The following is a 115343-nucleotide window of genomic DNA, read 5'->3' as shown; positions in this document are numbered from 1 at the left end:
GCATCTGCCTCGGTATGCAGATGGCCGTGATTGAATACGCCCGCAACGTGGCCGGTATCAAAGATGCCTCTTCTACAGAGCTGGAACCGGAAACGCCCAGCCCGGTTATCGACCTGATGGAAGAGCAGAAGAAAATCAAATCCAAAGGCGGTACCATGCGTCTCGGCGCCTGGCCGTGTGACCTGCAGAAGGAAACCCTCGCGCACCGGATTTATGGCAAGAAGCGGATTTCGGAGCGTCACCGCCACCGGTACGAGTTCAACAACGCCTACCTGAAGCGCCTCAACGAAGCAGGACTTGTTACATCCGGTATCAACCCGGAGAGCAAGCTGGTGGAAATCATCGAGCTGAAACAAGATGTACACCCGTTCTTCATCGGCGTGCAATTCCACCCCGAATACAAGAGTACGGTACTCAATCCGGCCCCGCTTTTCGTGCAGTTCGTCAAGGCAGCTCTGAAACATTCGCTGGAAAAGAAGGCCGTCACAGCCTGAGCGGATCAGCAGCCTTTCGGGTTGCCGCTTATCCCATTTTCCTGAAAAAATGAATCGGCACGCAAGGCTTTCGGGAATGTTTCCGAACTTTGCGTGCTTATTTTTTTAACATACGTTCTATCATTTCCGGTGGAAGGTCGGTGACCTTCTCGTTTGAACATCCTTTTTATGGATCGTAATACCATTATCGGGTTGCTGCTGATCGTGGCGATGTTGCTTGGGTACCAGTTCCTGATGCCCGAGGAAAAGCCTGCTCCCCCGAAAGCGCAGCCCACTGAGATCGCGAAAAAAAATCCGGCAGAAGCGCCGGTAGACACCCTGGCGCTCGGTCAGTTTGCCGGTGCGGCGAGCGGAACCGCTCAGGATATTGTGCTGGAAAACAAGGACATCCGCGTTACGTTGAGTACGCAGGGCGGACGGATCAAAAACGTCCTGCTCAAAAACTACAAGACGTTTGACCAAAAGCCGCTCTACCTGTTTGAGGAAAAAGGTTCGCGGCTGAACCTCGAGCTGCCGAATGGAGCGACGCCGGTGAATACCAGCAAACTCTTTTTCGCAGCCAACGGCGGCAATCAGCAGGTAGCGGAAGGACAAACCGGTTCGGTGACTTTCGCCCTGACGCTTCCCGGCGGCCAGACACTGCAGCAGCAGTATACCCTGGCTGGCAGCGGATTCTCCCTTCTGTATGACGTGGTGGCGAAGAACTTCGGCGGCAACGCCCGCCTGCTCTGGTCGCACGAGGTCAACCGTACCGAAAAAGACCTCAGCAAGCTCCGGAATGAAAGTACTGTCAACTACTACACGGCTGACGACTCGTTTGATCACCTGAGCCAGAACGCTTCCGGCACCGAGGAAAAGACCCTCGAGCAGCCTGCCCGCTGGATCTCCTTCAAGCAGATGTACTTTATTTCGGGTCTGGTTGGTGAAAGTACCAACCTGTCAGGTGTGAAGCTGAAGTCAACGGCCTATCCGGATAACAACGAGCAGAATCTCAAGACATTACAGGCAGAAGTTTCCATTCCGTCGGCCGACCTGGCTGCCGGTCGCGGAAAGTTCAAACTCTTCTTCGGACCGAATGATTATAAGCTCACGAAGCAGGTTGCCGAGAATTTCGACGAAAACGTGTACCTCGGTTACGCGTTCCTGAAGCCCCTGAACAAGTACGTATTTGTGCCGCTGTTCTACCTTCTGGGTGGCTTCATCTCGAATTACGGAATTCTGATTGTGTTGCTGGTACTCGTCATCAAGCTGGTGCTGACGCCGCTGACCTACCGCAGCTATATTTCGATGGCCAAGATGCGCGTCCTTCAGCCGGAGATCAACGCCATCAAGGAAAAGCTTGGCGAAGATGACGCGCAGAAACTGCAGCAGGAGCAGATGAAACTGTATCAGCAGGTGGGTGTCAACCCGCTCTCCGGCTGTGTACCGCAGTTGCTGACGCTTCCGATCCTCATGTCGGTATTCTTCCTGTTCCCGAACCTCTTTGAGCTTCGCCAGCAGCCGTTCCTGTGGTCGAACGACCTTTCTTCGTATGACGACCTGATTCACTTCGGCTTCTCCCTGCCGGTACTGGGCAACCACCTCAGCCTCTTTACGCTGATGATGACGGCTTCCAGTATTCTCTTCGCCTGGTACAACAACCAGACGACGCCGGCTTCGGGCGGTCCGGTGGACTACAAGACCCTCGGATACATCATGCCGGTAGTCTTCTTCTTTATCATGAACTCCTTCCCGGCCGGTTTGGCATGGTACTACCTGGTGTCCAACCTGATTACGATCGGGCAGCAGCAGGTGATCAAGCGGTTTGTGGACGAAGACAAGATCCGGGCTGTTCTCAACGAAAACCGGAAGAAGATTGCTTCCGGCGAAAAGAAGAAATCCAAGTTCTCTGAAATGCTCGAAAAACAGCTGAAAGCAGCAGAAGAGGCTAAAAAACAAGCCGAATCGCAGCAGCAGAAGAAAAAGAAATAAGTAACGTATACCTCGCAAAAGCCCCTTTCCGCCCGGAACAGGGGCTTTTGTCTTTTTCGGCACAAACCTGAAAAAACTGACCCGGCAACGGGAGACAAGTCCTATTTTTGCACAAATACCCTGATATGCTTAAACATACCTTCCTTTTTCTTCTGACGATTGGCGGCGCTTTTGCCCAGACGGCCCCTGAGACCTACCGGAAAAGCTACGACGCAGGCCTGAAGGCCATCCAGGAGAAACGGTACGAAGAAGCACGCCAGCAATTTACCCCCTTGACTCTTTCCTCGTATCAGAACGACCTGGTTCCGTACAGTCATTACTTCCTGGCGTTGGCAGACCTCCGGACCAACAAGCTGGCCGACAGCCGGGCCGTGCTCCGGCAACTCGAAGCCCGCTACCCATCGTGGAATAAGTTGTCTGACGCCCGCCTGCTCTATGCCAACATCCTGCTGGAGGAAGAGCAGTACCAGACGGGTATCGACGCGCTCAAACGCCTGACGGAAAGCCGCCTGGGAGGCGAAATCCGGGAAATGGAGGCCTACTACCTCGGAAGATGCACCAGCCTGCCGGTACTGCGGCAGTTACAGGTAAAGTACCCGGCCGACGAGATCGTTGCCCAAAGCCTTGTAAACCTGATTTACCGGACATCCACCAATAAAACCGACCTCGATCTCGCAGCGAGGCTGACGGAGAAATTCAAGCTGAAGCCGCAGGCCGTAGTGACCGTTCCTGTTGCCAATACACCCCGCAGGAATCCATCGCCGGGTGTGAAAAAGACTTCATACAACGTCGGCGTATTGTTTCCGTTCAAGTGGAACGACGCCTCGGGCGTTACGGGCGCTTCCTATACGACCAGTCTGTACGAGGGTATGCGGATGGCCGTCAAGAAGTTACAGACGGAAAATACCACTGTCAACCTGGTTGCATATGACGTGGACAATACCGCCGAAAGCATGACCCGCCTCGTGAATAACGGGCCGTTTCAGCAGCTCGATCTCCTCATTGGCCCGCTGTACCCGCAGAGCTATGAGGTAGCGGCAGCCTGGGCGGCGGAAAAAGGTATTCCGATTGTGAATCCGCTGTCGACGAACAGTACGCTCGGTCAGAACAATACCTACCTGGCACAGCCGTCGGTCGAAACACAGGCGAAAACATTGCTGAAATTCGCAGGACGCTTCATCCCGAAGACTGTCGCCATTGCCTACGGCACCTCCCGGCAGGACTCGCTGCTCGCCACTACCTATGCACAGCTGGCGAAAGATCAGGGGTACCAGGTAGTCAGTCTCCGGCGGAGCCTGACCGACAACGGCATGAGCGACCTCAACCTCAAAAAACCCGGGCATTTCCTGGCGGTATTTTCGACGCCCGGCGCGGCCTCCGCAGCCATGAGCTGGTTCAGTAAGTCGACTGCCGGCTGCCCTATCCTGCTGCCGTATGAGTCGTTCAACATGGTGACGACATCTCCTTCGGTTTTTGCGGGACAAAAGGTATACCTCTTCGATTCGCTGTATCCGGATGACAAGCAGGCCACCGCAGTCGATTTCCGGCAGAAGTACATGAATCGGACGAAGCAGTTTCCGTCAACCTACGCCTATCTCGGCTACGATACTGTCCTGTTTTTCGGACGATTGCTCGGCAAGTACGGCACCGATATTTCAAAAGGGCTGACGGCACAGGCTTACCGCGACGGATATACCCTCGGCGGATTTGACTACCGCCAGTCGCACGATAACCAGAATTTCACGGTTCTTCAGTATTCCAATTACCAATTTACCCCGGTCCGTTGACCGGTCATTTCCGTCATGACACAATCCGAACAGCTCTTTCAACAAGCCAGACAAGTCATTCCCGGCGGCGTTAACTCCCCCGTGCGTGCTTTCCGGGCCGTCGGTGGAAACCCCGTTTTTATCAAATCAGCGAAAGGCGCCTACCTCCACGACGAGGACGGCAACCGGTATATCGAACTCATCAATTCCTGGGGACCGATGATCCTCGGGCATGCGCATGAACTGGTCGAGAAGGCCGTTTCTGACGCCATACAGCATTCCTTTTCCTTTGGCGCCCCGACGCGCCGGGAAGTGGAGATGGCTGAACTGATCGTCTCGATGGTCCCCTCTATTGAGAAAGTACGGATGGTCAATTCCGGAACGGAGGCAACGATGTCTGCCATCCGCGTAGCACGGGGCTTCACCGGTCGCGACAAAATCATCAAGTTTGAAGGCTGCTACCACGGCCACGGCGACAGCTTTCTGATCGCCGCCGGCAGCGGCGCCGTGACGATGGGCGTACCGGACAGTCCCGGCGTAACAAAAGGTGTTGCGCAGGATACGCTGACAGCGCCCTACAATGACCTCGAAGCGGTTCGTCGGCTGGCAGAAGCCAACAAAGGACAGATCGCCGCGATTATTCTGGAGGCAGTCGCCGGAAATATGGGTCTGGTTCTTCCTGCCGAAGGATTCATTGAAGGCTTGCGCGCCCTTTGCGATGCCGAAGGTATTGTCCTCATTTTCGACGAGGTTATGACCGGCTTCCGCCTGTCTGCCTCCGGTTTCCAGGGCATTACGAATGTTAAACCCGACCTGACTACCCTCGGCAAGATCATTGGCGGCGGCATGCCTGTCGGTGCTTACGGCGGTCGTGACGACATCATGAACTGCGTATCCCCTGCCGGTCCGGTATACCAGGCCGGTACGCTTTCGGGCAACCCGATTGCGATGGCGGCCGGCTACGCCATGCTGAGCCACCTGAAGGACCACCCCGAAGTATACACGACGCTGGAAGCGACCGGAACCCGGCTCGAAGCCGGTTTGCGCGCGGCAAACGCCAAAGCAGGCAAGCATTACACCATCAACCGGATTGGTTCGATGTACACCCTGTTTTTCAACGAAGGACCGGTCACGGACTTCGAAACGGCGAAAGCCTCCGATCTCAAACTCTTCGGTGCGTATTTCCAGGCCATGCTCAAACGGGGCATTTACCTGGCGCCGTCGCAATTTGAGAGCCTTTTCCTGTCGACCGCGCTCACACCTGAGCATGTCGACGCGATTCTCGCCGCGCACGAACAGAGCCTGGCGGAAATTCTAGCTTAAAAAGCAGTTTTCGGTTTTCAGTTTTTGGTTTTCAGTTGGCTGGCGAACGGATTTGTCAGCCAACTGAAAACAGAAAACCGAAAATTGAAAACCAACAACAGATCTCCGAGCCGGCTTCCCCCTCTCCCCATGCGTCGCTTTTCGATTATTATTCCGGTCTATAACCGGCCCGACGAACTGGCTGAACTCCTCGATTGCCTCACCCGGCAGACGTACACGGCGTTTGACGTGGTTGTGGTAGAGGATGGTTCTTCCGTCCGGGCCGAAGATGTAGCCCGGGGGTATGCTACTTCCCTGTCGCTTCACTATTACGAAAAACCGAACAGCGGACAGGGCTTCGCCCGGAATTATGGCATGGAGCGGGCGTCTGGCGACTGGTTTATCATCCTGGATTCCGATGCGCTCGTCGAGCCGGATTACCTGGCTATCGTGAATCGGGAAATTGACCGGCAGCAACTGGATTTATTCGGCGGACCTGACCGGGATCACCCTTCCTTCACCCCTGTTCAGAAAGCCATCAGCTACTCCATGACTTCCCTGTTTACGACCGGAGGTATCCGCGGAAAGGCCAAAAACGCAGGAGGTACGTTTCACCCCCGGAGCTTCAACATGGGCCTCAGCCGGCAGGTATGGGAGAAAACAGGAGGGTTCCGGATTACGCGGATGGGAGAAGATATTATTTTCAGCATCCAGGCCCTGAAAATGGGTTTCCGAAGCGCGTTGATACCCGAAGCATTCATTTACCACAAACGGCGGACGGCGTTTGATGCCTTTTACCGTCAGCTCCGGTTTTTCGGCCGTGCCCGGATCAACATTACCCGGTATTTTCCGGATACGCTGAAGCTGGTTCATTTTTTTCCGGCGGCTTTTACCGTCTGGCTGTTCAGCTTTCCGGTGCAGGCGTTTGTTTGTCCCCTGCTGTTCCGTTTGTCGGTAGGAGCCTTGCTGCTTTATTGCATCCTGATTTTTGTTGATTCCTGGAAACAGAATAAGAGTATCACCGTGGCCAGCCTGAGCATACAGGCCGTTTTTGTGCAGATGACCGGGTATGGCACCGGCTTTTTGTCGGAAGGATGGAAATACCTTCGCGAACCCAAAGGTACCCGGCAAACGGGTGAACAGATTGAATATCCCTCGTAACATGGACCTTTCTTCCGTTGAGGTCGTCGACAACACGACCGACCGCCAGTTTGAGCTGGCACTCGAAGGCGACATCGCCCTCATCGCCTACCGGCTCGTTGCCGATAACGTGTATGCGCTTGACCATACAGAAGTACCCGAATCCTTTGAAGGCAAGGGAGTTGGGTCTACTTTGGTCGAGAAAACCTTGAAGTTGATCGAAAGCCGAGGCGGGAAGATTATCCCGTACTGCCCCTTTGTCCGTGCCTACCTGCAGCGGCACCCGGACTGGAACCGGCTAGTCCAGTAACCGCGTCGCTTTGATAAATCCGCGCTGCCAGTAGTCGGCAAAGAGGTTATCCTCAATGACACCCCGGCTGCTGGACGCGTGGATGAAGAGTACGTCGGCATCGCCCCGGACTGTCGTCACGATGCCCGTATGGTTGATGCGTGACGCGCCGCCCTTGAAGTCGGTATTGAAGAAGACGAGGTCTCCCGGGCGCAGGTCCCGAACATTGATCACCTCTCCTACTCCGGCCTGTTCTGCCGCCGTCCGCGGCAACTTAAGGCCAATCTGCTTGAAACTTACCTGTACCAGGCCGGAGCAATCCAGGCCTACGCTGGTGCCGCCGCCGGTGCGGTAGTTGGTACCTCCGTAACTCCGCGCGGTATTGATGAGATCGCTCACGGTCTGATTGCCATATCGGACCGCTTTCGGGTTATACTCCGCTTTTTTGGTCATCGGATGATAGGCCTTCGAACCGCCGGCTGCGGCCGTCCGGGCCGGAGGCTTCGTCGTTTTGGCGGGCGTCCGGAATATCTCACACGAGGTCAGCAAAAAGGTCAGTACAACAAGGGTAATCCGAAAGTTCATACGGCGAATGTAAGGGATGGAATCCGAAGGGGTAACGGGAAAAACCGGCGTCCTATTTCACCGGACGCCGGTTTCCCTCAAAATTTCATCGTCAGGGAGATGCGCTTGCGGGCCATGTCTACTTCCAGCACTTTCACCTGTACCTGCTGGTGAAGCTTCACGACTTCGTTCGGATCTTTCACGAATTTACTGGCCAGCTGGGATACGTGTACCAGCCCGTCCTGCTTCACACCCACGTCTACAAACGCGCCGAAAGCGGTGATATTCGTGACGATACCCGGCAGGATCATGCCCTCGCGCAGGTCTTCAGGCTTACGGACGGTTTCCTCGAACCGGAACTCGGAAAGCGGCTCGCGGGGGTCGCGACCGGGTTTTTCCAGTTCGGCGACGATATCCCTCAGCGTTGGCAAACCTGCTGCTTCGGTGACGTAGCGCTGCAATTGTATTTGTTTCCGGGATTCAGGACTACTGATCAGGTCTTTCACTTTGATACCCAGATCTTTAGCCATCTGTTCGACGATACCGTAGCTTTCGGGGTGTACCGCAGAATTGTCCAGCGGATCGCCGGCACCGGGAATCCGGAGAAAACCGGCACACTGTTCGTATGCCTTGGCGCCCAGACGGGGTACTTTCAGCAGTTCCTTCCGGGAGCGAAAAGCGCCTTTTTCCCTGCGGTAGGTGACGATATTCTGCGCCAGCGCCGGCCCCAGGCCCGATACGTAGCTCAGCAGGTGCTTGCTTGCGGTATTCAGGTTGACGCCAACGGCGTTTACACAGCTTTCCACGACTACATCCAGGCTCTTTTTGAGCGATCCCTGGTCGACATCGTGCTGGTACTGCCCCACCCCAATCGATTTCGGGTCGATCTTGACCAGCTCAGCCAGCGGGTCCATCAGCCGGCGGCCAATCGAAACGGCGCCGCGCACGGTGACATCCTTGTCCGGAAACTCCTCCCGCGCAACGTCAGACGCCGAATAAATCGACGCACCCTGCTCCGAAACCATGAAAACAGGTACGGGCAGCGATAATCCCCGGAGAAAATCTTCCGTTTCCCGGCCGGCGGTTCCGTTACCGATGGCGATTGCTTCGACCTTGAACCGGGTCAGCCAGTCGCGCACGACGCGCTCCGCTTCTGCTTTTTTGTCAAACGGGTACAGGACCGTTTCCTGCAACAGGTTCCCCTGTGCGTCGAGGCATACCGTCTTGCAGCCCGTCCGGTAGCCCGGATCCACAGCCAGCACGACTTTCTGCCCGAGGGGAGACGACAGCAACAGTTGCCGCAGGTTTCCCACGAAAACAGTAATCGCCTCTGAATCAGCCTTTTCTTTTGACAGCTTGGCAAATTCATTTTCGATACTCGGTCGAATGAGGCGCTTGTAACTGTCCGTAATGGCGTCTTCAATGAAGGGCTTCGCTTCACTCTGTCCGCGGAGCACCAGCCGATCGATGCGCTCAAGGGCATGGTCTTCGTCCGGCGCTATACCGACCGACAAAAAGCCTTCTTCTTCTCCACGGCGAAGCGCCAGCAGCCGGTGCGAAGGGATCTTGCGGAGTTCCTCCGAAAAGTCGAAGTAGTCCCGGTACTTGGCGCCTTCTGTTTCCTTATTCTTCTTGACTTTGGAGACGACAACCGCCTCTTTTTCAAATACTTTCCGGATCGCGTTCCGGACGTCGGCATTCTCTGAAATCCATTCGGCCATGATATCGCCGGCGCCCTGCAATGCCTCTTCCACGGAAGCAACATCGTCCGAAAGGTACTTCGCCGCTTTGGCTTCGATATCCCGCTCACGCTGCTCGAAAATGAGTTTGGCGAGGGGTTCCAGGCCTTTTTCGGCGGCAATAGTGGCGCGGGTTTTCCGCTTGGGTTTATACGGAAGATAAATGTCTTCGAGCTGCGTCAGTGTGGTCGCTTCCTCAAGCGCCTTTTGAAGGGCCGGCGTAAGCTTACCCTGCTCGCGAATGGATTGGAGGATACTCTCCCGGCGCTTTTCGGTTTCCCGAAACTTCTCGTAGTGGTCTTTTACCGCCTGAATCTGGACTTCGTCAAGGCTTCCGGTGGCTTCCTTCCGGTACCGGGAAATAAAGGGAACTGTAGCGCCTTCGTCGAGCAACTGAATCGTCGCCTGTACCGAGCGTGGCGCCAGGGATAACTGACTGGCAATAAAGGAAGAAGCGGTATTCATGGCATGTATTGGTAACAATGAATCGGTCAAATATAAGGCGGCGGCAGTCAATCTACCCGGATTACCTCGCCGGATTCGAGGTAAACGAGCCAGCATTCGACGGTTCCGTAGCCCATTTGCCGGTACCGCCGTGCATAGGATTTTACCTGATCGCGGTGGCTTTCCCGGGGTTTTCCGGTTTTGTAGTCGAGAATGGCGACGGTTTTGTCGGGACGGATGACGACGCGGTCAGGACGCAGGATCTGCCCGTCCGGCATCAGGATTTCCTGTTCCGACAAAAACTCCGCGGGCAGCTCGAAATAGGGTTTCATTTCGGGATGGCTAAGAATGGTATGGATCGATTCCGTCAGCCGCGATACCTGCTGCTCGTCCAGTAATCCCCGCTTCTTCATCCGGTCGATGACGTCCGGCACATCCGCCGGAACGCGGATTTCCCGCATCGCGGCGTGTGCCTTGTTCCCCCATTCCTTCTGCAAATGAAAGGAATCCAGTTCGGTCAGGCGGTCGGTCTGCCGGCGGAGGCGCATGGAATCGCTGCGGTCGACGGATACCACCTCCGGTACTATCCATTTCGAACCTGAGGTATCCTCCGTTTTCCGCGGCGCGGGCGGCTCTCCCTGGTAAATAATATGCGTACCTTCCCGCGATCCGAGGTATCCCGCAAAAAACTGCCCGACGGTATCTTTCAGGCTGTCGCCCCGCTTGGTCATCCGCGCCTCCATCGATATGTACAGACGTTCGACGGGCCTCGTCAGAGCAACGTACAGCAGGTTCAGATTATCGAGAAACGTCTGTTCGCGTTCGCGCTCATATGCGGGGCCGAGGAAGGTATCGCGGAGTTTGGTTGTCAGCGAAAACGGCGCGGTGCGTAGCCTCCGGGAAGTATCTCCCTCATTCACAGCCAGTTCAGCATATGCTGTCTCTTCCAGATCGCCCCATATTTCGTCCCGGAAACCCGGCGTAAAGCTCCAGTTGGCATACGGCAGCAGTACCACGGGATACTCGAGTCCTTTCGATTTATGGATGGATTGAATGGTAACGGCGTCCTCGCCTTCGGGAGTACTGACGCAGAGGCGGTGCTTCTGCTGCTCCCAGTCGGCGAGCCAGTCGATCAGGCTGCCGCTTTTCCGTCCGACAAAATCCTGCACATAATCCAGAAAGCGGAACAGGTAGGGTAGTTCGGCTTCGTCGTCAAAGAGTCCGAACTGTTCCATCAGCTGCTCGCAGAGGGAATAAAGGTCGAGGCGACGGAGGCGCCCCGGTTGCAGGTCGTGCCCGTGTTTCCGCAGCCAGTCCCAGAATGCCTGCGGCTCATCCGATTCGATCACCCGCCGGATCTCGGCGTTCACCGTTTCATCAGGTACCTGGGCGAGCAGGTTTTTGAGGAAGAGGTAAGCGGCCTCGTACTGCGTCAGGGCCTGGCGCGGAGATTCGAGCAGCCTTAGTAAGGCGACCACGAGGTTGACAGCGCCCGAAGCGCTCACAAGCAGGGAATCGGCCGAGACAATCCGGATTTTATGCCGGAGGGCGTCGGCCAGCTCGCGCGCGTGCCGGTTTTTCCGCGTCAGAATCGCGATATCCCGTGCCTGATACCCCAGGGCGAGGCATTCTTCGATCTGTTGCCAGACGAAGTCAGGCGTAGGCCGGTCTTCCGCCAGAAAATCCACCTGCACATGCCCTCCCGAGCGGGGGTTGTCAGGCGTACGCTGGAAAAAGGTTTCGTAAATCCGTGGCGTGACGGTCCATCCTGCATCCACTTCCTGCGCGAGGATATGGGCGAGAAAGGCGTTGTTGAATTCAACTACTTCCTTTGTACTTCTCCGGTTGAAATCGAGTACACGGGGTTCGAGATGGCCTTTGAGGTGAAGCAGGCGGTCGCCGACGTTCCAGTTGATCTCGTTACCCGCCGGCAGCATCGGCGTCAGGTCTTCCCGGCGGAAAAGGTACACCAGCTGCTCCATTTCCCCGCCGCGAAACCGGTAGATACTTTGCTTCGCGTCACCGACCAGGAGGTTGTAGTATCCGCCGGCTAAACTATTGTCTATCAACGGCATAAAGTTCAGCCATTGAAGCTGCGAAGTATCCTGAAACTCATCGATCAGGATATGGTGGTATTTTTCACCGAGACGTTCGTAGAGAAACGGCACCGGCTCTTCCAGCACAATCCGGAGGATTGACTGGTTGAAACGCGAAATATGGATCTGCCCGGATTGCTCCTCGATGCCGCGTACCTCGTCGGATAATTGCTTGAGCAGCGCCAGTTTGTGCAGGTGGCGGTCGAGTTCGAGGCAAAGAATGTACTTCTCGCGCTCTCCTTCCTGGTGTGTCAGGACACGAAGCGCCGCTTCCCGCAGGGCGTCTTCTATTTCCCGGAAACGCGCCTGAACGGCGGCCGGAGCTTTGGCGCCGATCCAGCCTTTGCCTTCTTCCACGGCTTTGGTAAGGCGTGAAGAAGGCGCGTCTGTCAGCTTTTTCTCCCCATCGGCGATTTTCCGGAGAAAACCTGCCGCGCCGGATGCGCCGTAGGAAAAGTCTTCCACAACCAGCCCGGCGGATTCGAAAATCACGGCAGCCGATTCTCCCAACTCCTTATACGCTTCATCCTGCGTGCGCACATACCCGCGAAGCTGCCGGCGGATGGTCCAGAAGTCGTCTGAAGTAAGCTCGGCCAGTTTATCGAGGGCATCCCGGTGTTTGTCTTCCAGGATCTTGCGCCCTACCTGGCTCAACTCATTTTCGAGGGACTTCCAGCTTTTTCCCTGGTCGGCGAGGTCGCCAACCAGGTCTTCGAGTACGCTGGTCAACTGGCTGAACTCTTCCCTTCCGACCCGCGCCAGCGTATTTTCGACGGCGGCGGCGATGAGTAGGTCTGAATCCAGGTTGACTTCAAAGTTGTAGGGAATGCCCAATTCTTCGGTAAAAGCCGCCACAACACGCTGCGTGAAACTGTCAATCGTCGAAACCGACAGGTTTCCATAATTGTGCAACAGGCGCTGGAAGGTCGCATGAGCGCGGCTTTTCAGTTCCTCTGCCGTCACCGGGACGCCGGGGGTGTCTCCGGCGACTTCCTTCAGCAGGAGCGCCCGGAGGGCTTCCGTCTTTTTCTTTCTTTCGGGGGAAAGGTCGTCAAACCGGCTCAGCGCTTCCAGCGTATCCATGATGCGCTTTTTCATTTCGTGCGCCGCGTCGTTCGTAAACGTGACGGCGAGGATATGCTGGAAATAAAACGGGCTGAAGCGGTAGTTTCCGGCGTCGTCGGGGTAGCTCGACAGTGCCAGGCGTAAAAACTCCTTGGTGAGTGTGAAGGTCTTTCCCGAACCCGCGGAAGCGGCGTAAATCGTAAACATAACAAAGCCTCACGGCCGGTATAGTTGTCCGAAAATACGGATTCCGGCAACGAAACCCGCCCTTTTCGGGCACAAAAAAGGGACGGAAGCCATAGCCTCCGTCCCTTTCCATTATAGCAATACGATGACTGTCAGAAGTTAAACCGCGCGCCTACCCCGCCATGCACGTGGAGAAAGAGCGGTACCGGTATCAGCTCGACATAGAGACCTGCGTCGGCAAAAAGAGACAGCGGAGAATCCGGAACGAAGTACTCGACGCCGGCAACGCCCGTCGCCCCGATACCTGTTTTCTTTTCATAGAGGCCGGCCAGGCGATCCGGGTAGCTGCGCCGGCCGGTGATCATCCCCCCGAAGCCATAGTAGGCCTGTACTTTCTTGCCTTCGGCGTTGGTCCGGAAGAGGTAGTTGACGTTAAGCTCCCAGCCGGTATTCTTGAAGCGGCCCTTTGAACCATACTTCCGGTTTGTTCCCCAGAGCAGGCCATAGGATCCGAAGTTGGCGTCGAGTGCCCTGTTATTAGGCAGGTACATCCGCACGTTGGCGCCGAGAGGCTCTCCGATGCGGAAGCCTACGGCAAATTTCTTGTCGTCCTGGGCAGACGCCTTTCCGGCAGTCAAGATCAGGATGCATACGGCAAACGCGCCGGCAACGGTAGTCATTTTCATGGCAATGGTGATCAGGTGAGAAATATGAGCGAATTAATGACAGTTCGGCGGAAATTACAAGGGCATGGGGCACAGGGTCTATGCCCTCTGCCCCATGCCCTCTGCTCCAAGCCTTATGCCTTCGCAGCAAACGCCGCGAGCAGGTCCGTCAACCGACGGTCTTCTTCCTCCGTACCAATGGAAATCCGAAGGCAGTTTTCGCAATGCATAACCTTCGAACGATCCCGCACAATGACCTTATTTTCAAGCAGGTAGTGAAATACCGCGGCAGAATCCGTGAACTTCACCAGCAGCTGGTTGGAGTCCGACGGGAAAATCGTCTCCACATTCGGCAGCGTCAGCAGCGTCTCGCGAAGGCGTTCGCGGTTCCGGAGTATATCCCGGACCATTTCATTCTTCTTTTCTACGCCGTTCAGCGCCTCGGCAAGAATTGCCTGGGTACTGCTGCTGAGGTTATAGGGCGATTTGATCTTGTTCAGCAGGGCAATGATCTCCTCGCTTGCAAAGCACATTCCTACCCGAAGGCCGGCCAGCCCCCACGCCTTGGAAAACGTCTGAAGTACGACAAGGTTAGGATACCGGTCGAGTTCGCTCAACAGGGTACTTTCCGGCGCGAAGTCGATGTAGGCTTCGTCCACTACCACGATACACGAGGTGGCCTCAACGATGCGGATGATATCTGCCCGGTTGAGTACATTTCCCGACGGGTTATTCGGCGAGCACAACCAGATGATTTTGGTATGGTTGTCGACCGAGTTGAGCACAGCCGGCACATCCAGCTGAAAATCAGCCGTCAGCGGCACTTTTTTGATACCTACATTCTGAATATTGGCCGACACTTCGTACATGCCGTACGTCGGCGGGAGGATCAGGATATGGTCTTCCTTCGGTTCACAGAAAAGGCGGACGAGCAGGTCGATCGGCTCATCGGAGCCGTTACCCAGCAAAATCTGCTGCGGACGAACGCCCTTCAGCGGCGCCAGTTTTTCCTTGATGGCCCATTGATACGGGTCCGGATACCGGTTGTACCTGCCAGCCGATGCCGACCCGAGCGGGTTTTCATTGGCATCGAGAAATACGCCTTCCTTTCCGCTGTATTCGTCCCGCGCCGAAGAATACGGCGTCAGCGACAGCAGGTGAGGCCGGACGAGGGTATTGAGAGAGAACATAGTGTTTTCGGTTTGCGGTTTGCAGTTTACGGTTCCCGTCTCTTTACCAACTGAAAACGGAAAACTGAAAACCGGTATCATCCTTCCAGACTTGCCAGCCTGACCTCCACCGCCCGCTTGTGCGCGGTCAGGGATTCGGCTTCGGCCATGGCCATGATGGCGGGGCCGAGGTTTTTGAGGCCTTCTTCAGAAATGGACTGGACGGTGATCTTTTTCACAAAGCTGTCGAGCGAGACACCGGAGTATGCCCGGGCATAGCCGTTTGTCGGCAGGGTGTGGTTGGTACCGGAGGCGTAGTCGCCCGCCGATTCCGGTGTATAATGACCGAGGAAAATCGAGCCGGCATTGGTGATCTCGTCGACCAGCGCTTCCGCGTCCCGGACAGAGAGAATAAGGTGTTCGGCCGCGTAGGCATTCAGCAGGTCTACGGCCTCTTCCCGGCTGTCGACCAGAATGGCGCGGGAATGCTGAAGCGCCCCGTTGGCGTGCTCTTCACGGGGGAGCTCCCGTACCTGCTTTTCTACTTCTGCGATGGTTTCGGTGAGGATGCGTTCGTCTGTCGATACCAACACTACCTGACTGTCGCGGCCGTGTTCGGCCTGGGAAAGGAGGTCGGCGGCGACAAACGCCGGATGTGCCGTATCATCGGCAAAGACCGCCACTTCGCTGGGACCGGCGGGCATGTCGATTGCAATACCTTCTTTCGCAACCAGCATTTTCGCAGCGGTAACATACTGGTTACCAGGACCAAATATCTTATATACTTGCGGAATACTTTCGGTGCCGTATGCCATCGCCGCAATCGCCTGAGCGCCGCCTACGCGGTATACTTTCGTGACGCCCACCAGTTTGGCTGCGTACAAAATAGCGGGGTGCTGGCTGGGAGAACACAGGACGATTTCGCGGCAGCCGGCGAGCTTCGCCGGAATCCCCAGCATCAGCACCGTGCTGAACAACGGAGCCGTGCCGCCGGGAATGTAGATACCGACCTTCTCGATACCTACCGACTTTCGCCAGCAGGTTACTCCCGGCGTCGTTTCGATCTTTTCGACCGGCTGGCGCTGTGCGGCGTGGAAGGCGGCAATATTGGAATAGGCCTGCTGAATGGCAGCCTTGAGATCGTCAGACAACTGGCGCTCAGCTACTTCGACAAGTTCCATCGGTACGTCGAGCCGGTCCAGCAGGATGTTGTCAAACTGAAGGGCATACTCCCGCAGGGCAGCGTCTCCGCGACTACGCACCTGCTCCAGAATCGGAGCGACCCGTTGCTCTATCTCAGCCATTTGCTGTACTGGCCGCGCCAGCAGCGTATCCCAGGCTGAGGGATCGGGGTATCGGATGAGTTGCATGGGGAAAGTGGTTTTCGGTTTTCGGTTTTCGGTTTTCAGTTTTCGGTTGGGGTTCGGCCTCAACCGAAAACTGAAAACCCTAAACTGAAAACCCTAATAAATCATCTTCTCAATCGGCACCACCAATATCCCTTCCGCGCCGGCGGAGCGGAGGGCGTCGATCTTGTCCCAGAAATCTTCTTCGCTGAGGACAGAATGAACGGCCGACCAGCCCTCCGTTCCGAGGGGAACGATGGTCGGCGACTTCATCCCCGGCAGCAGGCCGATGATTTCGGGCAGGCTGGCGTTCGGGGCGTTGAGGACGATGTATTTGTTATTTTTCGCCGTCTGAACCGCCTGAATGCGGAACAGCAGTTTTGATAGAATCGAGCGCTTGGCGTCTGACAGCTTCTCGCTGCCGATCATAACCGCTTCCGAACGGAAAATCACCTCGACTTCCTTCAGGCCGTTGGCCAGAAGGGTACTGCCGGACGATACGATATCGCACACGGCATGGGCCAGCCCGATGCTCGGGGCAATTTCCACCGAACCGGAGATTTCGTGGATGTCGGCGGTGATGCCGTTTTCTTTCAGGAAGTTACCGAGGATGGTCGGGTAGCTGGTCGCAATGGCTTTGCCCTGCAACTCCTGCACGCCGCCGTAGGATTCTCCGCGGGGAATGGCAATCGAGAGGCGGCATTTCGAGAAGCCGAGCTTCTTGACTACCTCCACATGCCGGCCGGTTTCCACATGGACGTTCTCTCCGACAATACCGATGTCGGCGACACCGTCTTCGACATATCCGGGGATATCATCGTCCCGCAAAAACAGGAACTCGGCCGGAAAATTGTTGGAGGTAGTCTTCAGGCGACCCGTTCCCGAATCAAACTTGATACCACATTCCTTGAACAGATTGAGAGAGTCTTCGCTGAGGCGACCTGACTTTTGAATGGCAATGCGGAGTAAATCCATGAGCAGAGGGTCTCCCCGGAATCGGGTACCGGAGAGTAAAACGATTTGGCGCGCAAAATTAGCCATTCCCTTCGAAAATATCCCGGATAGTCTATTACTTTCAGAGAGTTTTTCGGTTTTCAGTTGTCAGTCTTCGGTTTTCAGTTTTTTATCCCCGGCGCCTCCGCCTGATTTTGTTGCAAACCAGGTAATCTCCCCAACTGAAAACTGTAAACCGAAAACCCAAGGCAAACTCTTCATCTCCCCTGCATGAAACGACTTCTCTCACTCCTCCTGACGGGAATCTGTACCGTCGCCGCCCATGCCCAGGTCGCCTGGGTCAAGGAAAATTTCCAGAAATATGAATACAAAATACCCATGCGAGACGGCGTCAAACTCCACACCGCTGTGTATGTACCGAAAGATGCTTCCGCCCAGCACGCTTATCCCTTCCTGATGCAGCGGACCTGCTATGCGGTTGAACCCTACGGCGAGGACCGATACCCCTCCCGCCTCGGCCCGAATACCTTCCTCATGAAAGACAAGTATATCTTTGTGTATCAGGACGTTCGGGGAAGATACATGAGCGAAGGCACATGGACGAACATGACGCCGCATATCGATAACAAGACCAAACCAACCGATGTCGACGAAGCTTCCGATACCTATGACACCATCGAGTGGCTCGTCAAGAACGTCGCGGGAAACAACGGGCGCGTCGGCCAATGGGGTATCTCCTACCCCGGCTTTTATACGACTGCCAGCTCGCTGAGCAAGCACCCGGCCCTGAAAGCGTCGTCGCCGCAGGCCCCGATTGCGGATTTCTTTTTTGACGACTTCCACCACAACGGTGCGTTTGTCCAGCACTATTTCGGAACGTTTCCGCTGTTTGGGATCCAGACCGGCGGACCGACTGACAAGCACTGGTGGTCGTCCAAAATGCTTTACTATCCGACGCCCGACGGCTTTGAGTTTCACCAGAACCTCGGTCCCCTGAAAAATGGCGACAAGTACTATGCTGATAATTTTTACTGGAAAGAGACCGTTGATCACCCCAACTACGATCCCTTCTGGCAGAAACGGAATATCCTGCCCCACCTGAAAGGCGTCACGTCCAACTACCTGTTTGTAGGCGGCTGGTTCGATGCGGAAGACCTCTATGGTCCGCTGAATTCTTACAAGACGATCGAAAAAAACAACCCGGGAGCGTATAATACCCTGGTAATGGGCCCCTTCGGGCACGGGCGCTGGTCGCAGGAAACCGGCCATACCCTTCACTCCAATATCTATTTCGGAGACAGCATCGCGACCTTTTACCAGAAAAATATCGAGACCGTATTCTTTCAGCATTTTCTGAAAGGAGCGGGCGACGGCAAAACCGGACTGCCGGAGGCCTATCTCTTCGATACCGGCCGGAAAGAATGGAAGAAATTCGATAAGTGGCCGGCTGCCGAAGCGACTAAACTTCGCTTCTACCTCGCGACTGACGGTAAGCTGGCAACAGACAAACCCGCGAAGCCCGGTTCCACTCAATATGTCTCCGATCCGAATAAACCCGTTCCGCACTCGGAAGACTACAAAAGCATGACCGGCTTCACGCCATTCGCCTATATGTCAGAAGATCAGCGGTTTGCAGGCCGACGAACGGATGTACTGACTTTTCAGACCGACGTTCTGACCGAGGACCTCACGCTCGGTGGTGAAATTCTCGCTAAACTTCAGATTGCCACCACGGGCAGCGATGCAGACTTCTTTGTCAAACTCATCGATGTTTATCCCGACAACGAACGCGACCATCCTTACATGCCGAATAAGAACGTATCTCTCGGCGCTTATCAGCAGATGGTCCGCAGTGAAATCATGCGGGCGCGCTTCCGCAAGTCCTTCGAAAAACCCGAAGCACTGAAACCCGGCCAAAAAACGGAAATCGACTTCCGCCTGCAGGACGTGCTGCATACCTTTAAAAAAGGGCATCGGGTGATGATCCAGGTACAGAGTACGGCGTTCCCGCTGTTTGACCGGAACCCGCAGAAATTCGTGCCGAATATTTATAAAGCCGACGCGTCAGACTTCATCAAAGCTACGCAGACGATCTACAACGACTCCGTCATCGAAATCGACCGCCTTCCCTGACACACCGGCCGGCAGTATTCCTGCCGGCCTTTTTCCTTTTCAGCCATGCGACTTTTGTGGATTTGCCTGCTGCCGCTCGCCGCGATAGCACAACCGACTCCGAATCCTTTTATCAAGGACAACTATTCCAAAACCGAAGTGCAGATTCCGATGCGCGACGGAGCGAAGCTCTTTACCGCCGTCTACACGCCAAAGGATGCAGGGCCGGGAAAAACCTATCCGATTCTGATGCAGCGTACGCCGTATTCCTGCCAACCTTACGGGACGGATAACTATCCCCGCCGGTTGGGACCATCGGAATTCATCATGCAGGACAAGTATATTGTTGTCTATCAGGATGTTCGGGGACGATGGATGAGCGAGGGCGTTTTCACCGAAATGACCCCGCATATCGACCAGAAAACAAGCCCGACCCAGACCGACGAAAGCACGGATACGTACGATACGGTCGACTGGCTCGTCAAAAACATCCCGAACAACAACGGTAAAGTCGGGCAGTGGGGCATTTCCTATCCGGGATTCTATGCCTCGGCAGGTACGGTTTCCGGGCACCCGGCGCTGGTAGCCTCCTCTCCGCAGGCGCCGATGGCGGACCTCTGGCGGGACGACAGCTACCACAACGGCGCGTTTATGCTCCCGCATAACTTTCTTTTTTATCCTTTCTTCACGAACCGCACGGACGGTACGCCAACGCAAAAAGGTTCCGGCCGACAGTTTCCCTACAGCACGCAGGATGGATATGATTTCTTCCTGAAACTGGGGCCGTTGAAAAACTCCCAGAAGCCCGAGTTTTATGGCGGAAAAGACCCCTACTGGACCGGTAACCTGGAACATCCGAACTACGATGAGTTCTGGAAATCCCGGAATATCCTCCCGCACCTGAAAGGTATCAGGCATGCCGTGATGATCGTCGGCGGCTGGTACGATGCCGAAGACCTGCACGGTATCTTCAAGACCTATCAGGCCATCGAACAGCAAAATCCGGGTATCTACAATATCCTCGTTGCCGGCCCGTGGACGCATGGCGGCTGGAACGGAGACGGCGACGTACTCGGTAACGTATCGTTTGGCGCCAAAACCGGCCCCTACTACCGGGAGAACATCGAGCGGAAATTCTTTGCATATTTCCTGAAGGGCGAAGGAGATGCCGGTTTTCCGGAGGCGCAGGTATTTGAAACAGGTACCAATCGCTGGCGTTCGTTCGATGCCTGGCCGCCCAAAGAGGCCGTTTCGAAGAACCTGTACCTCACTCCAGGCGGGAAACTGGGTTTTGAAAAACCGGCCGCGGCGGTCGGTTTCGATCAGTACGTTTCCGATCCGAAGAAGCCGGTACCGTTTACACAGACCGTCGCGCTGGGTATGAATTCCGATTACATGGTGGAAGATCAGCGGTTTGCGGCCCGGCGGGAAGATGTACTGACGTTTGTCACGGAGCCGTTGGATACTAACGTAACGCTGACGGGCAGTATCGACGTTCGCTTACGGGTATCCACCAGCGGAACCGATTCCGACTTCATCGTCAAGCTTATTGATGTGTATCCAGGGGATGCGTCAGATAATCCCAACACCGTCAAAAGCACGAAGATGAGCAACTTCTATCAGCTTGTCCGCCATGACGCGATGCGGGGAAAGTTCCGGAAAGACCGTTCGAAACCCGCTCCATTTGTGCCGGATAAGGTTGAAGAGGTACCGTTTGAGCTGATTGACGTCTGCCATACCTTCCAGAAAGGCCACCGGATCGCGGTACAGGTACAGAGTACCATGTTTCCGCTGTTTGATATCAATCCGCAGACGTTCGTGCCTAATATTCACTTTGCGTCGGACACAGATTTCCGGAAAGCTACGCAGCGGGTGTATGCGGGGAGTTATTTGAGTGTGAAGGTATTGCCGTGACAAACAGCTTTTCGAAATATTATCGGCCTGCTTCATGCAGGCTTTTTTGATGACTTATATTTATAAGTATATTTGAGATAAAAGTAAAATCTATAACTAAAAATACTCAATTATGGAGCTTTTGAATAAATTTCTATCGATCGCCGCAGATAATTTAGATTTTCTGTTGAAGGCTGCTGGTTCCATTGGAATACTGAAGATCGTCCTGGACACATTAAATGATGTAAGCAAAACGAGACGAAACGAAGCCGGCAGCTGGTTGGATACAATTACAAAAAACATCAACGAAACTACACTGAACAAGGAAATAGAAATACTGATAAACAGCATAATCATTAAAGGAGACAAATGGGAACAGGATGCTGCAAGTGAGGTCATTGAAAAATGGGAACAGGAGGAAATAATCGACCTTACCCCATTACTACTCCCCCTTCGAAATCGTTACAATTTGAAATTCGGCCCCCGGGAAAAGGAGCTTCATAAACTTTCAGCGAAGAAACAATATATGAAAATGCCTGCGTCTGACGACACTACCTCCCCCGCTTCAGCTCCTCCAGCAGATGCGACAGCCCGTTTGACTTGATCACATACGCCGTGCTCAGCAACATACCCAGCTTCCCCGCCGGAAAGCCGTTCATCGAAAACCATTCGAGGTATGACACCGGCAAGTCGCAGATAAGTACATCCTTGTGCTTTCCGAACGGCATTTTGGTCCTGACAAGGTCTTTGAGTACTTCGGTATCGGGACGGGGTATTTCGTTTGACATAGCAGGTTTCAGCCGGATGATGGAAAGAATGGAGGCAAAATAAACCAAAATACTTTCTGTGAAGTCCGTGTATTCTGTGAGAAAAAAATAGCTCACAGAATACACGGACTTCACAGAAATAAAAAAGAGGTTGCCCTTTCGGAACAACCTCTTCTTCTTTATCCAAAAGCCTTACTCAGCAATTGCTTCCGGCTTCTTTACCGTAATAGTAAGCGTTTCGCTCGTACCGTCGTGGTCCGCCAGGAGAATATCTCCTTCAGCCAGTTCGCCTTTGAGGATTTCCTCTGCGACAGGGTCTTCGAGGTACCGCTGGATGGCCCGGTTGAGGGGGCGTGCTCCGTATTGCGGGTCGTAGCCCTTCTTGGCGAGGAAGTCTTTTGCGGCTTCCGTCAGCTCGATGCGGTAACCCAGGGTCGTGATGCGGGCGAAAAGTTTGCCAAGCATCAGTTCGATAATCCGGTGCAGGTGTTCGCGTTCGAGCGAGTTGAAGACGATCACGTCATCCAGGCGGTTCAGGAATTCCGGCGAGAACGCCTTCCGCAGGGCATTTTGGATCGTGGTCTTCACGGCATCGTCCTGTCCGTCTACACGCGCCTTGGTCGCAAAACCGATTCCGGTACCGAAATCTTTCAGGTCACGGGCGCCGATGTTTGACGTCATGATGATGATCGTATTCCGGAAATCCACCCGGCGGCCGAGTCCGTCCGTCAGAATACCGTCGTCAAGCACCTGCAACAGGATATTGAACACATCCGGGTGCGCTTTCTCGATTTCGTCGAGGAGTACGACCGAATACGGCTTGCGGCGGATTTTCTCCGTCAGCTGACCGCCTTCTTCGTATCCGACGTAACCAGGAGGCGCTCCGACCAGGCGGCTGACGCTGAATTTCTCCATGTATTCCGACATGTCGATCCGCACGAGCGCATCTTCCTTGTCGAACAGATGAGAAGCCAGCACCTTTGCCAGTTCCGTCTTACCTACCCCGGTCGGGCCGAGGAAGATGAATGAACCAATCGGTTTTTTCGGGTCTTTGAGTCCGACGCGCGTCCGCTGGATGGCTTTCGCGAGCTTTTCAATCGCCGATTCCTGCCCGATTACCTTGCCTTTGAGGTCTTCGGCGAGGGTAAGCAGTTTCTTGCCTTCGTCCTGCGAAACACTCCGCACAGGGATACCGGTCATCATGGCTACTACCTCGGCGACATTGTCTTCCGTGACGGTGTAGCGACGGGTCTTGGTATCTTCTTCCCAGCGTTGCTTGGCGCGGTCGAGCTGTTCGAGAAGCTTCTTCTCACGATCACGGAGCTGAGCTGCTTCTTCGTACTTCTGCGACTTGACGACCTGATTTTTCTGTTTCTTGACTTCTTCCACAGCCTCTTCCAGCTTCACGATGTCTTCGGGAACAGAAATGTTGTTGATATGCACGCGGGCGCCTACTTCGTCGAGTACGTCGATGGCCTTATCCGGGAGGAAGCGGTCGGAAATATAACGTTCCGACAGTTTTACTGCCGCATCAATGGCTTCGGGCGTATAGTTGACGTGGTGGTGATCCTCGTATTTATCCTTGATGTTGTTCAGGATTTCAACGGTTTCTTCGATGCTCGTGGCGTCTACCATGACCATCTGGAAACGACGGGCAAGGGCGCCGTCTTTCTCGATGTATTGACGGTATTCGTCGAGCGTCGTCGCCCCGATGCATTGGATGTCACCCCGGGCGAGAGCCGGCTTGAACATGTTGGAGGCATCCAGGGAACCGGAGGCACCGCCTGCACCGACAATCGTATGGATTTCATCGATGAAGAGGATGACTTCGGGAGATTTCTCCAGTTCGTTCATTACGGCCTTCATGCGTTCTTCGAACTGACCACGGTACTTGGTACCGGCCACGAGGGACGCCAGGTCAAGGGTAACCACCCGCTTGCCGAACAGTACCCGGCTGACCTTCTTCTGCACGATACGGAGAGCAAGGCCTTCGGCAATGGCCGTCTTACCTACCCCCGGTTCGCCGATGAGGATCGGGTTGTTTTTCTTCCGGCGGGAAAGGATCTGCGCGACGCGCTCGATTTCCTTTTCCCGGCCTACGATCGGGTCGAGTTTGCTCAGTTCGGCCAGCTTGGTGAGGTCCCGCCCGAAATTATCCAGTACCGGAGTACGGGACTTTTCGCTGCCGGGTTTGCCTGATTCACTACGGGAGCTGGAACCGAACATGCGGCTGTCTTCGTCGCTGTCGTCCGTATCCGGGCCGGCATTGACATTGGGGTTCGATTGATATTCCAGCATTTCCTTGACGATTTCGTAGTTCACATTGAACTTGTGGAGGATTTGGGTGGCAATATTGTCCTCGTCGCGGAGAATCGCCAGGAGGACGTGCTCCGTGCCGATGAGTTGCGTTTTGAATACCTTGGCTTCGAGGTGGGTCATTTTCAGAACCTTCTCCGATTGCCGGGTGAGCGGAATATTAGCCATGTTCCGAACGCTGTGCGTCGCCGTTCCTTTCGTTGCCTGCTCGATCGTCATCCGGAGCTCGTCCAGGTTAACGCCCAGCTTCTTCAGCAACGCAACAGCTACGCCTTCGCCTTCCCGGATCATGCCCAACAGCAAATGCTCCGTCCCTATATAATCGTGTCCCAATCGCAGGGCTTCCTCTCTGCTCAGGGCGATCACCTCTTTTACGCGGTTTGAGAATTTCGCTTCCATAAATAGGGTTTAGCGTGAATTAACCGACTAACGTCGGATGAACAGCGTTTGTTCAATTTGTTATGAGAATCTCGAACTGCCTTTCGGTTTACTCGTTCAACGATAATTTCTCTGCTGTATTTTTCACCGAAGCTTTCAGAATTGTTTTCGCTTCCCGGCCGTGGCAGAAAAGCAGATCGAGGATACTCAGGTTTGGAAAAAACTGTTCCCCGAAATTCTGCCGGTAGGGAGCGGGCACATAAAATGGCCTCGTTTCATAGCCGGTCTTGGGTGAAATCAGCCCCCTTGCATCTAAAAGGGGCTTTTCATAGCTCTTTTCGTAGGTTTCGGTTGAAACGAACCGCTGTTCAGTACCGAGCAACTCCCGACAGACTGTCAGGAATTCCCAGTTGAGATCGTACAAAAAGTCAGGTTTTGACTCGTATACCCGGTGAAACCGGTCTTCGAAGTAATCAAAGAAAGGGGCCTTGCGGTAAGCCGATTCGATCGCTCCCCAATGCCGCTTGAGCCAGGGCTGCCCGTAGTCGATCCGTATGTCCCGGATTTCCGTTTTGACACGGCTCCGGCCTTCCAGCACCGGCACGATCAACGTATCTACTCCGCCTGCCGTCAGAATCCGGCACCGGTTCCGGTACGTTTGTTTTTGAAAAGTTTCCCGGCTTTCCAGCCAGACTTCTTCCACACTTCCGCAACAGGTCCAGAACTCGAGGCTAGGCAGGTAAGGCAACTCCAAAACGACTCCCTGATATTCCCGCATTTTCAACTGAATCAATTCTAAAGAAAATGAAAAAATATCAAGTCTCAAATTATTTTCAAATTTTTGTAGTTATAAAACACCGGATTCGGGTTATTTGAATTTTTGAAGAGACGTAAATGGTATTTTTCCGAGTTTTATCCTTATTGCCCCTGTCCGTTTTACATGGTATTTCCGACTTTGTTTTTTTCCTGATTTATTACGTCGCCCGTTATCGGAAGAAAGTCGTTCTCGACAACCTCCGACAGGCTTTTCCGGAAAAAACAGAGACTGAACGCCGTAAAATTGCCCGTTCCTTCTACCGGAACCTGACGGACCTCATGGTGGAAACCCTCAAGGCGCTGACCATGCCGGAAGAGGAAATGCGCCGTCGTGTCAAATTGAAGAATTACGATATTCTCGAAAAACACATCCGCAACGGGAAGGTGGTTTTTGTCATGCTCGGTCACCAGATCAACTGGGAATGGGTTTCGCATATTATCCGGCTTCAGGGTATCCCGGTGGACGTGATTTACAAGCCCCTGTCCAACGACTTCTTCGAACGGTTCATGCTGGCCATCCGCTCCCGGTTCGGGATTCATCCGGTTTCCATGTATACCATTTTCCGGGATATGGTCAGCCGCCGGAACGAGGCCCGCGTCATCGGTACCCTCGCCGATCAGGCGCCACACCACCCGGATTCGGCCTACTGGACGACCTTCTTCCACCAGGAAACCGACTTTTTCAACGGTACCGAGAAAATGGCGCGGAAATTCCAGACACCCCTCCTCCTCGGCCGTATCCGGAAAGTGCGCCGCGGCTATTACGAATTTGAACTATCCCCTGTCGCCGAACCTCCGTACGCGGGCATTCCTGTAGGCGAACTGACCGAACGCTATGTGCGCTGGCTCGAAGATACCCTGCGCGAACAGCCCGATACCTGGCTGTGGTCGCACAAACGCTGGAAACACAAACGGGAAGAATTTCCGACGCCGGAACTGGCGTAGTTTATGCCCGGGACGCGGGCGGAAAGCGAATCGTAAAATCAGTCTGCCCCGGCGCAGTGGTTTCCAGCGAAAAGCCGAAACCATGTGCGTGTAAGATCTCCCGGACGAGTGTCAGTCCTATCCCCTGACCATTCGGCTTATTGGTAAAGAAAGGTGTAAAGACCTGGCCCGCTTCTTCCGGAGTCAGGTCTTTTCCGTTGTTGCGGATAATCAGGCGGGAAGGCTCCAGCAGAAACCGTACCTCGCCTTCCTCCCCGATGGCTTCGAAGGCGTTTTTGGTGATATTGAGCAATACCTGTTCCAGTTGAAGACGGTCGGCATACAGGCGGCACCCCGCGCCCGCATCCAGCGTAAGGGTGATCTTCCTTCCGGCAGCGGAGGCTTCCATCAACCGGCGGCATTGGTCCACCAGTTCGCCGAGGTCTACCAGCGTTTTCTGCGGGGCCGGGAGACGGACAACCTCCGCCAGTCGCCGCGTGAAGCGTCCCAGATTTTCGTTTCGTTCAATAGCTACCTGCAATGCCGCCGCCAGCGGCGCATCTTCCAGCCAGTGAACCGTGGTATCCAGTAAGGAATTGACGGCACCGAGGGTATTGTTAACCTCATGCGACATCATTCGGATGACTTTCCCATAGGCATTTCGCTCAGCAGCAAGCACTTCACTCGTCAACTCTTCAATCGTAAGAAAATAGCGGGGAAAACCGCGGTCGACGAAGCTCGCCTTCTCACACTTGAAAATATGACCATGTGTAACCGTCGCCGACTCTCCCGCCTGCACCTTCGCCAGGCGAATGAGTAGCGGATGACCGGTTTCGGCAAACGTCTTTCCAAGCAGTTCCTCCGAAGGCCTGTTCAGGTACGACAACGCCCTGGGATTCAGCTGTTCGATGCGCTCGTCCAGGTTCAGGATGAGAATACCCGTTGGAGAGGTCTGTACCAGTTTTTCCAGAAAATAATGCTGCTGCTGCTGAAGGGTACGTTCCTCGCGGAGGCGGTCGATCATGGTATTGTATACGTCGACAAGCTGGTCCATCTCCGGGCGGCCGGTATGCACAAACCGAACGTGGAAGTCGCCGTCGCGGATCGCCTCCGTACCGGTTGCGAGCAGTTGAAGCGGCGCGATCAGGCCACGGTATACCCCAAACGCCAGGTATCCCGAAAACAGCAGAACAACCTCCACCGCCAGAAACCAGAGCCGGTTTTCGCGCAGGGCATAAAACGCCAGACCGGCCAGGATCAGGTGAACCAGGACGACCATGACGAGGTATTTCGTGCGGATGCTTTTCATCCGTTACTGTTCTTCATAGGGTATGCCGAATTTTTCGAGGCGGCGGTACAGGGAACTGCGGGTCAGGCCCAGCGCCCGGGCAACCCGTGCAATTTTCCCCTGGTGGAAAGCCATCGCCTTCCGGATCATTTCGGACTCCATTTCGTCGAGTGTCATCGCACCTACTGCGGGCAGGTGATCACGCCCGGCTGGTCGTGAAGCCTGGGAATGCACCTGAAAATCAGCGACATCCAGTACGTCGTGATCCGCCACCAGTACGGTTCGCTCCACCAGGTTTTTCAGCTGGCGGATATTTCCGGGCAACGGCTGGGTCTTGAGCCAGCGCAGGGCCTCACGCGCGAGGGCAAGGTTGGGCCGGCCGTAAATTTCCCGGAGGTTTCCGAGAAAGAACTCCACGAGTTTCGGAATATCGTCAACCCGCTCGCGCAAAGGCGGCAGGCGCAGGGTAATCAGGTTGATGCGGTAAAGCAGGTCTTCGCGGAAAGATCCGGCGCGGACCATGTCGTCGAGGTTGCGGTTTGTCGCGGAAATCACCCGTACATCGGCGTTCTTGGTTTTGCTGCTGCCGAGTACTTCGAAGGTACGGTCCTGCAGCACGCGAAGCAGCTTTACCTGGCTCGACGGATCGAGGTCGCCGATTTCATCCAGAAAAATGGTTCCCTTGTTGGCCACGTCAAAGCGGCCTACCCGGTCGAAACGGGCATCTGTAAACGCACCGCGCACGTGCCCGAACAATTCGCTTTCGAACAGGCTGGCGGAAATACCGCCCAGGTTTACTTTCACGAACGGCCGGCGAGCCCGCTGGCTGTTCTGATGAATAGCCTCGGCAATGAGTTCCTTACCTGTACCGCTTTCCCCGAGAATAAGGACGGAGGCGTCGGTTCCGGCAACGCGGCCGACCGTCTCCAGAATACGGAGCATAGGATCAGATTCTCCGACAATCGCCTGAAAATCAAAAGACCGGTCGAGGGTACGACGAGTGGACAGCTCCTCCGCCGGACGTGCCAGGTCCAGCACCGTCCGGATAGACTGCACCAGGTGTGCATTTTGCCAGGGCTTGTGCAGGAAATCAGACGCGCCGAGTTTCATGCCTCTGACGGCCAGGTCGATCGTCGCCCAGCCGGTAATCAGGATTACAGGGATTGTCGCATCCCGCCGACGTACCCATTCCAGAAAACGGAGACCTTCCTCGCCCGACGTATCGACCGAAAAATTCATGTCGAGCAAAATCAGATCCGGCCGGTTTTCCTGCAAGAATGCCTGTGCCTCCGCCGGCGACTCCAGCGCCATCGCTGCCAACCTCTCCTTTTGCAGCAGGAGAAGAAGGGAGGTACGTACGGCGGGGTCGTCGTCGAGAATGAGAATCATAAGGCTGGGAATGGGGTTTAATTGTTTTCAGTTTTCAGTTTTCAGTTTTCAGTTGGCGTGGCAAATAAGGCTGCCGTAAACGGAAAACCGCCAACTGAAAACTGAAAACTGTAGACCGCTCCTAATTTTCATGCAACGCCGTCGCCGGCAAAATCTCCGCCGCCTGCCGGCTGGGGTACCAGGCGCAGGCGGTTACGAGGGCGAAAATACTGACGACGGCCGTGACAATCGCAAGAATATAGATTTGCGCGTCGAGATCGAAGAGCCGCAGGATCGGGAACTGCACGGCCAGGAAGATACCCAGCAGGATCGAAAAGGCGGTCAGCACCCAGGCTTCCCCCAGAAACTGCATCACAATACCTGACGCGGATGCGCCGATGGCCCGCCGGATACCGATTTCCTCCCGCCGCTGCTGAATAGCCTGCCAGAGTACGCCCATCAGCCCCAACGCGACGTTGAAGACCAGAAACCCGCCGACAATCAGGCCGATAAGAACGGGCACAAAAACGGTCCGGTTGCGGCTCTGCTTCATCTTGTCGAGGTGGCGGATTTCAAACGGCCATTCCTTCGCCGCGCCGGCGATGGTCCTGGCCAGGCGCGTTTCGAGCAGGCCGGGTTGATTGGTTCTGACTTTGACGAGAATCTGCCAGTCGCCGCTTCGCTGCTGGAAAAACGCGGGCTGATCCGCGAGGTAGTCGCTCTGGAATTTATAGTCGTTGACGACGCCGATAACCTTCCTGTTGTCCGACACTATCTCTCCTACCGCGTTTCCTGTACCGAAAAGCTTCTCGCGGACAGACCCTGTAATCACAATAGGCATATACTTTCCCGGGACCCGGTCGGCGGAATTGAACCACCGCCCTTCATTGACCGTCAGGCCCATGACAGCCGGGTAATACTCGTCTACCAATATATGCTCGGCCTGCACGCGCCGGTCCTGATACTCCATACCGTTTGTCATGGAGCTGTACTCGTAGGGTACGTTGAAGGACATAACCGTGGCCGATTCGATTTCTGAAACGGGTCGGATGACGTCCACGATCTGTTTTGCGTAGATCGTCCGGAGGCTGTCGCTATCGGTTTTGAAATCGCAGGAAATTACCCAGACATCTTCGGCTTTGATACCGGAATCGCGGGAGTAGTTCCGGGCATAGTAGATCAGCGCGCTGAAAATCCCGAAGAGGATCAGAAAGGAAAAAAAGATCTCGACCATCAGCAGAAAATGGGTCTTTTTCTTTTTCCAGATCAGTTTGAACAAATGACGGAGCATAGCGATGTTGGATTGACAGGTTACTCGCCGCCTTTCAGGGCTGACGCGATTTGCAGACGGGACATGCGCCAGGCCGGGTATACGCCCGACAACAGGCCGAAAAAGAGTATCAGGCCGAACGCGTACAGGACTATGCGCCAGTTGACGGCCAGGTCCGACCCCGGAATCCATCCCTGGCCGTTAATCAGCGCCAGGATACCGGAGGATACCAGAATCGCCAGGATTCCGCCCAGAATCGTCAGAATGACATTTTCGGTGACAAACTGCCAGACCAGCGTTCCGGATGACGCACCGAAAGCTTTCCGGATACCGATTTCAGAAGCCCGCTCCATCATCCGGCTGATGTTGAGATTGACCAGGTTCACAGCCGGCAGCAGCATGAAGCTCAGCGCGACAGTCGCCAAAATGAGGTAGAAGGTTTGCAGGGTCGATTCGCTGCCGGAGTTCTGAATCCGGGTGATGGTCTCGAAGTAGCCATCGGCCCGGATCGTCAGCGTTTTCATGTCTTTGGGAACGGGCATACGGCCCACCATATCCTGTAACTCCCGGTGCATCGCCGGGACCTTTTCGGCTGACGGCGCCCGCAGAATCACCGTAAACGGCCCCATGAGGTTCTGATCCGTCGGGTTGATATGGGCAAATGTGTAGGGAATGTACACCTCTCCATACAGCAGAAAATGAACAATGGAACATTCCTGAATCACGCCGATGACCCGGAAGGTATTGTTGAGGAGATCGATCGTTTTGCCAACGGCCGACTGGTTTTTGCCAAATAGCTCATCCCGTGCGGAGTTGGTAATGACGATTACTTTCTCGTTCCGGCGGAGGTCTTCATTGGTATACAGTCTGCCTTCCAGAACCTTAAACCGGGTAACATCCCAGAAATTGGCATCGGAGTATTTGTAATACAGGCGGACTTTGCGGTCGTCGAGGTAGGTATCCGCCGTATTCATCAGCCCTGAAAAGCCGATTTTATCCGGCGTTTTCAGCTGATCGAGGTAATGCCGGATCAGGTACAGGCTGGCGTTGGACATCATCTGGCTCTGATCGCTGGAGAGCTTAACGCGGTTGACATACAGGTTCCTGTCCCGCTCGGGCTGCGGGTATCCGCTGCTGGCGAGGTCGTCAACGAAAGCCGTCACGACGATCAGTACCGTCATCGTAAAGCAGATCCCGAACAAACTCACGAACGTGAAGAAAGGGTGCCGCTTCAATACGGCGAAGGTGATTTTCAGGTAGTTGAGTAGCATGAGCGTGCGCGTTGATCAGGAAACCTGGGAGCCGTCGAACATCCGGACGAGCCGGTGGGTCTGCTGGGCCATATTGGGGTCGTGGGTAACCATGACGATGGTACTGCCATCCCGGTTAAGGGCCTGGAGGATGTCCATTACCTCCTGCCCCATGGCGCTGTCGAGGTTACCGGTGGGTTCGTCGGCGAGGATGACTTCCGGCCGGCCGACAATCGCGCGGGCGATCGCCACCCGCTGCTTCTGCCCGCCGGACAGCTGGCTCGGATAATGCCGGAGGCGGTTGCTCAGCCCTACTTTTTCCAGCGCTTCTTTGGCCAGCTCCCGGCGCTCTTTGGCCGAAACAGACCGGTACAGCAGCGGTAGTTCGACGTTATCTACCACCGGCAGGTCCGGGATGAGGTGATAGCTCTGGAAGATGAAGCCGATGTTGTGGTTCCGGAACGACGCCAATTCCTTGTCTTTCAGCCGTTCCAGGCGTTTTCCTGCGATGGTCACTTGTCCTTCCGAAGGCATATCGAGCAGACCCATGATGTTCAGCAGCGTACTTTTTCCGCAGCCGGAGGGCCCCATTACAGAGACGAACTCGCCCTTCCGGATGGAGAGGTTTACCTGTTGCAGGGCGAGGGTTTCGATGGTATCGGTCCGGTATACCTTCCCAATGTTTTTCAGTTCGATCATGGTATTTTGCGTTGATTTTCAAAGTCATACAAAGTCAGGGCGCGCAATTGGTAATGGGCGCCCCAAAGGTCACGGAGGGCATACACGTAGTCCCGCTTGGCCTGGTCTTTTTCGGCGAAGGCAATACTCAGCTCCGTGATTGTCAGTTTTCCGAGGATATACCGCTCCTGGGCAATCTGGTACTTTTCACTGGCGATGGTATCGGCCTGGCTTGTGAGCGACAGCTGATCCCGCAACATCTCAAACAACGTCACCTGTGTGTGCACTTCCTGCCGGAAGGTCTGCCGGTCCTGCTCAACGGTATACTCGGCCAGTTGCCGGTTAACCTGCGCCGTTTTCAGCCGGGATTTGGACCGGCCCCAGTCGAGTACCGGTATCCCGAATTCAATCTGAAGCGTCTGCTGATCCTGCGGCCGACGGTAGAGATCGGGAACCGTTGCTCCCCGGTTCGAAAAGCCCAGCGTAGCCGTCATCAGCGCATTCAGGCTGTTATCGCCGCGCGCCTTGGCCACTGCGCGTTCGGCTTCCTCCATTCGCCGGCGGAAACCGATGGCGTCGGAGCGGTTCTCGAAGGACTCCCGGATGGCGACAGCGCTGTCGATTGCTATCCGGCTGATTGCCGGAGGCAGTAGCAGTTCGATGCGGTCGGCCGCCGGCAAACCGGTATAGGCCTTCAGGCTGAGCGACGACACCTCCACGTCCCGCCGGGCAGTACCTACGGCCTTGCGGGCTTTCAGTTGCTCCAGTTGGATCTGGAGAATCTCGTTGCGCGTCGTCTTGCCAAGCGTATACTTCTCCTCGGCAATCCGGAGAATATTTCCCGTGTTTTTCAGGTTGGTTTCGGCGATTTGCAAGTTCACCTGGGCCAGCAGCAGCTCAAAATACAGGGTATTCGCGCGGACCGCAATCTGTTCCAGCGATTCCTTGTAGGCCTGCTGACTCTCCCGGTACTTGAGGGGTTCAATGCGCCGGTCCCACCGAAGGGCGTTAAACTGAAACAGCGGCTGGGTATAGCCAATCGCCACCGGCGTTCCGCTATAGAGGGTATTCTTCCGGTCGAAATCGTCGAAGCGTTGCAGCGCGCTCGTCGCATACAGGGTACCGCCCGTTCCCGGAATACTCTGGCTCAGAGAGAGCGAGAGTGACGAGTTATTGTTTCGTACCGGTTGAAAGAGAATGGTTCCGTCGGGTTGCTGTACCTGGGTAAACGAGCGGGTAAAGGCCGGCAGATTCCCGTTCAGCATCAGCTGCGGCTTGTAGTTCGACAGGTACGTGCGGTACTCCCAATACCGGGTTTCGCGGGTGGTAGTCGCCTGGCGGGCGGCGATCGACTGGCTGCGCGCACGCTCCACTACTTCCGGTAAAGAGAGCCGGACCGGGTCCTGGGCGACTGCCATTTTTCCCAAAAACATCAAAAACAGGCAGAATAGTCGTGTTTTCATGGTCATTCGGTCAGGTGGAGTTCGCGCAGGTTTTTGAATTCGGATAGGTCGTTGAGAATGACCTTTTCACCGGGCCGCAGACCGCGCCGGATCTCGACGAAATCAAAGTTGGCAGCGCCGGTTTCAACGGTGCGGCGCTCGGCTTTGTCTCCGCTGACGACAAATACATCCAGTACTTTCGGGCCTTTGAACGCCGCGCCGTTTGGGACGCGCGTCACACCCGCAACGGCAGAAGTCGTCAGAAACAGCTCCACCTTCTGCTTGGGCCGTAAAAGCGGACTGGACGGGTTGAGCAGGCGGACGTCGAACGTCATCACGCCATTCTGAATCGTCGGGTGTACATGCGTGACGACGCCCTTCAACTGGCTGGTTCCGACGCGTATTGTCGCGTCCATTCCCGCCCGTACCTGCTCGGCATAGCTGTCGGAGATACTGCCGGTGATGCGGTAGCCTTTCAGATCGGCCAGCCGGGCGAGAGCTTCACCCTCGCGGACCGTCGTCCCCACCGCCTTGTTGAGCCAGGTCAGGACGCCGGGACGGTTTGCGACCAGGTCCGCCAGCCGGAGCCGTGATTCCTGCAAAGACAGTTCTTTTTCCTGAATACTGGCCTGTAGTTCAGACTCCCGGAGCTCGGTGCGCATGGTTTGCTGCTTGACCTTGATGTCGTTCTCAAGCTGCCGCTTTTCCAGTTCGGCAATGCGCAGGTCGAGCTCGGCTTTTTCAATGTCTTCCCGGGTGCCGCCGCCGGCTTTGTGCAGACGGCGGGCGTCTTCCACCCCCGCCCGCAGGTGGCCGATGCGGAGTACTTTGATGGAATCGTTCAGCCGCAGATCGAAGTAACTTTTTGCCAGCTCCATGCGCAACCTGGCAATGGCATTCCGCTTCAATTCGAGCTGGTCTTTTTGTTTTTCGAAGGAAAGACGCGCTTCTCCCTTGTCGAGCTCCAGGATGCGGTCTCCCGGCTTCACAGGCGTACCTTCCGAGAGAAACACCTCTTTGATGATGGCTGTGATCGGGCTGGTGAATACCTGCTCCAGTTCAGGGAGGGCTTCGCCGGAAGCTGCAAGGGTATTTTCGACGGAACCCGTTTCGGCGGTAACAATGCGGAGATCTGCCCGCGATACCCGCGAGGCGAATACATACCGGGTACCGAGCCAACCCGCCCCCAGCAAGAGGAGTACAGCGACAGCCCCTATCCATTTTTTGCGGCTGCGTCGCTTCAATTCCTGTACAGATAAATCCCGATCCATATAACGTGTCCGATCCGGTACGGTTTTAGTGAACGATACCGAATAGGATGCAAGCACAATGCCACGAGCTATCTATCTGTCAATCAATTACTTTCATCCAAATACAAACAAAAAAAGTGCCCGATACCGGACACTTTGCGCGATTTCGGACAAAGGCTTTGCTACTCCTCCCACTCACCCAGTCCCTGCCGGATCAGCTCAAGGGAATCGGTCGTCGCATCGATGATGGTCGACGGGATCAGTCCGCCCGGTCCGCCATCCACGACCATGTCTACTTTGTGTTGAAAGAGATGGAAAATTTCTTCGGGATCGGTCGGGTATTCGATGAAGTCGTCATCGGTTTTGATGGACGTTGTGATAATAGGATACTCCAGTTCCCGGACAATTTCCTGCGTAATCGGGTGATCCGGAATACGGATGCCGATGGTTTTTTTCCGCGGATTGAGGGTTTTCGGCAGGCGGCTGCTCGCCGTCAGGACGAAGGTATATGGCCCGGGAAGGAGTCGTTTCATCTCCTTGAACGCCTGATTGGAGACCTTGGCGTAGTCGGCAATGTGGCTGAGGTCGCTGCAGATAATGGAGAAATCGCTCTTATCCGGGCGTATTCCCTTCAGTTGGGCAATGCGCTCGATGGCCCGGGCATTGCGGATATCACAGCCCATGCCGTAGACCGTATCGGTGGGGTAAATGACAATTCCTCCCTGCCGGAGTACTTCCACGACCTGCGCAATCTTTCGGGGTTCCGGGTTTTGGGGGTGTATGTTGAGAAATTCAGCAGGCATAGTTTTACGATTTTCCTTTCAGGTACAGGCGGTACAACCAGTTTCCGGGTATCCGGAGTTTGCACGCGGCGAGAATCAGTGCTGAAACGGTATTCAGCGGCCGGAACTCCCGGTGCAGGGTGGCGAATGGCTCCGCCAGTTCAAAATAATCGAGCAGGAAACATTGCTTCAGGCAATTCCGCAACCGGGCGACCAACGCCGCCTTTTCCTCCTCTGTCCGGACCAGCGCGGCGGCTTTCCGGCAGACTTTCCAGGTAGATTCCAGGTGCGCGGTGCGTTTCTTCAGCTGCTGTTTGGAATCGGACCCCGCTACCTGCCTATAAATCATCCACGGCTGGTCCACGAAAAGGTAATGCCAGTTTCGCGTTGCCCGTACAAGAAAATCAAAATCTTCGTAAACAAGCTCCTCGTCATAGCCATCCAGTTCGTCAAAAACGGCCTTGCGCGTCATGCTTGTTCCCATCAGAATTGGCGTTTCAGCCAGCACGTTCCTGAAAACATCGCCGGAAGGTACCTGTTGCAGAAGCCGCCCTTCGTCGTCCCGTTCGTACCAGGTACCGATGGGCCTGCCGTTTTCTTCGATCAGAATCGCGTCGCCAAAAACGGCGCCTGTCTGCAGGCTGCTTTGTTCGAGTATGGCGACCTGGCTGGCAATGGAATGCTGCGGGAGTATGTCGTCGCAGGCGAGGTCGACAATGTATTTCCCCCGCGCCCGCGCCAGGCCGAGGTTGAAACTCCGGCAGATACCCAGGTTTTCGCAGTTTTGAATGAAGTAGTCACCGGAGCGCATCAGGGCATGGATGCGGCTGGCGCTGTCGTCTTTGCTGGCGTCGTCGACAATAATCAGCTCAATATTCGGGTACGACTGCGTATAGACCGACTCCAGGCAGTCTGCCACAAACCGGCCATGGTTATAGCACAGGCAGATAACCGAAACGAGTGGTGTAGTATGTCTCATGACCGGCAAAAACGAAGTTCCAGCGAAAGACGCGTGGTATCGGGATTCTCATTGATTGCGGCGCCGTGTATCAAAAAAGGCGTAAAAAGCAGGGCTTCGCCGTAAGCCGGGTCAGGGCGGATCAGGTGGAGGCCGCTGGCCGCGCCGACAATTCCGGGTACATGATACGTCAGTCCGTTGATGCGGGCGCCTTTCGCGGCTGTCCGCCGGATGGTATTTTCCCGCCAGAGGTGGCTGCCCGGAATCACGGGGAGGGACGAATGGGCATCACACCCCGCAATCGGAATCCAGAGGTTCAGGACGCCTGCCCAGATATCGAGGTAGCCGTCCCGGTGCAGGGGATTGATATCCAGGGAGTTCGGACGACTGATCCGGAGAATGACGATCTCTTCCGGCAGCAGGGGATTTTCGAGTTGCAGCGGATGCCCCACGAAGGTCGCCACGCGGCTGCACCATTCCCGGAAATCCAGGTCAAAATCCCGGAACGTCAGAAAGCGCGTTTGCTGAATAACCTGCTGGTGCAGTTCTTCCGTCAGAAAATAGCGATGGTACTCTTCCGGCCGGAAATCGTCGGGTAATACGACTCCGAGTCCGGCCCCGATACGCGACAGAATCCGGCGGATACTGCCGAGCAGCCGGGCGTATTCATCCCCCTGCATGAGTGGAAAGCAGGTATATCCCTGGTTCTGCCAGCCGGTACCGGCAATAGGACTGGATGCTTCCGAAAAAAGCTGTTCGTCCTTCCCCCAGAAAAATTCTCCCTCCAGTGCGAAGGCATGGGGCTGACCGTCAATAGTCAGCTGACATCGTTCTGCCTCCATGAATCAGTTCTTTTTGGATGCCTTTTTGGTGGCATCGTCCATGCTCTGGTTGACTTCGAAGCCCAGAATCAGCAACAGGGCGACAAGGTAGAGCCACACCATCAGGGCAATCAGCGTGCCGACAGCCCCGTAAAGCCGGTTGTAACTCGCGAAGTTGGAAAGATAATACGAAAACCCGTGTGTGATGAGAATAATCAACAAAGAGGCCGTTACCGAACCCGGGTTGAAAAATCGCCACCGTTTGTGCAGAGCCGGGGCGAAGTAATATATAATCGACACTGCAACAAAAAGAACGACAAAGACAGTCAGGTAACTGATCCATTCGATATACCGGTACGTCGAGTCCATACTCAAAATTCCCTGATACGTCAGCTCGTCGACTACCAGGCGGCCGACGATCAGAACGGCTACCGCAACAATCAGTACCAGCGACAGAAGCACGGTCAGCAGGAGCGCAATCAGCCGGGTACGGACAAATCCGCGGTTATCGTCCGTCCGCTGGGCGACGTTAAACGCCCGCATCAGCGCCAGCATACCGCTCATCGCCGAATAAATGGTGAGGATAAAACCGAACGAGAGTACCCCGCCGCGCTTGCGGCTGACAATATCCCGGATCGTCGATTCGGCTTCCTTGTAAATACCTCTCGGCATCACTTCCGACAGGAAGGTCATGATCTGGGTATCCAGGTGTTCAACCGGAATATAGGGAATGAGGGTAAAGAGAAAGATAATCGCCGGAAACAGTGCCAGGGTGAAGCTGTAGGCCACGGCCGTCGCCCGCTGATCAATATCAAACTTCAGCACATTGCCGATCAGTACTTCGAGCAGGTGGTACAGTGTAAACCCCCGCTTGCTGAAGTGAATGCTGTGGAGCCAGTTCCGGATTTTCTGTATGTAAGGGTGATTTTCGATAGATTCCGGGATTAGGGTTGAAGAAAAAATTGAGCGCGCGGCTTCGCCGCGCGCTCAATTACTCACGCCGGTACCCCGGCAAAATGCGGACGCAGGATATCCTGCAGGCCGGCAGGCGCCACAACCGGGCGGCCAGAGGTCATATTGACGAACACCAGGGTTACTTCACCGGTGTTGATCAGGGTATTTTCTTCGTTAAACAGCTCAAACTGAAATGCAATACGGACCGACGGCAGCTTCGTGATCATCGTCCGGACGGTGATCAGCTCGTCGTACTTCGCCGGCTGGAGATACCGGGTTTTCATTTCATACACCGGCATCATGATACCCGATTCTTCCAGTTCTCGGTACCGGAAACCCAGGCTGCGCAGCGCCTCCACCCGACCGATTTCATACAGCCGGGCATAGTTGCCGTAATACATATAGCCCATTTGGTCGGTATCGGCGTAGCAAACCCGGTAGGTCGTGTCGTGCGTGTACATATTACTTCTTGATTCCCAGCTTGTTAAGCGCCTCCTGGTACTGCCGGGCATTTTCCAGGTGCTGCTGATAGGTTTCCGCGAAGATGTGGTACCCGTTGAGCTGAGGGCTCGCGCAGAAGTACATATACTTGTGCACTTCCCGGTTCAGCACGGCATCGATTGAGGACGTCTCCGGTAAATTAATCGGCCCCGGAGGCAGCCCGGTGTTGATATAGGTATTGTACGGAGACTTGTACGTCAACTGATTGTGCAACAGGCGCTTGATACCGAAATCACCGATAGCAAAAATCACGGTGGGATCGGCGCGGAGCGGCTCGTTTACCGCCAGGTGATTCAGGTATACGCCCGCGACGCGCGGCTTTTCGTCGGCTTTTTTGGTTTCCGCTTCAACGATACTCGCCAGGATTGTCACCTGCACCGGCGTCAGGTTGAGGGCTTTTGCCTTGGCCTGCCGCTCACTGGTCCAGAAGGCGTCGTATTCGCTCTTCATCCGGCCGAGAAGTTTCTGGGGCGTCGTGTTCCAGTATACTTCATACGTATTGGGGATGAACATACAGAGGATCGTCTCCGGCGTGAACCCATAAAAACGGGTGGCCGAGTCGCTCCGCAGCAGGTTTCCGAATTCCGTTGAATCAAACTCAAACCGCGTGCCTATTTTCCCGATCAGGTCTTTTTTCAGGCGGATATTATTGAACGTCAGCTTCACCGGCGTCTGATTACCCGACCGGAGGCTTTTGATCACCTCATAGTTGCCGGCGTCGGGGCGGATCTTATAGCGCCCCGGACGCACATGATCCGGATACTTCAGGAGCTTCGACAAAAACCGGAATGACATTTCGTCCTGAAGAATCTTATTGTGCTTCAGGCTGTCGAGGACGGTATCAAACGTCGCCGACCGGGTTGGAATCAACAGGTAATAGTCCTTGTCGCTCTTCGTATTCAGATTGGGCGTCCGGAAGATCTGCCACAGGTAGAACGATACGACCGGGGCGATGATCGACAGGATGATAATGGCGTATTTGGCGAACTTGTTGCGGATCATGGGGAAGTGAGTTAGTTTTCTTCGGGGAAAGGAACGCCAAACCGGTCGCCCAGCTGCCGCAGGTCGTTTTCGACCGGCCCGAGCAGCGGAATACCCTCCTGTTTGCGGATCTGCTCCATTTCCCGCTCCGGATCTCCCGGAATCAGGACCGACTGACCGTCGATACCTTCGGCCGACCGAAATCGCCGGATCCAGGTATCCATGTTTTGTTTGAATTCACTCGCCGGGCGGAAAGCGTCCACGCGCATCGCGCCCAGAAAATGCCCCGTTCCTTTGCCAACGCCTTCTTCAGCGGACATGAAACCGGCCGTCGCGAAGGGAGGCACCCAGGGGCCGTAATTGGCGCCGGACAATACCCCGCAAAAAAGATCGACCATCGCGCCAAGCCCGTATCCTTTGTGACTGCCATGCGCGCGGTCGCCGCCCAGGGGCAGCAACGCGCCGCCTTTGCGGACTGCATTCGCATCGGTCGACGGCTTTCCTTCTGCATCCTGTACCCAGCCGGTCGGCGTATCCAGGTTCTTTCGCTGCAGGATTTCGAGCTTGCCATAGGCTGCCGTGGTGGTGGCCATGTCGAGTACAAAGGGCGGTTCCTGATCAGCGGGCATCACCACGCAGATCGGGTTTGTTCCGAGGAGCCGTTCTTTGGAAAACGTCGGCGTCACGAGCGGGCCGGCGTGCGTCATCGCCCAACCTACCATATCATGCGGCAGCGCCAGGGAGGCGTGGTATCCCGCAATACCGAAGTGATTGGAATTGCGGACGGCCACCCAGCCGGTTCCGGCTTTTTCCGCCTTTTCGATGGCTACCTGCATGGCTTTCGGGGCAACGACCAGCCCGAGGCCGGCGTCTCCGTCAATCACTGCGGTAGAGGGGGTTTCATGCACTACCCGGATATCGGGGCGCGGATTCAGTCGGCCGTGGTCCATGAGCCTGACGTATCCCGACAAGCGGGCGACGCCGTGCGAGTCGATCCCCCGTAAATCCGCCGAAACCAGCACATTTGCAGCCAGTTCGGCATCGGATTCGGGACAACCCATGGCGATAAACACACGACGGACGAAGTCAAAGAGATGCTGGTAATCGATCATTCCTGCCGGTACTTTTCGACGCAAAACTACACGATTTGCGGGTCGATTCTAACCAGTTGATCCCTTTTCCTCATTTCAACCGTTCCAGAAGCGCTTTCACCAGCGCAGCGGAATTCCGGGCGGCGATCGGGCCGTAGGTACTCATGTCGACGGATGCGGAATGATTGGCGTTGTCGGACAAGCTCCGGATGATCAGAAAAGGTACCTTTTGCTGGTAGCAAACCTGGCCTACAGCAGCTCCTTCCATCTCCACGGCATCTGCTCCCAGTTTCGCCCGTACTTCCTTCGCCGCCGAATCGGACGACATAAAGACGTCTCCCGTCGCAATCGTACCCGTCCGGATAACCGGCTGATACGCCCCTACTTTTTCGAGAGCAATGCGCGGCGCGACCATACCTGCCAGCAGCAGCAGCGATGAATCGACCGGAAAGTACTGCGGGTTTTCAGTCAGCGTATACGGATTCCGGGTCGGGCGTACGACCATACCGGTATGATCGCGCCGGCCGAAGTCGTGATGCACAATGCGCGTCGCGACTATGATATCTCCCGGCTGTGCCGCCGGGTCGAGGCCGCCGGCGATACCGGTAAACAATACTTCCCGCGGGCGGTAATGCTCCAGCAGAATAGCCGTCGTCACCGCTGCATTCACCTTTCCGATGCCGGAAAGTACCGCTACGATCTTCCGGCCTTTGAGTTTTCCTTCGAAGAAGGTCAACCCTTCGAGGCGCTCCTCGTGCCGGTCCTCCATTTCGTTTTTGATGACGTCGATTTCGTCGGCGAAAGCGCCGATTATCGCCGTCATGTTTTTGGGTTTCCGGGGAAAGGAGTCATCCTGCGCCTGAGCGGTCAGGCAGCAAAGTACCAACAAAAAGGGAAGTAGTTTCATGGTTTTCATTCAAAGACCAGGGCTGCGACGCACAGCGCCGTAATCACCCAAAAGGCAGCGGACATTCGCCGGCCGGCAGCCGTTTTCATGCCTGCATAGCTCAAAAATCCCCAGATAATACCCTGGGTGATGCTGTAGCTGTACGGAATCAGAACCATCGCCAGAAAAGCAGGTACGGCTTCTTCCCATTCGTTCCAGGGAATTTTGGTTACCGTCTGAATCATAAATACGCCTACCAGAACCAGCGCAGGCGCCGTAGCCACCGCCGGAACCATACTCAGCAGCGGCGACAGAAACAGACACGGCAAAAAGCAACAGGCGGCGACAACGGCCGTCAGTCCCGTACGTCCGCCGCTTTCAATGCCAACCGCGGATTCGATATAGGCAGTACCCGGACTGCTCCCGACAAGCCCCGCCAGCGTCGTCGCAACCGCATCCGTCAGCAGGCTTTCCTTCATGCGCAGGGGCTCGCCGTTTTCGTCGAGCCGGCCGGTAGCTTCCGCCAGGCCGACAAACGTGCTCAGGCTGTCAAATAAATCGGTAAAAACAAAGGCAAAGATGACGGGAGCAAGCGACCATTTCAGAGACCCCATCAGATCAAGACAAAACAGCAGACTGAAATCCGGGGCAGCTACCAGACCTTTCCATACCACAATCTGCTCTCCGGAGAAAAGGCGTCCGGGCAGCGTGGCCAGCAGTGTCGTCGCCAATATTCCCCACAGCAACGCTCCCCTGCTTTTCTTCAGGATCAGGATTGCTGTCAGCAATAATCCGACGAGGAAAAGCAGCGTTGGCGTGGTCAGTTTTCCGAGCGAAATCATCGTAGCCGGATGCGGTACGACAAACTTCGCATTGGCAAATCCGATCAGGGTAATAAACAGGCCTATCCCCGCCGCAATGCCGTAGCGCAGCGTTTTCGGAATGGCACGGATCACCAGCTCACGCACGTTGAATACGGAAATCAGCAGGAAAAAGACTCCCGACCAGAAAACCGCCCCGAGCGCGACGGGATACGGGACGTGCATCCCCTGCACGACTGAAAAGGTAAAAAAAGCATTCAGGCCCATTCCGGGCGCCACTACATATGGACTCCGGGCATAAAGCCCCATCATCAGACTGCTGAAGAAACAGACCAGAACCGTGGCGGTCAGCACGCCCGAAAACGGCATCCCGGCCTGAGACAAAACCAGCGGGTTGACAACCACGATGTACGCAGTTGCCAGAAAAGAGGAAATGCCGGCGATCAGTTCGGTAGAAAGAGAAACAGGGACAGGAAGAGCTGTCTTCATGTCCCTAATCTCCATTAAAACCGTGGAATGTCAAAAGAAGCGAATCAAATCCTACAGATATTTCCGCAGGCGGCTGAGCGATTCCGGCGTCACGCCGAGGTACGAAGCCAGGTGGTATTGCGGCACGCGCTGAATCAGCGACGGGTGGTCCTGCAGCAACTTGAGATAGCGTCTGGCGGCGTTGTCAGCTATCTGTGAATCGATGCGGACTTCCATGTCCTGAACCGTGCGCTCGAGCACCATCATCGAAAACCGCTGGTAAGCAACGGACTGCTCAAACAGGGCCTGACGTTGCTCGCTCGACATCACCAGTAAAGTAGCGTCTTCCAGGGCCTGCACCGAATAGGGACTCAGGTGATAGCCGGAATACCCGGTGATGCTCGTTACAAATGAATTTTCGTCTCTCAGAAAGAGCGTAATTTCCTTTCCCTTGCTCTCCCGGTACACACGCATCACTCCTTCTACCACAAATGCTATTTCATCGATCCGGTCGCCCTGTTTGATGAAATAATCTCCCTTTTTGTAAGTCCGGATTTGATACGCATCAGAAATTGCCTCAACATCCTGTTTCGACAATTCGACGTACCGACGTATGTACGTCAGAAGTGGCTGTGCAATGGTTTCCAAAAGCATATGTTTCAGGTGAAAAAAATTGGCGGTTACTATCAAATGCAAATTAATGGTATTCTATCTATTCATCAACAGAATAAACGTTCAATTGGGCCACATTTTTTTACCTAATACCAAGGGAGTAGACAAACCAACTTAGTTATTTCCATTTTTTACCTAAATGGAGACAATTAAACAAAGTAGTTGTTCCTGAGAAGGTTACGTGTGCTTTTTGGTATCCGTACACCGCTGCCAGCGACTGGGTTTTGTTGTTGTCTCCAGCCGATACATCGACATCCTCCATCGTAACCTGGCAAGGATGTTCATATCCGCAGGCATGCGTGATGTCGAGTATTTCCTTAGACAGGGTTTTGACGTATTGGTAAAAACGAACGCTTTTCAGCGCCGGGTCAAGGCCTCCCTGCAGCCATTTGTTCTGAGTAGCAACGCCCGTTGGACACCGATTCGTATGGCAGAGTTGTGTTTGTACACATCCGATCGACAGCATCGACTCCCGTCCGATGTTGACCATGTCACAGCCCAGCGCAAACGCCATCAATGCCGTATCCGGTAATCCGAGCTTCCCCGAACCGATGAAAACAATCCGGTCCGTCAGCCCGGCCTCACGGAAAATCTGGTACACTTTCGTGAATGCGAAGACAAACGGCAGCGATACGTGATCAGCAAAGGCTGGAGGCGCAGCGCCGGTGCCGCCCTCTCCCCCGTCAATCGTAATAAAATCCGGACCATTACCCGTTGCTTTCATATATGCCGCGAGTTCGTGCCACATATCCAGCTTGCCTACGGCCGACTTAATTCCCACCGGCAGGCCTGTCTCGGCAGCCATCCGTTCGATGAAATCCACCATGCTCGGTACATCGTGAAAGACGGAATGGTACGACGGCGAGATGACGTCCTGCCCCATCGGCACGCCCCGCGTGGCGGCGATTTCGTGTGTGATCTTCGAGGCTGGCAACACACCTCCCTTGCCCGGCTTCGCGCCCTGAGACAGCTTTAACTCCAACATACGGAGTTGAGGGAGGGTACGGCTCAGTTCGGTAAGCTTTTCCATCGAAAAATTTCCGGCCTCGTCCCGTACGCCGAAATACGACGTCCCGATATTCAGCACAATTTCCGCTCCGTTTTTGTGATACGGCGAGATGGCGCCCTCTCCGGTATTGTGGTAGCAGCCAAACAGCGCGGCGCCCTTGTTCAGGGATTCGATCGCAGCGCCTGACAGCGACCCGAAGCTCATCCCCGAAATATTCACCACCGACGCAGGCCGGTACGGTCGCCGGCGGTGCGGACCGATTACTTTCGCGCAGGGAATAGTGGCATTGGCCGGTTCGTGTTTCTGTTCGTCGTACCCGTGCGGGTGGTCGTGCGCCGGTACATACGGCAGCATCGCATGCTTGATGAAAATATATCCCGGCGCGTTGAAATCCTGATCCGATCCAAAGCCCTGGTAGTTGTTTTCTTTTTTGGAAGACGCATATATCCAGCTCCGCTGCCGCCGGTTGAACGGCAATTCATCCCGGTTACTCGCCACCAGATACTGCCGCAGCGGAGGGCCCAGTTCCTCAAAAAAATACCGGAAATGACCGATGACGGGGAAATTATGCTGTATCGTATGTTTTCGCTGAAGCAGATCGCGGAGCCCAACGCCAACGATCAGGGCCAGTACCCCGTAGCCGATCCATCCCCAGAAGGAAACAAGCAGAACAAATGAAATCATAGCATCAAAAGTGGATTACCTGCAAAAAAGAAAAAACCCGGCAAATCATCATCGCCGGGTGTGTACTTAAGTGGAATTTCGAAGACATTACGCAGCGATCAGGCGTGTGCCGGCTCGTCAATGACCAGAATTTTCCCCAGATCTTCCCAGAAACGCGGATAGGATTTCACGACGACATCCGGGTTTTCGATGACGGTATCCGCCAGCATGGCCAGCGGCGCGAAGGCCATTGCCATCCGGTGGTCGTCGTACGTATCGATTTCCGTACCGGCCTGCGGGCCGTCGGCCGAAACCTTAATCTGATACCGGTCGTTCGTGACGATCTCCACAAGATCCGCGCCAAACTTCCGCAGCTCCTGCTGAATCGCCAGTACCCGGTCCGTTTCCTTCACCTTCAGGCTTTCGATACCGGTAAAAAACGCCGGAACCTGTTTGATAGCCGCGATCACCGAAATGGTCTGTGCCAGGTCGGGGCAATGCGTAAAGTCCCATTCAAAGGCCTCTTTCACAGGAATTTTTGTCAGGAGGAAACCACGTCCGGTAAAGGTACTTTCCACGCCGAGGTGGCGCATGATGTCAACAATGGCGGCATCTCCCTGAAGTGAATTTTCTTTCAATCCCAGCAATTCCACTTCCGAGCCTTCGGGGCCGAGTGCCACGAAGCTGTACCAGTAGCTCGCGCCCGACCAGTCGGATTCAACGGCAAAGTCCGTAGCCGCGTAAGGTTTCGAAGCGACGACGATGCGGCGGCTGTCCCAGTCGGCCGAAACGTCAGCCCCGAACATCCGCATCTGCTGGATCGTCATTTCGATATACGGAATCGAGCCGAGCGCGCCTGTCAGGTGCAGTGTCAGGCCTTCCGGCAAGGTCGGGGCGATCATCAGCACGGCCGAGATAAACTGGCTGCTGACATCTCCCCGCATGGTCAGTTCTTTTTTTCCGGAGTATGAAAAACCGTTGAGAGCAAGTGGCGGGTAACCTTCGTTCTTTTCGTAGGCGATGTCGGCGCCGAGTTCCCGCAGTGCGTCAACCAGGATACCGATCGGCCGCTCCTGCATCCGGGGGGTGCCGGTCATCGTTTTTTGCCGGCCGGCTGAGGCGTAGAGCGCCGTGAGAAACCGCATCGTCGTACCCGCGTCAAGCACATCGGCAACAGGGCCGTCGGCCTGCAACAACCGGAGCATCGTCTGCGTGTCCCGGGCTTCAGACAGGTTGGTCAGGGTGGCTTTTCCCCCGGCAAGCGCGTTCAGGATCAGCGCCCGGTTGGATTCGGATTTAGAGGCGGGCAACTGAATCTCCGTCTGAAAAGGACGGGTAACCCGGTGAAGAAGAAGCTTTTTCAATACCGTTCAGAAGAATGAAATGGGAACAAGGAACTGCAAAATTACCCAAATTCTGCGGTTCGGGTACGCTTTCCTTCAATCTCCCCTTTAAAAAGTCTGCAAAACTTTCAGCCGGTTGCGGTTTCCGATCCGAAGTGCTTTGTGGGTAGACTTGTAGGCGATACCTCCCAGCGCCATCAATCCGCCGCTGACAAGGATGGTCGACGGCGTAATTTCCAGCGGCGCACCTTTCATCTCCTGATTCCAGAGCGGACCGAAATAATCCAGCACAAAGTACCCTACCCCGGCAAACGGCAGCAGATACCCCGCCTGCATGGCCAGGCCGCCTCCTTTCAGGAAGTATATCTTTCGGATATCCTTCAGCGGGTATTCGACGTATTCCTGCCGGTTGGTAATTTCACTGAATTCGGCGAAAACAACCGACGAGTCCGTGACGGCGTATACATTGTCCCGGATTTTTTTCCGGCTGCCCTTTACTTTCATGACCAGCTCATCGCCCGTGAAAAACCGCTTGCGCCCGCCCGGGTAGTCTACCGCCAGGTACTTCACCGGGTGCCGGGAGGTCAGGGCGCGTCCCTGATTCTGATCTACCTTCATCAACTGCTGCTCCCGGGTTTCGGGAACCTGCTGGGCAAAGCTATTAACGGAGAAAATAAGTGCGGACAACAGGAGTAAGCCTCTCATACGTGTATGCGTTTAATTTCGGGCGGATACTTCCACAACGTACAATTTCTTTCCGGAAGTATCCTGCTTCCCGGTTATTGGACCCGTACGGGCCGGGGAAGTCAAGTACTACCGGACGTTCAATTCCGGGATACGCCTCCTGAAACGATGAATTTCATCACCTCCGCCGCGTTGGCTTTCAACAGTACGACGTTTTCTTTCGGAACGATAAACAAATCGCCTGCAAAGGCATAGGATTGCGGCAGGTATACAGCCACGGATCCCGGAATATCCCAGTCTGACAGGTCCGATTGCGTCAGAAACCCCAGTCGGTGCAGGTCCAGATTCGGGTCCATTTTGACCATTACCGGCTGGTTGAATTTCTTTTTGTCGCCGACAAACGCCGACGTCAGGTCTTTCAGCGAAGAGTAGATAATACGCACCAGCGGCAGCCGGTTGATCAATTCCTCAAATACGCTGAAAACGGGTACTGCCAGGAACGTAGACCCCAGAAATCCCACCATAAAAACAATACCCAGCACCACCACAAGCCCTACGCCCCAAAGCCGGATCTGGTTATTTCCGGTGCCGATCCCGATCGGCACGAGGCCGTCGAGGTACAAAAACGCTTCATACAAAATATACCCCGTGAAATACATCGGGGCCAGCAACAGCAACCCTCTGACGAAGTAGCTGACGAAACGGTTAACGATTCGATTTCTCATGGTGCAAAAGACATAGGGAACAAATTCCACAATCCGGAACCGCGGCGCAAAGTTCGCAGTCCGCCGCCCTTTTCTCCTATTTACGGTAAAAAAAGGGCGGAAGCCGGCTTTCTGCCGCTTCCGCCCGCTGTTTTTCAGACCTGTCCGGTTATTGAAGGTACCGGAAATCCTGTCCTGCCTTGAGGTGTAACAGGGCTTCGTAAATGAGGTTGATGACAGCCTGTACGTCGTCTTTGTGAACCGTTTCCACGGTGGTGTGCATGTACTTCAGCGGCAGCGAAATCAGGGCTGACGCCGTACCCTCGGCGGCATACGCGAAGGAATCGGTATCGGTGCCGGTCGAACGGCTCACCGCCTGCCGCTGGAAGGCAATTTCCTTTTCCGTCGCGACGTCGATCAGGAAATCGAGCAGGTTATTCTGAACAGCCGGTCCGTAGCAAAGCACCGGTCCGCCTCCGCATTTCAGATCGCCCTGTTCCTTTTTGTCGTAGCGCGGCGACTGGGTATCATGCGTCACGTCGGTACAGATCGCCACGTCGGCTTTAAGGCGGCGGGCGATCATCTCGGCGCCGCGAAGCCCGATTTCCTCCTGCACCGCATTGACGATGTAGAGCGTATAGGGCAGTTCAATAGTGTTTTCTTTCAGGCGACGGGCCACTTCGGCGATCATGAAGCCGCCAATGCGGTTGTCGAGCGCACGACCCACGTAGTAGCGGCTGTTGAGCTCCATCAGTTCGTCTTCGAACGTGACGACGCAGCCGACGTGTACGCCCATTTCCTCGAGTTCTTTTTTCGTCGCACCGCAATCAATCGTCAGATCGGTTACTTTGGGAGCAGCGTCCTTGGCGAGGTCGCGGACGTGGATGGCCGGCCAGCCGAAGATTCCCTTGACGGTTCCTTTTTTGGTGTGAATATTCACGCGTTTCGACGGCGCGATCACCGCGTCGGAGCCTCCGTTCCGGCGTACGTAGATATACCCTTCTTCCGAGATGTAATTGACAAACCAGGAAATTTCGTCGGAGTGAGCTTCGATGACAACCTTATACGGCTGCCCGGGATTGACGATACCAACGACGGTACCATACGTATCCACCAGGTAATCATCGCAGTATGGGCGGAGGTAGTCGAGCCAGATGCGCTGGCCGGAGGCTTCAAAGCCGGTGGGAGAAGGATTGTTGAGGTACTGGTATAAAAAAGATTCGCTGTGATCAGACATAACAATACGCGTTTTAGAATCGAATTTGCGGCAAGATAGGCAGTTCGTCCGGAACTCGTCTGTTCATTATCCCGCAAAAATCACAGTCATGACGACTTACTATTTCTCTTACGGCTCCTATATGTCGCCCGAAAAAATGAAAGCCAGTATTCCATCTGCGCGCCTCATCGGGACTGGCCGGCTCAACGGATACCGCCTGGTTTTCACGGCCTATTCGGAACTGAGAAGCCGCGTCGGCGCAGATATCCTACCTGCTGACGGGGAAACGGTATGGGGTATCGTCTATGAAATTCCGCAGGAATCGCTCGCAGAAATGGACCGGAACAAAGCCTATCCGGTACTGTATGACCGGCTGGAGGTAGATACTCAGGTAGACGGAAAGCCCGTACGCGCCTGGACCTATGCCCTCGTCGACAAAACCGATTCCAACCACCCGCCTGACGCCGCTTACCTCAAGCTGCTTGCTGATCTGACCCGTGTGCATGGCTTCCCGGAATCTTATCTGGAGAGCTTTAGGCATTAGGCTGTAAGCGGTAGGCGATAGGCGTTAAGCCGGGGCTGTAATCTAAAGTAATCCTGGAAAAACGAGTCCGGATTTGGTCGGAAGGCATAGCTTAAAGCCTACTGCCTAAAGCCTAAAGCCTAAAAAAACGTCGCCTGACCGGTTGGTCAGGCGACGTTCAACTTACAAATCGATCGCGGCTTGCGCCGCAAAGCCTGAAGCTTATCGCTTTACGCCTTCTTCCCCTTATTCAGCTCATCCTGCCAGATCTTCAGTTCTTCCCACTTGCCATCGGCGGCAAGGCGGGCCTGGTCGGGCCAGGTGCCGGGATCATGAATCTGATAGCGCGGGCCGGCCGCCTGCAGGATTTCGGTAATCCGGGAAGGCGGAGTAGATGCCAGCGTAGCAAACGTTTTGATGCCCTCGTTGTTGAGCAGCTGCTCAATCTTCGGCCCGATGCCTTCGATGATTTTCAGGTCATCTGCCTCTTCTACCAGAATCGGCGCGGCGGTGAAGGAATTGATTCCGGGAATAGCCTCGGGCGAGGAAATATCCATCGGAACTTCGATAACGGGCAGTTTATGGGCCGTTGCGGGTTCCGCCGCTTTCGGCTTGCTTTTCTGTTGCCGGCAGATTTCAAGTTCGACTTGTTTAGCAGCGATATCCGTCTGAACGGAATCAATGCGGGCGTTCAGGGCCCGGCTTCCGAGCCACCAGCCGATCCATGCCGCTACGCCCATAAACAGGAGCGCTTCGAGTACCGCGATCGGTATATTCTGACTTAGTGCTTGTAGAATCATGGTTGAGGGTCAGACTGATTTGCCTTTGTTGAGTTCATCCTGCCAAACTTTGAGCTCGTCCCATTTGCCCTGGGCCGCCAACCGGGCCTGGTCGGGCCAGGTACCGGGATCGTGGATCTGAAACTGCGGTCCGGCAGCCCGGAGAAGCTCCATGATATGCGCCGGTTCGGTCTGCGACAACTGCGCAAAGGTCCGGATGCCGCTTTCGTGCAGAATCTGTTCGATTTTCGGGCCGATGCCTTCGATTTTTTTGAGATCGTCTATTTCCGGAGCCGGAGCCGCCGCAACGACAGGCAGCGGTTCAGCGATTTTCGCCGGTTTGGCTGCGGGAGCCGCCGGCTGCGTCTTCATTTTGAAGCACTGGGCGAGGTCGGCTTCCAGGCGGGCCAGGTGCCCGAAGTAGTCGTTCAGGCGGATCTTACTCCGCTGATAGCCGATGATATACCCGAGTACCCCTGCCACAGCAAACAGAATCAGGTGCTGCAGCCAGGCGTTTTCGAGGTTCAGGGGGTTAAAATGTTCGTACATGGTTCGGTCTGGTTAGGAGTCCTTACTTGACGAGGATGGATACGCGGCGGTTGGCCTTACGACCGGCCCGGGTGGCGTTGTCGGCTATCGGCTGAGTCTCCCCTTTGCCGTCGGCCAGCAGCTGCGTGGCTTTGATGCCTTTCCGTTCAAAAGCCTTCTTCACGGCTTCGGCGCGGCGTTTGGACAGGTTCAGGTTGACGTCATCAGGCCCTTCGCTGTCGGTATGGCCGGTCAGGAAAAGCTTCTTTCCGGGATGCGCTGTGAGGTATTTTTTGGCCTCGTCGAAGAACTTCCGGTTCTCTTCCGTCTTGATGTACTCGCTGCTGCCGAGGGGGAAGTAGAGGTCCATTGTCTTGAAGATGCTTTCGAATTTTTCGGAAGCGGCCAGTTCCTGCTCCGTTTCGCCTTTCGGTTTTTCCAGCGCAGCCGGAGGCGTGGCAGGCTCGGCCGGAACGGCGGGCGCTTCGGTTACTTTCGCCACAGGCTCGCCGGCCTCAAACGCAAAACCGGCGCCGTAGGTAGAATCCTGCGGGCTGAAAGCCAGGTTGTCCAGCAGTTTGCCTTCGGTCAGCAACTGATCGGCGGGTACGCCCAGCGCGATCAGGTACTGGCGCAGGGCGTCTGCCCGGGCCAGGCCAAGGTTTTCGAAGGGTGTCGTGTTTTCTTCCTGGGAAGAATAATAACCCGTTAGGGTCAGTTTCCGGCGGGGATTGGCCTTCAGGTAGGCCGCGAGCGCATCCAGCTGAGGCTTGACGGCTTCCAGACCTGCCTGGGCACCGGACCGGTGAAAAGCAACGTTAAAGGGCGAATGAAGGGACAGTTTACCGTCCTCAATATCCAGGGACGGAACGGAGAACTCCGGCTCGCTGACCGCCACCGTAGGCGCAGGATTGCCGTCGCAGAGTTGTTTGATCCGGCAAACGTGCCAGTAAGTCCCCCCTGCCATCCAGCCGATTAGCCCGAACCAGGCGAGAGTTTTGACAGCTGACATAGAATGTAAGGTTGAGAAACAGATTAGGATGAATTATCAGGGAAGGCGGCAGATCGCCGGAAAGCAACAAGAATAGGGCGACAAATACAAATATCCCCTGAAAAAAATACCCGTCGCCCGGTCATAAAAAAGCCCGGCCGGGAGGGTCGGGCTTTTTTACCGGTAACACTACACGTTTATCGGTTCATCGACAGCAGGAATTCTTCGTTGGACCGCGTACCGCGCATCTTTTCGAGCAGGAATTCCATGGCTTCGACGGAGTTCATATCGGACATGTACTTGCGCAGAATCCAGACGCGCTTGAGCGTTTCGGGGTCCATGAGCAGGTCTTCGCGACGGGTACCGGACGCCGGAACGTCGATCGCCGGGAAAATACGGCGGTTCGCCAGTTTCCGGTCGAGCTGGAGTTCCATGTTACCCGTGCCCTTGAATTCTTCGAAAATAACTTCATCCATCCGGCTGCCGGTTTCGATCAGCGCTGTGGCGATAATGGTCAGAGAACCACCGTTTTCCACGTTCCGCGCCGCTCCGAAGAAGCGCTTCGGTTTGTGAAGCGCGTTGGCATCCACCCCGCCGGAGAGGATCTTGCCGGACGAAGGTACCACGGTGTTGTAGGCGCGGGCCAGACGGGTAATGGAATCGAGGAGAATCACGACGTCGTGACCGCACTCGACCATACGCTTGGCTTTTTCGAGTACCATGCTCGATACTTTCACATGGCGTTCGGCCTGCTCGTCAAACGTCGATGAAATCACTTCCGCCTTCACGCTGCGTTGCATGTCCGTGACTTCTTCTGGGCGTTCGTCGATCAGCAGGATAATGAGGAAAACTTCCGGGTGGTTTTTGGCAATGGCGTTTGCTACTTCCTTGAGTAACACCGTCTTACCGGTCTTCGGTTGCGCGACGATCATCCCGCGTTGCCCTTTACCGATCGGCGAGAACAGGTCCAGAATCCGGGTCGAATATTCGCGGCCGGTGGTGAACAGGTTCAGTTTTTCAGTCGGGAACAGCGGCGTCAGGTATTCGAAGGGAATCCGGTCGCGGATTTCTTCGGTGGTTTTTCCGTTGACGGAAGACACGCGCAGCAACGCGAAGTACTTCTCTCCTTCTTTCGGCGGGCGGATGGCGCCGCGGACGGTATCGCCGGTTTTCAGCCCGAAAAGTTTGATCTGAGAAGGAGAAACGTAGATATCGTCAGGAGAAGCGAGGTAGTTGTAATCAGCGGAGCGCAGGAAGCCGTAGCCACCGTCCGACATGATTTCGAGTACACCCTCGTTCTCGATAAGACCATCAAATTCGCGGATATGCTGGTTGTAATTGCGCTTGACCTGCTGCTGAAGTTGTTGCGCCCGGGGATTGGGCTGAAGCGGCTGACCGTTTTCGTCGGTACGGCCTTCACGGTCGCGCGGGGTATTCGGATTTACGGGCGCCGGCACAACGGCCTCTGCTACACCTGCTTCTCCGGGGATCGTCTCGGGCATGACTTCCATGGTTGCCTGGTAGGCTTCGTCCAGGGAAAAATCATTTTCGAGTTCGGCCGGAAAATCTATTTCTTCTACCGGTTCAAAAGGTACTTCTTCTGCTTTCGGAGCCGGTTTCGGGGCAATTTTTTCTGCCAGTTCGGCGGGCAGCGGCGGGAAATCCACGTCTGAGGCGCCCGAACGGCGGATGCGCGCCCGTTTGTGACGAGCCGGCTCTGAATCAGCGGCTGCTTCGGCAACCGGTTCGGCAATCACTTCGGCGGCGGGTACTTCTGTAATCGGTTCCTGAGGCGTGTGGGTATCGGTGGGTTCCGCTTCCGGTGCTTTCCGGGAACGGCGTGCCCGTGGTTTATCGGATGGTGATGACATATTGGTGGATTCGGCGGCTGCCGGCGCAGGCGCCTGCCGCTCGATAATTTTGCTAATCAGTTCTGTTTTAGACAGTTGTGTCGGACTGGAAATATTCAACTCCCTTGCGATTGCTCTCAGTTCAGACAGCAGCCGCAGACTAAGCTCTTCAGATGTATACATGCAGAAAGTATCAATAACGGACGTGCCGGAAACAAAAAAAGAAGTTAGGTGAATAAGGGAATCGCTTGATCTTTGTTGATTTCACCCATCAGAGGATGGAGGCTGCCAGTGAATCCGGGGAAGAATACGGGGAGCGATCTGATGCTATGAACGGAAATGCAAGACGTATTAGTGCAAAGGTACAACGTTTTCCCTTACAATGTCAATACGTCCCTCCTACTTTGTTGCGGCAATTCCCTATTTTTAAGGTGATTCCGCCCTGCAATCAGCTGGTTAACGTGGTTCCGGCTGATCCCGGCAGGTCGGTACCGGGCAGGTTCACATCGGTGCGCAGGCGGATGGTACTCATCGGACTTGCAAAACGGACATGGTTTTTCCGGACAATCTGGAGAATCTGAAAATTCAACGCCTCTTTCACGTGGTTGTAAATACGGAAATCCATTGTTTCGACGTGGTAGATGACCATGATATCAAACGACTGGTCGCCAAATCCTTCAAAACGCACGATTCCGGGCTTCCTGCGGGTCAGTTCATGCCCTTCCACCGCCTCCTGAATTTCGGTGACAATCTTTTGTAAGGACTCCGCAGAGGTACCTACGTCAAGTTTCAACGCAAACTTCGCCCGCCGAAACTCCCGCTGGGTCTGGTTTTCAAGCGTTTGGGAGACAATCAGGCGGTTTGGTACCGTTACCAGACTGCCATCCACTGTCCGGATCCGCGTACTCCGGAATCCGATTTTTTCCACGTCGCCCGTTGTCTGTCCGATCTGAACGGCGTCTCCTACGACAAACGAACCGTCTACCAGAATCGTAAACGACGCCAGCAGGTTTTCAAGGGTTTCCTTTGCCGCCAGCGCGATCGCGATCCCGCCGATTCCCAGCCCGGCTACCAGCGTGGCGATGTCGATATTGAAGACCTGTCCTACAATGATCAGCCCGCTCATGATCACGACCAGGACAATGAGCAGGTCTTTGATAAAGGGAACAAGCTGGTCGTCGACCTTCGTCTCCGTCCGCTCCGCCCGTTTGGTAAATACCAGCGCCAGAAACTTGATGAACCGGACCAGCATCCACGTCACAGCGAGGATAGACACACACTGAAAACCTTTGGAGAGAATCAGCCGCAGCCCGAACTCTTCTTTCTTCGCCAACCCCCATTCCACCGGAAAACGCAGCAGATCAAACGCTACGTAGATGATTACCAGCATGAACAGGAGTTCGACTGGCCTCCGGAGCAGCGTTACAAAATCCTGAACAGCCAGGTGGGTATCTTTTGATATTCCGCGTACAATGCCGAACATCCAGCCGCTGAGCATGCGCCCTATCGGTCGCCGCAACAGCGTTCCCACGAGCAGTATGCCTGCAAACCATAAAAAATCGGTCCAGTTATTTCCTGGCAAGTACTTATCCAACAACTCCTGAAATTGTTCCATTCGGGCAAGAACGGTATGAATCCCGCTGAATTATTCGGTCGCCTGCCGGTATTGCCCGGGCGTATCGATACTCGTCAGCTCGTCGGGCGCTACCGGTTGAAGCAGCTTTGCCTCCGCGTTCAGCAGGAACTTACGCAAGCTTAGATGATTCCGGTTGTAAAAGTCAAGTAACAAAGAAAATCCGGAAGGTTCAAAAATAGTCACCAATGGCTCGGGGAGGCCGTCGGACGCAAGAAAGGCTGTCGCAATGCGGCTGATATCCCGGTGAGAGACCAGGTATTCCAGCGATTTTTCCGACAAAAACGGCATATCCACCGCCACTACCAGCCAGGCTGCGTCCGGCTTCCGCTGAAACGCAGAGAGGACTCCTCCCAACGGTCCAGCCCTCCGCGTATCCGGAATCACTTCGATACCATCCGGTTGCAGCTGCTCCGGCCGGACTGATACCAGCACACGCTCGCATACCTGTTCCAGCAAACGCGTTACGACCTGCCACTGCGGCGAACCACCGTATTTCAGCCAGGCCTTGTCGAATCCCATGCGACTGCTTTGTCCTCCGGCGAGGACTAATCCCCACAAAGGCGGGCTCGGCTGTACAGGATTTTCCACGTTTGTATTGGCTCAGGCGTGCGCATAGTCGGACTTGCCTCCGGTTTTCACCAGCAATCTGGTCTCTTTAATGACGATATCGTGCGATAATGCTTTACACATATCGTACAACGTCAGGGCGGCTACTGTAGCTCCTGTCAGCGCTTCCATCTCTACTCCCGTTTTTGCTTCCAGTGCGCAGGTACAGTCGATGACGACTTCGTTTCCTTCCACCGTAATCGAAAACTTACAGGAGTCGAGACCCAACGGGTGGCAGAACGGAATCAGTTCAGCCGTCTTCTTCGCCCCCATTGTCCCGGCGATGATCGCGGTGTGGAATACAGGACCCTTTTTGGTCCGGATATCGCCGTCCTGCAACGCCGCCAAGACCGCATCGGGCAGTACCACGATACTGCGGGCGGTAGCCGTCCGGCGGGTGATGGCTTTGTCGCCCACGTCGACCATCGTCGGATTCGACTGGGCATCTAAATGGCTGAGAGACATTCGGTTATTTTTTTACGGCGATGATCAGGCCGCTGGCCCAATCCAGTTCTGTTACGTCGAGATCAGACCGTGCCGCAAGTACCGCACGCAGGTTCGCTACCTTGAGATCATGCCCTTCCGGCCAGTTGGCCTGCGGCAGCATATCGTCGATGAAATACATACCGCCGGGATTCAGCAAAGCGAGAGCTTCGTCAAGCAGGAGATACTTTCCGTGCCAGGTATCGGCAAAAATAAAGTCAAAACGGGAATGTTGGTTCTCTTCCAGCCATTCTCCCCCGTCGCGGCAAACAAAGTCAGCGCGGGAATCGGTTCCCAGATTCCGGATAGCAATGTCAAGAAATTCGGCGGCATTATCGACGGATACCAGCGTAGAAGCAGCATCCATTCCATCGAGCAGCCACGCCGTAGATAAACCGGTACCCGTACCCAGCTCCAGAAAACGCCCGGCGGGCTTGGATGCCGCCAGGGTACGAAGCAGGGAACAGGTCAGGATTTCGGAAGGCATGGTAAAACCTGATTCGCGGGTTTGCCGGTCGATTTCAGGAAATGCAGCGGGTACCTGGGAAATAGCAGACATACGAAAGGAGATATAAAAAAGGCCGGAAGCGCTGCTCCCGGCCCTGTGAAACAGAACTATTTAGCGCCGGGAGGGCAGTTTTTCAGGAGGTAGTCGGTGTACGTTTTACCCAGGTGCTGGAACGTCCCCTGCCCTTCCGAAATACTATGCGTACGGTTGGGGTAGATCATGAGGCTGAATAGCTTACCGGCCTTCACGAGCTCGTTGATGAGTACTTCGGCATTCTGGTAATGTACGTTGTCGTCGCCGGTACCGTGAATATACAGCAGGTTGCCTTTCAGGTTCTTCACATGGCTGATGGGCGAGCCTTTCAGGTAGTCGGCAGCTGTTTCTGACGGAATACCCATGTACCGTTCTTCATAAATATTATCGTACAGGCGGAGACTTGAAATAGCTGCTACCGCAATACCTGTCTGGTAAATATCCGGGTATTGCATGAGGGCGTTGAGCGTCGACATACCGCCGCCGCTCCAGCCCCAGATGGCTACGCGGTCTTTGTCAACAAACGGCCATTTCAGGATTTCCTGCGTTCCAAGTGCCTGGTCTTTGGCGTTGACGATTCCATTGCTGCGGTAGATCGCCTTGCGCCAGGCACGACCTTTGGGCGCGGGAGTACCCCGGTTATCGAGCGAGACATAGATATATCCTTTTCCGGCCATATCTCCCTGAAACAGAAAGTCATTGCCTACGCCAAACTGATCATTGACCGTCGTCGCTGCCGGTTCACCGTATACATAAAAAACAATGGGGTATTTCTTCGTCGAATCAAACGGGACGGGTTTCACCATCCAGCCATCCATCGTTACGCCTTCTGACGTGGTAACCTGGAAAAATTCGACTTTTCCCTTCGTTTTCTTTACTTCGGCGATGGTCTTTCCGTCGGCGGCTTTGTGCGCCGGCAGGGTCACAAACGCCTGGGACGCAGGCGAGTTAGCCGATGAAAACCGGTGATGGGCAAAGGCGCCATTGGGAGACACTTCATAGTCGTTGGTACCGGCATAGGCAGCAGGTGTGAGGCGTTCGGCTTTTCCCTTTCCGTCGAGCCGGAGGCGATACAGGTATTGCTGCGTTGCATTGGCCGGCGAAGCGGAGAAGTACACAAAACCGCCTTTTTCATCCACCTGATAAATCTTGATGATGTCAAACGGCTCGTTGATCAGCTGGCTTTCCTTGCCTTCTCGGTTGATTTTGTAGAGGTGACGCCAGCCTGATTTTTCGCTCATGAAGAGAAACTCCTTACCTCCTGCCAGCCAGTACCAGTTGGTCATGTCGCCGTCTTCCCAGTTGCTGCGCACGTCGACCCACGCATTATCTGTTTCCGTGAAAATGGTGTTTGCCTGGCCGGTAGCGGCGTTGGCAATGTACAGTTTGCTTTCCTGCTGGCGGCGGTTCAGTTGCTGGATAAGCAGATCTGAACTGCCCGGAATCCACTCCATGCGCGGCAGGAGGTTGTTATCGGGTTCGCCGGGAATCTGAATCGGCGTGATTTTGCCGGAAGCGACGTCTACGGTTTTGACAAACGTCGGAGACGGTTTTTCTCCCGCCTTCGGGTATTCCACCGGAACGGTATAGGAATACGTCGAGTCGGTGTTGTTGATCATGAGGAAGTTCCGGATTTTGCTGGCGTCGACCGTCCAGAAAGCAATGCGCTTGCTGTCGGGCGACCACCGGAATCCGTCCCGGCAATCCAGCTCCTCTTCGTATACCCAGTCAAAGGTACCGTTGATGAGCCGGTCGGTGCCGTCGGTCGTGAGCGGACGTATTGCACCGGATTTCAGGTCTTCCACATAGAGATTATGCTTCGAGACGTAGGCGGCTTTGGTACCGTCGGGCGACAGTTTCGCAAACATCAGGGAGCTTTCCGGCAGGGACTTGCCCAATTTAGCCAGCGTTCCGGTAGTCAGATCCAGCAACCAGTAATCGCCGCGGGTCGCGTAGCGCCATACCCGGCGGCCGTTGGTATACAGCAGTACTTTCTTTGCTGCGGGGAAAAACTCAAACGCCTGAACGTGAATCGCTTGCGAAGCACCGGCAGGCGTCAGCTGCTCTTTTTTGACGAGGACCGTCTTCGCGCCGGAGCGGACGTCGGTCTGGGTTATTTCTCCGTTCTCGATCTGAATCTGTGCGTTGCCGTCGGCAGACCAATGGAAACGCCGGGCATCGAGGACCGTTAGCGGCTGCGGGCCGAAGGGAAAGGGCTTTGCCAGGGGCTGTGCCGCCACGCTGCCGAAGCATAGTAGTAGAGCTGAGAGAATGAAGTGTTTTTGCATGATTCAGGAATGACAACCCGCAAATAGAGCCAAGAAAATCAACATTTAAAAGCATTCAGGCATGCGGGAATTGCCTTTCCGGCGAACGACCGGCATATTTGAAGACTCAACTATCCCCTCAACGACCATGATCCCCGTTGCCGAAGCCCTTGAAAAGGTCCTCGCGGCCCGTTCTGTCCCTGCCACCGAATCAGTGCCCCTATACCAGTGCCCCGGCCGGATACTGGCGGAAGATATTGCGGCGGACCGCGCTTTTCCGCCTTTCGACCGCGTCACGATGGACGGGATCGCACTCTGGCTCGATGGCCGGGCTGAAGAAGGCATGTATCGTATCGAGGCGACAACGTATGCCGGAGAACCCGCCGGAAAACTCGCTTCCCGAAGCGGAGCCGTGGAAGTCATGACGGGAGCAGTACTTCCGGAAGGCACTAATACGGTTGTCCGGTACGAAGACCTGGCTTTTTCTGAACATTTCGGCAGCCGGTTTGCTTCGCTGAAAGCAGGCGTTGTTCCGGGCCAGAATATTCACCGGAAAGGAGAAGACCGCGCCGAAGGATCGCTCCTGCTCAAGGCGGGCACGCGCATCGGCTCGCCGGAGGTAGCTATTCTGGCGACTGTCGGCCGGCCGTCGGTTCAGGTGTACCGGAATCCGTCTGTTTGCCTGGTTTCGACAGGAGACGAGCTCGTCGACATACACGAAACGCCACTGCCCCATCAGATCCGCCGTTCGAGTACCTACCAGCTGTCGGCCGCTCTCAGGGAAATAGGCATCAAAAGCGATATACAACACCTGCGCGACGATGCCGACGGTCTTTTCCGCGCGCTTCAGACCTACCTCCGGCAGCACGATATCCTGATTCTGACCGGCGGCGTTTCCGCTGGGAAAAAGGACTACCTGCCGGAAGTACTGGAACGGCTGGGCGTCACCCGGCAATTTCATCAGGTAGCGCAGCGACCGGGAAAACCGTTGTGGTTCGGAACCACGGCCGACGGGAAAGCTGTATTCGCCCTGCCCGGCAATCCGGTATCAACATTCCTCTGTTTTTTGAAATACGTACGCCCGTTTCTGGGCCATGGGCCGAAAGGCAAACCGGTAGCCACGCTTTCGGAACAGGTCATCTTTAAACCGGATCTGACGTACTTTATGCCGGTAGCGACCTATTATAACGAAGAAGGCCGGCATGTGGCCCGGCCACTGAAAGGATCCGGCTCGGGCGATTTCGCTAACCTGCTGGAATGCACCGGGTTTCTGGAGCTGCCTGTCGGGCGGACCGACTTTGCCGCCGGCGAAGTTTTTCCGTATCTTCCGTTCTGATCCTCTGAACCGATGTTATCTCTTCCAGCTTTTCGCCAGGAAGTCCGGCATGAATTTGACCGGATTCTCCAGTACTGGCAAACCTACTCCCCTGATCGTCAGGATGGTTTTTATGGTCGTGTCGATGTCCGGAATCAGCCGGATCCGTCGGCGTCACGCAGCATGGTTCTTATCGCGCGGATTTTGTGGACGTTCTCCCTGGCCTATGAAGTCACCCGAAATCCGGTACATCGCAAGCTCGCCGACCGGGCCTTTGCCTATCTCCGGAGCCGGTTTGTGGACCCGAAATACGGAGGCGTGTATTGGTCGGTGCGTGCCGATGGTTTTCCTGAAGTCACGAAAAAACAACTCTATGCCCAGGGCTTTGCCCTCTATGGCCTGAGTGAATATTACAGGACGACGAAACAACCGGAAGGCCTGGCAGAAGCCCAAAAGCTCTTCCGGGTAATGGTGGACAAGGCCTATGATTCAAAAAACGGTGGATTTATTGAAGCATTCAATCAGGACTGGTCCGATACAGACGACTATATTCTGAGTAAAGGGCCGCTCCGTAAATCGATGAATACGCACCTCCACCTCATCGAACCGATTACCAACCTGTACCGGGTATGGCCCGATGCGGAGGTAAAGAAACATACAAAAGCTCTGCTTGAAGAGGTCTTCATGGAGCATATCATCGACCCGGAAACGGCACGTATGCGTCTTTTTTTTACGGAAGACTGGCAGGCTCGTTCTCCGGAAATTTCCTATGGCCACGACATTGAAGCGTCCTGGCTTCTGTACGAGACCGCGGAAATACTGGATGACAAGCCCCTGCTTCAAAAGACCAAAGACCTGAGTTTGCGGATGGCAACAGCTACCCTTGAAGGCCTGAATCCCGACGGCGCGCTCACCTACGAATACAATCCCGAAACCGGGCACAAAAACGAAGAGCGCAGCTGGTGGGTATTAAGCGAGCAAATGGTCGGGTATTTCAATGCGTATCAGTTGTCCGGGAAACAGCATTTTCTTGAAAAATCCCTGAAAAGCTGGGAATTCATTCAGAAGTACCTCCTGGACAAAGAACGTGGCGAATGGTACCTCCGCACGGACGCCGCCCATCACGCTTCCATCGACGCGGACAAAATCACCGCCTGGAAATGCCCGTATCACAATGCCAGGGCATGTTTTGAGATTGAAAGGAGGATTGGGAGGGGGTAGGGAGTTGGGGTTTAGAGTTTAGGGGATTGTTGAGGGTGAAATATGCGTTCCGCGCTGCCGCACGGGAGCGACTCAATCGGTTTTTATGCGCCGCCGGTTAAGCACAAGGGGTAGTTCAGTACCTGCTCATGGCTAGCAGTAGTGTTCAGGGTTGGCCTAAGTGCTTTTCATGCGCCGGCAGTTATGCATAAGGGTAGTTTCAGCACTTGCTTTTGACGAGCAGCGTTGTTCCGGGCTGGCTTAAGCGCTTGTGATGCGCCGTCCGTAGCATCCGCTACGGACTTTTTAATGGGTAGGCTGCGCCTACCCTGCCGGTATCTTCACTAAACCACTAAGCAAGCACATAAGCCATCGGAGAAACAACCACCTCCCATTCCTCAAACCCTAAACTCCAAACTTTTTTCTCTCTCCTAACCTCCTTCAAAACAGCCCCTTACCTCTCCTTTTTAACGTTCTTTAACGTTTCTTAACAACCGCCAATCCAACTTCCGCAAAAAACCCCGGGTCATGGTACCGGAAAGCTTTCTCAGACCTTTTGCGTCTGCCACTGAATTCAGTGCGAAATTTTTAAAATCTCCATTTTCTCAAACAACGTACCATGAAACTGACTCAATGGATCTGCCTGTCCTTCCTGGCCGCCGGGATTATGAGCTGCAACGACGATAAGTCCGACCCGTATTTCCAGTATACTACTGACTTTACCGGCGGAAAACAAGGTTGGGGAGCAAGCTTTACGCAGTTCGCCACAGGTGCCGATACGACCCAATTTCAGTTCAAATATGAGGAAGTAAAAGCGCCCGTACCTGCCGACTCCGCCACCAAGAAGGTAGTGAAGCTCACAGCCCTCAATACCAACGGCGAACTGTTTCCGTATGTAGCCACCAAAGTCTCAGGTTTCGCACCAAATACCAACTACTCGACTACGTTCCAGATCGCTGTGCAGTCAAACGCACCTGACACGAGCGCACGCGGTAAGTCCTATATCAAGGCCGGCGCCGTAGGCGTACAGCCTGGCCGGAAAGTAGAAGGTGGTAAGAACATCCTGAACCTGAACAAGGGAACCACTGACTCAACGAGCGGTACTGACCTGATTGTCCTCGGTAACATCAAAACGGGACAAAACGCGACGACGTTCAAGGAAATCCAGCGCAGCAACCAAAGTGTCCCCTACAAGGCCAAGTCCAACGACAAAGGCGAACTCTGGGTCATTTTTGGTCTCGACTCCCGCTACAAAGGCGCCAACCCGCTGTATATCCGCGCGGTTCAGGCCACATTCATTCCCACTAACTAAGATTAGGTTCGTCCGGACTCTCCCCTCAAAACGCAGCGAGCAGTTTCACTTCGGTGGAACTGCTCGTTTGTTTTTCAGCGGAACTGAAGATCGGCGATAATTGCTTTATGGTCCGATCCGGGAATGTCCTTGGTTCGGAAGGACGTAGTCCGAAAACCCCTGTTCGTCAGAATATGGTCAATCGGGATCATCAGTGGCCCGTAGCCGTTGCGGTAGGTTGGCAAAATACCAAAACCTTTCCGGCTCGCCTGCAAATCCGACTGTTCCACGAGGGCCTGATATACAGGTGAAAACACACTGACATTGAAGTCGCCGGCCAGAATAGCCGGCTCCCGCCGACCGGAAGCCGCCGCAAAGGCGCCGGCCAGGCGTTTGTTCCGCGAAGCAAACCAGGACGATTCGATGGGCGTCTTTGGATGCACGGAAACAAGCGCGACCGTTTTGCCGCGAATTACCGTCGTCGCTTCCAGCATCCGGTTTGCCGTTACCGCTTCATGGTTGATTTTCAAAGGAGTACGACTCCCGACAAGCACATGAAACCGGGATTTGGCATAGACCATATACTGGTAAGGATACCGCTGCCGGAAGCGGGTGCGAAACGCATGGTAGAATGGTGGCGTGACTTCCGCGATAAACAATACATCGGCATCCTCTTCTTCCAACGCACGGAAGACTTCAGGGTATGCCGTATTGGCATAGAGTACGTTCGCATGCATCACGCGGATACCTTCTTTCGCAGAAGCCGGCGCGGCGTTCCATGCTATCCACGGAGCAACCTGCCAGCCCTGAATCAGCAGTGATACGCCTACGGCAAACAATGCACCGCGGTCTTTCCGGACGAAATAGAGCAACCCGAGACCCGCGCCTACGCATTGTACCGCAAAATGACTGAAGAGTTCAAAAACGAAAAACCAGGCGCCCAGTCTGCCTGCGAGCGTAACCGCCAGCAAGCCCCAGGCCAGGCAACGCAAGAAAAATACCCGGCGACTGCTTAGTTGGCGGACAGCCACCGCGGGAGAAAACGTACTTTTCACGATTCAGGGTGTGGTAATCAGTTGACACTCAAAGATACGGATTCGGGAGAGATTTTTGGCGACCGTTCGGAAAGCGGCGGCGATTCCTGCGTCCGGCCATAGAAACGGGAGAAAGTTTTACAGATATCCCGAAGAATCGACTCTTGTTTCATAAAAATGCACAATTTTGTTCAGTCGTGCGGGTTTGTGCATCTTTACCTGCCTGAACCCGCAGGATCTTGTCTAATGGTTTCATTACACTTCTGATCGACTTGGAACTTCATTTTCACGTCCACACGCTTCGCCTGCGTCACACATTTACGATCACCCACGAATCCCGCAATGTGCAGCCTACGCTGATCGTCGAACTGCGGGACGGCGCTTTTTCCGGCTACGGAGAAGCAACCGAAACCACCTATTACGGGGTTTTTATCGAGGGAATGAAGGCTCAGCTGGACAGCGTCCGGAGCCTCATCGAACACTACCCGGGCGGCACGCCGGAGGAATTTTATGCCTTCATCGAACCGCATCTCAAAAACGACCATCCCTTTGCTTTGTGTGCGCTGGACGTCGCCTATAACGACCTGTACGCCAAAAAAGCCGGCAAAAAATTGTATGAGGTCTGGGGCCTCGACCCTTCCCGGAACCCGATTACCGACTACACCATCGGTATCGATACCGTCGAAAAGATGGTGGAGAAAATGAAGGAGATGCCGTTTCCCCTTTATAAAATCAAACTGGGAACGAAAGACGATATCGCCATCATTCGCGAGCTCCGGAAACATACGGACGCCATCTTCCGGGTAGACGCCAATACGGCCTGGGACGTCGAAGAAACCATCCGTAATTCCTACGCGCTCAGGGAGCTGGGTGTCGAATTCATCGAACAGCCGATGAAAGCGACCAATTGGGAAGGTATGAAGCGCGTCTATGCCGAGTCGGCCCTGCCCCTGCTGGCCGATGAGAGTTGTATCGTCGAAGAAGACGTAGCCCGTTGCTACGGGTTCTTCCACGGAATCAATATCAAGTTGATGAAATGCGGCGGCCTGACTCCCGCCCGGCGGATGATTGCGCATGCCCGCCGACTAGGCTTGAAAGTAATGGTGGGCTGCATGACGGAGTCGAACGTTGGCTGCTCGGCCATTGCCCAATTGCTTCCGCTGCTCGATTACGTTGACATGGATGGTATCTTACTCGTCGACGACGATGTTTCGACCGGTGTCACAATCGACTATGGTAAAGTTCTCTATGCCGATGCAAACGGCACCGGCGCTGGTTTGTTGAAGGCATGAATACATTTTATACAGGGCAGGTCCCCGGTCGCACCGTTCAGACACCGGGAGGCGAGCGCCTCTGGTGCAGCGGCACATCGTACCTCGGCATGGCCGGGAACGCGGTTTTCCGGGAACGGGTACTCGAGGGACTGACTCAAACCGGAACCAACTGGGGCAGCTCCCGGAGCAATACCCTGAGACTGAAGGTCTATGAGCAGGCCGAAACAGCCCTGGCAGACTGGACCGGCGCGCCGGCGGCACTGACGGTATCGTCGGGTATGCTGGCGGGGCAAACGGCGATTCAGTGGCTGACTGGCAGCCTGCCGAAAGCGTCGTTTTACTATTCGCCAACGAGCCATCCGGCGGTACGCGGCCCGCGGTTTTCAGTTTCGGCGGACGACAACTGGTTCGGAACGTTGGCTGACCGCATCCGGAAGGACCGCGCAGCGGACATTGTCATCGTGACCGATTCCATCGGCTCGCCGCATGTGGAACCTGTACCGTTTGACTGGATCAGCCAATTACCGGATCATAAACGGATTACGCTACTAGTCGATGATTCTCACGGAATAGGCGTTTTTGGGGAAGGCGGACGTGGCATTTACAAGCAGTTGACTCATCATCAATTGGTCAGGGTATTTGTCGTCGCGTCGTTAAACAAAGCCCTCGGTGTACCGGCCGGGGTGATTTTAGGCCCGGCTGCAGACCTTGCCGCGATCCGGCAGTTTCCGATGTTTACCGGGGCGAGCCCCGCAAGTCCGGGATTTCTGTGGGCGCTGACGCAGTCGTTCGGGTTGTATGAAGCCGCTCATGCGCAATTGATGGCATCGGTGCGGGCCTTTACAGAGCTGATTGCGCCTAATCTGCTGTCGCTCCGCTGGTTTGAGCGGTACCCGGCGTTTACGACGACACAAGCCGGACTGCATGAATTCCTCGAAACAGAGGGTATTCTGACCGCCTGCTTCCCCTATCCCGGACCGAACGATCCGGCGATTACCCGCCTGGTTATCACTCCTTTGCATACCCCGGAAGACCTCGTGACGATCGCCCGGGCCCTGAACCGATTCTTTGCATGAAACTCCGCCTGCTTTCACTCCTGCTCGCCCTGCCGCTGATGGCGTCGGCTCAGGACTTTTCCCTCGAAAAACTGATGCAGTCGAAACCGGAACAATTCGGGCGTTTCCTCGAAAATCCGGCAAAATACCGCATTCAGATTCTGTACACGCAAATCGACCGGGATAAGAAAAACCATCCGCATTTTCGCACCTATGGTTATCGTGTCAATGCCGAGCCGTATTTCTACCCGGCCAGTACCGTCAAACTTCCGACGAGCCTCATGGCACTGGAAAAGCTGAAGAAGCTTGGAATCCCCCGAAATGCGCCGATGTTGACGGAAGCCGGAGAACCCGGACAGACCGCCGTTGAACGGGATACAACCGCCACGAGCGGACTGCCGAGCGTGGAGCATTACATCAAGAAGATTTTGTTGGTGTCGGACAACGACGCCTTCAACCGTCTGTACGAATTCGTCGGGCAGGAGGCGCTGAACGACGGCCTTCACGCGAAGGGGTACAAAGACCTGCGTCTGGTTCACCGCCTGTCGATTCCGTTGTCGCCGGAACAAAATCGGCATACTAATCCGGTCCGGTTTCTGGATGAAAAAGGCAACGTCCGGTACCGGCAACCTATGGCGATCGGAACGAAGAACTATTTCCCCGCTGCCTCCTTGCTGCTGGGCAAGGGCTACATGACTGGCGGCGCTAATTTTTACGGGGGAGAAACACTGGTAGACAAGCCGATGGACTTCACCCAGAAGAACTATTTCTCCCTCCCCGACCAGCACGAAATACTCAAGGCTATTTTGTTTCCGGACGACGTGGACAAACAGAAACGCTTTGACATTACACCCGACGATTACCGCTTTCTCTATCAGTATATGAGCGAGTTACCGACGGAATCAAAGTCGCCGAAGTATCCGAACATATGGCCTGCCGTCTGCAAATTCTTCATTTACGGAGCGGAGAAGGACGCAAAGCCAACGCTGCGTATCTTTAACAAAATCGGTGGCGCATACGGGTTTACGCTCGACAACGCCTACATCGTCGATTTTGACAAGGGAATTGAGTTTATGCTGACGGCCGTGATCTATGCCAACGAAGACGAAATTTTCAACGACGACAAGTACGATTACGAAACGGTCGGCTATCCCTTCCTGAAGTACCTGGGGCAGGCTGTGTATGACTATGAATTGACCCGTCAACGCCCGCGCCGACCGGATCTCACCCGGTTCAGGGTTTCCTATGACAAATAAGACAATGAAAAAATACCTGTTTCTGGCGGCCTGTCTGCTCGCAGCGCCCGCCTTCTCCCAGCAAAAACCGATGAACGAACTCATTACCGCTGTGCAGAAAAAATATGCACCGGATAAGCGCACGGCTATTTTTCAGGTGCAGGCGACGGACGACGGTCGCCTGACCGGCAAAACCAACCTCCCCGCCGCCAAACAGGAGTTACTCGCGCAGGCGCCGGGACTGAAAGACGAAATCAGGGTACTGCCGTCTGCCGACCTCGAAAAAACAAAGGCCATTGTGCGCGTATCCGTCTGTAACATCCGCTCGGCGCCGCAGCATTCGGCCGAGATGGCCACGCAGGCGCTGCTCGGCACGCCGCTGAAGGTATGGGACAAAGACGGCTCCTGGCTGCAGGTGCAAACGCCCGACGAGTACATCTCCTGGGTGGATCAGGGATCGGTACACCTCGTGACCGACGCGGAGGCCGAAGCCTGGCAGAAAGCCCGCAAACTGATCGTACTCGCCCCCTACGCGTTCTCGTACACAAAAGCCGACGCGAACAGTCAGACGGTCTCCGACATCGTTTCGGGCGATCTGGTGGCCTTTAAAGGCGAAAAGGGAGCTTTTTACGAGGTAACCTACCCGGATGGCCGTAGCGCGTTTATTATGAAGAAAGACGCGAAGTTCTACAAGGAGTGGCTGGCTTCGTTGAAGATAACAGAAAACTCCCTCGTACAAACGTCAGAAAAACTGATGGGTCTTCCCTATCTCTGGGGAGGGACGTCGTTCAAGGGCGTAGACTGTTCCGGTTTCACGAAGACGGTGTATTTTCTCAATGGCGTGCAGCTCCCGCGTGACGCTTCTCAGCAGGTACATTCGGGCGAGCTGGTGGACACGGAGAAAAACTGGTCGGCACTACACCCCGGCGATTTGCTCTTTTTCGGCAAGAAAAACGATGACGGCACCGAGAAGGTGGTACACGTGGCGATGTGGGTGGGGAATAACCAGTTCATTCATGCGTCAAACTATGTGCTGCTTTCGAGTGTGATTCCGGGGGATGCCAACTACGACGAGTACAACGTTGGCCGGTACCTCCGCACAAAACGCATTTTAAATCACTATCAGAACGCCCTGAAACTCAGCCCGGAACAAAATAATTAGAAAAAAAAGTGCCTCAGGACTTGCCAAGGGCACTTTGAAACACTACTTTTGCATTCCCGATCGGCACGAAAGAAACAACGAAACAAAAAACAAAGCCCTTTAGGAAAGTCGGTTACGTAGCTCAATTGGATAGAGCACCTGACTACGGATCAGGAGGTTTGGGGTTCGAATCCCTACGTGACCACAAAACACGATAATTAAGCCCTATAGCCCCTCGCTTAGGGCTTTTTTTATTGCCCTTAAGCCACTGAGCGCCCGCCCATTCCGTTCCTTTCCCTCTTTTTTTCACCTCGCAGGTACAGATTCAGGTACAGTTATTGAACACCAAATCTGTACCTAATGTCCAAAAAAAAAGACACTTGCTTACTGTTTCCTTCAAACCCAGACAATCAAAGCATGTGCCGAAAGACAGGCGTCATTCCCTCTATTGTACGGTATCCATTGACGCAATTCCGGCCGTTCCTTTTTCAACAAAAATTAGGGTCAATCTTGAATTATGGAAAAACCTACATGAACTGGTAGCCTTAGACGATCGTATAGCAAAGGAGGTTCTTAGGCAAACACTGGATATTGAGGCCGACTTACGGCAGGTATTCAACGATCTTCGGCGAACAAATTCGGTTGTTACCGCCGACGACGTAGCGAGGGAGTATACCGGCAGGACGCCAACTTTCTTAAAGCTATTTGACCAAATGGTAGAGTACCGGGTCAAAACATTTAAGATAACAAAGGGCACGGTCGAAACATGGGAAACGAGGCGAAAGAATGCGGCGGAATTTATACGCGACGTGTTGCACAAAGAAGACATACGGGTCGACTATATCCGGTCAACCTTGGAAGATGATCTCATCATGTATTTCAACACGAAGGGCTTTAAAAAAATACACGTATCCCGGCAGGTCTCTGCGTGGAAATCAGTGATGTCTTTTGCAGTAAAAAAGAGGCATTTGAAATATAACCCGCTCGAATACGCCGACGTCACGATTCCGCCGCCTGGTATGCCTAAATTCCTGACAGTACCACAACTCGAAAAACTCTCAAAACTTAGCCTGCCGTTCGAAATGCGGATCGTCGCGGACATATTTCTATTTCAATGCTATACCGGGATGAGCATCGTTGACGTGTACAACTTCAACCCGGAAGAGCATATTTTCCGAGAACTGGATGGTACCGAATGGATTTTGATAGTCCGCAAGAAAATTGAACGGTGGGCAACCAAACCGTGCAAAATACCGATACTGCCGGAGACGCGCCGCATTCTGGAAAAATACCGTTCTAAACTTCCGGTGCTGTCAAGATGGACACTAAACGATAACCTGAAAGTAATTGGCGCTATGATCGGGTATATTGGCCTTTCAACAAAAGTCGGGCGTTCGACGGCAGGCACCTTTCTAATCAATCATGGCGTTCGGCTTGAGGTTGTCGCAGAAGTATTAGGACACGCCAACGTTCGAACCACGCAAAGGATTTATGCACCGATTTTGGTTGAAACTGTAAAATCCCAAACACTGCACCTTATGGCCTAATTTTAGTTTATTTGCAATTCATCCGCCTAATTCTCCTGAAACAAACCTTTACTTTCAAAATTTATGCGCAAGTTTTTTTTAGTTCCTTTCCTCGCTGTATCCCTTTCTTCCTGCTCAAAAAAGGACTCCCCGCAGCCGGTTGATTTATCCGCAGCCGTTGCCGGTACGTACCAAGTAACCTACGCCGAAGCGAACGGGCAAAAATTATACCTCCCGGTCGATGGTATTTCGATGGGTGTAAAATTGACAAAGAACACCCTGACAGAGTGTACGATGAAATTCACCTCAAATATTCAGGGCAAGATCACTTCATCGGAAACGACGCTTTCCCTCAAAGCCAAAGAACTTTCCTCCGACATTGACCTTTACGAATCCGGCGCGAAAATCGGAAGCGTAAACGTCGGAACAATAGACCTTAACGTCATATCGGACGACGGTCAAAAAATCCGAGTAAAAGGCACTAAATAACGAAAAAGCCGGGATGCTGTCCCGGCTTTTTCATTTACTCAAAATACCATCAGTAATTGATAGCACCGTGATAGAAACATAAGCGAAAACAGGAAAATCAATAGGTACCGTAAAATCCGAAGTAATTGTATCATGCGGCAATTAAAAAAAGACCTCTGACTTCCATCCCCCTATTGGCAGGGGGAGCAAAAAATAAAATCCCGGCTCGTCAAAGATGAACCGGGATTGACCTCAATATAACCAAATTTCAAGTTTTAATGATAACAGGGTCTCTGCTTTCAACCAGTAAACGAAGCCCGAAAATAACCAGCAGAGCAAGCGCAGCCCCGATACACGCCACCAAAAAACCAATAAGAACAGCTCTTTTGTCTATCCTTCTTTGTTGCAGAGCCGCAGATGCCCATAATAGAAGAAAGCACCACGCCCAAACGGGTAGATAAAGAAAGCGGTCTAACATTCCGATTGCGCCGGAATTCTGACCAATAAAGAGCAAGCCTATTAAGGCAAGTGAAATATACCGGACAAGCGCTTGTCTGTTCATGGTTTTAGCTGCACGTGCTTAGTTTACTATTCAACTCTGTAGCTGCCTGAGCTAGTTTCAAAATCAGTGTATTTGTCGATGAGTCAAGACAACTGGCTACATATGTGTTAAGGACTACTCCATACGCTACAAGGACCGGCCCGATTAACCCAACGATTCTTGCCCGGGTTGCGTAGTGCAATTGACCTTTCAATAATGCCTGATTCAAGGCTTTTCCGAATTCAGCAGAATTGACCACTGCAATCGCCAGCGCCGGGGAAATGCCGACATTTTGGAAACAAGTGCTATTGTTAGTCTTGTATTCTTCGTCGGCTAATTTGCAGGCAAGAACAAATGTTTTGATCGCGTCCTTTTCGCATTGGGTATCAATGACTCTATTCTTAATCTTGACTGCCGGAATTACGGTCGCAGGATCGGTACAGTTCGCATCTTCGGTACCAAAGTAAGAGGCGTACGTAGCAAATTCTTCTGCCTCATATTGACTCAACAGTGACCGATCATAGTAAAACCAACCGAACCCTTCGCCTGAAACTTCATTATAGGGGTACGGATCGCTTCCGCCGGACTCTTTATACTTTTCATACTCTCGGATGCCTCCGCTTCCCCCGCCATCAGGAACTCCGTAAACCCAGTTTACCCAAGGCGAGATGTAAACGTAATCAGCGGCTTCACCGCGAATCGTGTAGTCACTGCGAAGCTGTTCTAATCGCTCTTCAGGGCGCTTGATCCCAGATGCTCGAACGGGCTGGGTCGGTTTCGATGTAGAGATTCCCGTGGGTTCAATAGGGGCCGTCTCATTACGGCAGGATAACAAAAGGGCAAAACTAAGTACGAGGTACGTACCAAATCTTAACTTTTTCATTAGATTTGTAAAGGTTTGATTGTGAAAAATTAAGCCAATCCAGAAGGCCCTTTCCCGATGCAGTTCGCCAAAACATCATTCGGGAGGGGTCTTTTTTATTCTAAATCTGGGGCATAGTTCTGTGGAAATTTTCAATTCCCCAATACTGCAAAATAGTATAATTCGAAAAATCCAATGAGTTATGGTAACCGATAGGCGATTTTCTTCAAATAATCCTAGCTCAATTAGGGTGAATACTTAGTATCATTCTCTATCTCTGACGGCGGGCAGCTTTCGCGCCGGAAGAGTCACCGATGTAGCCGTAAAGTCCAAACAGAATGTTTCTCACAAAACTGCGTATCACGCAGAATTTTCTATAACGGATGCAGCTGCTGCACCAGGTGGATCTCAGAATATTATTTGGCATCGCTGCATCGATCGCCAGAACAAACAGAAAAAGCCGGGACAGCATCCCGGCTTTTTGCATACCTCAAAACCTATTTTACGTTGTCTTTTTCTTTTCTTCTTTCTTTTCCGGCGGAATAAGCATTTCCGCCGCTTCTTTGAATACATCCTTACCGAGTAGTACCCAGATTGCAAAACTGGCGTATCCCGCATCTTTGAGCGTTACGGCCAGCAGACCGGCGACTACGGACAGGAAGAGAAACCAGCTTTTGAACTTTGCGGGCATGGGGTTGTAGTAGTTGGCTATGAGACTTTTCATTTTTTCCGGGCGACGATTACAGGTAGCACTTTCTCCACAAACACATCGACCAAGTGACCGAGGAACTTCCAGACTTGCCCCCGGCCCTTCCGCTGCTTCTTTTCTTTCGGTTCGGACGCCCCATCTTTGGGAGCGTCCGAACCTACGAGGTTATCCTCTTCCATCAGGTCAGATTCCGGCGTTAACGGTGATCGGCTCGATAGACGCCACTACACCGGCATCGTTGGCCTGATTGACATACAGTTTCCCGAGAACCTTTGCGGTACATGGCCCGCCGATAGGCTTGGAAGTGCCGGTCGCTTTGATGGTGTTCGTTCCGACAAAGCGGATGTCTCCATCTGCAACTGACGAATAAAATACCGGCTCGTTTGCCGCGTTATAGGCCGCTTGCAGGTAAGTTTGTGTCGAAACGATGTCCGTATTTTTGACGGTGATTTTCTTTGTCCCGCCGCCTAAAATGACAACCGCCCGCACACCGTCGCACTGGACCCGACAGTCGACTATCGTCACATCCGCGTTTGAGGTGAATTGAACGAACGCGCCGTACTTGGAATAGAACGTACTGTTTTCGACCACGATCCGGGCCGGCAATCCCGCTTCCTGCCGCCCGTCTGCCATAAAGCCGATGCCCTCCGTGCGGATGTCCGCATTGCGAACAACGATCAGGCTGTGTTTATCGGCCATAAACATGCCGTTGGTAGTGCCGCCGTTTTGAATGATGCTTTTCGCGCTGAAATAGATTGTATCGCCGTTGGTCGTGTTGATGATCTTTGACCCGGCGGAAACACACTCTTCCAGATCAAAATACACCGTAGAACCGCCGGTCAGGCTAATTACCGGGCGCTGGCCGATCGTATTCGCCGAAGAGATTTTACCGAGGCCGATGACCTTCGCGTTTACCTGTACGCCGTTGTCAATAACTAGTTCTTCGCCGTTGGTATTGCTCAGGCTGAACCCGTTAAAATTGATGTTCACCCCATCTTTCAGGATAATCTTTTCGTTGACGATGTTCCCGTTTACAAGAACTACATCCCCGGCTTCCGCCGCATACAGTGCGCCGTTTACAGTTTCATACGGGTAATTGGCCTGCCCGTTTGCTTTGCAGAGAATCGCTTTGGCGGACAGTTCAGAGTAAAAAAGGCCGAGTGCCATAAGGGAGAAAATCAGTTTTTTAAACATGATAGATTGAAGGTTGATTGTCTTTGCAGGGGATGGCGCCGAGACACCATCCCCCGGAGTGCTACAGGTAGAAATGCCGGTCAACAACAGCGCGCCGGGTACCGGGCGTCTGATCGAAGTTCAGGACGACCTTTTGAGCGATTTCACTACCTTCCTGTTCCGTACCGAGCGTTAATTTTGTGCCGGGCGGCAGACGGTGTTCATCGACAGAAAAGTACGTTTGCCCTTCGTTGTGAATCACGGCATGGCTACACATCAACAGGAGTACGGACGATTCGTCTACCACTTGCTGATCGGTTACAAGTTTTCTTGCCATTGGTTTATCGCAGATAAATGATTGTCAATTACTTACGCCGGGAGCGTCGCACGGCCTAAAAAGGTCTCGCGGGCCTTGACGGTGATAGCTGTCTTCCATGTCCCTTTCCGGATCAGGATTTCTTTTTGTCCGGTTCTCAGGCGGGGATAGTACGCGGCCACAACGATGTCGTTACCTTTTTGGGCGTAGCGGACATACGGGTCGTCCATGCTTTCAACCGTCTGCCACGTCCGGGCCGGGTCGGTTTTCCATGTCGTACCGCCGTCTTCGCTGTACTCCATTTTGTTGTTGTACGTCTGTCCTGCCCCCTCGAAAAAGTCATTCAGGCGGGACACCCGGTACATGCCTTCAAAGAACTTCTTTTCCATGCCGGTATACGATTGGGGCATGTTAAAACCCCACAGGGTCAAACCGCCGCCGTTGCGCATCCCGCCGCCGATTGCGTGCCAGATCGGCATACCTTCGGCCATATCGGGCCGGATGAATTGATCCAGCGAATCACCGCCCGGATCACCTGACCAGCCGGAGCTAAACCAGCTCAGCGCCTTCTTATCGGCCATACGCGGATAAGAGGTTTCCAGCCAGCCCGTCACGTCCCAAATCCACATGGCGGATTCATCTTTTGCCCGCGCCAGATCGCCGCCGAATGCCGCCCGCTGATCGTGTACGTACGGCGTCACCTGGAAGTAATCGAGTTTGTCTTTGAAGTTGTCCCAGCGAGCCGATCCGCCGAACATTTCTGACCCCTTCGGCCCGGTGGCATACCACGCCATCTTTACACCGTATTTCGGCTTAGTGTACGCAATCGCCGCATTGGCCAGAGCGAAAAACGTCGCGTCATTCCCGCCGGTCTCCAAGTCGAAATCGTAGATGTCGCAATATTGGTCGCCTTCGTTAAACCACGGAACACGACCCGCCAGCGCGTTTGATACGGCGTCGTTTGCCTTTGCTTGAGTGGTAACGGTATCGTTGTTTTGCCCGAAGTTCGGCGCGATACTTTGCGGCGTATTCGAAGTAACAAGGCAGTACCGTTGCGCTTTCGTCAGCAACTTATGCCCGTCGACGTTGTGCGCCCGGTCGATGTCAATATGGGTAAAACCGTGCGCCAGCAGCTTCGGAATATCGTCCTTATTGAACATATACGAACCGTAAACCCACGTCGTCCCGGCAGGCATCCGGAAATCCGGCAGACCGTCCCAATTGAAGGAGTTCTTTACGGCAAAATCCAAAACCGGGAGATTCAAGGGCTTAATCTCCGAGATTGCATAGTCTGCCGGACTCGTCAGGTTCGAGTTTCCGTTGTTGCCGGAACCTGTTCCGGGGGTTGTCGTCACCGGTGTAGTCGTGTTGCTTACGGGGTCTTTCTTGCGCATGAGCAGCACCACCCCGGCACCGATACCAAGCACGGCCAGAATGCCTTTATTTTTCTTTTTTGCCATTTGGTTTTTTACTTTTTCCGCCGCCACCAGATAATGAGGATGACGACGGCAATCCAAAAAAAGGTACTTCGGTATTGTTGAAATTTGCCTCAGGGAATATCCGCTTACACCATGCCTGAATATCTCCCACCGTGATACGTCCGTCTTTGTTCTGATCGAGGCCCGCGTTCTGCGAATACACCTTTTTCAGCCAAGCGGTATCAGTAATTCGCGTATCCGTTTTTCCGTCTTTGTCAGCAATCAGGAATGTCAGTTTCTGACCCACCGCAGCCGGGAAGAAATTCGCTAAATACAGGTCAAGTACATTCCTGATTTTGCCCTGCAACCCGAGCCGCCGAATGTACTTTTCATACAAATCCAGCTGCTGCAATTCGTTCATATTCCGGATTTGGGCAGTTGTCGTACCGAGATCAGCGGCAGTTGCGGGCATCCATTGGAACCAGCCAGAAGCGCCGCCAGAGGAATTATAGGCTTTCAAGTTGAAAGAGGACTCCCCCTTTACCACAATGGCGATGTCGTCAGCGGAGCAGCCGATAAACCGGGCAAGCGTCTTGAAACGTGCCACTACTTCGGCACGCACTTCGGCCCGAATCAGGTTTTCAAAAATCATGTTATTGAAATCTTACGTTAGCCTTGTAGACCCAGCCGGTGCGGGACATTCCGAAGCCGTACACGTTCTTCCACGTGACAACTACCATTTGGTTACGTGACAGGATATTCCCGGCAGCATCTTTCCGCATCCAAACGATTTCGCCGAGATAGGTTCCGATTTCATCACCGGCCTCCCAACTTGCCATTACGGACGTTGGCTTATCCGGATCGAGGGCATTTGTCGGCACCAAGGCAACAACCTTTGTTGTCCCGGCAACGGGGTTTACAGACGCCGGTTTCTTGTTAATCAGGGAGTAGAACGTCTGAAGGTCTGATACTGAAAGTTCCTGACTCAATCGATCTGCGAGCGCCTCGCTATACAGGTTTTCGTAAGCGATAGAGACGGCGGAAAATGTCTTAATCTGCGTCGCAATTTCAAACAGCGCCTTTTTATCGGTACCGTCCATATCAATAAGCGACACACCCAGCACTTTACCGCCTGGATTGAAAGCATTATGAAGCAGATACGCAAAACGAGCGTTTTCATCTGAACCGGACGCAACACGGTCGTATTCCTCTGCCTGACGGCGTTTCTTTGCATCCGCCCGCAGAATGAAATACACTACCAGAATGATAATAAACCAGACGGCTGTATTGATCGTGTTGTTTTTTACCTCAACGGCCATTATTGCAGGATTTTAAGGAGTACCGTAATGTGTGAAGCAACGGCACTCAGCTTTTTCATATTCGAAGCATTTGCAGGTACCTTTTCAAGGTCCGTCCGCATTTTCGAAATAGCTTGCATCAATTCTGGACTGAGCAGCTTTTGAACCGTATTCGGGTCCTGCCGCATCAGCTTCGTAATTTCAGCGAGGGTTTCAGATACTTTATCCTCACCCAAAATTGTGAGCGCGGTTCCCGCGAACTCACCAATATTTTGCGCAGTTTCAGGTTTTAAGGCCACTCTATTCGGGTTTTGTAAACATCTTCATTACTTCTCCGACCGTATCAATATAACCGGGAATTTCGGGAAGCGTTTCGGTCATAAATGCTTTCAGTGCCGGAACGTCGTTTGAATCGTCTCCGTCTTTCAGCTTCTTTTCAAGCATCTCCACCCGGTCCAAAATCCTTTTTTTACTCTCTTCCGCTAACTGGTCCTGCATGCGGCGCAATTCCTGATTTTGGCGCTCATACAAGCCCATAAAGAAAATCAGCATACTATCACCTCCGCCCGGAAAACTACCGCCGGAATGAGCCGACCCGACACCTTTCACTTCAAAAGGGAGAGCAACCGCACCCCGTTGTCCGTTCGGATTTTTCCATGCCTTTAGCGTGTACTTTCCGGAATCAAGCATGTCATATGCTTCATTTAAATGCGTCCGCGATTCCTCCTCATTTACACGTCCGTCTTCGGCAGAGTATTCGAAGACGACAGTTCCGGCCTTTTCAATTCGCCAGAGGAATGCTTTATGCATTTCGATAAAACGTAACAGCTTTTCCATAACGGTAATAGGTGCGGTTGCTCTTTAACAACAAGTCGAAAATCGGGCGCTTATTTGTGCGCTTTCGCGCCTTTCAGCTTCTTTTGAATGTTGGCTTTCGCCTTCTTTTCCGCGTCGATTTGCGCGTTATACTTTTGTACGTCTTTCACCTTATCCTCGTAGGCTTTCCAGACTTCAAGGCTAGACGATTGCTTAGGCCGCTTCGGCAGTTTCTTGTATTTCGCCATTTTTTTATCGCGAGTGATTGAATGAAATGTATAGGGAGGTTTCAATCAGAGGATTTACTCCCTCCCATTGCGCAGGGTATTCCTTTTCGATCAGATGTTATTTAAACATCTTTTCGAGCTTCGCTTTCCACTTTTTCGGGATGATGAACAGGTAGACGAGAATCACACCGAGAATGAGCAACAGCGGGTCAATTTTCCGGAAAAAGTCGTCCACACCACCCAGACCGATCGAGGTCAAAATACCGGTGTTCGTTGTGGTCGTCGTGCCGGTATTGGTTGACAAATCCAGCCCCGAAGTCGTCGGCGTATAATCGGCTACCCCGGTTCCTTTCAGAGAAAAGAAGGGTTGCCCGGTGTAAAGCCGCACCTGAGCAGATGCAACGTTCGTTACGTCGGAAATTTTGCCGCTGGCAACGAACGAAGGTGCGGCCTCATTGACAAATGACGTATAGTCAAAAGTCGGTACGACATACGCGTTGTTCGTTTGTTCCTGACTGGCTACGTAGTCGCGGGAAAGATATTTCCAGTACGCAGTAGACTCAGCCGCCGCCGCGTCGTCTTTTTGAAGAATGGCAAACAGCTTTTTTCCGTCGCTGTTTTCGCAGTAATAAAGGTTGTGCTGAACACCTGCTACGCTGATCCAGCCAACGTTATAGAGGGGTTTTACCATTTGATTTTAATCGTTAATTGAGCGTGAATACTTATTTTTTCAAAGCCAGAAAGACGACAACAATCCCCGCGATAATCATGATCGCACTGGTATCTATGGGATTATTGTTTTGAGGCGGTATATACGTGCCATTGTAGGGGGTCTGAACAGGGTAATTATTGTACTTGTTACCGTTGATACTCCCGATAATATCACCAATCGAGCTGATCCCTGTTTTGATAATATCCGTCCAGTTGATAGGGGTTTTGGTATCTGCCATGATTTTTTATCAGTAAAAATTCCCGAGTGGATCAATCAAAACCGACGCCGTAATCGGGATCGTGAAACCCTCTCCTTTTATATCACCGGAAAAGTTGAAGACAACAGAACGTTGTTCTTTTGTCCACCCGGAGGCAATCGCAGCAGCGGCAAGAACAAGCAGGTTTACTGTGTTCTGCCCGGATAGGATGACCGGCAGATAAACCGTCGTGGTATTGAGCGGCTCGATTTCGATTTGGTTGGTATCCCAAATCCGACCCAACGGCTTATTATCGGCGGACGTGACCATAATGTCCGCGCCCTGATAAATCAGTTTCGTATTGCGCTGGTTCTTCACATCGACCGGCAAACGGAAATGCAGTTCTTTACCCTGAGCGCCGTTTTGAATTTTGAATTTGCCCGGCAATCCCAACGCATACTCCAAGCCTACTACGGCCTTCACTTTCTTCCAGACAAGCAAAATAACGCCTGCCACAATGAGCAAAATAATCAGTGTTTTATTCTTCATTACGTTCTGAATACGGACGAAAATGTTACGTTCTTTATTTGTCCACTGACAAGAAATACGCCGGTCCCGTCAAAGTAAATCGTCCCCTGATTCTTCCCGATCACGGACGAAAACAAATAGTTTTCGCCGCGAAGTTCGAAGGTCATAAATCCGATACTTTTCGTTTCGCCCGGAGCAATATCTATACCGATCTGTTTCGCCGCCGTATAAGGCTTTATTTGCGTCATAACGCGATTCACGACGGTTGGGTCGTAGATATACCGCGCCGTTGAATTGAGTTCTCCTTTGTCGACGTAAATCGACCGTGTTCCAGTGTTCTTTACGTGTAAAGGAATCGTTACCACGATAACCCCATAGTTCGGCGAATTGGCTATGCTTTCGCCAATAATAAATTCTGTACTTACCTCCCCTCCCCCACTGCCTGAACCACTACCGGAGCCTGTGCCGGAATTGCCGGTATTCCCGCCAGTCGTTCCGGCATTACCCCCTGACGTACCGCCTGAATTGCCGTCTCCCGTCTGAACAGACGATCCGCTTCCGGGAGTATCGATACTCTTCTTTCGAAAGTAAAGCAGCGCCGCAATAGCAAGGCCGATTAAAATCCACGGATTCATTAGTTACGCATGATAAGTAACAGCAGGATGATTGCGATAATCACGATACCCATTTTGCTATTCGAGTTAGTTGTTTGTGTATTCAGACCTAAAGTATTCTGCAATTCTTGCACAGTTGCAGGATAGTTTTCGGTGTCAAAAAAATCAAATCCAGTCGCAAGCGTGTATTTGTTCCAGTCTATTGAGAATCCGGGTTCGGAAACGATCTGCAAAACAAACTGACGAACGAGAATAGCGTCCTTTGCTTTTACAATAGCCTCTACATCTTTATTTGCAGCGGCTTCTGTAGCGGCGTCTGTAATCGCAACCTGAGTCTGCGAAATCGTGCCCAACAAACCTGCCAGATCACCAACTCCCGGAATCTTACTCAGAACGTCGGTAATGGCGGACGTTACACTTGAAACGATACGACCAATTTTTGAAATAATGTCTTTCTTATTAAGGTCGCGTGCTTTCTTGTTTATGTAGGACACCAGAGACTGAATTTCATCATTCAGTTTACGGATCAAATCGGGAACGGTTTTATGATAAATCCTTTCGTCTGTTTTCCAGTCGTAGGGTAGGTTATCGGCACTACCGTTATTCAATCCGTTTCCGGGGCCGCCTATTTCCTTTCGATCTATTCCGACTTCCGGACGACCTTCTTTGAATTGAAAAACAGGCGTTCTGTTTATTTGCTGTTCTACATACCAATCAAACATTTGGTTTCTTCTTTGACTTCCGAAAGATTGCTTTCTGTTCAATTTTAAATGCAACTTTTTGTATATTTATGACAGAGAAAACAACAACGTTCAGGCATGCGTAAATTAACGGACGTAAAAACAAAGGCTGATTTATGCAGCTATTACGGTGTACTCGATTGGAGAACGCTTGAAAAGCAAATCAGACCTATTGCGGATAAGGTCGGACTAAAAAAAGGAAAGGTATTCTTTACTCCGGATCAGGTTAGAGCTATTATTTCTCACCTTGGAAAGCCACTAAATCCGGATGAATTGTACGATAATACAAGCATATAACATGCTTTATTCAGGCATTCTGCGCCGTTTATTCTTGCAAACGCAAACGATTTTGCGGCGATATTGCAGGGATATTTTTTTTTCGTATCTTTGTTTTAATAAGCAATTACCCGGCTAGGCCGGTTTAATTGTGGGTTGGATAAAATCAAAAACCCGGCACGTTTTGCGCGCCGGGTTTCTTTGTATCTATACGTTCAATAAAAAAGCCGCTACGCATTACGTAGCGGCTTCTTCTATCAGAACGGCGTCGGGTCATCGTCCGGCGTATCGTCGTCTTTCTTGGCACTCAGGAATTCCAGTTCTGTAACCTGCATCCGCATTCCCGCGCATGCCTGCCCGTCCCGGTTCTTGTACACCTCCGCCCGGCCATTCCCGCGCACAAATACGCGGGTACCGGATTTGAGGTATTGAGCGAGTTTCGCGTTCTGGCTGGTACAGGAAATCCAAACCGTTTCCGATACCTCCGTACCGTCCCCTTTCTTGTATTTGTGATTGTGCGCCACCGAGAACGTCACAAACTCCCGGCCATTGGCATTTTTGACTTCGGCATCTTGACCGATGTTTCCGATTACTTCAAAACGTAACATGCTGATTGTCTATAGGTTATGGTATTGATTTTTATTCTTCACTGGTCACATAACTAAATTCTTCTCCTTCAAAGATTCGGACAGGGCACCTCTCTTTCTCAGAATACACATAAACCCATCCGTAGCCCTCTTCAAGTCCATCCGGGGCCGGAACGGTTTCGTAGGTCATTCCAACCTCTAAACCGAAATGGTATTCTACCCACGGATCAATAATTACTACTTTTTTCATAGGTCAGGTATTTAGAAATGACTGATTGGGTACTGCGATTTTTTCGATTTCCTCCCGGAGCTTCCCGGTAAGGTCAAGCCGGATAACCGCCTTCAAAGACAGCCCCTTCGGTACTATCGCAAAAGGTTCGTACCGGGACGGATTCATTTCGATGACCTCCGAGCGATTCTTAGCCCCGCTGAGACGTTTTTTGTACATCACCCCGAGCGGAGAGCCTACCAAAATTCCGAACTCGCTACGGCCAGCAGGAAGGCCCGTAAACGGATTGTCTACTCTCTCTTCTACTCCGTCGGTATTTCCCATTGGCTCCGCCTCCGTTGTCTCTTCCGCGTCGACGTCGACAGCCTCCGGATCAGCTTCAAGCCGATTGAAGTTCAGAGCAGATTCCCGGTAGAATTTCCCGAACCGGGAATAGAGCCGGACGTTCTTTGTATTGCTCAGGATTTCGTCTATAAGAAGAATATCGAAACTGCCGTCTTCCGTTTCCAGTGCATCCGGTTTGAAGTGATATTTGATGCACTCCATCACTCCCCCGAGGTATTCGGAAAGATCAGATTCTCCCGGACGTATATACCGCTTTTGTAGCGAGCCGTCCGGCGTCTTCTCCCACGTATACAGGGTTTCGTAGTGTATGCCCGAATAGCCCGTATTGTTACCGGTCACATCCCGCCAATTCGCCTCTATCGCGTCCCTCACCTCGTTTATTTGGTACTCTGGATTTTGCAGAATGAAAGAGTGGATATGTATATGCAGGCCGTTTCCGGAGCGCCCCCGTTTGATCTCTACCCCGTATTCTCCCGCGTAGATCATTTCTTTCCAGAAATCGCGCTTGCGCATCAGAGTGAACGCCTTTATAATCTCGCGGGCGTAGAACCTTTTCCCCTGCCAGATACCTTTTTCGTGCGGTACGGTCAAAACAAGGTGCATTGGCCGGTAATGTTCAATGAGCAGCCGCCCGGATGCGTCGCGGGCTTCTTTGAGGTAGTTCAGGTATCGGGAGCGGATCAGCTGAGATTTCCGCCAGTTCCAAACATGGCATAGCTTATGCTTGCTGTACCAAAAGGCCATAGGGACGAGCCGTTCCGTCGTACCCTGCGCGAAGTGCGCGTAGTAGCCCCGGCACCGGGAAACCGCGTAACGAAGTTTTACGAGGTCGGCAAAACGGGAGTCCAAAACGTCGCCGTGCTGGTCATAATGGAATATCCGGGACCGGTAGCGTTCAAAGTCTTCCCGATTGTCAGGCAATTCGATTTCATAGTCAGAGAGGAAGGCGTCAATCTGTTTTGATAGCTCGCGGTTTTCATACGCTTTGTTGCGCACCGTGTAGCCGAAACGGTAAGATTTTGAAAGGTTGGCCGGGAGGGTGGTTTGCATGAAAGAGGATTTGCCGGAAGATGTTTCTATTATTATCGAGGGAGGGGGGAGCGGCGCGGGTCAATCGCCTGTAAGAGAGTACTTTAGACGAGCGAAAGTTGCTCACCCTGTTTTGAGCCGTGGAGCGCCTTTGCGCCGTCCCATGTGCCGTAATTGCGGATGTTCTGGAGAATCTCCAGAACCGCCCCGTATGCTTGCCGGTCAGCTTCCAATTCCCGGAATGCTTCCGTTTCCCCGAGGCATTGCACGTACTTAATGTGATGCTGAACCTTCGCCGTTTCGTCAAACTCCCGGCGCATAATTTTCTCAGCCTTTGCCAACGCCGTTTTCGTTTGCGCGGCTGTCAACTTCGTAATGAAGTATTCGACGGTGCGAGGAACGTTCATCAGATTGACAGGTTGAGCTTTTTTACTACTTCGGAAAGGGATTCGGTAACAGCGTAGACGGCAACGTCGTAGGTGGTATGAATTTGGGTAACCGGCGCATCCGTCTGCTTTTCCGAGTCAAGCCAAAGGGGAGCGGAAACAATGCCGACGACGTGCGCCGGGTTGACAGCGAGAGGGAGATTCGTTGAGAATTGGTTGAACTGGACTAGCATAGCAGGGAGGGGTTTGGATTGTCGGGATGGATCGGCCACAGGCCGGGCGGCTTTTTTTCGCGGTACTGTTCCGCGGTTGTTTTTGAGAGGGGTTCGGGTCAGGCCGGGCGACTCGCGTCCCCGGCCCTCAACCGCATCACAGTACTCCCCTTACGCTCCCGGTTGTCAGCCGCCAAGTAGACAGAGCCGGGCACCCTCAGGGGATGCCGTTTCAGGAAAGGAATACGAGCCCCTTTCCGTTGAAGTGTCCGCCGCAGCCGCACTTACACTTTCCGGACAGATAGGATTTCTGATTGAAATCTGAAACTTTCCGACAGTATGGGCATTGCGCCGATAAAATTGCCTTGTCTCCCTCAGTCCGAGGGTTGAAGATCGAGGCATGCTTAGCCTTTGATTCTTTGATCTGGTTCATCGTGAGGGAATTTATTGGGGTGTTAAAACACTGAGAATCTGAGACAAAAGATATGGGGAGCAATCCGCCACGGTCGGCCCGATTGACTCGCCGTCGATCTGAACAGGCGTCGGCTGCCGGTGCCGAAGAATACAGACTTCAAAAGTCGTAGGCCCGCATTTGACAGCCGGATGCGGCCCTTTCATAACGCTGACAGAAACACCATCCGGGAAGGTTGCGTAGGCTTTCCAAGCGCCGGGAATGCTTTCGTGTCGGTTAAATTTCAAATCGTCGAGACGCATGATTATTCGTTGATTTGTGGGCGGGTCACTTCGTTAAAGTGCTGATATTCTTTCAGATAAGACAGCACTACGGTTCCTGTGATTCCGGCCAATACGCCGAACATAAAGCCCATTACTACAAGGGTTGCCGTCATTGGTTGATAAGGTCTTCGGGTTTTACGCCTAAAATCAGAATTGCGTTAAGCAACACTCGGCCCGGATTGGTCAGTTCGGCGGGCTTGTCCCGACCGTACAACTTCCGGAAAACCTGATCCACGTTACCGGGAAGGGCTTTTTTGAAGCGTTGCTGAACCTCTTTCGGTGCGGACTCGTAGGCCCGGCCGATCACGGTTGACGATGTTGTTTGCGCTGTATTCATCAGATTTCAAGTTGTTGCAAAAAGGGAAAATCCGAAGGAGTCAGACTCCTTCGGATTTTTTCAGGCTTCGGCTCCGGCGAAATCCACGACTTTCCCGTCCGGCGTGGTAATCTCCACTTCATCAGGATCGCCGACAAATTGCGCCACAATGTCTTTCAGCACCGGCGCGAATGCACCGCTAACAGCCTGAAACAAAGGATTTTCCGTTTCGTCCTCCGGGCAAACCGTGTGAAGGGTTGTAACGGTCGCTTTCAGAATCATGATGTTTTCAGGAGAGGGATTTTGCTCTACTGTCTCGACCTGAGAGAGTACGGAACCGATTGCTTTTTTCAGATTGTGCATTGCCAATTTTTGTTAAAGGGCTTGTTTTTGATAACCTGTTACCGCATATTTGATAATCGATTACCGCACAACATTACGACACAAAATCTGAATGTTGCAATATCCAACAATAAAAAACTAAACTTTGTTGCCATGACAAAACCTATTGGGCTGGTTATCAAGGAGATAGCGACTGAAAAAAAAATGAAGGCTTATTGGCTTTCTGAACAAGTCGGAAGAGGGCGTACCTATGCCTATGACACGTTTCGGAGAAACTCGATGCCAATTGAGGAGATTGAAATGTGGGCGAAAATCTTACAGGTAGAAACTTCGGAAATTCTTTCCCGGCAGCGGGGCGGCAAGGTCGCGACCGATTACACGGATCAATCTCCGGCGGCTCTCCGCAGTTCTGCCAACTACGATTTGCCGGAATATCTCCGGAAGTACATTCAAGAATTGGAAGACAGAGTAGCCGAACAAAGCCGCCTCATTACCGCATTGGTGGGAAAATCTGAGCCTGTACTCACGTCAGCCGGATTTGCGCCGGGAGCATTTTTTAAGGCTCCTTCTGGTACAAATTTGGGTACAGGCAGAATTTTAACATTCTAACGGCTTAATTATCAATGTTTTACATGGTCACCCCCAATCCCTACGTGACCACGAAAGCACTTACGAAATCGTAAGTGCTTTTTTGTTTCTCACACTTCGAGATGTTCCCCGCTCTGTTTCGATATCCGTTACTGCATTGAAATTTCTTCTAGTGGGTCCAAAAGCAATGTCCTTTCTCCAAGTTTTAACGCACCAAAACGATCCGGTTGATTCCAACTGCGAAACATGCCGACGTAATAATCATGAAGAATACCATACATTTCTTCTTCGGTTTTGTTATTTTCAGAACAACCCGCTGAATAGCCGATCAATATTGGAATAATGATCCAATATCCCTTTTTTTTCTCGGCGCAATCCAGGCATTCCCAGTATCGTTCACTCTGTTTAACGCCCCGTAAATACACCGTTTTGAACGATTCAGGCATACGTCCCTCTATACTGATGCTGTCAATTTTATGGGAATCTACTACTTTAAACCGTACCCACCCGGTTCCAAAATAACAGCCGACACCCTTTGTTTTTTCATTAAAGCTGTTAACCTCCCCACCCCTGGCAATAAATCCCGTTGGCGAAACATACACTTTGTTATTACGTACCACCTGATGGGTAAAGCGGATGCCATGATCCACTTCCTGCGCAAAGCACACGCAGGCAGAAAAGAAAAAAAACACGGGCAAAAGCCCCTTACTGACATTTTTGACCAAAGGTTCCATTTCGATATCCTTTTGCAAGTTGATTCATTCTGGTTTGATCTTCCAACGATAAGCCCAATGCATCATAAGCGCCTGGTAAACCACCGCAAGCCAGCGCCTTGGCATGGAACTTGTCCATGCCATACAAACCAACCAATGCATCCGTCATTGGTTCTATGTATTTCTGAGCCATTTCAGCGTGCTGTTGATCCACTTTCAAGGTTGATCCCTGTTCATTATAGAGTCCGTGCACCAACTCGTGAATAAGCGTCGCCGCGATATACTCCTTACTCGCGCTTTGCAGCACCTGCGTATTGAGCACTAATTGGGCTTGGTAAGGAACATTACGATCTACGCGGAATACGCCATCCGTTGTACTACCCAGATTCTCCTCTGACAGTTCAATCTTGACATTGGTAGAAGGAGACATCAGGGTGTTGAGCATGTAGCCCACATACGCACCCAATTTCTGGGAATCGGTGGAAGCCAGACTAAACAATTTGTCCGCAACCGCGTTGAAACAGGGCGTAACCAACCTGTTTTCAATTTCCCGGACATACTTGGTCAGATCAGTGGATTTCCAGTTAATATACACCGGGGGCGGGGGCGGGGAATAGCCACCGGTATTGCTGGGAGAATACCCGCCGCTGCCCGTATACCCGCCCTGATCGCTCCCCGTGAAGGGATCGTCATAACACGTAACGTGAGGCACAGTCGTCAACGTATAGGTCACTGCCGTACCACCAGCCGTTGGCGTTCCTGTCACTGTTGCGTATTGCGTGTAATACACGGTACACCCCTGTGTCCGACCGGCTTTCGTCTTTATTTCAGGATTGTAGTAATTTACCAGCTTTCCATCCAGAAACCGCCACGACCGCAATATATTCTCATTCCAATCCGCATTTACCACCAGTCCGGTGAAACGTGCAGGATCCGTCGATGAGTTTTGGGGATCATAGGCCAGCTGAGCCAGAAACCCGTCGTACTCACCGGTTGGCTTCCGGTAAACGAGAAATCCCTCCCGAACGGTCCAGCTCAGGTATTGGGCCAGTTGCTGCACGTGCTCTTCGCCCTCCCGCCACATTAACATCGCACATCCCTTTTCGTCTCCCTTATACGCAACGGGCACCCAGATAAAATCGTGTTTGGCGGATTTGGCAATCTGCTGTTTGCTCCAATCCAGTTCCCGCGCCACTGAAACGCCTGCTGTTCTTCCTCCCCCGACAGTCTTCAGGTACTGATTCGAAAACCAGTTCTGCGCCTCTTTGGAAGTGGGCGACGAATACGTATCCGTCAATTCATCCACGACATCTTTGCAACCGTAAACAAAAGCGGTGCCTGTCAGGGCAAGTATACTTTTTACAAAACCGGAACGGTCCATAAAAAAGAGATTAATGGGTTGGTAAATCCTTCAATAGCGGTCTTTTTGCTAAATCTGACAGCATAGTTCTGTGGAAATTTTTAATTCCCAAATACCGTGAAATAGTATAATTCGAAAAATGCAATGAGTTATGGTAACCGATAGGCTATTTTCTTCAAATAATCCTAGCGCAATCCGGGTGAATACTTAGTATTATTCTATGGTCGCCCGTGAAAGGGGCACATTGTCGGATGGCCTGGACTAATCCACAATATTCAGACAGAATATTTCTCACAAAACAGGATAGGAGACAGAATTATATGTAATGTCAACGGATGCTACAGTGTGCGGATCTCAGAATTTTATTTGGTTTCACCGCATCGATCGCGGGCAGAAATAGAAAAAGCCGGGACAGCATCCCGGCTTTTTACATACCTCAAAACCTATTTTACGTAGTCTTTTTCTTCTTTCTTTTCGGGCGGAATAAGCATTTCCGCCGCTTCTTTGAATACATCCTTACCGAGTAGTACCCAGATTGCAAAACTGGCGTATCCCGCATCTTTGAGCGTTACGGCCTGCAGACCGGCGACTACGGACAGGAAGAGAAACCAGTTTTTGAATTTTGCGGACATGGGGTTGTAGTAGTTTGTGATGATACTTTTCATTTCTTCCGGGCGAGTATGACGGTAGCACATCTTTGACGAACACATCAAATACTCGGTTCAAGAATTTCCCGCTCTTCGAATTGTTCCATAAGGATATATCGAAGAGCGGATCAGTAAATGTTAAGCTTAAAAACTACAAGTCGAGAATCTATCTTCTCCCCACCCCTCCCAACCAACACAACCCCTTACTCACTACCATCGCTGTTCCCGTCACCTCCTCCATGGGATACTGGTGTTCATTGGCTTCGGCCAGGTAAAGCATAAATAATTCTGTTATCACTTCGCTGAGCACATCGAGACCGATCTCGTCGTCGAACTGGCGGATCAGGCGGAGAAGCTCCTCATGCCGGAGGGTGGCAGCGGCGCATACTTGTGGATTGGGTTGGGTTGTCATACCTTTGGTCTGTTCACTGGTTGGAAAATTGGTTGGACATGCCCGATAGGTCTGCCTCGAAAACGTACCTGTCGGGTTTTTCTCTGTTACTCATTTGTAGAATATTCTACAAAATTGAAATAAAAAAATTACGTCTTGTATGTGATAATCGTTTGAATTTCAAACGGGCCGAATTCCGTCAGGATCTCCTTCATACGCTTTTCAGAGACACCGCCGCCGTGTTTGTAATCCCGCCAGGCGGAAACGGGTTTGCCCTTTTTCACATCGGGCGGTAATGACGGATAAATGTTTTCCAGCCACCATTGGAAGGCTTCTTCAATACTGGCGAACGTCTTCATATCACAAATATAGGTTTTGTAGAATACTCCACAATGAATCTTTCGACCATTGGATCATTAGAGCTATAATAGCCGGGATTTCGAATATCCGGCAAATATACCCACCCGCTCTTCGAGATGTTCCGCAGGACATCTCGAAGTCCAGATAATCCAGATTTAAATCTGGAAACATCATCACCCCCTAATTACTTCCGAAGGCGCCTCACTGGTGAACACCAGGTTTTGAAGATAAGATATCTTCTTTTATCTGGCTTCGAGATGTCCTGCGGAACATCTCGAAGAGCATGAAGAGCGGCGATCCGGTTAGTAACCTTTTCTCAGCGTTTATCCACGATAAACCCTATTTTAAACGTTTGGGTAACAGTTGAACCGGCCGCCCGATTATACGTTGGATTGGTCGCGGTTGTCGGTGTATACGTGACGCTCGCCTTGAGACCTATGTCCGTTTGCGAGCTAAGAGTTCCCCTACTGGATGTGCGTTCCTGAGATATGTATGCCGCTGCTCCGGCACTCAATTTATCGTTGACTGTAATCGTTTTGCCAACGGAAAATTCAGTTGTATTCGACACTTTATCGCTGGAAATATTGGTTGTGTTGGTCACCTTGACATCCGCCCCCCGAATTGTCGCACTTCCTTCAACCTCTGTTTGCTGGCTGGTAACCATTGTATTGGTAACATTCAGCAGCGGTCCCTTTGGTTTATTTTCGCTATTCATCTTCATGAGCCCCGCCAAATTAGTTGAAACAGTCGTCGTATAAGTGACATTCACCGAGGATGCTACCTTGAGCACCTCAGAACCTCCGGTTTTCGCATCGCTTATTTTTGTATCTCCTGCCGTTTGCGAGCTTACAAAAAATCTATCAATAAAAGAGCCGGCAGCTTGCAGGTATTGCCTGAAGCCTTCGGCGACCAGAATTTTAGGATTTCCGATGACCTGCCCCCCGGGGCCTGCTTCCATGCCATCAGGATCTACTTTTCCCATGGGATCATCTTCACCATAATTGTACGGGCTCCAACGTCTTGACTTTTCTGACAATGGATCGACAGCCATCCATCGTCCAACCGTCGGATCATACATTCTTGCCCCGTAATCCAGCCAGCCCGTCTCCGGTTGCTTTTCCTTGCCGTTATAAAGGTATTTGTTCGTTCCGGCCGTCCGTGGAATTGCCAATCCAAACGGAAAATACTCCGTTTCCTGTAAAAGCATTCCCGCTTCGTTAATGACCTGGCGTACATTGCCCAGGTGGTCTTTCAGGTAATAGTCAACCGAATAGTCGTTGATACCTGCGCCGTTATTGGTGATCGTAATCTGCCCTTCCTCTATGCCGATCCGGGTCAGGTAGTTACTGCTGTTGTACTCAAAGAAACCGGCGTACTTGGTGTTTTCTGTTCCTCTTTCCATCCGAACCTTCGTGCCCGCGGCATCGTAATGGTATTTCATGGTGAGGTTATTGATCGCCACTTCCCTGGGTAGGTTCAGGATATTGTATCGGATGCCGCCGTCTGCTATTCCCCGGTTTTTGTCCCGGGTCATGTTCCCGTTACCGTCGTAGTTGTAGTCTGTGCTGTCGGCGGAAGCTCCGTTGTTAAAACCCTCGGCCGTGCCTGCATCCGTCACCTTTGTGAGGCGGTTGCCGTCGAGGTAGGTGTAGGTCAGATCATCCCAGGTAGCCGTCAGCTTCTTCCGTTGCAATTTTCGGATGTTTCCGTTCAGATCATAGAGCGAAACCGTTTCGCTGTAATCATAGCCGGAGCCTTCTCCTTTGGACAGACGGTTGGCGCCGTCGTACGTGAACTTATACCCTGGCCAGGTCGCGGAGCCAGCCTGCCGCCAGAGCATTTCTCCGATATTCCCGTTGTATTGGGGAGTAGTTGCATTGGCATATTTGAGTTCGATTCCAAAGTTCTCCCCGGCTCCTGTCTTACCTGTTACTTTGCTCATCCAGCTTCTGGGAACATAGCTGTAATCGAGCTGTTCCCGGAAACTCCGGCTGTCGGCAGAATGGAGAAACTTCTTTTTCAACTGCCCGAGGGCATCGTAGCGGCTTGCACTTACCACGATGTTCTTCTTCTCCGCGCCGTCTTTTTTCACCACATATCTGACAGACAGCAGCCGGTCAGCATGGTCATAGGTGTATTGCTTCTCAACAAAATGCTCTCCTGTACTCACCTTTTGCTCGATAAGCTCTTTTTCGACGCGACCATCGAAACGGATCTGCTTTACTACATATTCGTAGTTGTTATTGTTACCTCCCAAATCAAAAAGGTTTCGGATTGTCTGGATGACGTTGAAGCGATCGTCGTAATAGATGGTGGTACAAAGCCAGACGTCTTTCGCGTCGTCGTATTCGCCATTCGGGTTTAATACGCGTGCGGCGGTTACGGTTACCTGACCATTCACATTCATGCTGCGGGCAGCGGGATACCCATTGCCATAGCCGCTGACAAACGTCTGCACTCCGCTAAACGGAGGCGAATACGTATCATAATGTGTTTTTACCAGTGCCCGGTAGGTTGTGCCAGCCTTTTCCCCTGTTTCAATTACCCTGTTTAACTCATCGTATTTAAAATAGGTGTATTTCCCGTTGCCGTCCTTGCTTTCAATCAGCCGGTCGCGATTGTCGTACCACATCTCGGTTGTCCCCCCGCCCGGCACATATTTGCTGCTCACCAGCCCCCGATCGTTGTACGTATATTTAAAGGCATATTTAGAGACGCTGCCTTCATTCTGGTATTCAGGCTGTAACACAAACCGGAGCTGGGAAAGATCATCGTAGACATAATACGTGTTCAACCACGTGGAAGACGATGCCTGAACAGATCTTAGCAGGGTCAACCCGCTTTTGTCTTTAAATTCTACGGACACATTCCCATTTTCATCGGTTACGCTGGTTTTAACCAACTGCCCGGCCCCGTAGTACCCGTTACGCACCGGATTATCTCCGGAAACATCATACCGATTGACTTCGCTGGCCGCATTGGAGCCGTAGGAGGTGGTTACAGCGCGGTCGGAACCCACTGAAAACTGCTTCGTTACACGGCTGAGCGGCGACGCCTCGTATTCGGTCAGCGTATATCCCCGGTTATTGTTCTGATCGAAATTGGCTGTCGTGTTATAAAATGCCACCGATTTAGCTACGGCGCTGTCCGCATTGACATACCTTCCGTTTCCGAATGCGCTGGCAGCCTGATACGCCTGCGGGTAGGGCGCGTATACTTTCGAAACCCGGCCCGCCGCATCGTATTCGGTGTGGCTGACCAGGTCTGCCGGGCGACTTCCTGTAAGCAGGGGGCTTGCCTGGGCATTGATCGACTGCAAAGGCCGGCCCAGACCATCAAAATAGCTTACCTGCTGGACCGCATCCCTGACGTTCCCGCTGACAGCGGTGCGAGGCCCTTTGTAAGTACGTTCCAACACGAAGTTCTTCCCGGTGCTTTGTCCGAAAAGGCTCCGGCTGCCGAGAATTGCAACCAGGAGCAGAAGCCGAAAACAGGTAGGCGATGCGATCATTGCTATCAGAAAAGATTTATCCTTTTTAAAAAGATGACATAAACGAGGCCGGCCAACTATCCATTACGGACAGGTCTTGTAGGTGATCGTTAATTTGGGACGACGGCCCGGAATTGCATCCGTTGACGCAAACACAACTGATCGGCCTGGCAATTCCGATAGCAGTCTGAGCGCCAGACCGTAACGGGAGGCTTTCGGCTGGTTGATCATGTCCTGTATGAGCTGGGTGACATTCTCTGTCGTGTTGTAATTCCACTGAGTGCTTGGAGCGGCACATTCCACCTGATTATCGGGGCTTGTCAGAGGTTGATTCCCCCAGTTCACCTGCAACTCCTGCCACGCTCCTGTTACCCGTTGTATCAGGAATGGGGCGGGGCTGCCACCCCAGGCCAGGCCGGTGTTGCCGGAGGTATGTATTGCACCGGCCGCATCTATTCCATACAGATCCAGGGTTGCAGAGGTAATTATGGCTCCCTGGGGTATATTCTGAAACTCTTCGGAATTGATAAATGCCCGGGTAGTTTTTGACGATTGTATCGTACCGGAAGTACTGAGAGCGAACTCGCTTATTGAACCGTAGTTCATTCCCGGGGCATTTTCAGACACTTCTGCATCTATGCAATGGAGGATGTTTACCGTAACCGTTTGGTTACATCCTTCTGCACAACCGGCCTGCGGCACGGCAAATACATTTGAGGCAGGGCTCATGCAATTGACCGTTGAGGTCACGGTATAATTGCCGGCGACAGTCGCTTCATATGTCGAGCCGGTGGCGCTACTAATGGCTACACCTTCCTTATACCATTGAATTGTTCCGGTGGCGTTGGTACTTAGCGTAACACGCTGACTCTTTGCGAAACATACCGTCGTGTTGCTGCCCGAAAGGCTGATGGTCGGCTTGCCGGGAGGAATACACGTCGTGCCGCCACAATCGGATGACTGGGCAACGGAAATAGCCGGGGATGCTTCGCTGATCCGGCCTCCGGAAGAACATTTTGCCGTATACGTTCCCGGCGAACTGGTCGTATGGGTCAGTCCGGTACCTGTCGATACGCCATCGCGGAACCAGCTGACATCCGCCGTACAACCGGAAGCAATCAGGGTAACGGTCTTATTCGAAGCGGCGCACACTTCTGATCCGCCCGTTTTATAAATCGTCGGTTTGACACAGGTAGTCGCACAGGGGAGCGTCAGCCCGACAAAGTTCGTGTTGCCCGGATGCGCCCCTTGCGTATTGTAGGCCGCATGCCACGCATTACCTTCATTCCCGTCCAGCGCGTTCGCCCAGCCCAGTCCGCTTATATTCGGTTCGGAACCAAATCCGATTCCTGTCAGAATATAATCGTCGTGGTAAAAACGGATTTCCTTGAGATCCCCCACTCCGTCGGTCGGATTGGCCGCGTACCGGATGTGCTGGAACTTTCTCGGGCTCGCGATCGGCGCAATATTCCAACCCACCGTCGCATTCGCCTCGAAGGTGTGTACCGTTGTCCAGTTTACGCCGTCGTCCGATCCCTGGATCGTCGCCTTTTTCAACCGTTGGTGGTCCGCATCCCGCCACAGCAGCTGCACCCGCGTCACGATGCACCGGTCGTCTCCGGATGGCATGCAGCCCGGATCCTGTTGCAGGACAATCTCATTGGAGACACCGCTGGTGCACGTCCCGTTTGTCGATAATGCTTTATATGCCCCTGCGCCGCTCGTTATCAGAGTCTTCTCAGTCTGCCCGGAGATCAGAACACCATCTTTGTACCAGCGCAGGCTACCTGTAAACCCGGAAGCTATAAGCGTCGCTGATTTACTCCCGGGGCAAACCAGGTTGCCGGCTGTCGTCTTGTAAATCGTCGGTTTGATACAGGTCGTCGCACAGGGAAGAGTCAGCCCGACAAAGTTTGTATTGCCCGGATGCGCCCCTTCAGTATTGTAGGCTGCATGCCACGCGTTAGCTTCGTTCCCGTCCAGGGCGTTCGCCCAGCCCAGACCATTTATGTTCGGTTCGGAACCGAATCCGGTTCCTGTCAGAATAGAATTGTCGTGGTAGAAGCGGATTTCCTTGAGATCCCCCACTCCGTCGGTCGGGTTGGCCGCGTACCGGATGTGCTGGAACTTTCTCGGACTCGCAATCGGTGCGATATTCCAACCCGCTGTCGCATTCGCATCGAAGGTGTGTACCGTTGTCCAGTTCACGCCATCGTCCGATCCCTGGATCGTCGCCTTTTTCAACCGTTGGTGGTCCGCATCCCGCCATAGCAGCCATACCTGTGTCACGATGCACCGGTCATCTCCGGATAACGCACAACCGGTCGTTTGCAAAACATTGTACGCGTCCGAAACTGTACTGGTGCAGGTCGGAGTGCCGGTAGAAGTTGTCGTCGTTGTGTAGCTGCCTGCCACGGTCACTTCGTAGGTTGTTCCTGCCGCTCCTGCAATTAATACCCCGTCTTTATACCACTTGATCGTCCCGCTGCCGTTCGTTTTCAGGGTTACCTTCTGGTTGGTTGCAGCGCAAACGGTGCTGCCGCTGCCTGTAGCCAGGCTGATCACCGGTTTGGCGGGCGGCGTACACGGACCTGTCGGGCATCCTACCGACGTTTTAATCCATTTATTGCCGCCGAAATCGTTGTTCGGGTCATTGGCGAGTGCCAGATCGCTGGCGGGATCGTCCAAATTATCAGAGCCAGCTCCCCAGTTGAACCGGCTTCCGATGCGCAACGTGGTTCCTTTCCGGACAAACTTGTCCCGGCCCTGATCTGATCCGGTCATTGCACTGATCTCCCATAACTGGTGGTCACCCGTGGCGCTGGTTTGCAATTCCACCGGATTGCCTTCAGCGTTGCCCTGACTGGCCACGCCCAGCACGCTGCCGATACCGGCACCATTGGTACTTCCTTTCGAAATGATCTTTGAAAAGCCTGTCCCCTGGCTGCTCAATTCCCATATCTGGGAGGCTGTGCCATCCTGGGCTTTTACTTTCAATAGACCATTGTGGTTGGAAAGCCGTCTGTCGGGATAGCTGGCCGGTGCCAGAACGTAACAAGCCTCCCCGGTGGGTCCAACGGGCAGTGGCAGGCTGGCGATTTTAGGTGTACTGCACCCCGTCCGGGCCACACTAACCGAATAATTGTAGCTGCCCGCAGCAGCCGGAGCGCCGAATGTCGTGGTTGAAGCGGTGCCGGTCACGCCCTGCCCGGTCCAGCTATAGGTCAGGTTGTTGCAGTCTGTACCGGCGCAGGCCGCCGTCAGGGTTACCGACTGACCCGTATTGGGGTTGGCAGGGCTGGCTGAGAGCGCAATGTTGAAATTGCAGCCGGCCACAGAGATGAGACCCAGGGTAGACAGGGTATCTACTCCCGGATCGTCGACAATTCCGTTACTCCAGCCTCCCTGGCCGGCATAATTGTAGTGGAAACTTTTGATCAGGTTGCCGGTGCTGGTATCCTCGCGGATGTCAGAAAGACGGCCAAAAACGTCGTAGTTATACCAGGTGACCTTGCCGGAAGGACCTCTGACTGACTGAATACCGACAAGGGGTTTGTAATTGTAGGATGTTCTGGACGACGCGGTCGTTCCGTCGGCGTCAGTTTTTGATTTGAGCAGGTCGATCTTGCCTTCATCGTTGGTCCCGTAATATTCCAGTTTCGTAGTAGCCCCGTCTTTTTCCTTGTAGGTGAGAAGGTTTCCACGGCCGTCATAAGTTAAGAACTCTGCCACGGTGAATGCCGCTCCCTGCCCGATCTTTCGTTGCACCTTCTTTGGCAAATACAAACCGCTGCCCGGGTTGGAATATTCGGTGTTAATCCAATTCAAAACTGCGCCATTCTCCAGGCTGGTTGTTTCTTCAATAACGGGACTAACCATATTCCGGGTTACCATGGCGGGATATACGCCGCTAGAAAAGTCAAAGGGATATTTGTAGTCTGTAACGACGTTGCGCCCCCGGCTGTCGGACGTCCTGATTTGACTGAGCTGGGTATAAATTGTGTTCGTATAGAAATACTCTTTGCGGGTTTCCACGAATGCACTCGCAGAACCCTGGTCGTATACTCTGGTCTTCTCGCTTTTGAGATAATTCCAGTTCTTTATCATCGCCGGGTAAAAGAATCCGTGCTTCTTCAAGGTGACGATAGCCCCGCCGGCAAAGGGCTCGGAGATGCTTCTCAATTCGGCTGCATATTGATAAACAGGCGTACTCAGGTAGTACTCGTTTTCCAGCTCTTTTACCTTGACTAAACCGGTGCCTGATTTGACGAAATCTTCCTGTCTTAACAAATTGCCGTTTGATTTAAAGGGCTTGCTGGACAGAAGCGGAGGCCGGAAATAGCCGAAATTATTGACCACATCCGACTGGTTATCATAGTAAAAAACAGATTGCCCGTATTCCCCGTTTGCGCCGTAGGCGACCGTCACCTGATCGTAGCCCACCACAGACCCTGAAGCGGAAGTACTCAGCGGAATAACGCTGTTTGAAGTACGGAATACGGGTCGGTAATACTTGTAATCATAATTGGCCCCTCCGTTGCTTTGAACGCATACCCTGTCTTCCGCATAGGTGTATTGCGGTTTTGTCATCAACCTTCCCGACGACTTTGTAATGCTTTGGCCGTCAGTCGAAGTCTCGGTAAGCCTGTAGGTAAATGTCCTGATGTTGCTTTTTACTCCGTCGTTGGCAGTAATGGATTTTACCCGAAGACCACCGCCCGTTTTCATGGCGCCGGGAGTCTGCTCCGCCGGTTCATACCAGGATAATTTAACGGTAAAATTGCCGAGTCCGAACCCGGTTCCGTCACCGGCTGTGGCGCGCCAGATGTATTTGCCCGGCATGATATCGAAAAAGGTATTGGTATGTTTGAAACCCCCGCTGACCGATTTGCCGTTCAGTGAATAGCATCCTTTGTTGATACAGGGAGAGGGCAGTCCATTGACATTGTCTGTACACTCCTGCATGGCAAGCATGTCGTAAACTCCTATGGAAAGGCCGGAAGCCTTTTCGATCAATTCGAAGAATACCTTACGCGTCTGTCCCGACAATATGTTGCATTCCGTCACATCATTAAACCTGACAAAGGCCTCGAGTTTCAAATTGGTTGTCAGGCCGCCCGGTCCTGTAGCTGCGCGGGAAAGGTCGAATTCAAAATCCTGAGGCACATCCTTTTGACCATTGTTATACAGGAAAGGAACCACTTTTTCCGCCAGCGTTGTCCCAAGCCCTCCCGCATAGGAGTAATCATTTAGATCGGATTTATTAACGTCGTAATCATGGGCTTCGTAATCAAATTCGGTATATCCGCCGGTGGGATAGGTAATTCTTTTCAGACTGAACGCTTTGCTGTAATCCGGGCCTGCATCCCTTTCAGTCCCGGTCATTTTACCGAAAAGAGATTTGGTTGCATCCATCCCACTGAATGCGGTGAAAGTGGGAATCAGGCTTTGATTGCTCAGTTTGCCATTAAAGTATCCCCAATGGTCCTGAGCGAACGAAGTTTTCGCAGGTAAATCATAATTTCCTCCTTCGAAATAAGTAAAAGTGTGAGGGGGCAAAGTACTCCCGCCAGCGGATTTCTCGGTCAATGAAAGCAGTTTCAGTCTTTTGGATACTGACCCATCGCCTGTGGCTGCCACATCGGCATCGGCACTCCCGTCAAAATAAGAATAGCTGAAATCGTATGCTTTCAAAAGGGTTTTCACTCCACCCGCCTTGCTGTATATTTCAATGGTTTTGAGCTTCTTATCATACGGCAAATCCTCCCTGCTCTCGAAGACAAACCTGACGGAGCCATTCTGGAAGGTGATCTCGTTTAAGTACACCGTAGACATGTACCTGGCCGGCATGCGCTCGATCGTATGGGAAGCACTATAGACCGGACTGCCGCCACTGATACAGACGTCTCCAATCGTTCCAACTCCCATGGTTTCGGTAATAGCCCCCTGCGGATAATTTTTGGCATCGACGATGGTGTTGTAACTAAGCGTAATCTGCGCTCCCTCCGGCGAGGTTATCTGAGAGAGATACCACGAGGAAACCGAAGCCGCCCCGCCAGGCGAACGAAAGGTCTCCCTTTCGTTGAACAGATAGGCAGTCCCGTCAGGTGTTTTTATTTCCCAGGAAACAGTAACCGGATTACCTGATTCAATCATCCTGATCTGAATATCGCTCTTCTCATTCATGATGATCTCTCTCGTCCGGCTGATGATAAACTTGCCGGAATAGCCGGCAAAGTTGAAATTGTAAATGTCCGGCTCGTATTCGTTGGCCATGCCGTCCTCTGCCTTGAGCTGCAGCGACGTCGAACCACCGCCCTGCTGGGCGTAAAAATCAAAACTGAATTTGCTCGGGTCGCCGGTTACCTTAGCTCCCATTTGCATTTGGGTCTTCGGGAACGTGTTTGCGGGCAAATTATCCTGATTGGAAAAATATCTACCGAGGCTGAAGTCATCTTCCCCCATCACCGTTCTTGCAACGACTCCGCCGGCATTCAGCGCCCAGCCCAGGCCCACCTGGCCGGCTTCGTCGGCCACTTTGATTCCTGAAGGGTGATAGCTGATTGATACTGGCAGGCTTAGTTTGCCTTCCTGAATTGTGTAGACGGGAATGGATATATCTGCAGTGCCCGTATAATAGCTAACCGGTATATCCACATACCGGGTCAGCGTCGCTGCCTGAGGGGAAGGAGGCACGATCTTGGGGATGTAACTATTCGTCGTTTGGCCAAGGGCTGTCGCCCCTGCTGTCAAACAAAACAGAACAGCAGCGTTGAAAACTGTCATGAGAAACTGTTTCTTAACGGGGTTGAAAATCGCTAACGTAGCCATCAAGATCGTTGAAAGATAGGGTTGGCGTCAGGCAAGCCGCTGACATGGCGGGGCCTCTCTTTTGTTGTATTTTTTTCGCTCCCGGGAAGCCCTGGAGGCAATCGGCAAACTTTCTAAAATCCCGATCGGCCGCTTTTTGACTGAAGACGGATCATGGTATGGTGATATCAGGAATGACATCGTCTCCCGTTTTCAAGAACCGGTACGCATATGCCAGATTCAGCGGTACCCGTGCAGCCGCCCCGGATTCCACTACCTGTTTTCTTGTCAGTCTTGCCCATCTGAACCCCGGTTATTCGGATCGTTTCACCACGACGGTACTTCTGACTGTCCCGCCCTCGTCCAGGCTTACGACATAGCTGCCGGCGCTGAGACCTGTCAAATTCAGTCCGGTTTTGTAACTACCTCCCTTTGCCTCAAGCTGTTGGGTTTGCAGCGGTCTGCCAGACGCGTCAAGAATCCGTAGCGTTGCTGTCTTTCCGTTCGCCTTTGCTTTCACTTCCACGTGACTTACTGCCGGATTGGGATAGACCATCAGTTTTCCCGCCTCCGATTCTGCCATGGATTTTCCTTTTTCGGGTAAGAACCCAAAATCAAGGTCATGTCTGTTCACGCCGGCAGCGCCTGTCCGGAAGGCGATCACCGCATAATTGTCCACCATTCCGGCGTCGCTATCGGTTTCGCTGTCCCCTTTTTGCTTCACAAGGGTCGGTCTCAGCTTTTGTTCGTCCAGGCGAATGCGTATCTCGTAGGCCGTCTCCGGCTTGAGCCCGCCCCGTACATTCTTCTCGTCAAAAAGATACATTCCGTCTGCATCTGAACGTGTGGTCGCTATTCTGGATCCGGCCTCGTACAATTCGAGGCGTATTCCGGCAAGAGAGGGCTCGTCAGGATCCTGGATGCCGTCGCGATTGGTGTCAGACCACACGCGGTTGCCGGCCGCTACCGGCGCCTGGCCGGTAATCAACGCCAGTCCCCCCACCCCGTTTGCCTTGCCGAAAGTCCCCGGCTGTGCGTTCCCATAAAGCAGCCAGGCACGACTGGTCTTACCATCCTGATTGAAAAACGACTTAATTCCACCCGAATTGAACTCTCGGGTCGGTTCGTGGGCTGTCATCAGGATCTCTCCGGTCGACGGCAACGCCAATACCCCGCCGGCGCCGGTTTCCTGGTGGATGACGCGCCTGCTGTGGCGTCCGTCATAGAACACAAAATCGTCCTGGAAGAAAAATTCTCCTCCTTTAGGTCCCTGGGCATTGTCTTTCCCTTCGGTCGAAAAATCGCCGGCAGCCGCATTGTTTTCCAGCATAAAGCGGGCGTTGAGGCTGCCGGGTCTGCGCGGAAATACGCGGAGAATATCGCCGGACGCGACAGCCGTATAGCTCGCCTTCCCTGACGGATCAGGCTGGCCGGTACCCGACTGGTGACCAAACCGATCCATAAAACCCAATATCATCGCTCCCTGCGGATCAAAAGCGATCGAAGACAGAATCGGTTGAGGTCTGGTGGCCGTAGAAGGCAATTCGCTGTGTAACGCTTTGGTAAAATCGTCCGTCCACGGATTCCAGCTTTTCACTACCGAATCAGCTGGCGAAGTGCCTCTGGGGTAATTCAGCGGCGTAGCAAAAACTTCCTGAAATCTCTTCGTCACCGGGTTCAGCGCATATACGATCGCCTTTAAATCGGAGACTGATTGGGAGTGCCCGGCATCACATACCGTTCCTACATATACGTAATTACCCTCAGCCTTTACGGCAAAGGGCCGGCTCGTCCCTCCGGCGCATCCGGCTGTGGGAATCTTAAATGACGTAAGGTCGGTCGCAAGAGGTCTTGCTGCCGTATCCGCGGGAAGTTTGACGGCGTACAGGGTTTGATCCTGCAGATTCATGACATAGAGAAACCGGCCGTCCGGCGAGATATCCATTCCTCCCAAGCTTAGGCGGCCTACGTCTGCCATGAATTTGCCATCGATGCTGCTGCTGTCGACGGCCCGTCTTAATCCTTCGTGGTGATCCTCGCCGGTTGGCACACCAAGCGTTTTGAGATTCAGCCAGCCGGTTGTATGGCGGGCAGGCCAATCGGTGCGATAAATTCCTCCGGTTCCCAAAGGACCATAGCCAACGTGTCGTTTGGCCAGCGCAGCAGTATACAAATGCCGGGTGACCGGATTGTAAGCCACTCCCCATAGCGATCCCACCTGACTTGAGGTAGCCAGCTTAATAACAGCGGTATCTGCCATGGACAGGGCTGTCAATGCCGACGGACTGTCGTTGCCACTGCCATTGATGTAAACAGCAGACACCAGAAACGATTGCGGTGATACGTAATGTTCCGGCAAATACCAGGCCCAGTTTACGTCCGTGGCAGGGCTTTTCACGAAACGAACGGCTGGCGTACGTCCGCTGCTTTGCCATTTTCCGGATTCGTTTCCGAAAACCAGTTTCACGTATTGGCCTTCCGGAACATCCAGGACATAACTACCGGACGGGTGGCTCGTTGTCTGTGCAATTAGTTCGTAGTCACCGGTCTGTGACCGTACGTATGCGGCAATTCGCTGGGAGCCTGCGCCCGGCGCCGCCCGGTCCGAACCTGTCCAATAGGATACCTTTCCGCTGATCTGGCCTATCGACCGACACGGAGAGATCCATATCAAAATAAAAAACAGACGAAGCCATATGCGGCCCTGCACAGGCAATTGAAATAAGGCTGTTTTGTTTCCTTCTTTGAAACAAAGCGAAGGCCTGACCGGGTACGCGTCATACAGGTCAGATTTGCAGCAACCAGACCCCACTAGATCACGGAAAGCCATTTTTCTATAGGTTCAACTGAATTTACAGAACTTGTCTGTCTTCGTGCATTGGAATTGAGGCTAATAACGTATAAAATATTTAATAAAAAAATTGATTTTTTTGTGACACCGTCATCGAAAACCATCAAATCGGGTGCTATTCTCTGCATTCGGGGTTTGAGGCATATATTCTCCTTGTAAATAAGTAGTCGAAGCCCATCAATGATCCTTTTCTTTTCATTGGATCCGACATTTTATGATCCGTATTGGTCCTTTTCAATGTACGGAAAACCGGACCTGATTCCGCTCTTCCGCACTTAACACTCTTTCAAAAAGTACAATACATAAGCATTCTTTCATATCAAATACATCTCAACTAAGCCTAATTGACAAGAAAAACACCCAAGATTGACAAAACTATCACCCATGTCTTTCTGTTGGGTCAGGTATACTTGCAAACCCGTTTATACACCGCCCAGAAATACCTATAGCACCTTACCTAAACACAGGTTCAGCCCCTTTACCGATTCCACCGAAACTGCCCGCAAGGCCCAATACCCCGAAAACTATTCTATTCCCTTTCCTTCCGCTTTCCGGCGGGCTGGTATCCTTTACCCATCACCTAACCATATCCTTATGATCAGAAAATTACTGACGTTTCTCTTCCTGTGTGTTGCCGCCAAAACGGCGGTGCGGGCGCAATCGCAGGTATACGTGGACGTACTGGCGGGCCACAGGGGCCTTACTTCCGAGTTCTTTTTCCTGGAACCGATCGACCAAAAAGGAAAGTGGAATATCATCTCACGGAGCGAGCTGCACCTGACGGAATACGACCGAAACCACCCGTCTTTCGTAAACTACAATTTCTTCTCCTACACGGTTAAAAATCACTTCGGGATTGTCGCCGGTACATATGCTTCTTCACACTATCCGTTCAGCGCCCGACTGGGTTTGCAATACCTGAAAGAAAACGAAGAATGGCTGGTATATGCCAATGTTTCGTCGGCCGTGACGAGCGATCCCGACGCGCAACTGCTCCTTGTACTCGGGTACCTCCCGAAAATAACCGAGAAATGGCGTTTTGTCTCCCGGCTTGAAGCCCGGACGGCCGTCAACTATCAGCACGGACATGCCTTCAGTACCCAGCAGTTAAAACTTGGCGCGCAATACAATGAGAAAATAGGTTTCGGTGTCGGCCTGGAAGCCGAAACCGAAGAAGAGCACGATCATACCCAAACCCATTTCAACATCGGCCCCTTTGTACGGGTAAATTTCTAACGGAAATCCACACATGAAGACTACCTATAACCAACTGGCTGGTCAGAGTTCGGAGCGTATCAATGCGATCAGCGACGCGGTATTTGGCGTCGCAATGACGCTGCTCGTGCTCGAAATAGAAGTACCGGAGATTGAGGGGGATGTTACCGAAGAAAAACTGATACAGGCTTTTCTTACCCTGGTGCCGAAGTTCCTGGTGTATTTTCTGAGTTTTATGACAGCCGGAATTTTCTGGGCCGGCCAGTCAGCGCAGTTCCGGAACATTGAAAAAAGCGACCGGAACCTGACCTGGATCAATTTGTTCCTGCTGTTGTTCGTCTCCACGCTGCCTTTTTCAACGTCTTTCCTGGGCAGCCATATCGAATATAAGTTCTCCATCTTTTTGTATTGGCTCAATATCTTTTTTATGGGAATGGGCCTGTATATCAGCTGGAATTATGCGTATAAGCATGGCTTTATCGCCGAAGACACCCGGGATATTGTTTACGAGCCGATCAAACGACGGATCCTGATTGCCCAATCGCTCTATTTATTCGGAGCCCTGTTATGCTTCATCAGCCCTTATTTGAGTATCAGTGTGATTATCGCGATACAGCTCAATTATGCTTTCGCTTTCATTTCGTTCAAGTAGCCGGATTATTTCGATTTTTTAGTCAGATAATCACCCGGTCCGGCCGCCTTTGACCGGGTTTTTGAAAACGTAACGTCCGACTATGGAAGACTGCCTGTCAGTCTTCTGTAGCCGGGCGTTATTCTGTTTACTCTCTCGTAATTATTTCTCCGCGCTCCGTCTGCCGATAACCTTTCCTGCCAACCCCCTATTATACAGTTGACGGCCGCTCCTGTTTTCCGCTAGCTTCGGCCTTCCGTGAGCAGAGGATCGCGCGTCTGCTCCAGTCCGAAAACCCATTATCCTGTCCATCATTATGAATCGACTCTCTACCTATGCGGCTGCGTGTGTCCTGTTTACCGTCGCCGTTTTCTTCCTCTCTTGTGACAGCGGGAAAGAGATTATTACCAAAACCGACGGTGACTTATTCGAATTTACGGTAACGGGCACGTCCCATCAGGTTTCGATCTATTTCACCGACGCCAACTGCAAACCCGACAGTATTATCCGCACCTCCCTTCCGTATAAATTGCTCCTGTCCAACAACCAGTGCAACAAACTGGAGTTTATGGTCCGGAACGAGAAAGTAGCAGGCTCTGTCTGGGCTGAGCTTCGGAAAAACGACCGGTCGATCGCCGTCAGTCAGAGCGGCAGCCCACGGGCAACGGTCAAAATTTCCTACTCTGCCAAAGCCACCTCCGCTAGCCAGACGGTGTATGAGCCCGACGAGTGGCAATGCGGCATATACAACGGCCATACCCTGTTTACGGGCCCGAAAGGCGGCTGCTACTACCTCAATTTAAACGGCAATAAGAGTTATGTAGACCGGATTTACTGCTCGTGTGACTAGTCGTCTTTCCGCTCTCGGGCGTCTGTTAAATTCCGCAGATAAATTTGTCTGAAATCGATATGACTGTCCGTCAGGAATTTATCATTTGTTCAAATCGCCTCCGGTATAAATCTTTTCTCACCTCCAATCCCCCGCCTCTTCCGTATATTTCGGCAGCCAGATGTTCCGCCAAACGATCTGACCGATGAAAAAACTCTTCCCAGCCATTCTTATCGTCCTCGGCGTGTGGTTTTTTGCCTGTGAAAACCCGTTCAAAGACGTCGTTTTTCAGTTCAAAGATCCGCTGACCAAGGCGACTGTCGCCCTCCAGTACTACAACGCCAACCAGGCGTCGAAAGAAAAATCCCCGAAAGGACTGACGATCAAGCTCGTAGGCCCGGATGCCGGACGTATCCGCAACCTGACCGGCGGCACGCTTATCAAGCCCAGCCAGGAAGGCCTGCTTGGGCTGGCCGTCGATCCGAATGCGCTTCCGACGGCGAATGATCCGGTGACGGTCTCCGTTCTTTCCGATGCGCCGGGGTACTACAGCAGGCTGTCGAACTACACGCTGACCAATGACGGAAAAATCGGCCAGTGGATTCCGCTTTTCAGTCCGACCGACCTGCCCGCGGGGGTGACCGCCGTACAGGAGGACGTGAAATCGTCTGACGACCTGACGCTCAGCACCACCGGTTCTGTCAGCGCCCGCTGCCAGCTACCGAAGGGGACGGCGCTGCGGGCAGCCGACAACGCCGCCGCTTCCGGCGAAACCCGTATTTCGCTGTATACATTTACAGGAGGGATGGCGACGAGTTTCCTGCCGGGGTATACCCAGTCGATTTACAATGCGGTAGACCGCAACAATAATAAGCTGTCTCCTTTTCTCTTTCAGGGATATGCGTTCGTCCAGTTAGAGGCCTTTACGACGAACGGACAGATCCTGACCGGTGCGGGGTCGCCGCTTCCGCTGACGGTCGTCATCCCGGACGGCATGCGCCATCCCGACGGAACATTCCTGAAAGAAGGGGAATTGATTCCGTTCTGGGGGTATGATCCGGTTCAGAAGCGCTGGGAGCAACTGGCCGACCAGAAACTTCAGAAAAACAGCCAGGGAAAGCTGTCGTTCAGCACGCAGGTAGCAACGCTCAGCTTTTATGCGCTTGCCGACACCCAGCCAATTTGCGAAAACGGACCGACGTTCAAATTCAATACGGATATTTCGGGGGTGGATATCAACTATTACGGTCGACTGATTGACGCTACCACCGGACAGGTTGTTTACGAGACCTTCCTCAACCTTAATAACGGCGCGTCCCGCAATTTTTCCGGGATGATCCGGCGGACGGTACGCCTGCAGGTATTCAAAGCCAATGATTATTATGGCGGCGACCGCACGACGCCCATCTATCAATCTGACCCGGTGGACTTGTGCGACGGCAAAACCATCGTCGCCACCATCAAATTCACGACGCCGCCGCCGAAGGTATCCGTCGAACTGAACATCAAATGCCCCGCCGGCAAGCAGGTAGACGAAAACCTGCTTCCCGCGCAGCTGTTTGTACAGTATAAATTTTCGGGAACCAATACCTGGGTCGACCTGATCACGATGACCCGCGAGGTACGGAAAGTAGCGTCCAACCGCCTCGAGCTCGGTAAACGTTATGCCTTCCGGGCCACGCCGAACCCGGCCGTGGGCTGGCCTTTTGTCCAGTCCGATACAACGCTGAAGCAGACGTTTTTTAAGTTGGATATAGAGTATGACGGGTTTTGCAGGTAATGCGCAGACGTCTCACTGCCCCCAAAGGGGTCGAACGCGAATAGCCTCGGGCAAATGCCCGGGGCTATGTGTAATCCCGGGACTCCGCCCCGGGTCAATAGCATTAGACCCCTCCGGGATCAGGCGCCTATACCCTCACTTCCCGCATCCCTCACACGCATCCACCAGCCGGTAGTTACCGCTACCGGTCACTTCCAGCCAGCTTCGCGAGGGCATTTCTTCCAGTAGCTTCTGCACACAGGCATTGCCGGCGAAACTGATACCGAGGTTCTTCCGGTTGAGGTAAAACAACTCTCCTTCCGGCGTCAGGCTGTAGTAGTAGTTGTTCCGCCATACCTCACCGAAAGAACTTTCCCGGTAGATCGTGACCTGCTTCTCCTGCAATACTTCGTAAATGACTCCCCGGTAAAGCCGGTAACGGTGTCCTTTGGCGTCTTTGTAGCCCCAGACTTCATTGGCAGGCCGGGTTTCCTTTTTACCGGAAACCGTCACCAGCTTAACCTGATAGGGATTCATTTTTACGTCGACCGAACGGTAATGGCCCTCCGGTCCGCTATCACGTGAGTCAGATGGAATGAGCGTCAATGTCTGCCGGGGCGAACACCCGGCCAGGCAGGCGGCAATCAGAAAGAGGATGCGGCCTTTCATAGCTTTTACTTTTTGCGTTGGATGGTCTGGCCGTCCCGGATTTCTTCGGAGGCCTTCTTTACGAGGATTTCACCGGCTTTCACATCGCCGAATACTTCCATCAGGCTGTCTGCGGGATTGCCGGTTTCAACGGGTACCCACTGAGCCTTGTCGCCGTTTACTTTGATGACGAATACTTTTTCGCTCGACGTCACCACAGCGCTCTTCGGTACAAACAGCGTTTTCTGTGTACGTTCTACCGGCAGCGTCACCTGGGCATACATGCCGGCTTTGAGTTCGCCGGAACGGTTGTCGATGTCAAATTCCGCCATCATCGAGCGTTTTGCTTCGATCAGGCTCTGGGCGCTGCGTGAGAATTTTCCGTGAAAGACCTTCTCCGGAATGGCATTGACCGTAAAGCCCACCGTACTTTTTCCCGACAACTGATTGGCATATACTTCCGGAATCGCCACCGTCAGACGGAGCGTCCGGTTATCCTGCAATACCAGCAACGGCAGGTTGCCGTCACCCGGTCCGACGAGCGCGCCGGGGCTGATATTCCGGTCGACGATCATGCCGTCAAACGGCGCCGTAATCGTGAGGTATTGTTTCAGATCCTGCCGGGTGCGGAGGTTGGCGCGGGCCGCTTCGACACTTTCTCTGGCGACGACAACGAGCGCGCTGTCGGAATCCATCCGCGAAAGCGCCTGGTCGATTTCATTCGCCGACACAGCGCCTTCCATCCGGTTCGTTTCCACCAGGCGACGGTAGGTCAGCCGGCTGGCTCTGTACTTCGCCTGCTGCTGGATCAGGTTGGCCTGCTGGGCCTGTACCTGCGCCTGCGCCTGGTTGACTTCTGAAAGTACTTCCGGCGCATCCAGCTCGATCAGTACCTGACCTTTGCGGACAAAGGAGCCGCGGTCTACTTTCACCGCCCGCGCAAAGCCTTTCACTTTGGCAAACAGATTGACTTTGTTCCAGGGCAGTAGTTCCCCCGGCAGCGAAACCTCGCGGCTGGGCTGGAGCGCCTGGATTTCCGCGACCTCCACTTGCGGGGCGGCGGCTTCTTTCTTGGGCTGTTGTTCACTCACAGCCGTCGTGCAGGCATTCAGCCCGGCCAGAGCCGGTACCATCAGCCAGTGAAGGGAAAGGGACCGTTTCATGCTTCTTCCAATACAGTTCGTTTGGTGTAATAGTTGCTTTCGGGATCTTCGGGATCGAGGGAGACGGATTGCAGCGAAGCCTTCTCCTGTACCCAGGCAAAGACGCAGGGCAGGATGAGCAGCGCCGCGAGCGTCGAGAAGATCAGCCCGCCGATGACCGCCTGCCCCAGCGGGGAAATCTGGTCGCCTCCCTCGCCCAGGCCGGAGGCCATGGGGAGCATACCGGCCACCATAGCGATACTCGTCATCAGGATCGGGCGAATCCGGCTGCCGGCCGCTAGGAGTACGGCTTTTCTCGCTTTTCCGAGCGACAACCGCAGGTTCTCCGCGTTTGTCACCATCAGAATCGCATTCGCAACCGACACCCCTACCGACATGATCAGACCCATGTAGGATTGCAGGTTGAGCGTCGCCCCGCAGGCCAGCAGCAGCATCAGCGAACCGGCTACTACCGCAGGTACGGCAGACAGAATCACGAGCGACAGCTTCAGCGACTGGTAGTTCGCGCTCAGCAGCAGGTAGATGATGACAATTGCGACAATCAGGCCGGTTTGAAGCCCGCCCAGCGTATCGGCCAGGAGCCGGGTTTGTCCGCGCATTTCGACGATCACGCCGCGGGGAGGTGTCCCCGCTTCTTTAATAACCTGTTCAACAGCCTTTTGCGCCGTACCCAGATCGGTATTATGGAGGTTGGCGTTGATGGTAACGAGGCGGTTCGGACCGGCACGATCATACTCTCCCGGCGCATATTCTTCCGAGAAATGAGCAACATCCGACAATACTGGCCGCATTTCACCCGGCCGCAACGGAATATTCCCGATGTCGTCTGCCGAGGTCATGAGGTATTCCGGAATCTGTACCTGAACCTGATAGGCCAGTCCTTTGGCATCGTCAAGCCAGAGGTTTTTGTCTGTAAACCGGCTGGAAGACGTCGCCGCTACCATCGATCGGGCTACCTGCGTGGACGTCACGCCGAGCTGGCCCGCCCGCTCACGGTCCATCGTCACCCGCAGTACCGGATACTTCAACGGCTGAGCGATCTGCACATCCCGGAGGAAAGGCAGCGCCTGCATTTTGTCTTTGATAAGGGTGGCGAAACGGCCGGCTTCCTTCAGATCTTTCGCCGCTACCGTCACTTCAATGGGCGTCGCCGATCCCTGGCTCATCATCTTGTCGGTGAGCTCCATCGGTTCGAAGGAAATCCGGGTATCAGGCAGTTTTTCCGCTATCCGGCGACGCAGTTCTTCCTTCAGGTTATCCATCTTCACATGGTAATCCTCCTTCAGTGATACCTGCATCACGGCCTCGTGCGGACCGGAGTTGAAGACGAAGATGTTGGACGTTCCGTAGCTCGACGGTACCGTACCGACATACGCCGAGGATATCTCCAGATTCTCCGGACCAACCGCCTCCTTGATAATATCGAGGACTTTCAGCGTTGCCGTTTCCGTCCGCTCTACCCGGGTACCGTCCGGCGTCCGTAACCGAAGCTGAAACTGGTGACTATTGGCATGCGGAAGAATATCTGTCCCGATAAACCGGAAAGCCGCAACAATGATCAGCACGCTCACCACGAGGTAGACCGATACCACCATCTTCCGGCGGGCTACCAGCTTTTCGAGGAAACGGGTATACCGGTGCTTGAAGCGCTCAAAACCTCCCTCCGGCTGATGCGGATGTTCGTCTTCATCAACCACGGCATGAATCTCCTCGCTGTCGAGCGCCAGCGTAGGCGCCTCGTGTTCCGGGTGCGATTTCAGCAGCCAGTTCGACAATACCGGTACCAGCGTCTGAGACAGCAGGAAGGAAGCGATCATCGCAAAACCTACTGACAGCGACAGCGGCAGAAACATTGACTTCGGTACTCCCGTCATCACAAACGCCGGGGCAAATACCGCCAGAATCGCGAGGAGAATCAGGAATTCCGGGAAGACTATTTCCTTGCACGCTTCCCAGATCGCCTGGGCTTTGGGTTTCCCCATTTCCAGGTGCTGGTGGATGTTTTCGATGGTTACCGTGGCCTGGTCGACCAGAATCCCCACCGCCAGCGCCAGTCCGGACAACGTCATGGTATTGATCGTCTGTCCGAATAACTGAAGCAGAATGACCGCAGAAAGTACCGAAATCGGAATCGTCAGTACCACGATGATCACGCTGCGCCAGTCCCTCAAAAAGAGCAGTACCATCAAACCGGTCAGCAATGCACCGAGGATACCTTCCGTTACGAGGCTTTTGAGGGCGTTGGTGACATACACAGACTGGTCAAACTCGTATGAAATCCTGACATCTTCCGGTACCGCATTCTGGATTTCAGGAAGCGCCTTTTTCAGGTTGCTTACTACTTCCAGCGTAGACGCGTCGGATTTTTTGACGACGGGGATATAGACCGCCCGTCGACCGTTTACCAGCGCATAGCTCACGGTAATATCGGCGCCGTCTTCCACCGTTCCGATGTCGCGGACAAAAACCGTCGGCCCGTGCCCGGTCCGGATCGGAATATTCAGGAAGTCTTCCGGCTTTTTGACGAGGGAATTGACAGGCGTCATCACCGCCTTGTCTCCCACACGGATATTACCTGCCGGCGACGGCTGGTTATTCGCCACAATAGCCTTGATGACTTCCTCCGGTGTCAGCTGATAGCTGCGGACCAGTTTCGGGTCGACACGCACGACGATCGTCCGCTGGTTTCCTCCGAAAGGCGGCGGGCTCGATACCCCTTCAATCCGGGAGAACATCGGCCGTACCCGCGACGAGGCATAATCCTGAATTTCGTTCAGCGAACGGGTAGCGCTTTCAAAAACCAGCTGACCTACCGGTACCGAGCTGGCGTCGAACCGGACTACCTGCGGCGGTACCGTCCCCTCAGGCATATACGCCTTGGCACGGGACACGTTGTTGGCGACCTCCGCGGCCGCCTGCGCCATGTCCGTTCCCGGATAAAACTGAAGCTTGATCAGAGAAAGCCCCTGAATGGTCTTGACTTCTACGTCCCGTATACCGGATACGTACAGAAAGTGGTCCTGGTACCGCGTAGCGATGAAGCCGTCCATTTGGTCGGGCGCCATCCCCCCGTACGGCTGCACAACGTAGATCGTCGGCAGGTCGAGGTTCGGGAAGATATCAACCGGGATGGTTCGCAGCGACAGAACCGAAAAGAAAAGGATACCCACGACAACGACGACAATCGAAATCGGCTTCCGTAGGGCAGATCGAATGATATTGTACATAGCGGATTCGGGCGATTACGGTGTCTGACGGAGAAAAAGGGACAGGTCGCCTTCAGCGGCAGCGATAGCCAGCAGCGACCGCCAGGCATTGCTGTTGGCGACGTAGCTGTCGATCTCTGCCCGGTTGAGCGTCAGCAGACTCTGAATGAGCGTCGGCAGATCGGCAAGGCCGTTCTGGTACCGGGAGCGCGCCTGGTTATACGCCTGACGCGCCGCCTGCAACTGAACCGGCGCCTGCTGGGCCTGTTCCAACGCAGCCGAAAACTGGGCTTCGGCTTCCTTGTGCTGACGCTGGATGCGGTTTTGCTGGTCGTTCACCAAAAATTGAAAACGCTCAGCCTGAGCAAGTTCACTATGATATTCTCTCCGGATTCGCAGGGCCGTCGTCAGATTCCAGCGGGCCGCAACACCGAAAAGGTAGTTGCCAACCTGGTATTTGATACCTGACGAGAGGTCGGTATGGTACACGTCCCCATTGTTCTGCACGCCGGAGCCTCTTGCCCACCCTGCGCCCACCAGCGCGATGATCGGACGGGCAGAATGCTGGACAGCGCTGCTCCGGGCTGTGGCCCAGTCGACCTGGCTCCGGAAAAACGCCAGCGTCGGGTGCCGCAGAAAGGCACTGTCCGGCGACGACGGCGATACCGGCAGGGAAGTGTAAAACCGGAGGCTGTCTACTCCCAGGTTATCCCGGACTACGCCGGTCAGTTCCGAGAGCCGAAGGCGCTGTACCTGCTCGCGCTGACGGCTGTCGGCCAGCAGAATCCGCGCCCGGGAAGCTTCTGCCGCTGCCAGGGAGCTGTCTACCCCCGGCCGCATACCCGAACGGACGCCCGAATCGACCACCTGCTTGAATGTCAGGGCACGGTCCAGGTTCCGTTGCTGCAACTCAGTCAGTTTCTGGTTGATGAGCAGGGTGAGGTAAGCATCAACGATGCGTACCCGGTGCTGAAAGAGTTCGTTGGCGTAGTCTTCTTCGCTGCGGCGGATATCGGCTTCGGCGGCTTTTACCGCTGTCCGGACCCGGCCGAAGTTGAAGACGCGCCATTCGGCAACCGCCGAGGTGAAGCTTCCGAAGACCCCGTCGTAATTGTTATCGGGGCGTACTCCGCCGGAAATGGCGATGTTGGTTCCCTCCGAATTGAAGACGGAACCGGTAATGCTGTTGTTCGTAGCGTAATTATACTGATGCTGGAACGTGATAACCGGGAGCCGCTCGGTTTCGGCAGCCGACAAGCGTTCCTGCGCACTCCGGATTTCGGATTGCTTGGATTTCAAAAAGGGAAAGCGCGTCGTTCCCTGTTCCAATACCTGCTGGAGATTTTGCACCTGGGCGTAGCCCGGCGCCCCCAGCAGCATCAGCGCTACGACTACTTTGGGTGATCTGTTTCCTGAAATCAATCTCATACGCATCCGTCGGTTTTCGATCGACGGCTACAAAACACGTAGTCAATTTTGGAGACATTTGGGAATTGGGCCGTTCCAGCCAATGATCCGGAAGCTTTTCTTTCGTTTGGGAAAATATTTCAACGGTTCTTTTACCGGAAGACATAAAAAAACAGCCTTTCCATTTCGGGAAAGGCTGCCGGACTAAATGCGTATAGAGACGAACGTCAGACAACGGCGCCGACGATTGTCGTCAGCTTCGCAACCACTTCGTCGATTTCTTCTGCAGTATTGTATTTGGAGAATGAGAACCGCGCCGATGGCCGGGACGGATCCGCCTTCAATGCCGTCAGCACATGCGAACCTACATCCGAACCGCTGCTGCACGCCGAACCGCCGGAGGCTGATACCCCTTCGATATCCAGGTTGAAAAGCAGCATTTCGCTGTCGGCTGATGGCGGGAAGCTCACATTCAGTACCGTATACAGGCTTCCTTCGACGTTTTCAGAATCACCGTTGAAACGTACGTCCGGAATGGCTTCCTTCAGGCGTTCGATCATGCGGGTTTTGAGGCCCTTGATGTAGCGCTGGTGCTCGTCCATTTCTGAATAGGCGATTTCGAGCGCTTTGGCCAGGCCGACGATGCCGTAAACGTTTTCCGTTCCGCCGCGCATGTTCCGCTCCTGCGCGCCGCCGTGGATGAATGGCGGAATCCGCGTTCCAGCCTGCAGGTACATGAATCCTACGCCCTTCGGACCGTGGAATTTATGCGCCGCACCCACAATGAAATGCGTTTTCAGATGCTGAAGATCATGCCGGTAGTGGCCCATCGTCTGGACGGTATCCGAATGAAACAGCGCGCCGTGCTCGGCGGCCAGGTGACCGACCCGCTCGAGGTCGAGCAGGTTAGCGATTTCATTATTCCCGTGCATCAGCGAAATCAGGGTATTCGGGTTGTTACGCAGCAGCTCTTCAAGGTGCGCGTAATTCACAAATCCCTTTTCATCGAGTTCGACGAGGGATACCTTCACCAGCCCGCGTTTCTCCAGCGATTCTGCCGTGTGGAGTACCGCGTGGTGTTCCAGCGGAGACGTAATGATATGCGTAACCCCTTTGGCAAGTACCGAATTTGTCAGAACCGTATTGTCGGCCTCGGTACCTCCTGAGGTAAAGAAAATCTCGGAGGGAGACGTATTCAGTAATTCGGCCACTTTCTTACGGGCCTTTTCGATCGCCGAACGGACTACACGGCCGTGGCCGTGAATAGAGGAAGGGTTCCCGAACTGCTCCCGCATCAACGGAAGCATTTCCTCGAGCACCTGGGGGTCCAATGGTGTCGTGGCAGCGTTGTCGAGATAAATTCGTTTCATAAGGTCTCCCCGGAAAGAATGTTTGCTGATAAAGTGCAAAGATAGCGGTTTTCCGGCGT

General features: G+C 53.4%; 107 protein-coding genes and 1 tRNA gene (1 of these 108 cut by a window edge). 27 read left to right on the top strand and 81 right to left on the bottom strand.

Going from position 1 to position 115343, the window contains the following annotated elements:
• The 6 genes from BLR09_RS17680 to BLR09_RS17655 all read left to right on the top strand — a co-directional run.
• Nucleotides 1-494, top strand: partial view of a CTP synthase gene (locus tag BLR09_RS17680; protein WP_093205216.1) — the end only. Its footprint begins 1153 nt before the window's first position; the window shows 494 of its 1647 coding nt (coding positions 1154-1647); its start codon lies beyond the left edge, outside the window; its stop codon occupies nucleotides 492-494.
• Nucleotides 495-662: 168 nt separating this feature from the next.
• Nucleotides 663-2465, top strand: a complete 1803-nt coding sequence (gene yidC / locus BLR09_RS17675; protein ID WP_093205213.1) for a membrane protein insertase YidC — start codon at nucleotides 663-665, stop codon at nucleotides 2463-2465.
• Nucleotides 2466-2590: 125 nt separating this feature from the next.
• Nucleotides 2591-4252, top strand: coding sequence for an ABC transporter substrate-binding protein (locus tag BLR09_RS17670; protein WP_093205210.1), 1662 nt, complete (start codon nucleotides 2591-2593; stop codon nucleotides 4250-4252).
• Nucleotides 4253-4267: 15 nt separating this feature from the next.
• Nucleotides 4268-5554, top strand: coding sequence for a glutamate-1-semialdehyde 2,1-aminomutase (gene hemL / locus BLR09_RS17665; RefSeq protein ID WP_093205208.1), 1287 nt, complete (start codon nucleotides 4268-4270; stop codon nucleotides 5552-5554).
• 129 nt (nucleotides 5555-5683) lie between these two features.
• On the top strand, nucleotides 5684-6694 hold the full coding sequence (locus BLR09_RS17660) for a glycosyltransferase family 2 protein (protein ID WP_093205362.1): 1011 nt from the start codon (nucleotides 5684-5686) through the stop codon (nucleotides 6692-6694).
• A gap of 1 nt (nucleotide 6695) precedes the next feature.
• Nucleotides 6696-6983: a GNAT family N-acetyltransferase gene (locus BLR09_RS17655; RefSeq protein ID WP_093205205.1), complete on the top strand. Its 288-nt coding sequence runs from the start codon at nucleotides 6696-6698 to the stop codon at nucleotides 6981-6983.
• Here the strand turns inward: BLR09_RS17655 and BLR09_RS17650 are convergent.
• From BLR09_RS17650 to hisG, 7 genes are all read right to left on the bottom strand, one after another.
• Nucleotides 6972-7547, bottom strand: a complete 576-nt coding sequence (locus BLR09_RS17650; protein WP_245689946.1) for a C40 family peptidase — start codon at nucleotides 7545-7547, stop codon at nucleotides 6972-6974. The two genes, BLR09_RS17655 and BLR09_RS17650, sit on opposite strands and share 12 nt — an antisense overlap.
• Before the next feature lie 77 nt (nucleotides 7548-7624).
• Nucleotides 7625-9730 (bottom strand): Tex family protein, encoded by a 2106-nt coding sequence (locus BLR09_RS17645; protein WP_093205203.1) that lies wholly within the window; start codon nucleotides 9728-9730, stop codon nucleotides 7625-7627.
• Between the two features lie 47 nt (nucleotides 9731-9777).
• Nucleotides 9778-13077 carry a UvrD-helicase domain-containing protein gene (locus BLR09_RS17640; RefSeq protein ID WP_093205200.1) on the bottom strand — a complete coding sequence of 1100 codons (3300 nt, stop codon included), beginning with the start codon at nucleotides 13075-13077 and terminating at the stop codon, nucleotides 9778-9780.
• A 131-nt stretch (nucleotides 13078-13208) separates the two neighbouring features.
• Nucleotides 13209-13742 carry a hypothetical protein gene (locus BLR09_RS17635; RefSeq protein WP_093205198.1) on the bottom strand — a complete coding sequence of 178 codons (534 nt, stop codon included), beginning with the start codon at nucleotides 13740-13742 and terminating at the stop codon, nucleotides 13209-13211.
• Nucleotides 13743-13855: 113 nt separating this feature from the next.
• Nucleotides 13856-14911: a histidinol-phosphate transaminase gene (gene hisC / locus BLR09_RS17630; RefSeq protein ID WP_093205357.1), complete on the bottom strand. Its 1056-nt coding sequence runs from the start codon at nucleotides 14909-14911 to the stop codon at nucleotides 13856-13858.
• A 77-nt stretch (nucleotides 14912-14988) separates the two neighbouring features.
• Nucleotides 14989-16260 (bottom strand): histidinol dehydrogenase, encoded by a 1272-nt coding sequence (gene hisD, locus BLR09_RS17625; RefSeq protein ID WP_093205354.1) that lies wholly within the window; start codon nucleotides 16258-16260, stop codon nucleotides 14989-14991.
• 93 nt (nucleotides 16261-16353) lie between these two features.
• A complete protein-coding gene (gene hisG, locus BLR09_RS17620; RefSeq protein ID WP_218126683.1) occupies nucleotides 16354-17211 on the bottom strand; it encodes an ATP phosphoribosyltransferase in 858 nt (285 codons plus the stop codon).
• Between the two features lie 249 nt (nucleotides 17212-17460).
• Between hisG and BLR09_RS17615 the strand changes: the two genes are divergently transcribed.
• From BLR09_RS17615 to BLR09_RS25335, 3 genes are all read left to right on the top strand, one after another.
• A complete protein-coding gene (locus BLR09_RS17615; protein ID WP_093205191.1) occupies nucleotides 17461-19323 on the top strand; it encodes a CocE/NonD family hydrolase in 1863 nt (620 codons plus the stop codon).
• 45 nt (nucleotides 19324-19368) lie between these two features.
• Nucleotides 19369-21216, top strand: a complete 1848-nt coding sequence (locus BLR09_RS17610) for a CocE/NonD family hydrolase (RefSeq protein WP_093205188.1) — start codon at nucleotides 19369-19371, stop codon at nucleotides 21214-21216.
• Nucleotides 21217-21328: 112 nt separating this feature from the next.
• Complete coding sequence (locus BLR09_RS25335; protein WP_143011146.1) at nucleotides 21329-21799, top strand: hypothetical protein; 471 nt, start codon at nucleotides 21329-21331, stop codon at nucleotides 21797-21799.
• On the opposite strand, the gene BLR09_RS17600 is transcribed toward BLR09_RS25335, so the two are convergent.
• The 3 genes from BLR09_RS17600 to BLR09_RS17590 all read right to left on the bottom strand — a co-directional run bounded on the left by BLR09_RS17600 (nucleotide 21747) and on the right by BLR09_RS17590 (nucleotide 25404).
• Nucleotides 21747-21983: a DUF3820 family protein gene (locus tag BLR09_RS17600; protein ID WP_093205352.1), complete on the bottom strand. Its 237-nt coding sequence runs from the start codon at nucleotides 21981-21983 to the stop codon at nucleotides 21747-21749. The genes BLR09_RS25335 and BLR09_RS17600 overlap by 53 nt on opposite strands.
• A gap of 171 nt (nucleotides 21984-22154) precedes the next feature.
• On the bottom strand, nucleotides 22155-24677 hold the full coding sequence (locus tag BLR09_RS17595) for an ATP-dependent Clp protease ATP-binding subunit (protein WP_093205183.1): 2523 nt from the start codon (nucleotides 24675-24677) through the stop codon (nucleotides 22155-22157).
• An 88-nt stretch (nucleotides 24678-24765) separates the two neighbouring features.
• A complete protein-coding gene (locus BLR09_RS17590; RefSeq protein ID WP_245689945.1) occupies nucleotides 24766-25404 on the bottom strand; it encodes a WbqC family protein in 639 nt (212 codons plus the stop codon).
• A 146-nt stretch (nucleotides 25405-25550) separates the two neighbouring features.
• Between BLR09_RS17590 and BLR09_RS17585 the strand changes: the two genes are divergently transcribed.
• Nucleotides 25551-26417 (top strand): lysophospholipid acyltransferase family protein, encoded by an 867-nt coding sequence (locus tag BLR09_RS17585; RefSeq protein WP_093205178.1) that lies wholly within the window; start codon nucleotides 25551-25553, stop codon nucleotides 26415-26417.
• A gap of 1 nt (nucleotide 26418) precedes the next feature.
• Here the strand turns inward: BLR09_RS17585 and BLR09_RS17580 are convergent, their stop codons facing one another.
• The 22 genes from BLR09_RS17580 to BLR09_RS17475 form a co-directional block, all read right to left on the bottom strand.
• Nucleotides 26419-27705 carry a sensor histidine kinase gene (locus BLR09_RS17580; protein ID WP_093205176.1) on the bottom strand — a complete coding sequence of 429 codons (1287 nt, stop codon included), beginning with the start codon at nucleotides 27703-27705 and terminating at the stop codon, nucleotides 26419-26421.
• A 3-nt stretch (nucleotides 27706-27708) separates the two neighbouring features.
• Nucleotides 27709-29073 carry a sigma-54-dependent transcriptional regulator gene (locus BLR09_RS17575; protein WP_093205173.1) on the bottom strand — a complete coding sequence of 455 codons (1365 nt, stop codon included), beginning with the start codon at nucleotides 29071-29073 and terminating at the stop codon, nucleotides 27709-27711.
• Between the two features lie 121 nt (nucleotides 29074-29194).
• Nucleotides 29195-30343, bottom strand: coding sequence for an ABC transporter permease (locus BLR09_RS17570; protein WP_093205171.1), 1149 nt, complete (start codon nucleotides 30341-30343; stop codon nucleotides 29195-29197).
• Between the two features lie 20 nt (nucleotides 30344-30363).
• Nucleotides 30364-31593 carry an ABC transporter permease gene (locus BLR09_RS17565; RefSeq protein ID WP_093205168.1) on the bottom strand — a complete coding sequence of 410 codons (1230 nt, stop codon included), beginning with the start codon at nucleotides 31591-31593 and terminating at the stop codon, nucleotides 30364-30366.
• A gap of 15 nt (nucleotides 31594-31608) precedes the next feature.
• On the bottom strand, nucleotides 31609-32271 hold the full coding sequence (locus tag BLR09_RS17560; RefSeq protein WP_093205166.1) for an ABC transporter ATP-binding protein: 663 nt from the start codon (nucleotides 32269-32271) through the stop codon (nucleotides 31609-31611).
• Nucleotides 32268-33713: a TolC family protein gene (locus tag BLR09_RS17555; RefSeq protein WP_218126681.1), complete on the bottom strand. Its 1446-nt coding sequence runs from the start codon at nucleotides 33711-33713 to the stop codon at nucleotides 32268-32270. The genes BLR09_RS17560 and BLR09_RS17555 overlap by 4 nt, the downstream gene beginning before the upstream one ends.
• Before the next feature lie 2 nt (nucleotides 33714-33715).
• Nucleotides 33716-34963, bottom strand: a complete 1248-nt coding sequence (locus BLR09_RS17550; RefSeq protein WP_093205161.1) for an efflux RND transporter periplasmic adaptor subunit — start codon at nucleotides 34961-34963, stop codon at nucleotides 33716-33718.
• Between the two features lie 161 nt (nucleotides 34964-35124).
• On the bottom strand, nucleotides 35125-35745 hold the full coding sequence (locus BLR09_RS17545) for an L-threonylcarbamoyladenylate synthase (protein WP_093205158.1): 621 nt from the start codon (nucleotides 35743-35745) through the stop codon (nucleotides 35125-35127).
• Nucleotides 35746-35749: 4 nt separating this feature from the next.
• Entirely contained in the window at nucleotides 35750-36703 is a 954-nt protein-coding gene (locus BLR09_RS17540) for a glycosyltransferase family 2 protein (RefSeq protein WP_093205156.1), read from the bottom strand.
• Entirely contained in the window at nucleotides 36700-37524 is an 825-nt protein-coding gene (locus BLR09_RS17535; protein WP_093205153.1) for a phytanoyl-CoA dioxygenase family protein, read from the bottom strand. Before BLR09_RS17535 ends, BLR09_RS17540 begins: the two co-directional genes overlap by 4 nt.
• 3 nt (nucleotides 37525-37527) lie before the next feature.
• Nucleotides 37528-38328, bottom strand: a complete 801-nt coding sequence (locus BLR09_RS17530) for a YihY/virulence factor BrkB family protein (protein WP_245689944.1) — start codon at nucleotides 38326-38328, stop codon at nucleotides 37528-37530.
• A 170-nt stretch (nucleotides 38329-38498) separates the two neighbouring features.
• Entirely contained in the window at nucleotides 38499-38918 is a 420-nt protein-coding gene (locus BLR09_RS17525; RefSeq protein ID WP_093205148.1) for an acyl-CoA thioesterase, read from the bottom strand.
• A 1-nt stretch (nucleotide 38919) separates the two neighbouring features.
• Nucleotides 38920-39960, bottom strand: coding sequence for an endolytic transglycosylase MltG (gene mltG / locus BLR09_RS17520; RefSeq protein ID WP_093205146.1), 1041 nt, complete (start codon nucleotides 39958-39960; stop codon nucleotides 38920-38922).
• 11 nt (nucleotides 39961-39971) lie between these two features.
• Complete coding sequence (locus BLR09_RS17515; protein ID WP_093205143.1) at nucleotides 39972-41051, bottom strand: Ldh family oxidoreductase; 1080 nt, start codon at nucleotides 41049-41051, stop codon at nucleotides 39972-39974.
• Between the two features lie 70 nt (nucleotides 41052-41121).
• Nucleotides 41122-41937: a 5'-methylthioadenosine/adenosylhomocysteine nucleosidase gene (locus BLR09_RS17510; RefSeq protein ID WP_176785595.1), complete on the bottom strand. Its 816-nt coding sequence runs from the start codon at nucleotides 41935-41937 to the stop codon at nucleotides 41122-41124.
• Nucleotides 41938-41942: 5 nt separating this feature from the next.
• Nucleotides 41943-43226 carry an NCS2 family permease gene (locus tag BLR09_RS17505; RefSeq protein ID WP_093205138.1) on the bottom strand — a complete coding sequence of 428 codons (1284 nt, stop codon included), beginning with the start codon at nucleotides 43224-43226 and terminating at the stop codon, nucleotides 41943-41945.
• 51 nt (nucleotides 43227-43277) lie between these two features.
• Nucleotides 43278-43859, bottom strand: a complete 582-nt coding sequence (locus tag BLR09_RS17500) for a Crp/Fnr family transcriptional regulator (protein ID WP_093205135.1) — start codon at nucleotides 43857-43859, stop codon at nucleotides 43278-43280.
• Nucleotides 43860-43995: 136 nt separating this feature from the next.
• A complete protein-coding gene (locus BLR09_RS17495; RefSeq protein WP_093205132.1) occupies nucleotides 43996-45570 on the bottom strand; it encodes an FMN-binding glutamate synthase family protein in 1575 nt (524 codons plus the stop codon).
• 98 nt (nucleotides 45571-45668) lie between these two features.
• Nucleotides 45669-46913, bottom strand: a complete 1245-nt coding sequence (locus BLR09_RS17490) for a 3-phosphoshikimate 1-carboxyvinyltransferase (RefSeq protein ID WP_093205130.1) — start codon at nucleotides 46911-46913, stop codon at nucleotides 45669-45671.
• Nucleotides 46914-47000: 87 nt separating this feature from the next.
• Entirely contained in the window at nucleotides 47001-47597 is a 597-nt protein-coding gene (locus tag BLR09_RS17485; RefSeq protein ID WP_093205127.1) for a hypothetical protein, read from the bottom strand.
• Nucleotides 47598-47716: 119 nt separating this feature from the next.
• Nucleotides 47717-48301 (bottom strand): DUF502 domain-containing protein, encoded by a 585-nt coding sequence (locus BLR09_RS17480; protein WP_093205125.1) that lies wholly within the window; start codon nucleotides 48299-48301, stop codon nucleotides 47717-47719.
• A 148-nt stretch (nucleotides 48302-48449) separates the two neighbouring features.
• The gene (locus tag BLR09_RS17475; protein WP_093205122.1) at nucleotides 48450-49517 is read right to left on the bottom strand and encodes a M20/M25/M40 family metallo-hydrolase; all 1068 of its coding nucleotides are present in this window, start codon (nucleotides 49515-49517) and stop codon (nucleotides 48450-48452) included.
• 88 nt (nucleotides 49518-49605) lie between these two features.
• On the opposite strand from BLR09_RS17475, the gene BLR09_RS17470 reads away from it, so the two are divergent.
• Nucleotides 49606-50040, top strand: a complete 435-nt coding sequence (locus BLR09_RS17470) for a gamma-glutamylcyclotransferase family protein (RefSeq protein ID WP_093205119.1) — start codon at nucleotides 49606-49608, stop codon at nucleotides 50038-50040.
• Nucleotides 50041-50249: 209 nt separating this feature from the next.
• Here BLR09_RS17470 and BLR09_RS17465 read toward each other — a convergent pair whose 3' ends face one another.
• The 9 genes from BLR09_RS17465 to BLR09_RS17425 form a co-directional block, all read right to left on the bottom strand.
• Nucleotides 50250-50819: a hypothetical protein gene (locus BLR09_RS17465; RefSeq protein ID WP_143011144.1), complete on the bottom strand. Its 570-nt coding sequence runs from the start codon at nucleotides 50817-50819 to the stop codon at nucleotides 50250-50252.
• A gap of 9 nt (nucleotides 50820-50828) precedes the next feature.
• The gene (locus BLR09_RS17460; protein WP_093205113.1) at nucleotides 50829-51347 is read right to left on the bottom strand and encodes a DUF4332 domain-containing protein; all 519 of its coding nucleotides are present in this window, start codon (nucleotides 51345-51347) and stop codon (nucleotides 50829-50831) included.
• A 22-nt stretch (nucleotides 51348-51369) separates the two neighbouring features.
• On the bottom strand, nucleotides 51370-52338 hold the full coding sequence (locus BLR09_RS17455) for an OmpA family protein (protein WP_093205110.1): 969 nt from the start codon (nucleotides 52336-52338) through the stop codon (nucleotides 51370-51372).
• Nucleotides 52339-52514: 176 nt separating this feature from the next.
• Entirely contained in the window at nucleotides 52515-54350 is a 1836-nt protein-coding gene (gene rho, locus BLR09_RS17450) for a transcription termination factor Rho (protein WP_093205107.1), read from the bottom strand.
• A 265-nt stretch (nucleotides 54351-54615) separates the two neighbouring features.
• Nucleotides 54616-55782: a mechanosensitive ion channel family protein gene (locus BLR09_RS17445; RefSeq protein WP_093205105.1), complete on the bottom strand. Its 1167-nt coding sequence runs from the start codon at nucleotides 55780-55782 to the stop codon at nucleotides 54616-54618.
• Between the two features lie 30 nt (nucleotides 55783-55812).
• Nucleotides 55813-56391 carry an NTP transferase domain-containing protein gene (locus BLR09_RS17440; protein ID WP_143011143.1) on the bottom strand — a complete coding sequence of 193 codons (579 nt, stop codon included), beginning with the start codon at nucleotides 56389-56391 and terminating at the stop codon, nucleotides 55813-55815.
• 12 nt (nucleotides 56392-56403) lie between these two features.
• Complete coding sequence (gene moaC, locus BLR09_RS17435) at nucleotides 56404-56874, bottom strand: cyclic pyranopterin monophosphate synthase MoaC (RefSeq protein ID WP_093205099.1); 471 nt, start codon at nucleotides 56872-56874, stop codon at nucleotides 56404-56406.
• A 4-nt stretch (nucleotides 56875-56878) separates the two neighbouring features.
• A complete protein-coding gene (locus BLR09_RS17430; RefSeq protein ID WP_093205096.1) occupies nucleotides 56879-57451 on the bottom strand; it encodes an O-methyltransferase in 573 nt (190 codons plus the stop codon).
• A 56-nt stretch (nucleotides 57452-57507) separates the two neighbouring features.
• Nucleotides 57508-59721: a S9 family peptidase gene (locus tag BLR09_RS17425; RefSeq protein ID WP_093205093.1), complete on the bottom strand. Its 2214-nt coding sequence runs from the start codon at nucleotides 59719-59721 to the stop codon at nucleotides 57508-57510.
• Between the two features lie 127 nt (nucleotides 59722-59848).
• Between BLR09_RS17425 and BLR09_RS17420 the strand changes: the two genes are divergently transcribed.
• The 3 genes from BLR09_RS17420 (at nucleotide 59849) to BLR09_RS17410 (ending at nucleotide 63527) form a co-directional block, all read left to right on the top strand.
• A complete protein-coding gene (locus BLR09_RS17420; protein ID WP_093205090.1) occupies nucleotides 59849-61036 on the top strand; it encodes a molybdopterin molybdotransferase MoeA in 1188 nt (395 codons plus the stop codon).
• A gap of 12 nt (nucleotides 61037-61048) precedes the next feature.
• Complete coding sequence (locus BLR09_RS17415; RefSeq protein WP_093205087.1) at nucleotides 61049-62236, top strand: AGE family epimerase/isomerase; 1188 nt, start codon at nucleotides 61049-61051, stop codon at nucleotides 62234-62236.
• Between the two features lie 598 nt (nucleotides 62237-62834).
• Nucleotides 62835-63527, top strand: coding sequence for a hypothetical protein (locus BLR09_RS17410; protein WP_093205084.1), 693 nt, complete (start codon nucleotides 62835-62837; stop codon nucleotides 63525-63527).
• Nucleotides 63528-63601: 74 nt separating this feature from the next.
• On the opposite strand, the gene BLR09_RS17405 is transcribed toward BLR09_RS17410, so the two are convergent.
• Nucleotides 63602-64561 carry an endonuclease/exonuclease/phosphatase family protein gene (locus tag BLR09_RS17405; protein ID WP_143011142.1) on the bottom strand — a complete coding sequence of 320 codons (960 nt, stop codon included), beginning with the start codon at nucleotides 64559-64561 and terminating at the stop codon, nucleotides 63602-63604.
• A gap of 251 nt (nucleotides 64562-64812) precedes the next feature.
• On the opposite strand from BLR09_RS17405, the gene BLR09_RS17400 reads away from it, so the two are divergent.
• The 7 genes from BLR09_RS17400 to BLR09_RS25330 all read left to right on the top strand — a co-directional run bounded on the left by BLR09_RS17400 (nucleotide 64813) and on the right by BLR09_RS25330 (nucleotide 71260).
• Nucleotides 64813-65832 carry a dipeptide epimerase gene (locus tag BLR09_RS17400; protein WP_093205079.1) on the top strand — a complete coding sequence of 340 codons (1020 nt, stop codon included), beginning with the start codon at nucleotides 64813-64815 and terminating at the stop codon, nucleotides 65830-65832.
• Nucleotides 65829-66890 carry an aminotransferase class I/II-fold pyridoxal phosphate-dependent enzyme gene (locus BLR09_RS17395; protein WP_093205077.1) on the top strand — a complete coding sequence of 354 codons (1062 nt, stop codon included), beginning with the start codon at nucleotides 65829-65831 and terminating at the stop codon, nucleotides 66888-66890. The genes BLR09_RS17400 and BLR09_RS17395 overlap by 4 nt, the downstream gene beginning before the upstream one ends.
• The gene (locus BLR09_RS17390) at nucleotides 66887-68125 is read left to right on the top strand and encodes a serine hydrolase (RefSeq protein ID WP_093205075.1); all 1239 of its coding nucleotides are present in this window, start codon (nucleotides 66887-66889) and stop codon (nucleotides 68123-68125) included. Before BLR09_RS17395 ends, BLR09_RS17390 begins: the two co-directional genes overlap by 4 nt.
• Nucleotides 68126-68129: 4 nt before the next feature.
• Entirely contained in the window at nucleotides 68130-69266 is a 1137-nt protein-coding gene (locus BLR09_RS17385) for a C40 family peptidase (protein ID WP_093205072.1), read from the top strand.
• Nucleotides 69267-69376: 110 nt separating this feature from the next.
• Nucleotides 69377-69450 (top strand) — tRNA-Arg (locus BLR09_RS17380).
• 175 nt (nucleotides 69451-69625) lie between these two features.
• Nucleotides 69626-70792 carry a site-specific integrase gene (locus BLR09_RS17375; RefSeq protein ID WP_143011141.1) on the top strand — a complete coding sequence of 389 codons (1167 nt, stop codon included), beginning with the start codon at nucleotides 69626-69628 and terminating at the stop codon, nucleotides 70790-70792.
• Nucleotides 70793-71065: 273 nt separating this feature from the next.
• A complete protein-coding gene (locus tag BLR09_RS25330; RefSeq protein ID WP_143011140.1) occupies nucleotides 71066-71260 on the top strand; it encodes a hypothetical protein in 195 nt (64 codons plus the stop codon).
• A gap of 247 nt (nucleotides 71261-71507) precedes the next feature.
• Here the strand turns inward: BLR09_RS25330 and BLR09_RS17365 are convergent, their stop codons facing one another.
• The 17 genes from BLR09_RS17365 to BLR09_RS17290 all read right to left on the bottom strand — a co-directional run bounded on the left by BLR09_RS17365 (nucleotide 71508) and on the right by BLR09_RS17290 (nucleotide 81371).
• Entirely contained in the window at nucleotides 71508-71801 is a 294-nt protein-coding gene (locus BLR09_RS17365) for a hypothetical protein (protein WP_093205064.1), read from the bottom strand.
• A 4-nt stretch (nucleotides 71802-71805) separates the two neighbouring features.
• Nucleotides 71806-72663, bottom strand: a complete 858-nt coding sequence (locus tag BLR09_RS17360) for a hypothetical protein (RefSeq protein WP_093205061.1) — start codon at nucleotides 72661-72663, stop codon at nucleotides 71806-71808.
• Nucleotides 72664-73144: 481 nt separating this feature from the next.
• Nucleotides 73145-73366, bottom strand: a complete 222-nt coding sequence (locus BLR09_RS17350; protein WP_093205054.1) for a hypothetical protein — start codon at nucleotides 73364-73366, stop codon at nucleotides 73145-73147.
• Nucleotides 73363-73530 carry a hypothetical protein gene (locus BLR09_RS25550; protein WP_176785593.1) on the bottom strand — a complete coding sequence of 56 codons (168 nt, stop codon included), beginning with the start codon at nucleotides 73528-73530 and terminating at the stop codon, nucleotides 73363-73365. The genes BLR09_RS17350 and BLR09_RS25550 overlap by 4 nt, the downstream gene beginning before the upstream one ends.
• Before the next feature lie 4 nt (nucleotides 73531-73534).
• The gene (locus tag BLR09_RS17345) at nucleotides 73535-74545 is read right to left on the bottom strand and encodes a hypothetical protein (protein WP_093205052.1); all 1011 of its coding nucleotides are present in this window, start codon (nucleotides 74543-74545) and stop codon (nucleotides 73535-73537) included.
• 61 nt (nucleotides 74546-74606) lie between these two features.
• Nucleotides 74607-74861 carry a hypothetical protein gene (locus BLR09_RS17340; RefSeq protein ID WP_093205049.1) on the bottom strand — a complete coding sequence of 85 codons (255 nt, stop codon included), beginning with the start codon at nucleotides 74859-74861 and terminating at the stop codon, nucleotides 74607-74609.
• 32 nt (nucleotides 74862-74893) lie between these two features.
• The gene (locus tag BLR09_RS17335; protein ID WP_143011139.1) at nucleotides 74894-76300 is read right to left on the bottom strand and encodes a hypothetical protein; all 1407 of its coding nucleotides are present in this window, start codon (nucleotides 76298-76300) and stop codon (nucleotides 74894-74896) included.
• Nucleotides 76281-76910 (bottom strand): transglycosylase SLT domain-containing protein, encoded by a 630-nt coding sequence (locus tag BLR09_RS17330; RefSeq protein WP_093205044.1) that lies wholly within the window; start codon nucleotides 76908-76910, stop codon nucleotides 76281-76283. The genes BLR09_RS17335 and BLR09_RS17330 overlap by 20 nt, the downstream gene beginning before the upstream one ends.
• 1 nt (nucleotide 76911) lies before the next feature.
• Nucleotides 76912-77577, bottom strand: a complete 666-nt coding sequence (locus BLR09_RS17325) for a hypothetical protein (RefSeq protein ID WP_093205042.1) — start codon at nucleotides 77575-77577, stop codon at nucleotides 76912-76914.
• Nucleotides 77577-77855, bottom strand: a complete 279-nt coding sequence (locus BLR09_RS17320) for a hypothetical protein (RefSeq protein ID WP_093205039.1) — start codon at nucleotides 77853-77855, stop codon at nucleotides 77577-77579. Before BLR09_RS17320 ends, BLR09_RS17325 begins: the two co-directional genes overlap by 1 nt.
• A gap of 1 nt (nucleotide 77856) precedes the next feature.
• On the bottom strand, nucleotides 77857-78393 hold the full coding sequence (locus BLR09_RS17315) for a hypothetical protein (RefSeq protein ID WP_093205037.1): 537 nt from the start codon (nucleotides 78391-78393) through the stop codon (nucleotides 77857-77859).
• 50 nt (nucleotides 78394-78443) lie between these two features.
• Nucleotides 78444-78620 carry a hypothetical protein gene (locus BLR09_RS25545; RefSeq protein WP_176785592.1) on the bottom strand — a complete coding sequence of 59 codons (177 nt, stop codon included), beginning with the start codon at nucleotides 78618-78620 and terminating at the stop codon, nucleotides 78444-78446.
• A 97-nt stretch (nucleotides 78621-78717) separates the two neighbouring features.
• Nucleotides 78718-79290 carry a hypothetical protein gene (locus tag BLR09_RS17310; protein WP_093205034.1) on the bottom strand — a complete coding sequence of 191 codons (573 nt, stop codon included), beginning with the start codon at nucleotides 79288-79290 and terminating at the stop codon, nucleotides 78718-78720.
• Nucleotides 79291-79321: 31 nt separating this feature from the next.
• On the bottom strand, nucleotides 79322-79549 hold the full coding sequence (locus BLR09_RS17305) for a hypothetical protein (protein ID WP_093205032.1): 228 nt from the start codon (nucleotides 79547-79549) through the stop codon (nucleotides 79322-79324).
• Between the two features lie 9 nt (nucleotides 79550-79558).
• Nucleotides 79559-80056: a hypothetical protein gene (locus BLR09_RS17300; protein WP_093205030.1), complete on the bottom strand. Its 498-nt coding sequence runs from the start codon at nucleotides 80054-80056 to the stop codon at nucleotides 79559-79561.
• Nucleotides 80056-80670 carry a hypothetical protein gene (locus BLR09_RS17295; RefSeq protein ID WP_093205028.1) on the bottom strand — a complete coding sequence of 205 codons (615 nt, stop codon included), beginning with the start codon at nucleotides 80668-80670 and terminating at the stop codon, nucleotides 80056-80058. Before BLR09_RS17295 ends, BLR09_RS17300 begins: the two co-directional genes overlap by 1 nt.
• Nucleotides 80670-81371, bottom strand: coding sequence for a hypothetical protein (locus BLR09_RS17290; RefSeq protein ID WP_093205025.1), 702 nt, complete (start codon nucleotides 81369-81371; stop codon nucleotides 80670-80672). Before BLR09_RS17290 ends, BLR09_RS17295 begins: the two co-directional genes overlap by 1 nt.
• A 96-nt stretch (nucleotides 81372-81467) precedes the next feature.
• On the opposite strand from BLR09_RS17290, the gene BLR09_RS17285 reads away from it, so the two are divergent.
• The gene (locus BLR09_RS17285; RefSeq protein WP_093205023.1) at nucleotides 81468-81686 is read left to right on the top strand and encodes a hypothetical protein; all 219 of its coding nucleotides are present in this window, start codon (nucleotides 81468-81470) and stop codon (nucleotides 81684-81686) included.
• Nucleotides 81687-81922: 236 nt separating this feature from the next.
• On the opposite strand, the gene BLR09_RS17280 is transcribed toward BLR09_RS17285, so the two are convergent.
• From BLR09_RS17280 to BLR09_RS17250, 9 genes are all read right to left on the bottom strand, one after another.
• On the bottom strand, nucleotides 81923-82273 hold the full coding sequence (locus BLR09_RS17280; protein ID WP_093205020.1) for a single-stranded DNA-binding protein: 351 nt from the start codon (nucleotides 82271-82273) through the stop codon (nucleotides 81923-81925).
• Between the two features lie 31 nt (nucleotides 82274-82304).
• Nucleotides 82305-82502 carry a hypothetical protein gene (locus BLR09_RS17275; protein ID WP_093205017.1) on the bottom strand — a complete coding sequence of 66 codons (198 nt, stop codon included), beginning with the start codon at nucleotides 82500-82502 and terminating at the stop codon, nucleotides 82305-82307.
• Nucleotides 82503-82505: 3 nt separating this feature from the next.
• A complete protein-coding gene (locus tag BLR09_RS17270) occupies nucleotides 82506-83876 on the bottom strand; it encodes a rep family protein (protein WP_093205015.1) in 1371 nt (456 codons plus the stop codon).
• Between the two features lie 83 nt (nucleotides 83877-83959).
• Complete coding sequence (locus tag BLR09_RS17265) at nucleotides 83960-84262, bottom strand: hypothetical protein (protein ID WP_093205012.1); 303 nt, start codon at nucleotides 84260-84262, stop codon at nucleotides 83960-83962.
• Nucleotides 84262-84474 (bottom strand): hypothetical protein, encoded by a 213-nt coding sequence (locus BLR09_RS17260; protein WP_093205009.1) that lies wholly within the window; start codon nucleotides 84472-84474, stop codon nucleotides 84262-84264. Before BLR09_RS17260 ends, BLR09_RS17265 begins: the two co-directional genes overlap by 1 nt.
• A 423-nt stretch (nucleotides 84475-84897) precedes the next feature.
• A complete protein-coding gene (locus BLR09_RS25325) occupies nucleotides 84898-85167 on the bottom strand; it encodes a hypothetical protein (protein ID WP_143011138.1) in 270 nt (89 codons plus the stop codon).
• A gap of 2 nt (nucleotides 85168-85169) precedes the next feature.
• A complete protein-coding gene (locus BLR09_RS25880; protein WP_262507499.1) occupies nucleotides 85170-85301 on the bottom strand; it encodes a hypothetical protein in 132 nt (43 codons plus the stop codon).
• Entirely contained in the window at nucleotides 85298-85525 is a 228-nt protein-coding gene (locus BLR09_RS17255; protein WP_093205006.1) for a hypothetical protein, read from the bottom strand. The genes BLR09_RS25880 and BLR09_RS17255 overlap by 4 nt, the downstream gene beginning before the upstream one ends.
• Nucleotides 85526-85585: 60 nt before the next feature.
• Nucleotides 85586-85867: a hypothetical protein gene (locus BLR09_RS17250; RefSeq protein ID WP_093205004.1), complete on the bottom strand. Its 282-nt coding sequence runs from the start codon at nucleotides 85865-85867 to the stop codon at nucleotides 85586-85588.
• A gap of 132 nt (nucleotides 85868-85999) precedes the next feature.
• Here BLR09_RS17250 and BLR09_RS17245 point away from each other — a divergent pair, with 132 nt between their 5' ends.
• Entirely contained in the window at nucleotides 86000-86455 is a 456-nt protein-coding gene (locus BLR09_RS17245) for a hypothetical protein (protein WP_143011137.1), read from the top strand.
• Nucleotides 86456-86583: 128 nt separating this feature from the next.
• On the opposite strand, the gene BLR09_RS17240 is transcribed toward BLR09_RS17245, so the two are convergent.
• From BLR09_RS17240 to BLR09_RS17205, 8 genes are all read right to left on the bottom strand, one after another.
• Nucleotides 86584-87168, bottom strand: a complete 585-nt coding sequence (locus BLR09_RS17240) for a hypothetical protein (RefSeq protein WP_143011136.1) — start codon at nucleotides 87166-87168, stop codon at nucleotides 86584-86586.
• The gene (locus tag BLR09_RS17235) at nucleotides 87140-88528 is read right to left on the bottom strand and encodes a hypothetical protein (protein ID WP_093204996.1); all 1389 of its coding nucleotides are present in this window, start codon (nucleotides 88526-88528) and stop codon (nucleotides 87140-87142) included. The genes BLR09_RS17240 and BLR09_RS17235 overlap by 29 nt, the downstream gene beginning before the upstream one ends.
• A gap of 422 nt (nucleotides 88529-88950) precedes the next feature.
• A complete protein-coding gene (locus tag BLR09_RS17230) occupies nucleotides 88951-89139 on the bottom strand; it encodes a hypothetical protein (protein ID WP_218126679.1) in 189 nt (62 codons plus the stop codon).
• A gap of 181 nt (nucleotides 89140-89320) precedes the next feature.
• Entirely contained in the window at nucleotides 89321-89566 is a 246-nt protein-coding gene (locus tag BLR09_RS17225; RefSeq protein ID WP_093204989.1) for a hypothetical protein, read from the bottom strand.
• 128 nt (nucleotides 89567-89694) lie between these two features.
• Nucleotides 89695-89904 (bottom strand): hypothetical protein, encoded by a 210-nt coding sequence (locus BLR09_RS17220; protein ID WP_093204987.1) that lies wholly within the window; start codon nucleotides 89902-89904, stop codon nucleotides 89695-89697.
• A gap of 317 nt (nucleotides 89905-90221) precedes the next feature.
• Entirely contained in the window at nucleotides 90222-93320 is a 3099-nt protein-coding gene (locus BLR09_RS17215) for a DUF6443 domain-containing protein (protein WP_218126677.1), read from the bottom strand.
• A gap of 159 nt (nucleotides 93321-93479) precedes the next feature.
• Nucleotides 93480-100226 carry a DNRLRE domain-containing protein gene (locus BLR09_RS17210; RefSeq protein ID WP_093204980.1) on the bottom strand — a complete coding sequence of 2249 codons (6747 nt, stop codon included), beginning with the start codon at nucleotides 100224-100226 and terminating at the stop codon, nucleotides 93480-93482.
• Nucleotides 100227-100518: 292 nt separating this feature from the next.
• On the bottom strand, nucleotides 100519-102879 hold the full coding sequence (locus BLR09_RS17205; protein WP_176785589.1) for an SdrD B-like domain-containing protein: 2361 nt from the start codon (nucleotides 102877-102879) through the stop codon (nucleotides 100519-100521).
• 771 nt (nucleotides 102880-103650) lie between these two features.
• Here BLR09_RS17205 and BLR09_RS17200 point away from each other — a divergent pair.
• The 4 genes from BLR09_RS17200 (at nucleotide 103651) to BLR09_RS17185 (ending at nucleotide 107511) form a co-directional block, all read left to right on the top strand.
• Complete coding sequence (locus BLR09_RS17200) at nucleotides 103651-104292, top strand: hypothetical protein (RefSeq protein ID WP_093204973.1); 642 nt, start codon at nucleotides 103651-103653, stop codon at nucleotides 104290-104292.
• A 13-nt stretch (nucleotides 104293-104305) separates the two neighbouring features.
• The gene (locus BLR09_RS17195; protein ID WP_093204967.1) at nucleotides 104306-104923 is read left to right on the top strand and encodes a TMEM175 family protein; all 618 of its coding nucleotides are present in this window, start codon (nucleotides 104306-104308) and stop codon (nucleotides 104921-104923) included.
• Between the two features lie 295 nt (nucleotides 104924-105218).
• On the top strand, nucleotides 105219-105752 hold the full coding sequence (locus BLR09_RS17190) for a hypothetical protein (RefSeq protein WP_093204964.1): 534 nt from the start codon (nucleotides 105219-105221) through the stop codon (nucleotides 105750-105752).
• A gap of 184 nt (nucleotides 105753-105936) precedes the next feature.
• On the top strand, nucleotides 105937-107511 hold the full coding sequence (locus BLR09_RS17185; RefSeq protein ID WP_093204962.1) for a PQQ-dependent sugar dehydrogenase family protein: 1575 nt from the start codon (nucleotides 105937-105939) through the stop codon (nucleotides 107509-107511).
• A 135-nt stretch (nucleotides 107512-107646) separates the two neighbouring features.
• Here the strand turns inward: BLR09_RS17185 and BLR09_RS17180 are convergent, their stop codons facing one another.
• The 5 genes from BLR09_RS17180 to BLR09_RS17160 all read right to left on the bottom strand — a co-directional run bounded on the left by BLR09_RS17180 (nucleotide 107647) and on the right by BLR09_RS17160 (nucleotide 115284).
• Nucleotides 107647-108159 (bottom strand): hypothetical protein, encoded by a 513-nt coding sequence (locus tag BLR09_RS17180; RefSeq protein ID WP_093204960.1) that lies wholly within the window; start codon nucleotides 108157-108159, stop codon nucleotides 107647-107649.
• 5 nt (nucleotides 108160-108164) lie between these two features.
• Nucleotides 108165-109301 carry an efflux RND transporter periplasmic adaptor subunit gene (locus BLR09_RS17175; RefSeq protein WP_093204957.1) on the bottom strand — a complete coding sequence of 379 codons (1137 nt, stop codon included), beginning with the start codon at nucleotides 109299-109301 and terminating at the stop codon, nucleotides 108165-108167.
• Nucleotides 109298-112528, bottom strand: coding sequence for an efflux RND transporter permease subunit (locus tag BLR09_RS17170; RefSeq protein ID WP_093204956.1), 3231 nt, complete (start codon nucleotides 112526-112528; stop codon nucleotides 109298-109300). Before BLR09_RS17170 ends, BLR09_RS17175 begins: the two co-directional genes overlap by 4 nt.
• A 15-nt stretch (nucleotides 112529-112543) precedes the next feature.
• Entirely contained in the window at nucleotides 112544-113935 is a 1392-nt protein-coding gene (locus BLR09_RS17165) for a TolC family protein (RefSeq protein WP_093205349.1), read from the bottom strand.
• Nucleotides 113936-114141: 206 nt separating this feature from the next.
• A complete protein-coding gene (locus BLR09_RS17160; protein ID WP_093204953.1) occupies nucleotides 114142-115284 on the bottom strand; it encodes a cysteine desulfurase family protein in 1143 nt (380 codons plus the stop codon).
• Between the last annotated feature and the right edge of the window lie 59 nt (nucleotides 115285-115343).

Source organism: Siphonobacter aquaeclarae, assembly GCF_900103285.1.
Lineage (GTDB): Bacteria > Bacteroidota > Bacteroidia > Cytophagales > Spirosomataceae > Siphonobacter > Siphonobacter aquaeclarae.
Note: the sequence above shows the minus strand (reverse complement) of the source record. Positions and strands in the feature narration are given on the sequence as shown.

Bases quoted from the DNA above. Each gene is read 5' to 3' on its own strand.
- yidC (WP_093205213.1), top strand. From the start codon at position 663: ATGGATCGTAATACCATTATCGGGTTGCTGCTGATCGTGGCGATGTTG.
- BLR09_RS17670 (WP_093205210.1), top strand. From the start codon at position 2,591: ATGCTTAAACATACCTTCCTTTTTCTTCTGACGATTGGCGGCGCTTTT.
- hemL (WP_093205208.1), top strand. From the start codon at position 4,268: ATGACACAATCCGAACAGCTCTTTCAACAAGCCAGACAAGTCATTCCC.
- BLR09_RS17660 (WP_093205362.1), top strand. From the start codon at position 5,684: ATGCGTCGCTTTTCGATTATTATTCCGGTCTATAACCGGCCCGACGAA.
- BLR09_RS17655 (WP_093205205.1), top strand. From the start codon at position 6,696: ATGGACCTTTCTTCCGTTGAGGTCGTCGACAACACGACCGACCGCCAG.
- BLR09_RS17650 (WP_245689946.1), bottom strand. From the start codon at position 7,547: ATGAACTTTCGGATTACCCTTGTTGTACTGACCTTTTTGCTGACCTCG.
- BLR09_RS17645 (WP_093205203.1), bottom strand. From the start codon at position 9,730: ATGAATACCGCTTCTTCCTTTATTGCCAGTCAGTTATCCCTGGCGCCA.
- BLR09_RS17640 (WP_093205200.1), bottom strand. From the start codon at position 13,077: ATGTTTACGATTTACGCCGCTTCCGCGGGTTCGGGAAAGACCTTCACA.
- BLR09_RS17635 (WP_093205198.1), bottom strand. From the start codon at position 13,742: ATGAAAATGACTACCGTTGCCGGCGCGTTTGCCGTATGCATCCTGATC.
- hisC (WP_093205357.1), bottom strand. From the start codon at position 14,911: ATGTTCTCTCTCAATACCCTCGTCCGGCCTCACCTGCTGTCGCTGACG.
- hisD (WP_093205354.1), bottom strand. From the start codon at position 16,260: ATGCAACTCATCCGATACCCCGATCCCTCAGCCTGGGATACGCTGCTG.
- hisG (WP_218126683.1), bottom strand. From the start codon at position 17,211: ATGGATTTACTCCGCATTGCCATTCAAAAGTCAGGTCGCCTCAGCGAA.
- BLR09_RS17615 (WP_093205191.1), top strand. From the start codon at position 17,461: ATGAAACGACTTCTCTCACTCCTCCTGACGGGAATCTGTACCGTCGCC.
- BLR09_RS17610 (WP_093205188.1), top strand. From the start codon at position 19,369: ATGCGACTTTTGTGGATTTGCCTGCTGCCGCTCGCCGCGATAGCACAA.
- BLR09_RS25335 (WP_143011146.1), top strand. From the start codon at position 21,329: ATGGAGCTTTTGAATAAATTTCTATCGATCGCCGCAGATAATTTAGAT.
- BLR09_RS17600 (WP_093205352.1), bottom strand. From the start codon at position 21,983: ATGTCAAACGAAATACCCCGTCCCGATACCGAAGTACTCAAAGACCTT.
- BLR09_RS17595 (WP_093205183.1), bottom strand. From the start codon at position 24,677: ATGGAAGCGAAATTCTCAAACCGCGTAAAAGAGGTGATCGCCCTGAGC.
- BLR09_RS17585 (WP_093205178.1), top strand. From the start codon at position 25,551: ATGGTATTTTTCCGAGTTTTATCCTTATTGCCCCTGTCCGTTTTACAT.
- BLR09_RS17580 (WP_093205176.1), bottom strand. From the start codon at position 27,705: ATGAAAAGCATCCGCACGAAATACCTCGTCATGGTCGTCCTGGTTCAC.
- BLR09_RS17575 (WP_093205173.1), bottom strand. From the start codon at position 29,073: ATGATTCTCATTCTCGACGACGACCCCGCCGTACGTACCTCCCTTCTT.
- BLR09_RS17570 (WP_093205171.1), bottom strand. From the start codon at position 30,343: ATGCTCCGTCATTTGTTCAAACTGATCTGGAAAAAGAAAAAGACCCAT.
- BLR09_RS17565 (WP_093205168.1), bottom strand. From the start codon at position 31,593: ATGCTACTCAACTACCTGAAAATCACCTTCGCCGTATTGAAGCGGCAC.
- BLR09_RS17560 (WP_093205166.1), bottom strand. From the start codon at position 32,271: ATGATCGAACTGAAAAACATTGGGAAGGTATACCGGACCGATACCATC.
- BLR09_RS17555 (WP_218126681.1), bottom strand. From the start codon at position 33,713: ATGAAAACACGACTATTCTGCCTGTTTTTGATGTTTTTGGGAAAAATG.
- BLR09_RS17550 (WP_093205161.1), bottom strand. From the start codon at position 34,963: ATGGATCGGGATTTATCTGTACAGGAATTGAAGCGACGCAGCCGCAAA.
- BLR09_RS17545 (WP_093205158.1), bottom strand. From the start codon at position 35,745: ATGCCTGCTGAATTTCTCAACATACACCCCCAAAACCCGGAACCCCGA.
- BLR09_RS17540 (WP_093205156.1), bottom strand. From the start codon at position 36,703: ATGAGACATACTACACCACTCGTTTCGGTTATCTGCCTGTGCTATAAC.
- BLR09_RS17535 (WP_093205153.1), bottom strand. From the start codon at position 37,524: ATGGAGGCAGAACGATGTCAGCTGACTATTGACGGTCAGCCCCATGCC.
- BLR09_RS17525 (WP_093205148.1), bottom strand. From the start codon at position 38,918: ATGTACACGCACGACACGACCTACCGGGTTTGCTACGCCGATACCGAC.
- mltG (WP_093205146.1), bottom strand. From the start codon at position 39,960: ATGATCCGCAACAAGTTCGCCAAATACGCCATTATCATCCTGTCGATC.
- BLR09_RS17515 (WP_093205143.1), bottom strand. From the start codon at position 41,051: ATGATCGATTACCAGCATCTCTTTGACTTCGTCCGTCGTGTGTTTATC.
- BLR09_RS17510 (WP_176785595.1), bottom strand. From the start codon at position 41,937: ATGAAACTACTTCCCTTTTTGTTGGTACTTTGCTGCCTGACCGCTCAG.
- BLR09_RS17505 (WP_093205138.1), bottom strand. From the start codon at position 43,226: ATGAAGACAGCTCTTCCTGTCCCTGTTTCTCTTTCTACCGAACTGATC.
- BLR09_RS17500 (WP_093205135.1), bottom strand. From the start codon at position 43,859: ATGCTTTTGGAAACCATTGCACAGCCACTTCTGACGTACATACGTCGG.
- BLR09_RS17495 (WP_093205132.1), bottom strand. From the start codon at position 45,570: ATGATTTCATTTGTTCTGCTTGTTTCCTTCTGGGGATGGATCGGCTAC.
- BLR09_RS17485 (WP_093205127.1), bottom strand. From the start codon at position 47,597: ATGAGAGGCTTACTCCTGTTGTCCGCACTTATTTTCTCCGTTAATAGC.
- BLR09_RS17480 (WP_093205125.1), bottom strand. From the start codon at position 48,301: ATGAGAAATCGAATCGTTAACCGTTTCGTCAGCTACTTCGTCAGAGGG.
- BLR09_RS17475 (WP_093205122.1), bottom strand. From the start codon at position 49,517: ATGTCTGATCACAGCGAATCTTTTTTATACCAGTACCTCAACAATCCT.
- BLR09_RS17470 (WP_093205119.1), top strand. From the start codon at position 49,606: ATGACGACTTACTATTTCTCTTACGGCTCCTATATGTCGCCCGAAAAA.
- BLR09_RS17465 (WP_143011144.1), bottom strand. From the start codon at position 50,819: ATGATTCTACAAGCACTAAGTCAGAATATACCGATCGCGGTACTCGAA.
- BLR09_RS17460 (WP_093205113.1), bottom strand. From the start codon at position 51,347: ATGTACGAACATTTTAACCCCCTGAACCTCGAAAACGCCTGGCTGCAG.
- BLR09_RS17455 (WP_093205110.1), bottom strand. From the start codon at position 52,338: ATGTCAGCTGTCAAAACTCTCGCCTGGTTCGGGCTAATCGGCTGGATG.
- rho (WP_093205107.1), bottom strand. From the start codon at position 54,350: ATGTATACATCTGAAGAGCTTAGTCTGCGGCTGCTGTCTGAACTGAGA.
- BLR09_RS17445 (WP_093205105.1), bottom strand. From the start codon at position 55,782: ATGGAACAATTTCAGGAGTTGTTGGATAAGTACTTGCCAGGAAATAAC.
- moaC (WP_093205099.1), bottom strand. From the start codon at position 56,874: ATGTCTCTCAGCCATTTAGATGCCCAGTCGAATCCGACGATGGTCGAC.
- BLR09_RS17430 (WP_093205096.1), bottom strand. From the start codon at position 57,451: ATGTCTGCTATTTCCCAGGTACCCGCTGCATTTCCTGAAATCGACCGG.
- BLR09_RS17425 (WP_093205093.1), bottom strand. From the start codon at position 59,721: ATGCAAAAACACTTCATTCTCTCAGCTCTACTACTATGCTTCGGCAGC.
- BLR09_RS17420 (WP_093205090.1), top strand. From the start codon at position 59,849: ATGATCCCCGTTGCCGAAGCCCTTGAAAAGGTCCTCGCGGCCCGTTCT.
- BLR09_RS17415 (WP_093205087.1), top strand. From the start codon at position 61,049: ATGTTATCTCTTCCAGCTTTTCGCCAGGAAGTCCGGCATGAATTTGAC.
- BLR09_RS17410 (WP_093205084.1), top strand. From the start codon at position 62,835: ATGAAACTGACTCAATGGATCTGCCTGTCCTTCCTGGCCGCCGGGATT.
- BLR09_RS17395 (WP_093205077.1), top strand. From the start codon at position 65,829: ATGAATACATTTTATACAGGGCAGGTCCCCGGTCGCACCGTTCAGACA.
- BLR09_RS17390 (WP_093205075.1), top strand. From the start codon at position 66,887: ATGAAACTCCGCCTGCTTTCACTCCTGCTCGCCCTGCCGCTGATGGCG.
- BLR09_RS17385 (WP_093205072.1), top strand. From the start codon at position 68,130: ATGAAAAAATACCTGTTTCTGGCGGCCTGTCTGCTCGCAGCGCCCGCC.
- BLR09_RS25330 (WP_143011140.1), top strand. From the start codon at position 71,066: ATGAAATTCACCTCAAATATTCAGGGCAAGATCACTTCATCGGAAACG.
- BLR09_RS17365 (WP_093205064.1), bottom strand. From the start codon at position 71,801: ATGAACAGACAAGCGCTTGTCCGGTATATTTCACTTGCCTTAATAGGC.
- BLR09_RS17360 (WP_093205061.1), bottom strand. From the start codon at position 72,663: ATGAAAAAGTTAAGATTTGGTACGTACCTCGTACTTAGTTTTGCCCTT.
- BLR09_RS17350 (WP_093205054.1), bottom strand. From the start codon at position 73,366: ATGAAAAGTCTCATAGCCAACTACTACAACCCCATGCCCGCAAAGTTC.
- BLR09_RS25550 (WP_176785593.1), bottom strand. From the start codon at position 73,530: ATGGAAGAGGATAACCTCGTAGGTTCGGACGCTCCCAAAGATGGGGCG.
- BLR09_RS17345 (WP_093205052.1), bottom strand. From the start codon at position 74,545: ATGTTTAAAAAACTGATTTTCTCCCTTATGGCACTCGGCCTTTTTTAC.
- BLR09_RS17340 (WP_093205049.1), bottom strand. From the start codon at position 74,861: ATGGCAAGAAAACTTGTAACCGATCAGCAAGTGGTAGACGAATCGTCC.
- BLR09_RS17335 (WP_143011139.1), bottom strand. From the start codon at position 76,300: ATGGCAAAAAAGAAAAATAAAGGCATTCTGGCCGTGCTTGGTATCGGT.
- BLR09_RS17330 (WP_093205044.1), bottom strand. From the start codon at position 76,910: ATGATTTTTGAAAACCTGATTCGGGCCGAAGTGCGTGCCGAAGTAGTG.
- BLR09_RS17325 (WP_093205042.1), bottom strand. From the start codon at position 77,577: ATGGCCGTTGAGGTAAAAAACAACACGATCAATACAGCCGTCTGGTTT.
- BLR09_RS17315 (WP_093205037.1), bottom strand. From the start codon at position 78,393: ATGGAAAAGCTGTTACGTTTTATCGAAATGCATAAAGCATTCCTCTGG.
- BLR09_RS25545 (WP_176785592.1), bottom strand. From the start codon at position 78,620: ATGGCGAAATACAAGAAACTGCCGAAGCGGCCTAAGCAATCGTCTAGC.
- BLR09_RS17310 (WP_093205034.1), bottom strand. From the start codon at position 79,290: ATGGTAAAACCCCTCTATAACGTTGGCTGGATCAGCGTAGCAGGTGTT.
- BLR09_RS17305 (WP_093205032.1), bottom strand. From the start codon at position 79,549: ATGGCAGATACCAAAACCCCTATCAACTGGACGGATATTATCAAAACA.
- BLR09_RS17300 (WP_093205030.1), bottom strand. From the start codon at position 80,056: ATGAAGAATAAAACACTGATTATTTTGCTCATTGTGGCAGGCGTTATT.
- BLR09_RS17295 (WP_093205028.1), bottom strand. From the start codon at position 80,670: ATGAATCCGTGGATTTTAATCGGCCTTGCTATTGCGGCGCTGCTTTAC.
- BLR09_RS17290 (WP_093205025.1), bottom strand. From the start codon at position 81,371: ATGTTTGATTGGTATGTAGAACAGCAAATAAACAGAACGCCTGTTTTT.
- BLR09_RS17285 (WP_093205023.1), top strand. From the start codon at position 81,468: ATGCGTAAATTAACGGACGTAAAAACAAAGGCTGATTTATGCAGCTAT.
- BLR09_RS17280 (WP_093205020.1), bottom strand. From the start codon at position 82,273: ATGTTACGTTTTGAAGTAATCGGAAACATCGGTCAAGATGCCGAAGTC.
- BLR09_RS17275 (WP_093205017.1), bottom strand. From the start codon at position 82,502: ATGAAAAAAGTAGTAATTATTGATCCGTGGGTAGAATACCATTTCGGT.
- BLR09_RS17270 (WP_093205015.1), bottom strand. From the start codon at position 83,876: ATGCAAACCACCCTCCCGGCCAACCTTTCAAAATCTTACCGTTTCGGC.
- BLR09_RS17265 (WP_093205012.1), bottom strand. From the start codon at position 84,262: ATGAACGTTCCTCGCACCGTCGAATACTTCATTACGAAGTTGACAGCC.
- BLR09_RS17260 (WP_093205009.1), bottom strand. From the start codon at position 84,474: ATGCTAGTCCAGTTCAACCAATTCTCAACGAATCTCCCTCTCGCTGTC.
- BLR09_RS25325 (WP_143011138.1), bottom strand. From the start codon at position 85,167: ATGCGTCTCGACGATTTGAAATTTAACCGACACGAAAGCATTCCCGGC.
- BLR09_RS25880 (WP_262507499.1), bottom strand. From the start codon at position 85,301: ATGACGGCAACCCTTGTAGTAATGGGCTTTATGTTCGGCGTATTGGCC.
- BLR09_RS17255 (WP_093205006.1), bottom strand. From the start codon at position 85,525: ATGAATACAGCGCAAACAACATCGTCAACCGTGATCGGCCGGGCCTAC.
- BLR09_RS17250 (WP_093205004.1), bottom strand. From the start codon at position 85,867: ATGCACAATCTGAAAAAAGCAATCGGTTCCGTACTCTCTCAGGTCGAG.
- BLR09_RS17245 (WP_143011137.1), top strand. From the start codon at position 86,000: ATGACAAAACCTATTGGGCTGGTTATCAAGGAGATAGCGACTGAAAAA.
- BLR09_RS17240 (WP_143011136.1), bottom strand. From the start codon at position 87,168: ATGGAACCTTTGGTCAAAAATGTCAGTAAGGGGCTTTTGCCCGTGTTT.
- BLR09_RS17235 (WP_093204996.1), bottom strand. From the start codon at position 88,528: ATGGACCGTTCCGGTTTTGTAAAAAGTATACTTGCCCTGACAGGCACC.
- BLR09_RS17230 (WP_218126679.1), bottom strand. From the start codon at position 89,139: ATGTCCGCAAAATTCAAAAACTGGTTTCTCTTCCTGTCCGTAGTCGCC.
- BLR09_RS17225 (WP_093204989.1), bottom strand. From the start codon at position 89,566: ATGACAACCCAACCCAATCCACAAGTATGCGCCGCTGCCACCCTCCGG.
- BLR09_RS17220 (WP_093204987.1), bottom strand. From the start codon at position 89,904: ATGAAGACGTTCGCCAGTATTGAAGAAGCCTTCCAATGGTGGCTGGAA.
- BLR09_RS17210 (WP_093204980.1), bottom strand. From the start codon at position 100,226: ATGGCTACGTTAGCGATTTTCAACCCCGTTAAGAAACAGTTTCTCATG.
- BLR09_RS17200 (WP_093204973.1), top strand. From the start codon at position 103,651: ATGATCAGAAAATTACTGACGTTTCTCTTCCTGTGTGTTGCCGCCAAA.
- BLR09_RS17195 (WP_093204967.1), top strand. From the start codon at position 104,306: ATGAAGACTACCTATAACCAACTGGCTGGTCAGAGTTCGGAGCGTATC.
- BLR09_RS17190 (WP_093204964.1), top strand. From the start codon at position 105,219: ATGAATCGACTCTCTACCTATGCGGCTGCGTGTGTCCTGTTTACCGTC.
- BLR09_RS17185 (WP_093204962.1), top strand. From the start codon at position 105,937: ATGAAAAAACTCTTCCCAGCCATTCTTATCGTCCTCGGCGTGTGGTTT.
- BLR09_RS17180 (WP_093204960.1), bottom strand. From the start codon at position 108,159: ATGAAAGGCCGCATCCTCTTTCTGATTGCCGCCTGCCTGGCCGGGTGT.
- BLR09_RS17175 (WP_093204957.1), bottom strand. From the start codon at position 109,301: ATGAAACGGTCCCTTTCCCTTCACTGGCTGATGGTACCGGCTCTGGCC.
- BLR09_RS17170 (WP_093204956.1), bottom strand. From the start codon at position 112,528: ATGTACAATATCATTCGATCTGCCCTACGGAAGCCGATTTCGATTGTC.
- BLR09_RS17165 (WP_093205349.1), bottom strand. From the start codon at position 113,935: ATGAGATTGATTTCAGGAAACAGATCACCCAAAGTAGTCGTAGCGCTG.
- BLR09_RS17160 (WP_093204953.1), bottom strand. From the start codon at position 115,284: ATGAAACGAATTTATCTCGACAACGCTGCCACGACACCATTGGACCCC.